Source organism: Saliphagus sp. GCM10025317, from assembly GCF_042663665.1.
In the GTDB taxonomy this organism is placed as follows: domain Archaea; phylum Halobacteriota; class Halobacteria; order Halobacteriales; family Natrialbaceae; genus Natronosalvus.
Map to the genome: position 1 here is coordinate 1,016,614 of NZ_JBHTAQ010000005.1, position 110,014 is coordinate 1,126,627.

110 protein-coding genes, 1 tRNA gene and 2 pseudogenes (2 of these 113 running past the window's edge) are annotated in these 110,014 nt (G+C 65.2%); 75 read left to right on the forward strand and 38 right to left on the reverse strand.

What is annotated here, in order from left to right:
• Positions 1 to 239, forward strand: partial view of a DUF7344 domain-containing protein gene (locus ACFQS4_RS07030; RefSeq protein ID WP_497902934.1) — the 3' end only. It extends 358 nt beyond the left edge of the window; only the last 239 of its 597 coding nucleotides appear in the window; the start codon falls outside the window, past its left edge; its stop codon occupies positions 237 to 239.
• A gap of 236 nt (positions 240 to 475) precedes the next feature.
• Here ACFQS4_RS07030 and ACFQS4_RS07035 read toward each other — a convergent pair whose 3' ends face one another.
• On the reverse strand, positions 476 to 814 hold the full coding sequence (locus ACFQS4_RS07035; protein ID WP_497902935.1) for an SHOCT domain-containing protein: 339 nt from the start codon (positions 812 to 814) through the stop codon (positions 476 to 478).
• Positions 815 to 1,001: 187 nt separating this feature from the next.
• Here ACFQS4_RS07035 and ACFQS4_RS07040 point away from each other — a divergent pair.
• From ACFQS4_RS07040 to ACFQS4_RS07100, 13 genes and pseudogenes are all read left to right on the forward strand, one after another.
• Positions 1,002 to 1,631 (forward strand): annotated as a pseudogene (locus ACFQS4_RS07040) (HAD family hydrolase); the annotation flags it as partial.
• A 161-nt stretch (positions 1,632 to 1,792) separates the two neighbouring features.
• On the forward strand, positions 1,793 to 2,779 hold the full coding sequence (cbiB, locus tag ACFQS4_RS07045) for an adenosylcobinamide-phosphate synthase CbiB (RefSeq protein WP_497902936.1): 987 nt from the start codon (positions 1,793 to 1,795) through the stop codon (positions 2,777 to 2,779).
• A complete protein-coding gene (locus tag ACFQS4_RS07050) occupies positions 2,776 to 3,588 on the forward strand; it encodes an adenosylcobinamide-GDP ribazoletransferase (RefSeq protein WP_497902937.1) in 813 nt (270 codons plus the stop codon). The genes cbiB and ACFQS4_RS07050 overlap by 4 nt, the downstream gene beginning before the upstream one ends.
• A complete protein-coding gene (locus ACFQS4_RS07055) occupies positions 3,588 to 4,292 on the forward strand; it encodes an NTP transferase domain-containing protein (RefSeq protein WP_497902938.1) in 705 nt (234 codons plus the stop codon). The genes ACFQS4_RS07050 and ACFQS4_RS07055 overlap by 1 nt, the downstream gene beginning before the upstream one ends.
• Positions 4,289 to 5,332 carry a nicotinate mononucleotide-dependent phosphoribosyltransferase CobT gene (gene cobT, locus ACFQS4_RS07060; RefSeq protein WP_497902939.1) on the forward strand — a complete coding sequence of 348 codons (1,044 nt, stop codon included), beginning with the start codon at positions 4,289 to 4,291 and terminating at the stop codon, positions 5,330 to 5,332. Before ACFQS4_RS07055 ends, cobT begins: the two co-directional genes overlap by 4 nt.
• On the forward strand, positions 5,322 to 6,434 hold the full coding sequence (locus ACFQS4_RS07065; RefSeq protein ID WP_497902940.1) for an aminotransferase class I/II-fold pyridoxal phosphate-dependent enzyme: 1,113 nt from the start codon (positions 5,322 to 5,324) through the stop codon (positions 6,432 to 6,434). Before cobT ends, ACFQS4_RS07065 begins: the two co-directional genes overlap by 11 nt.
• Positions 6,427 to 7,293 carry an adenosylcobinamide amidohydrolase gene (locus ACFQS4_RS07070; protein WP_497902941.1) on the forward strand — a complete coding sequence of 289 codons (867 nt, stop codon included), beginning with the start codon at positions 6,427 to 6,429 and terminating at the stop codon, positions 7,291 to 7,293. The genes ACFQS4_RS07065 and ACFQS4_RS07070 overlap by 8 nt, the downstream gene beginning before the upstream one ends.
• A 76-nt stretch (positions 7,294 to 7,369) precedes the next feature.
• On the forward strand, positions 7,370 to 7,798 hold the full coding sequence (locus tag ACFQS4_RS07075; protein WP_497902942.1) for a DUF8009 family protein: 429 nt from the start codon (positions 7,370 to 7,372) through the stop codon (positions 7,796 to 7,798).
• Between the two features lie 141 nt (positions 7,799 to 7,939).
• Entirely contained in the window at positions 7,940 to 8,110 is a 171-nt protein-coding gene (locus ACFQS4_RS07080; protein WP_253433598.1) for a hypothetical protein, read from the forward strand.
• A 280-nt stretch (positions 8,111 to 8,390) separates the two neighbouring features.
• Positions 8,391 to 8,897 carry a YkgJ family cysteine cluster protein gene (locus ACFQS4_RS07085; protein ID WP_497903162.1) on the forward strand — a complete coding sequence of 169 codons (507 nt, stop codon included), beginning with the start codon at positions 8,391 to 8,393 and terminating at the stop codon, positions 8,895 to 8,897.
• A gap of 180 nt (positions 8,898 to 9,077) precedes the next feature.
• Positions 9,078 to 10,064 carry a mevalonate kinase gene (mvk, locus tag ACFQS4_RS07090; RefSeq protein ID WP_497902943.1) on the forward strand — a complete coding sequence of 329 codons (987 nt, stop codon included), beginning with the start codon at positions 9,078 to 9,080 and terminating at the stop codon, positions 10,062 to 10,064.
• Positions 10,061 to 10,825 (forward strand): isopentenyl phosphate kinase, encoded by a 765-nt coding sequence (locus ACFQS4_RS07095; RefSeq protein ID WP_497902944.1) that lies wholly within the window; start codon positions 10,061 to 10,063, stop codon positions 10,823 to 10,825. The genes mvk and ACFQS4_RS07095 overlap by 4 nt, the downstream gene beginning before the upstream one ends.
• A 108-nt stretch (positions 10,826 to 10,933) precedes the next feature.
• A complete protein-coding gene (locus ACFQS4_RS07100) occupies positions 10,934 to 11,176 on the forward strand; it encodes a hypothetical protein (protein WP_497902945.1) in 243 nt (80 codons plus the stop codon).
• 30 nt (positions 11,177 to 11,206) lie between these two features.
• On the opposite strand, the gene ACFQS4_RS07105 is transcribed toward ACFQS4_RS07100, so the two are convergent.
• The 3 genes from ACFQS4_RS07105 to ACFQS4_RS07115 all read right to left on the reverse strand — a co-directional run bounded on the left by ACFQS4_RS07105 (position 11,207) and on the right by ACFQS4_RS07115 (position 14,502).
• Complete coding sequence (locus ACFQS4_RS07105) at positions 11,207 to 12,670, reverse strand: RtcB family protein (RefSeq protein WP_497902946.1); 1,464 nt, start codon at positions 12,668 to 12,670, stop codon at positions 11,207 to 11,209.
• Between the two features lie 69 nt (positions 12,671 to 12,739).
• Positions 12,740 to 13,831, reverse strand: a complete 1,092-nt coding sequence (locus tag ACFQS4_RS07110) for a DoxX family protein (RefSeq protein ID WP_497902947.1) — start codon at positions 13,829 to 13,831, stop codon at positions 12,740 to 12,742.
• 104 nt (positions 13,832 to 13,935) lie between these two features.
• Positions 13,936 to 14,502 (reverse strand): archease, encoded by a 567-nt coding sequence (locus ACFQS4_RS07115; protein WP_497902948.1) that lies wholly within the window; start codon positions 14,500 to 14,502, stop codon positions 13,936 to 13,938.
• A 160-nt stretch (positions 14,503 to 14,662) separates the two neighbouring features.
• On the opposite strand from ACFQS4_RS07115, the gene ACFQS4_RS07120 reads away from it, so the two are divergent.
• From ACFQS4_RS07120 to leuD, 11 genes are all read left to right on the forward strand, one after another.
• Complete coding sequence (locus tag ACFQS4_RS07120; RefSeq protein WP_312912230.1) at positions 14,663 to 15,142, forward strand: GNAT family N-acetyltransferase; 480 nt, start codon at positions 14,663 to 14,665, stop codon at positions 15,140 to 15,142.
• 87 nt (positions 15,143 to 15,229) lie between these two features.
• Entirely contained in the window at positions 15,230 to 16,405 is a 1,176-nt protein-coding gene (gene priS / locus ACFQS4_RS07125; RefSeq protein WP_497902949.1) for a DNA primase small subunit PriS, read from the forward strand.
• A complete protein-coding gene (locus ACFQS4_RS07130) occupies positions 16,402 to 17,304 on the forward strand; it encodes a DNA replication complex subunit Gins51 (RefSeq protein ID WP_497902950.1) in 903 nt (300 codons plus the stop codon). Before priS ends, ACFQS4_RS07130 begins: the two co-directional genes overlap by 4 nt.
• 70 nt (positions 17,305 to 17,374) lie before the next feature.
• The gene (gene bcp / locus ACFQS4_RS07135; RefSeq protein ID WP_497902951.1) at positions 17,375 to 17,830 is read left to right on the forward strand and encodes a thioredoxin-dependent thiol peroxidase; all 456 of its coding nucleotides are present in this window, start codon (positions 17,375 to 17,377) and stop codon (positions 17,828 to 17,830) included.
• A gap of 445 nt (positions 17,831 to 18,275) precedes the next feature.
• A complete protein-coding gene (locus ACFQS4_RS07140) occupies positions 18,276 to 19,520 on the forward strand; it encodes a LeuA family protein (protein WP_497903163.1) in 1,245 nt (414 codons plus the stop codon).
• Positions 19,521 to 19,947: 427 nt separating this feature from the next.
• Positions 19,948 to 21,774 (forward strand): biosynthetic-type acetolactate synthase large subunit, encoded by a 1,827-nt coding sequence (gene ilvB / locus ACFQS4_RS07145; RefSeq protein ID WP_497902952.1) that lies wholly within the window; start codon positions 19,948 to 19,950, stop codon positions 21,772 to 21,774.
• A gap of 67 nt (positions 21,775 to 21,841) precedes the next feature.
• Positions 21,842 to 22,498, forward strand: a complete 657-nt coding sequence (gene ilvN, locus ACFQS4_RS07150) for an acetolactate synthase small subunit (protein WP_497902953.1) — start codon at positions 21,842 to 21,844, stop codon at positions 22,496 to 22,498.
• Positions 22,491 to 23,564, forward strand: coding sequence for a ketol-acid reductoisomerase (ilvC, locus tag ACFQS4_RS07155; protein WP_497902954.1), 1,074 nt, complete (start codon positions 22,491 to 22,493; stop codon positions 23,562 to 23,564). Before ilvN ends, ilvC begins: the two co-directional genes overlap by 8 nt.
• Positions 23,565 to 23,580: 16 nt before the next feature.
• Complete coding sequence (locus tag ACFQS4_RS07160) at positions 23,581 to 23,904, forward strand: DUF7989 family protein (protein ID WP_497902955.1); 324 nt, start codon at positions 23,581 to 23,583, stop codon at positions 23,902 to 23,904.
• Positions 23,901 to 25,322: a 3-isopropylmalate dehydratase large subunit gene (leuC, locus tag ACFQS4_RS07165; RefSeq protein WP_497902956.1), complete on the forward strand. Its 1,422-nt coding sequence runs from the start codon at positions 23,901 to 23,903 to the stop codon at positions 25,320 to 25,322. The genes ACFQS4_RS07160 and leuC overlap by 4 nt, the downstream gene beginning before the upstream one ends.
• Positions 25,315 to 25,941, forward strand: coding sequence for a 3-isopropylmalate dehydratase small subunit (gene leuD, locus ACFQS4_RS07170; protein ID WP_497902957.1), 627 nt, complete (start codon positions 25,315 to 25,317; stop codon positions 25,939 to 25,941). Before leuC ends, leuD begins: the two co-directional genes overlap by 8 nt.
• A 31-nt stretch (positions 25,942 to 25,972) precedes the next feature.
• Here leuD and ACFQS4_RS07175 read toward each other — a convergent pair whose 3' ends face one another.
• From ACFQS4_RS07175 to ACFQS4_RS07185, 3 genes and pseudogenes are all read right to left on the reverse strand, one after another.
• Positions 25,973 to 26,797, reverse strand: a complete 825-nt coding sequence (locus tag ACFQS4_RS07175) for a class I SAM-dependent methyltransferase (RefSeq protein ID WP_497902958.1) — start codon at positions 26,795 to 26,797, stop codon at positions 25,973 to 25,975.
• Between the two features lie 184 nt (positions 26,798 to 26,981).
• Positions 26,982 to 27,783: pseudogene (locus ACFQS4_RS07180) on the reverse strand (helix-turn-helix transcriptional regulator).
• Positions 27,784 to 27,974: 191 nt separating this feature from the next.
• Positions 27,975 to 29,033: a class I SAM-dependent methyltransferase gene (locus tag ACFQS4_RS07185; RefSeq protein WP_497902959.1), complete on the reverse strand. Its 1,059-nt coding sequence runs from the start codon at positions 29,031 to 29,033 to the stop codon at positions 27,975 to 27,977.
• 351 nt (positions 29,034 to 29,384) lie between these two features.
• Between ACFQS4_RS07185 and ACFQS4_RS07190 the strand changes: the two genes are divergently transcribed.
• The 14 genes from ACFQS4_RS07190 (at position 29,385) to ACFQS4_RS07255 (ending at position 42,500) form a co-directional block, all read left to right on the forward strand.
• Positions 29,385 to 30,230: a helix-turn-helix transcriptional regulator gene (locus ACFQS4_RS07190; RefSeq protein ID WP_497902960.1), complete on the forward strand. Its 846-nt coding sequence runs from the start codon at positions 29,385 to 29,387 to the stop codon at positions 30,228 to 30,230.
• 658 nt (positions 30,231 to 30,888) lie between these two features.
• Positions 30,889 to 31,869, forward strand: a complete 981-nt coding sequence (locus ACFQS4_RS07195; protein ID WP_497902961.1) for an isocitrate/isopropylmalate dehydrogenase family protein — start codon at positions 30,889 to 30,891, stop codon at positions 31,867 to 31,869.
• Between the two features lie 294 nt (positions 31,870 to 32,163).
• Positions 32,164 to 33,438, forward strand: a complete 1,275-nt coding sequence (locus ACFQS4_RS07200; RefSeq protein ID WP_497902962.1) for a sugar ABC transporter substrate-binding protein — start codon at positions 32,164 to 32,166, stop codon at positions 33,436 to 33,438.
• Between the two features lie 38 nt (positions 33,439 to 33,476).
• Positions 33,477 to 34,406 carry a carbohydrate ABC transporter permease gene (locus ACFQS4_RS07205; protein WP_497902963.1) on the forward strand — a complete coding sequence of 310 codons (930 nt, stop codon included), beginning with the start codon at positions 33,477 to 33,479 and terminating at the stop codon, positions 34,404 to 34,406.
• Complete coding sequence (locus tag ACFQS4_RS07210) at positions 34,403 to 35,323, forward strand: carbohydrate ABC transporter permease (protein ID WP_497902964.1); 921 nt, start codon at positions 34,403 to 34,405, stop codon at positions 35,321 to 35,323. Before ACFQS4_RS07205 ends, ACFQS4_RS07210 begins: the two co-directional genes overlap by 4 nt.
• Before the next feature lie 48 nt (positions 35,324 to 35,371).
• Positions 35,372 to 36,499, forward strand: a complete 1,128-nt coding sequence (locus tag ACFQS4_RS07215) for an ABC transporter ATP-binding protein (RefSeq protein WP_497902965.1) — start codon at positions 35,372 to 35,374, stop codon at positions 36,497 to 36,499.
• A complete protein-coding gene (locus ACFQS4_RS07220) occupies positions 36,496 to 36,672 on the forward strand; it encodes a hypothetical protein (RefSeq protein ID WP_497902966.1) in 177 nt (58 codons plus the stop codon). The genes ACFQS4_RS07215 and ACFQS4_RS07220 overlap by 4 nt, the downstream gene beginning before the upstream one ends.
• 77 nt (positions 36,673 to 36,749) lie before the next feature.
• Positions 36,750 to 37,511 (forward strand): HTH-type transcriptional regulator GlpR, encoded by a 762-nt coding sequence (glpR, locus tag ACFQS4_RS07225; protein ID WP_497902967.1) that lies wholly within the window; start codon positions 36,750 to 36,752, stop codon positions 37,509 to 37,511.
• On the forward strand, positions 37,508 to 38,416 hold the full coding sequence (gene pfkB / locus ACFQS4_RS07230; RefSeq protein ID WP_497902968.1) for a 1-phosphofructokinase: 909 nt from the start codon (positions 37,508 to 37,510) through the stop codon (positions 38,414 to 38,416). The genes glpR and pfkB overlap by 4 nt, the downstream gene beginning before the upstream one ends.
• A gap of 24 nt (positions 38,417 to 38,440) precedes the next feature.
• Positions 38,441 to 39,562, forward strand: a complete 1,122-nt coding sequence (locus ACFQS4_RS07235) for a fructose-specific PTS transporter subunit EIIC (protein ID WP_497902969.1) — start codon at positions 38,441 to 38,443, stop codon at positions 39,560 to 39,562.
• A gap of 24 nt (positions 39,563 to 39,586) precedes the next feature.
• Complete coding sequence (locus tag ACFQS4_RS07240) at positions 39,587 to 40,051, forward strand: PTS sugar transporter subunit IIA (protein WP_497902970.1); 465 nt, start codon at positions 39,587 to 39,589, stop codon at positions 40,049 to 40,051.
• Positions 40,051 to 40,323: an HPr family phosphocarrier protein gene (locus ACFQS4_RS07245; RefSeq protein ID WP_497902971.1), complete on the forward strand. Its 273-nt coding sequence runs from the start codon at positions 40,051 to 40,053 to the stop codon at positions 40,321 to 40,323. The genes ACFQS4_RS07240 and ACFQS4_RS07245 overlap by 1 nt, the downstream gene beginning before the upstream one ends.
• Before the next feature lie 17 nt (positions 40,324 to 40,340).
• On the forward strand, positions 40,341 to 42,050 hold the full coding sequence (gene ptsP, locus ACFQS4_RS07250; protein ID WP_497902972.1) for a phosphoenolpyruvate--protein phosphotransferase: 1,710 nt from the start codon (positions 40,341 to 40,343) through the stop codon (positions 42,048 to 42,050).
• 3 nt (positions 42,051 to 42,053) lie between these two features.
• Positions 42,054 to 42,500 (forward strand): PTS fructose transporter subunit IIB, encoded by a 447-nt coding sequence (locus tag ACFQS4_RS07255; RefSeq protein WP_497902973.1) that lies wholly within the window; start codon positions 42,054 to 42,056, stop codon positions 42,498 to 42,500.
• A 15-nt stretch (positions 42,501 to 42,515) separates the two neighbouring features.
• Here the strand turns inward: ACFQS4_RS07255 and ACFQS4_RS07260 are convergent, their stop codons facing one another.
• Complete coding sequence (locus ACFQS4_RS07260; RefSeq protein WP_497902974.1) at positions 42,516 to 43,124, reverse strand: GrpB family protein; 609 nt, start codon at positions 43,122 to 43,124, stop codon at positions 42,516 to 42,518.
• A gap of 9 nt (positions 43,125 to 43,133) precedes the next feature.
• Positions 43,134 to 43,907 (reverse strand): diphthine synthase, encoded by a 774-nt coding sequence (dph5, locus tag ACFQS4_RS07265; RefSeq protein ID WP_497902975.1) that lies wholly within the window; start codon positions 43,905 to 43,907, stop codon positions 43,134 to 43,136.
• Between the two features lie 148 nt (positions 43,908 to 44,055).
• Here dph5 and ACFQS4_RS07270 point away from each other — a divergent pair, with 148 nt between their 5' ends.
• Positions 44,056 to 45,792, forward strand: a complete 1,737-nt coding sequence (locus tag ACFQS4_RS07270; protein ID WP_497902976.1) for a hypothetical protein — start codon at positions 44,056 to 44,058, stop codon at positions 45,790 to 45,792.
• Positions 45,793 to 45,845: 53 nt separating this feature from the next.
• Here the strand turns inward: ACFQS4_RS07270 and ACFQS4_RS07275 are convergent, their stop codons facing one another.
• Positions 45,846 to 46,814: a beta-ribofuranosylaminobenzene 5'-phosphate synthase family protein gene (locus ACFQS4_RS07275; RefSeq protein WP_497902977.1), complete on the reverse strand. Its 969-nt coding sequence runs from the start codon at positions 46,812 to 46,814 to the stop codon at positions 45,846 to 45,848.
• A 145-nt stretch (positions 46,815 to 46,959) separates the two neighbouring features.
• On the opposite strand from ACFQS4_RS07275, the gene ACFQS4_RS07280 reads away from it, so the two are divergent.
• Positions 46,960 to 47,712, forward strand: coding sequence for a glycosyltransferase family 2 protein (locus ACFQS4_RS07280; protein ID WP_497902978.1), 753 nt, complete (start codon positions 46,960 to 46,962; stop codon positions 47,710 to 47,712).
• Between the two features lie 144 nt (positions 47,713 to 47,856).
• Here the strand turns inward: ACFQS4_RS07280 and ACFQS4_RS07285 are convergent, their stop codons facing one another.
• Together ACFQS4_RS07285 and ACFQS4_RS07290 are read right to left on the reverse strand one after the other, a co-directional pair.
• Positions 47,857 to 48,336, reverse strand: coding sequence for a DUF8130 domain-containing protein (locus ACFQS4_RS07285; RefSeq protein WP_497902979.1), 480 nt, complete (start codon positions 48,334 to 48,336; stop codon positions 47,857 to 47,859).
• A gap of 124 nt (positions 48,337 to 48,460) precedes the next feature.
• Complete coding sequence (locus ACFQS4_RS07290) at positions 48,461 to 50,404, reverse strand: beta-CASP ribonuclease aCPSF1 (RefSeq protein WP_497902980.1); 1,944 nt, start codon at positions 50,402 to 50,404, stop codon at positions 48,461 to 48,463.
• A 404-nt stretch (positions 50,405 to 50,808) separates the two neighbouring features.
• Here ACFQS4_RS07290 and ACFQS4_RS07295 point away from each other — a divergent pair, with 404 nt between their 5' ends.
• Positions 50,809 to 51,288, forward strand: coding sequence for a DUF7984 family protein (locus tag ACFQS4_RS07295; protein WP_497903164.1), 480 nt, complete (start codon positions 50,809 to 50,811; stop codon positions 51,286 to 51,288).
• Between the two features lie 50 nt (positions 51,289 to 51,338).
• Here the strand turns inward: ACFQS4_RS07295 and ACFQS4_RS07300 are convergent, their stop codons facing one another.
• Positions 51,339 to 51,935 (reverse strand): hypothetical protein, encoded by a 597-nt coding sequence (locus ACFQS4_RS07300; protein WP_497902981.1) that lies wholly within the window; start codon positions 51,933 to 51,935, stop codon positions 51,339 to 51,341.
• A 148-nt stretch (positions 51,936 to 52,083) separates the two neighbouring features.
• Here ACFQS4_RS07300 and nucS point away from each other — a divergent pair, with 148 nt between their 5' ends.
• The gene (nucS, locus tag ACFQS4_RS07305) at positions 52,084 to 52,845 is read left to right on the forward strand and encodes an endonuclease NucS (protein WP_497902982.1); all 762 of its coding nucleotides are present in this window, start codon (positions 52,084 to 52,086) and stop codon (positions 52,843 to 52,845) included.
• Positions 52,846 to 53,190: 345 nt separating this feature from the next.
• Here the strand turns inward: nucS and ACFQS4_RS07310 are convergent, their stop codons facing one another.
• Positions 53,191 to 53,859 carry a helix-turn-helix domain-containing protein gene (locus ACFQS4_RS07310; RefSeq protein WP_497902983.1) on the reverse strand — a complete coding sequence of 223 codons (669 nt, stop codon included), beginning with the start codon at positions 53,857 to 53,859 and terminating at the stop codon, positions 53,191 to 53,193.
• 963 nt (positions 53,860 to 54,822) lie between these two features.
• On the opposite strand from ACFQS4_RS07310, the gene ACFQS4_RS07315 reads away from it, so the two are divergent.
• The 3 genes from ACFQS4_RS07315 to ACFQS4_RS07325 all read left to right on the forward strand — a co-directional run bounded on the left by ACFQS4_RS07315 (position 54,823) and on the right by ACFQS4_RS07325 (position 56,220).
• Positions 54,823 to 55,152, forward strand: a complete 330-nt coding sequence (locus ACFQS4_RS07315; protein WP_497903165.1) for a DUF7344 domain-containing protein — start codon at positions 54,823 to 54,825, stop codon at positions 55,150 to 55,152.
• On the forward strand, positions 55,149 to 55,442 hold the full coding sequence (locus ACFQS4_RS07320; RefSeq protein WP_497902984.1) for a HalOD1 output domain-containing protein: 294 nt from the start codon (positions 55,149 to 55,151) through the stop codon (positions 55,440 to 55,442). The genes ACFQS4_RS07315 and ACFQS4_RS07320 overlap by 4 nt, the downstream gene beginning before the upstream one ends.
• A gap of 196 nt (positions 55,443 to 55,638) precedes the next feature.
• Positions 55,639 to 56,220: an NUDIX domain-containing protein gene (locus ACFQS4_RS07325; protein WP_497902985.1), complete on the forward strand. Its 582-nt coding sequence runs from the start codon at positions 55,639 to 55,641 to the stop codon at positions 56,218 to 56,220.
• Positions 56,221 to 56,259: 39 nt separating this feature from the next.
• On the opposite strand, the gene ACFQS4_RS07330 is transcribed toward ACFQS4_RS07325, so the two are convergent.
• Positions 56,260 to 56,454, reverse strand: a complete 195-nt coding sequence (locus ACFQS4_RS07330) for a DUF5800 family protein (protein WP_497902986.1) — start codon at positions 56,452 to 56,454, stop codon at positions 56,260 to 56,262.
• Between the two features lie 133 nt (positions 56,455 to 56,587).
• Entirely contained in the window at positions 56,588 to 58,126 is a 1,539-nt protein-coding gene (locus tag ACFQS4_RS07335; protein ID WP_497902987.1) for an outer membrane protein assembly factor BamB family protein, read from the reverse strand.
• Between the two features lie 122 nt (positions 58,127 to 58,248).
• On the opposite strand from ACFQS4_RS07335, the gene ACFQS4_RS07340 reads away from it, so the two are divergent.
• The 5 genes from ACFQS4_RS07340 (at position 58,249) to ACFQS4_RS07360 (ending at position 63,840) form a co-directional block, all read left to right on the forward strand.
• Positions 58,249 to 59,103: a polymer-forming cytoskeletal protein gene (locus ACFQS4_RS07340; protein ID WP_497902988.1), complete on the forward strand. Its 855-nt coding sequence runs from the start codon at positions 58,249 to 58,251 to the stop codon at positions 59,101 to 59,103.
• Positions 59,104 to 59,344: 241 nt separating this feature from the next.
• Positions 59,345 to 60,208: an electron transfer flavoprotein subunit beta/FixA family protein gene (locus tag ACFQS4_RS07345; protein WP_497902989.1), complete on the forward strand. Its 864-nt coding sequence runs from the start codon at positions 59,345 to 59,347 to the stop codon at positions 60,206 to 60,208.
• Between the two features lie 2 nt (positions 60,209 to 60,210).
• On the forward strand, positions 60,211 to 61,806 hold the full coding sequence (locus ACFQS4_RS07350) for an electron transfer flavoprotein subunit alpha/FixB family protein (protein WP_497902990.1): 1,596 nt from the start codon (positions 60,211 to 60,213) through the stop codon (positions 61,804 to 61,806).
• A complete protein-coding gene (locus ACFQS4_RS07355; protein ID WP_497902991.1) occupies positions 61,803 to 63,479 on the forward strand; it encodes an NAD(P)-binding protein in 1,677 nt (558 codons plus the stop codon). The genes ACFQS4_RS07350 and ACFQS4_RS07355 overlap by 4 nt, the downstream gene beginning before the upstream one ends.
• A gap of 4 nt (positions 63,480 to 63,483) precedes the next feature.
• Positions 63,484 to 63,840 (forward strand): DUF8055 family protein, encoded by a 357-nt coding sequence (locus tag ACFQS4_RS07360; protein WP_497902992.1) that lies wholly within the window; start codon positions 63,484 to 63,486, stop codon positions 63,838 to 63,840.
• A 129-nt stretch (positions 63,841 to 63,969) separates the two neighbouring features.
• On the opposite strand, the gene ACFQS4_RS07365 is transcribed toward ACFQS4_RS07360, so the two are convergent.
• Entirely contained in the window at positions 63,970 to 64,410 is a 441-nt protein-coding gene (locus tag ACFQS4_RS07365; RefSeq protein WP_497902993.1) for a hypothetical protein, read from the reverse strand.
• A 194-nt stretch (positions 64,411 to 64,604) separates the two neighbouring features.
• Here ACFQS4_RS07365 and ACFQS4_RS07370 point away from each other — a divergent pair, with 194 nt between their 5' ends.
• From ACFQS4_RS07370 to ACFQS4_RS07380, 3 genes are all read left to right on the forward strand, one after another.
• Positions 64,605 to 65,336 (forward strand): GNAT family N-acetyltransferase, encoded by a 732-nt coding sequence (locus ACFQS4_RS07370; protein ID WP_497902994.1) that lies wholly within the window; start codon positions 64,605 to 64,607, stop codon positions 65,334 to 65,336.
• Positions 65,337 to 65,412: 76 nt separating this feature from the next.
• Complete coding sequence (locus ACFQS4_RS07375; protein ID WP_497902995.1) at positions 65,413 to 66,594, forward strand: redox-regulated ATPase YchF; 1,182 nt, start codon at positions 65,413 to 65,415, stop codon at positions 66,592 to 66,594.
• Positions 66,595 to 66,675: 81 nt separating this feature from the next.
• Complete coding sequence (locus ACFQS4_RS07380) at positions 66,676 to 67,140, forward strand: ester cyclase (RefSeq protein WP_497902996.1); 465 nt, start codon at positions 66,676 to 66,678, stop codon at positions 67,138 to 67,140.
• Between the two features lie 74 nt (positions 67,141 to 67,214).
• Here the strand turns inward: ACFQS4_RS07380 and ACFQS4_RS07385 are convergent, their stop codons facing one another.
• On the reverse strand, positions 67,215 to 67,430 hold the full coding sequence (locus tag ACFQS4_RS07385) for a hypothetical protein (protein WP_497902997.1): 216 nt from the start codon (positions 67,428 to 67,430) through the stop codon (positions 67,215 to 67,217).
• A 78-nt stretch (positions 67,431 to 67,508) separates the two neighbouring features.
• Between ACFQS4_RS07385 and ACFQS4_RS07390 the strand changes: the two genes are divergently transcribed.
• From ACFQS4_RS07390 to ACFQS4_RS07415, 6 genes are all read left to right on the forward strand, one after another.
• On the forward strand, positions 67,509 to 68,258 hold the full coding sequence (locus tag ACFQS4_RS07390; protein ID WP_497902998.1) for a hypothetical protein: 750 nt from the start codon (positions 67,509 to 67,511) through the stop codon (positions 68,256 to 68,258).
• A gap of 30 nt (positions 68,259 to 68,288) precedes the next feature.
• Positions 68,289 to 68,370: transfer RNA gene (locus tag ACFQS4_RS07395), tRNA-Ser, on the forward strand.
• Between the two features lie 244 nt (positions 68,371 to 68,614).
• Complete coding sequence (locus tag ACFQS4_RS07400; RefSeq protein ID WP_497902999.1) at positions 68,615 to 69,415, forward strand: enoyl-CoA hydratase/isomerase family protein; 801 nt, start codon at positions 68,615 to 68,617, stop codon at positions 69,413 to 69,415.
• A 56-nt stretch (positions 69,416 to 69,471) separates the two neighbouring features.
• Positions 69,472 to 70,476 carry a D-2-hydroxyacid dehydrogenase gene (locus tag ACFQS4_RS07405; RefSeq protein WP_497903000.1) on the forward strand — a complete coding sequence of 335 codons (1,005 nt, stop codon included), beginning with the start codon at positions 69,472 to 69,474 and terminating at the stop codon, positions 70,474 to 70,476.
• 75 nt (positions 70,477 to 70,551) lie between these two features.
• The gene (locus ACFQS4_RS07410) at positions 70,552 to 71,250 is read left to right on the forward strand and encodes an MBL fold metallo-hydrolase (protein WP_497903001.1); all 699 of its coding nucleotides are present in this window, start codon (positions 70,552 to 70,554) and stop codon (positions 71,248 to 71,250) included.
• A 77-nt stretch (positions 71,251 to 71,327) separates the two neighbouring features.
• A complete protein-coding gene (locus tag ACFQS4_RS07415; protein WP_497903002.1) occupies positions 71,328 to 72,326 on the forward strand; it encodes a zinc ribbon domain-containing protein in 999 nt (332 codons plus the stop codon).
• 3 nt (positions 72,327 to 72,329) lie between these two features.
• Here ACFQS4_RS07415 and ACFQS4_RS07420 read toward each other — a convergent pair whose 3' ends face one another.
• Together ACFQS4_RS07420 and ACFQS4_RS07425 are read right to left on the reverse strand one after the other, a co-directional pair.
• The gene (locus ACFQS4_RS07420; RefSeq protein WP_497903003.1) at positions 72,330 to 73,418 is read right to left on the reverse strand and encodes a DNA topoisomerase IV subunit A; all 1,089 of its coding nucleotides are present in this window, start codon (positions 73,416 to 73,418) and stop codon (positions 72,330 to 72,332) included.
• Entirely contained in the window at positions 73,415 to 75,913 is a 2,499-nt protein-coding gene (locus tag ACFQS4_RS07425) for a DNA topoisomerase VI subunit B (RefSeq protein ID WP_497903004.1), read from the reverse strand. Before ACFQS4_RS07425 ends, ACFQS4_RS07420 begins: the two co-directional genes overlap by 4 nt.
• Before the next feature lie 272 nt (positions 75,914 to 76,185).
• Between ACFQS4_RS07425 and gyrB the strand changes: the two genes are divergently transcribed.
• The 4 genes from gyrB to ACFQS4_RS07445 all read left to right on the forward strand — a co-directional run bounded on the left by gyrB (position 76,186) and on the right by ACFQS4_RS07445 (position 81,703).
• A complete protein-coding gene (gene gyrB, locus ACFQS4_RS07430) occupies positions 76,186 to 78,117 on the forward strand; it encodes a DNA topoisomerase (ATP-hydrolyzing) subunit B (protein WP_497903005.1) in 1,932 nt (643 codons plus the stop codon).
• A gap of 102 nt (positions 78,118 to 78,219) precedes the next feature.
• Positions 78,220 to 80,772, forward strand: coding sequence for a DNA gyrase subunit A (gene gyrA / locus ACFQS4_RS07435; protein ID WP_497903006.1), 2,553 nt, complete (start codon positions 78,220 to 78,222; stop codon positions 80,770 to 80,772).
• Positions 80,773 to 81,007: 235 nt separating this feature from the next.
• On the forward strand, positions 81,008 to 81,259 hold the full coding sequence (locus ACFQS4_RS07440) for an AbrB/MazE/SpoVT family DNA-binding domain-containing protein (RefSeq protein ID WP_312912348.1): 252 nt from the start codon (positions 81,008 to 81,010) through the stop codon (positions 81,257 to 81,259).
• A 9-nt stretch (positions 81,260 to 81,268) separates the two neighbouring features.
• Positions 81,269 to 81,703, forward strand: coding sequence for a type II toxin-antitoxin system VapC family toxin (locus ACFQS4_RS07445; protein ID WP_497903007.1), 435 nt, complete (start codon positions 81,269 to 81,271; stop codon positions 81,701 to 81,703).
• A 388-nt stretch (positions 81,704 to 82,091) separates the two neighbouring features.
• Here the strand turns inward: ACFQS4_RS07445 and ACFQS4_RS07450 are convergent, their stop codons facing one another.
• The gene (locus ACFQS4_RS07450) at positions 82,092 to 83,462 is read right to left on the reverse strand and encodes a hypothetical protein (RefSeq protein ID WP_497903166.1); all 1,371 of its coding nucleotides are present in this window, start codon (positions 83,460 to 83,462) and stop codon (positions 82,092 to 82,094) included.
• A gap of 513 nt (positions 83,463 to 83,975) precedes the next feature.
• Here ACFQS4_RS07450 and ACFQS4_RS07455 point away from each other — a divergent pair.
• The gene (locus ACFQS4_RS07455) at positions 83,976 to 85,775 is read left to right on the forward strand and encodes a hypothetical protein (RefSeq protein WP_497903008.1); all 1,800 of its coding nucleotides are present in this window, start codon (positions 83,976 to 83,978) and stop codon (positions 85,773 to 85,775) included.
• A gap of 26 nt (positions 85,776 to 85,801) precedes the next feature.
• On the opposite strand, the gene ACFQS4_RS07460 is transcribed toward ACFQS4_RS07455, so the two are convergent.
• Positions 85,802 to 86,419, reverse strand: a complete 618-nt coding sequence (locus tag ACFQS4_RS07460) for a VOC family protein (protein WP_497903009.1) — start codon at positions 86,417 to 86,419, stop codon at positions 85,802 to 85,804.
• A 368-nt stretch (positions 86,420 to 86,787) separates the two neighbouring features.
• Here ACFQS4_RS07460 and ACFQS4_RS07465 point away from each other — a divergent pair, with 368 nt between their 5' ends.
• Positions 86,788 to 87,306: a hypothetical protein gene (locus ACFQS4_RS07465; protein WP_497903010.1), complete on the forward strand. Its 519-nt coding sequence runs from the start codon at positions 86,788 to 86,790 to the stop codon at positions 87,304 to 87,306.
• Positions 87,307 to 87,357: 51 nt separating this feature from the next.
• Here ACFQS4_RS07465 and ACFQS4_RS07470 read toward each other — a convergent pair whose 3' ends face one another.
• Entirely contained in the window at positions 87,358 to 88,059 is a 702-nt protein-coding gene (locus tag ACFQS4_RS07470; RefSeq protein ID WP_497903011.1) for a hypothetical protein, read from the reverse strand.
• Between the two features lie 184 nt (positions 88,060 to 88,243).
• On the opposite strand from ACFQS4_RS07470, the gene pstB reads away from it, so the two are divergent.
• Positions 88,244 to 89,104: a phosphate ABC transporter ATP-binding protein PstB gene (gene pstB / locus ACFQS4_RS07475; protein ID WP_497903012.1), complete on the forward strand. Its 861-nt coding sequence runs from the start codon at positions 88,244 to 88,246 to the stop codon at positions 89,102 to 89,104.
• A gap of 157 nt (positions 89,105 to 89,261) precedes the next feature.
• Here pstB and ACFQS4_RS07480 read toward each other — a convergent pair whose 3' ends face one another.
• On the reverse strand, positions 89,262 to 89,471 hold the full coding sequence (locus ACFQS4_RS07480; RefSeq protein ID WP_253433767.1) for a ribbon-helix-helix domain-containing protein: 210 nt from the start codon (positions 89,469 to 89,471) through the stop codon (positions 89,262 to 89,264).
• Positions 89,472 to 89,591: 120 nt separating this feature from the next.
• On the opposite strand from ACFQS4_RS07480, the gene ACFQS4_RS07485 reads away from it, so the two are divergent.
• Positions 89,592 to 89,921: a DUF5789 family protein gene (locus ACFQS4_RS07485; RefSeq protein ID WP_497903013.1), complete on the forward strand. Its 330-nt coding sequence runs from the start codon at positions 89,592 to 89,594 to the stop codon at positions 89,919 to 89,921.
• A gap of 117 nt (positions 89,922 to 90,038) precedes the next feature.
• Here the strand turns inward: ACFQS4_RS07485 and aglJ are convergent, their stop codons facing one another.
• The gene (gene aglJ / locus ACFQS4_RS07490; RefSeq protein WP_497903014.1) at positions 90,039 to 91,121 is read right to left on the reverse strand and encodes an S-layer glycoprotein N-glycosyltransferase AglJ; all 1,083 of its coding nucleotides are present in this window, start codon (positions 91,119 to 91,121) and stop codon (positions 90,039 to 90,041) included.
• Positions 91,122 to 91,219: 98 nt separating this feature from the next.
• The gene (aglM, locus tag ACFQS4_RS07495; RefSeq protein WP_497903015.1) at positions 91,220 to 92,536 is read right to left on the reverse strand and encodes a UDP-glucose 6-dehydrogenase AglM; all 1,317 of its coding nucleotides are present in this window, start codon (positions 92,534 to 92,536) and stop codon (positions 91,220 to 91,222) included.
• A 106-nt stretch (positions 92,537 to 92,642) separates the two neighbouring features.
• Between aglM and ACFQS4_RS07500 the strand changes: the two genes are divergently transcribed.
• A complete protein-coding gene (locus ACFQS4_RS07500; RefSeq protein WP_497903016.1) occupies positions 92,643 to 93,281 on the forward strand; it encodes a class I SAM-dependent methyltransferase in 639 nt (212 codons plus the stop codon).
• 32 nt (positions 93,282 to 93,313) lie between these two features.
• Here ACFQS4_RS07500 and ACFQS4_RS07505 read toward each other — a convergent pair whose 3' ends face one another.
• Positions 93,314 to 93,874 (reverse strand): class I SAM-dependent methyltransferase, encoded by a 561-nt coding sequence (locus tag ACFQS4_RS07505; protein ID WP_497903017.1) that lies wholly within the window; start codon positions 93,872 to 93,874, stop codon positions 93,314 to 93,316.
• A gap of 4 nt (positions 93,875 to 93,878) precedes the next feature.
• Entirely contained in the window at positions 93,879 to 94,319 is a 441-nt protein-coding gene (locus ACFQS4_RS07510; protein WP_497903018.1) for a DUF302 domain-containing protein, read from the reverse strand.
• 347 nt (positions 94,320 to 94,666) lie between these two features.
• Here ACFQS4_RS07510 and ACFQS4_RS07515 point away from each other — a divergent pair, with 347 nt between their 5' ends.
• Entirely contained in the window at positions 94,667 to 95,068 is a 402-nt protein-coding gene (locus tag ACFQS4_RS07515; RefSeq protein WP_497903019.1) for a helix-turn-helix domain-containing protein, read from the forward strand.
• Positions 95,069 to 95,252: 184 nt separating this feature from the next.
• Here the strand turns inward: ACFQS4_RS07515 and ddfA are convergent, their stop codons facing one another.
• The 3 genes from ddfA to ACFQS4_RS07530 all read right to left on the reverse strand — a co-directional run bounded on the left by ddfA (position 95,253) and on the right by ACFQS4_RS07530 (position 97,780).
• Complete coding sequence (gene ddfA / locus ACFQS4_RS07520; RefSeq protein ID WP_497903020.1) at positions 95,253 to 95,573, reverse strand: DdfA family disk-determining factor; 321 nt, start codon at positions 95,571 to 95,573, stop codon at positions 95,253 to 95,255.
• Positions 95,574 to 95,802: 229 nt separating this feature from the next.
• A complete protein-coding gene (locus tag ACFQS4_RS07525) occupies positions 95,803 to 96,477 on the reverse strand; it encodes a helix-turn-helix domain-containing protein (protein WP_497903021.1) in 675 nt (224 codons plus the stop codon).
• Positions 96,478 to 96,631: 154 nt separating this feature from the next.
• Positions 96,632 to 97,780: an MBL fold metallo-hydrolase gene (locus tag ACFQS4_RS07530; RefSeq protein ID WP_497903022.1), complete on the reverse strand. Its 1,149-nt coding sequence runs from the start codon at positions 97,778 to 97,780 to the stop codon at positions 96,632 to 96,634.
• 443 nt (positions 97,781 to 98,223) lie between these two features.
• Here ACFQS4_RS07530 and ACFQS4_RS07535 point away from each other — a divergent pair, with 443 nt between their 5' ends.
• Together ACFQS4_RS07535 and ACFQS4_RS07540 are read left to right on the forward strand one after the other, a co-directional pair.
• Positions 98,224 to 98,787, forward strand: a complete 564-nt coding sequence (locus ACFQS4_RS07535; protein WP_497903023.1) for a thioredoxin family protein — start codon at positions 98,224 to 98,226, stop codon at positions 98,785 to 98,787.
• A 93-nt stretch (positions 98,788 to 98,880) separates the two neighbouring features.
• The gene (locus ACFQS4_RS07540; RefSeq protein ID WP_497903024.1) at positions 98,881 to 100,029 is read left to right on the forward strand and encodes a mechanosensitive ion channel family protein; all 1,149 of its coding nucleotides are present in this window, start codon (positions 98,881 to 98,883) and stop codon (positions 100,027 to 100,029) included.
• A 14-nt stretch (positions 100,030 to 100,043) separates the two neighbouring features.
• Here the strand turns inward: ACFQS4_RS07540 and ACFQS4_RS07545 are convergent, their stop codons facing one another.
• On the reverse strand, positions 100,044 to 101,135 hold the full coding sequence (locus tag ACFQS4_RS07545; protein ID WP_497903025.1) for an NADH:flavin oxidoreductase/NADH oxidase: 1,092 nt from the start codon (positions 101,133 to 101,135) through the stop codon (positions 100,044 to 100,046).
• Positions 101,136 to 101,368: 233 nt separating this feature from the next.
• On the opposite strand from ACFQS4_RS07545, the gene ACFQS4_RS07550 reads away from it, so the two are divergent.
• A complete protein-coding gene (locus ACFQS4_RS07550; RefSeq protein WP_497903026.1) occupies positions 101,369 to 102,205 on the forward strand; it encodes a BtpA/SgcQ family protein in 837 nt (278 codons plus the stop codon).
• A 10-nt stretch (positions 102,206 to 102,215) separates the two neighbouring features.
• On the opposite strand, the gene ACFQS4_RS07555 is transcribed toward ACFQS4_RS07550, so the two are convergent.
• Together ACFQS4_RS07555 and ACFQS4_RS07560 are read right to left on the reverse strand one after the other, a co-directional pair.
• Complete coding sequence (locus tag ACFQS4_RS07555) at positions 102,216 to 102,728, reverse strand: dCTP deaminase/dUTPase family protein (protein WP_497903027.1); 513 nt, start codon at positions 102,726 to 102,728, stop codon at positions 102,216 to 102,218.
• A 95-nt stretch (positions 102,729 to 102,823) separates the two neighbouring features.
• Positions 102,824 to 104,203, reverse strand: coding sequence for an NAD(P)/FAD-dependent oxidoreductase (locus tag ACFQS4_RS07560; RefSeq protein ID WP_497903028.1), 1,380 nt, complete (start codon positions 104,201 to 104,203; stop codon positions 102,824 to 102,826).
• A gap of 151 nt (positions 104,204 to 104,354) precedes the next feature.
• On the opposite strand from ACFQS4_RS07560, the gene ACFQS4_RS07565 reads away from it, so the two are divergent.
• The gene (locus ACFQS4_RS07565; RefSeq protein WP_497903029.1) at positions 104,355 to 104,732 is read left to right on the forward strand and encodes a thioredoxin family protein; all 378 of its coding nucleotides are present in this window, start codon (positions 104,355 to 104,357) and stop codon (positions 104,730 to 104,732) included.
• A 162-nt stretch (positions 104,733 to 104,894) separates the two neighbouring features.
• Here the strand turns inward: ACFQS4_RS07565 and ACFQS4_RS07570 are convergent, their stop codons facing one another.
• From ACFQS4_RS07570 to ACFQS4_RS07585, 4 genes are all read right to left on the reverse strand, one after another.
• Positions 104,895 to 105,305, reverse strand: a complete 411-nt coding sequence (locus ACFQS4_RS07570; protein ID WP_497903030.1) for a universal stress protein — start codon at positions 105,303 to 105,305, stop codon at positions 104,895 to 104,897.
• 111 nt (positions 105,306 to 105,416) lie between these two features.
• The gene (locus ACFQS4_RS07575) at positions 105,417 to 105,578 is read right to left on the reverse strand and encodes a hypothetical protein (protein WP_497903031.1); all 162 of its coding nucleotides are present in this window, start codon (positions 105,576 to 105,578) and stop codon (positions 105,417 to 105,419) included.
• A gap of 93 nt (positions 105,579 to 105,671) precedes the next feature.
• Positions 105,672 to 105,947, reverse strand: coding sequence for a 2'-5' RNA ligase family protein (locus ACFQS4_RS07580; protein WP_497903032.1), 276 nt, complete (start codon positions 105,945 to 105,947; stop codon positions 105,672 to 105,674).
• Between the two features lie 125 nt (positions 105,948 to 106,072).
• The gene (locus ACFQS4_RS07585; protein WP_497903033.1) at positions 106,073 to 107,734 is read right to left on the reverse strand and encodes a tRNA uridine(34) 5-carboxymethylaminomethyl modification radical SAM/GNAT enzyme Elp3; all 1,662 of its coding nucleotides are present in this window, start codon (positions 107,732 to 107,734) and stop codon (positions 106,073 to 106,075) included.
• Positions 107,735 to 107,869: 135 nt separating this feature from the next.
• Between ACFQS4_RS07585 and mbhE the strand changes: the two genes are divergently transcribed.
• A protein-coding gene (mbhE, locus tag ACFQS4_RS07590) for a hydrogen gas-evolving membrane-bound hydrogenase subunit E (protein WP_497903034.1) crosses the window boundary here: on the forward strand, positions 107,870 to 110,014 show its 5' portion. It continues 441 nt past the right edge of the window; the window shows 2,145 of its 2,586 coding nt (coding positions 1-2,145); it begins with the start codon at positions 107,870 to 107,872; the stop codon falls past the right edge of the window.

Here is a 110,014-nt window from a genome sequence, read left to right on the forward strand (position 1 = left end):
ACCTCGACACGGACACCCACCGTCGCGAGCGGTGGGATCGGTGGTACGCGGCCATGAGCGTCGTGGGCGCGGTGGTACTCGCCGCCGGCCTCCTCGGCGTCCCCGGAATCTCGGCCATCCCGCTCTCGGCCCTCGCTGGCGTGATCGTCGCGGCCTTCCTCGCGGTCTCGTTCGTGCACGTCTTCGTGAACCACCGATTCCAGCAGGTCATCGAGGAGAAACTGTCCCGGATCCAGTAATCTCGACGGCCGCGCTTCGGTCGCGCGGGTTGCGACGCGGCGATTGTTTCGACCCGATCAGCGATGCAAACCTCGAGTACTGACCCGTTCGTGCCCAAATTATCGAGAAGCACTTTTAGTTCTCGAGCACGTACACGAAACTGGCTCCCGAGGTCATCCAGTACCGGAGCAGTTCGCGTGCCAGCAACCTGTTCCCTTGCGGGAGCCCCTCTACGCGCCGAGCGACGGCGTTAGCGTTAGCTCGTTTCGCGCTCGATTTTTCGGTCGCCAGGTTCCGAACGATTCCGCCGGCGCTCGAGGATCGTTTCGGGATCGCTCCCCTCGCTCTCGAGCAGCGTCTCGAGGCCGCGTTCGAACGCCTCGTCGTCGATCTCGCCGCGAGCGTAGCGTTCCCGGAGGACCTCGACGGGGTCTGTCGCTGATTCGTCGAGGCTCGCAGGTCGGCGTTCGCCAACCATCGGGTCGTGCTGGTCGCCGTCGATTCCGAGGACCTCCTCGATGAGCACCCCCGACAGCGGCAGCAGGCCGACCCAGCAGAAGAGTACGACGAAGACGGCCGCTGACACGCCGACCATAAACTAGGCGAGAATCGCTACCGGAAGCGTCCCGACGGCGATTAGTGCGGGGATCGAGCCGAGCAATCGACTCGTTTTCGCTCGCTTAGGATTCGATCAGAGGGTGAGGGAAAAAGTCTTCCGAGTGACGAATCTGTGGCCGGCGCAGACCGCGAAACTCAAGTTGACTTGCACCAGTCACACGCACGTGGCAGTTTCGTTCGACCTGTTCGGCACGCTCGTCGCCGTCGACCGACCTGCGGACCCGGCGACGGCGGTCGCGTCCGAACTCGAGAAACGCGGCGTGGCAGTCCCCGGCGACTGGGCTGAGCGTTACGCTCGCCCGACCATCGACGCCCCCGTGGGTGCGGAGGTGCCGCTGCCGGCCCACGTCGGCCGGTCGCTCTCGAACGCTGGCGTCGAGTGGCGAGAGACCGGGGCGGGGAACGTCGTTCGTCGGGCCGTCGTCGCCGCGTTCGACCCAGACGTCGAGACCCGGGCCGGCGCCCGTCGGGCGGTCGAGGCCGCTCGCGAGCGCGGACCCGTCGCCGTCTGTTCGAACTGCGCCGTTCCGGAACTGGTCGGCCGGACACTCGCTCGCTCGACGCTCGAGCGCGACGACTTCGACGCCGTCGTGACGAGCGTCGGCTGTGGGTGGCGCAAACCCTCGCCGCACATCTTCGAGACGACGGCGCGACGGCTCGGGGTCGACGTCACCGACCTGGTCCACGTGGGCGACGATCGGCGAACCGACGGCGGCGTCGACGCGGCCGGGGGAACGTCGATCGTGCTCGGGGAGACGCCTCTCGAGTCGGTCCCCGATCGGCTCGAATTGGTGTTAGAAAACAGTTCGGCGACGGCGCCGACCGGCGGAGAGCCGGCCTGTGACGGCGATTTGAGTGACAGTGGTTCGAGTGACAGTGGTTCGAGTGACAGTGGTTCGAGTGACAGTGGTTCGAGTGACAGTGGTTCGAACGACGACTCGAGTGACCACGTGAAATGACGGTACAAACGCTCGCCGCGATCGGCCTGGCGCTCAGCCTCGACCTGCTGATCGGGGAACCGCCAACGCGTTGTCACCCCGTGGCGTGGCTGGGTCGACTGATCGATCGACTCGACCGCCCCTGGTCCACGAACGATCGAACACAGCGTCGAATCGGATTCCTCGTCGCCCTGTTCGTTCCCCTGATTCCGGCGGTGATTGCGGGGTATCTCGTCGTCGCGATGGGAGGGATCGACCCCTTCTTCGGCGCGGTCGCCGCGACGCTTGTCCTCTTTCTGACCACGAGTGTGCGGGCGCTCCTCGACCTCGCACAGGAAGTCGTCGCAGCGACCGGGGACGACCTCGAGACCGCCCGTGAGCGCGTTCGCGGCCTCGTTGGACGCGACGTGGACTCGCTCACGGACGCGGAGATCCGCTCGGCGGCGGTCGAGAGCGCGGCCGAGAACCTCGCCGACGGGTTCGCCGCGACGCTCCTTCCCTTCGCGCTCCTGGGCCCAGTCTCGCTCCCCGCCGCCGCGGCCGCCGCTGCCTGGGTCAAGGGCGTCAACACCCTGGACTCGATGCTCGGCTATCCGTCGAAACCGATCGGCACTGCCAGCGCTCGCCTGGACGACCTCGTGATGGCCGTCCCCGCTCGAGTCACCGCGTGCTGTCTCGCACTGGTCGCGAGACGGCCCCGGGCGCTCCTTCGAGCCCGTCGCTGGGCGCGAGTCCCGTCCTCGCCGAATTCCGGCTGGCCGATGGCGACGCTTGCCTGCGTGCTCGGTGTTCGCCTCGAAAAACGCGGCGCGTACGTGCTGAACCCCGAGGAATCGCTCCCGAGCCTGGAGGACGGCCGGCGTGCGGTGTCGGTCGTCGGCCTGGCTGCCGCCGCGCTCGTGGCGGTAGCGGCGGTCTGTGTGGCGTCCGCGCCGACGCTCGAGTCGCTGATCGCGCCGATCGTCGACGCCGTCACGACACGCGTTCAGGGGGTGATGCCGTGATCGGCGGACGGATTCGAACGGCCGTTCGTGCACTCCGTGGGGCTCTCGCCTTCCTGACGCGCCTTCCGTTCGGCTCGAGGTCGCGAAACACGGGCGGGGCGACTGCCGACGCGAGCACCGACCGGGACTGGAAGGCGTTTCGCTCGAGTCCGTGGACCTTCACGATAGTAGGATGGATCGTCGGAGCACTCGCGGCCCTCCTCTTCCTCGCTTTGAACCGGCTTCCGGCCGCGTCGATTGCCTTCGGATACCTGCTCGCCGTCTTCGCGCTGACCGGGATCCATCACCTCGACGGCGTCGCCGACCTCGGCGATGCGCTCGTCGTCCACGGCGACGCCCATCGCCGGCGGGCTGTCATGACGGACACGACGACCGGCGTCGGCGCGCTGCTCTCCGTCTCGCTGATCGTGGCGGGACTCGCGCTGGGCGCCCTCGCGCTCGCCGGTGCACCCGTCGCGGTCGCTGTGGGCGTCGCCGTCGCCGCTGAGGTCGGCGCCAAGACTGGAATGGCCGTGATGGCCTGCTTCGGGACGGCCGCTCACGAGGGATTCGGCTCGCAGTTGACGGACGCCGTGGGCCCGTCTGCGTTCTTCGGACCCGCGGCGCTGGCGATTCCGGCGGTCGCGCTGACATGGCCCCATCCGGCAGCGGCCGCGGCTCTCGCCGGCGCGCTCGCGGGAACCGCCCTTCCGTGGTGGTGGGCCCAACGACGGCTCGGCGGCGTCTCTGGCGACGTCTTCGGAGCGGCCAACGAGATCGGACGACTGCTCGGCGTCCACCTGGGGGTGATCGCGTGGACGCTCTGGTGATGGCCGGCGGACAGGGAACTCGACTCGAGAGCCGAACCGAAAAGCCGCTGTACGAGATCGGCGTCGTCGCGATGATCGATCGGGTGCTCGCGGCGCTCGAGGCGAGCGCGGTCGACCGGATTACCGTCGCGGTTTCGCCGAACGCGCCCGACACCCGCGATCACCTGGCGGAACGCGATTGTACGTGTTCGCTCGAGGCCGACGGAGTTGGCAAGTCCGTTGACCCCACCACGCCCGCCACGCCAGAACGGATCATCGAGACCGCTGGCGACGGGTACGTCGCCGACCTCGGGTCGATCCTCGAGTCGGACTCGATCCCGATTTCGACGCCGGTGCTGACAGTGGCCGCGGATCTCCCATTGCTCGAGGAGGCGACGGTGGACGGCGTTCTCGAGCGGTACCGGCGCCGCGTTCGGGCGAGAAGACGGGAAGCCGGTGACGGCGGGGAGACACCGGCGCCGTCGATGACCGTCTGCGTCCCGACCGCGCTGAAACGACGGCTCGGGTTCAGCGTCGACGCGACGCTCGAGTCCGACCGCCACCTCGCGCCGACTGGTGTCAACGTCGTCGGCACCTCCAATGAAACGATGATCGCACGCAGCTACGACCACAGACTGGCCTGTAACGTGAACAGACGAACCGATGTCCGCGCGGCGAAGACGTACTGCTGCGATGGAGACGGCGACGGGGAGGCGTTCCGATGAGGCTCCTCCTCGCCGCCGGGTTGACCGAAACGGGACTCATCGACGGGCTCAGCGCCGCCGGGGCGTCGGCCGAAGTGATGAGCTACACGCCGTCGGCCGACGCCGAGATCCTCGTCTACGGTCGGCCGACGGCCGCGCCCGTCACCCCGGTGAGCCCGACCGGGTGCCCGACCCCGGCGGCGATCACCCGCGCCGTTCGGGAGGTCGTCGGCTTCGACGCGACGGTGCTCGAGGCCGGCCTGTCCGAATCGACGGCCGCCCCGACGGTCGACCTCGCGGCCGATCCAGGCGCCGACGTTCGCGAGGCCGTCGCTGTACCGGACGCTGCGGGGATCTACGACCGGGCTCGCCAGTTCGGCGCGACGCTCCCCGACGACCGCGTGCTGATCGGCGAGACGATTCCGGGCGGGACGACGACCGCCCTGGGGGTCGCGACCGCCCTCGGAGCGCCCATCGGCGTCTCGTCGTCGCTCCCCCGGAATCCGCTTGAGCGCAAACGAGCGGTCGTCGAGACGGGACTGGCGGTGAGCGACCTCGCGCCCGGCGACTGCGCGGGCGATCCGCTGGCGGCGATCCGGGCGGTGGGCGACCCCGTCCAGGCCGCCGTCGCCGGCGTTGTGGCCGGGGCACTTGAGGCCGGCGTCGACGTGACCCTGGCCGGGGGGACGCAACTGGTCGCCGTCGCGGCCGTTCTCCGCCACGCCGGCGTCAACGGGCCGCTCCGACTCGCGACCACCTCGTTCGTGGCCGACGATCCGAGCGTCGACCTCGAGGCGGCCGGCGACCGGTTCGACCTCGAGGTAGTCGTCACCGACCCTGCGTTCGAGCGAAGCGAGCACGTCTCGATGGCCCGGTACTGCGCCGGGGAGGCGAAAGAGGGCGTCGCCATGGGCGGGGCGCTCTCGCTCGTTCCGCCCGGAGAGATGGCGGCTGTTCGCCGGCGGATCGAAGCCGTTTGCGAGCGATTGGGCGTCAACGGTGAAACGACGGCGGAGGACCCGCGGTCACCGAATGTGAGGGGTGACGGCGATGCATCCTGACGCCATCGACGGCGAGGGGCGCGTTCCACACGGCGGGGAACCCGACCGCTCGCTGCTCGACTTCTCGGCGAACACGAATCCACGGACGCCGGACGGCGTCGAGTCGGTCTACGCCGACGCGCTCGAGACGGCCCGGCGGTATCCGGACGACGAGTATCCGGCCTTCCGGGACGCGGCAGGAACCTACGTCGGCTGTGACCCGTCCGCCGTCGTACCGACGCCGGGCGGCCTCGCCGCGATTCGCCTCGCTCTCGAGGTGACCCTCGAGCCAGGCGATCTGGCCGTCGTTCCACACCCGAGTTTCGGCGAGTACGCCCGGGAGATTCGTCTCCAGGGGGCGAGGCCGCGGTTCGTGCCCCACGAGACGGTGTGTGACCTCGAGGCCGAGTCGCTGCGGGACGTCGACCTGGTCGTCGTCTGCACGCCGAACAACCCCACGGGCGACCTCCCCGATCGCTCGCGCCTCGAGGGGCTAGCCGATCGGTGCCGAGCGGCCGGGACGACCCTGCTCGTCGACGAGGCGTTTCTGGGGTTCACCGAACAGGCGTCGATGGCTCGACGGGGGGACGAGTGCGTCGTCGTCGCCCGCTCGCTCACCAAACTCTTCGGGCTGCCGGGGCTCCGAGCGGGGTTCGCCGTCGCGTTCGGCCCGCTCGGCGAGCGCCTCGAGGCGGCCCGTCGCACTTGGAACCTCGGCTCGCCCGCGGCCGCCGTCGGCGCGTACTGCATGGAGCAGACGGCGTTCGTGCGCGACACGCGAGAGCGAGTCGCCGAAGAGCGAGAACGGCTGCGCGAGGCGCTGCTGGCGGACAGCCGCTACGTGGTGGCCCCCTCGAGCGCGCCGTTCCTGTTGCTCGAGGTCGACGGTGACGGCGGCGGGGATGCGGTCGGTTCCGTCGATGGCGACGGTATGGGGGCCGGTTCTGCCGACCGCAACGGCGGGCCGACCGATCCCGTCGACGACCTCCTCGAGCGAACCCGCGAGGCCGGAATCATCCTCCGGGACGCCCGATCCTTCCGCGGACTCGAATCCCACGTCCGCGTGGCGGTCAAGGACCGCGACACGAACGATCAGCTTCTCGAGGTGTTGGTGGATGGTTGATACCGACGCTGAAGACGATACCGACGCCGATGCCGACGCCAACGTCGACACCGACACCGATGCTGACGCCGGGTACAGAACCGAGCGAACCGACGGCGTCCTCTGTGTCCACCGGCCCGGGGTCGAGTGGCTCTCCTCGGGCTGGAACGGCGGCCGATCGCGAACCGACCGGGCGTTCAACGTCTCGGTTCCCGAGGGCTGGCACTGTGACGACCTCAAGCGCTACGTCCAGGAGCGCCTCGAGCGGGCGGGCTTTGCGGACGCCCGACGCGACCACCCCGCCCTGCTCACCGGGGTCGACCTGGAGCACGCGCGCGGCGCCCACTGCAGGTCGGTCACGGCCTACGCTACGGCCGGAATCTCGAACCCGGCCGCGTTGCCGATGGATCCGGCCGGCGGATCGTTGCCCGACGGACGCCTCGAGCCCGATTCCCTCGAGCGGACTGAGGGGTCGAACACGGGGGACGATAGGGACGATGGGGACGAGCGAGGAAACGAGCGCTACGCCGGCACGGTCAACCTGATCGTCGGGACAACCCACGCGCTCGAGGCGGGGGCTCTCGAAAACCTCCTCGCGGTGGCGGCGGAGGCGAAGGCGGCGACGCTTCTCGCGCGAACGGGCTTTCCTGGGACGACGACGGACGCGATCGTCGTCGCGCACGACCCGTCGGGGTCCAGTCGGGCGTTCTCGGGCAGCGCGACGGCCGTCGGAGCGGCCGCGCGAGCGTGCGTTCGGGAGGCGATCACGGCGTCGCTGGCGTCCCGGTACGAGGGAACCGATCCGACGATTCCGGCGAGCGTGTCGGCGGCCGAGTACGGCGTCTCGACGGACGCGCGGGCGACGGTCTTTCGTCCCTGAGGCCTGAGGCCTGAACCCTGCGTTCGCCTCGAGCGTGTCGCTGGTCTATATGGCCATCCGCTTCCTCCTGTCGTCTATGCCGAGCGACGATCGAGATCGGGACCCGACGATCATCCGGTCGCTGGCCGTTGCCGCCGAGGACGTGGTGAACGCGTTCGTCTACACCCGCGAGAACTCCGGGCGGGCAATCCTCCGGGCGACGCCGCCGTTCCACGGCCGCATGCGCGCCCGCCTCCACGTCTACCGGATCGACGATTCGCCGGAAACCGGTGCCGTTCACCTCGAGGCTGCGGCCCTGCTCGACGCCGAAACCGTCGCGGCGTATCCCACGCTCGAGGACGTCGAACAGCGCGTCGACGGCGAGGAGAGTGCCGGAACGGTCCGAGAGCAACGCGCCGACGCGCTCGAGGCGTGGGCCGAGCGAGCACGGGAGTCGATCGTCGAGTCGGTGGCCTTCGAGACCGTCGACGGGTCACACCGGGTGTCGGTGAGGACGCTCGGTTGAATTGGCCGTCGATGAGTACGTTCGGCAGAGAAAGGCGTCGTTTTCGGGCCATTCGGCCGCTCTCGAGCCCGTACCCATCAACCACTTTCACTTTCACTGCGGACGGATCGACTTCACGTGGGTTGGGTCGAATGCCAACGTATGCACACCGCTTCGACCCACGACGACTCGAGACAGCAACGCACGCGGCGAATCGACGTCACCGATCTCGACGCCGCCGGTGTCGAGGAGTTCGTCCGCACGAGCGTCGACACCGACGCCGTCTCGCTCGAGCACCGCGGGGCGCGGACCTACCTCGTCGTCGGGCAGTGAGCCGAGACCGGTTCGCGGGGGCGGACTAGGTGCGGATTTTCGAGTGGGAAGGCACTTCCGTCAGCGCCTCCTCGAGTCGAGCGTGACCAGCGACGCCAGGAGTGATCGCGAGACGCGGGATGGCGACGGTAATGCCAGCCCTGGCGCCGGAGACAGCGCCGGCGACAGCGATCCCGTCCGCGAACACGAACGCGCTGAGACCGAACTCCACCTCGGCCTGGACCGACCGTCCGCACCCGAAACGCACACCGAACTCGACTCGAGCGACCTCGCACCCGACGTGGAACCGCCGTTTCCGGTCGAGGTGTACCCCGATCGGGAGGTGATCGTCGAGTTCGATCCCGACCTCACGTTCGAGTGCGTCGAGGACTGCACCTGGTGTTGCCACCACGGCGTCTTGCTCTACGACCGTGACCTCCTCGAGTTGGCCCAGCGGGCGAACCTCTCGGAGACGACGACCCAGTTTCGCGGCGAGCCGTTCGTCACCCGGGAGGCCAAAGACCGCGAGGACCACGTCGCCGAGGACGGCCAGGCCTGTGCCTTCCTCCGGGAGGACGGCCTGTGTTCGCTCCACCTCGAGCAAGACTGGAAGCCCACGCGGTGTTCGGTCTTCCCGCTGGGTGTCTGGCTCGAGGACGACGGCCTCCACGTCGATATTCGGGACTCGGCGCACGACCATTGTGAGGGCCTCGGCGTGAGCGAGCGCCGGGTCGTCGACAACCTCGAGGCGTTTCTGCCCGAACTGCTGTGGGACCTCGAGAACCCGGACAGCGATCGGGTGCTCTGAGGGGTCTCGAGGCGGTAGCAGCTGATCGTAGCATATCTCGATAATACTATAAATTGTATAGTTATGGCCTTCGGTGGCGAACCGCGACGGCGAGAAGGTGACATCCTCCCCGCCGTAAACGGCAGGATTCTCTCCTCGCAGAAAGATAGCTATTAACCGTCGTCGTCCGAACGCCCCCACATGACAGTCTCGAGCGCTCCCGGGAAGGTCTATCTGTTTGGGGAGCACGCGGTCGTCTACGGCGAGCCGGCGGTTCCCTGTGCCATCGAGCGACGGGCACGGGTAACCGTCGAACAGCGATCGGACGACCGACTCCGGGTACAGGCGGACGACCTTAGCATCGACGGCTTCACCGTCGAGTACGGCGGCCAGCACGACGGTCAGCACGACGTGAACGTCCCCGAACCGCTCATCAGCGCCGCGATGGGCTACGTCGACGGCGCCATCGAGCAGGTTCACGACGTCACCGGTGAAGACGACGTCGGCTTCGACGTCACCATCGAGAGCGACATTCCGCTCGGGGCGGGACTGGGTTCCTCCGCCGCAGTCGTCGTCGCCGCGATCGACGCCGCGACGCGGGAACTTGGGCTCACCCTCGAGACCGACGAACTGGCCGAGCGAGCCTACCGGACCGAGCACGCGGTCCAGGAGGGGCAGGCCTCCCGCGCCGACACCTTCTGCTCGGCGACGGGCGGCGCCGTCCGCGTCGAGGGCGACGACTGCCGATCGATCGAGGCGCCGGAGTTGCCCTTCGTCATCGGCTTCGACGGCGGCGCCGGCGAGACGGGCGAACTGGTCGCCGGCGTCCGCGCTCTCCGGGAGGAGTACGACTTCGCTGCCGACACGGTCGCGGCCATCGGCGACGTCGTTCGACGGGGCGAGACGGCTCTCCAGGCGGGCGACCTCGAGGAAGTAGGTCGACTGATGAACTTCAACCACGGCCTGCTCTCGGCGCTCGGCGTCTCCGCGCGGGACCTCGAGACGATGGTGTGGGCCGCTCGCGACGCGGGCGCCTACGGGGCGAAGCTCACCGGCGCAGGCGGGGGCGGCTGTATTGTCGCGCTCGACCCGACGCCGGAGACGGAGACGGCCCTGCGATTTACGCCCGGCTGTGAGGACGCGTTCCGGGCCGAACTGGCCGAAGAGGGGGTGAAGCGACTCGCATGACCAGCTCTGGTACCGAAACGACCGTCGTCAAACTCGGCGGCAGCGTCGTCACGGACAAGGACCGCGACGAGACGCTCGACGCCGATTCCCTCGAGACGGCCGCCGATGCCGTCGCGATGGCGCTCGGGTCGGGCGACGTCGACGACCTCGTGATCGTCCACGGCGGCGGGAGCTTCGGCCACGTCCACGCCAGCGAGCACGGCGTGAGCACCACTGACGGTACGCACGACGTGAGCGCCGTCCACGCGATCCACGGCGCGATGAAGACGCTCGACGGATTCGTCCTCAAGCGATTGCTCGAGCGTGACGTCCCCGCGGTTCCGGTTCACCCCTTTTCGGTCGCATCACGGGGCGCGGAGGGCCGACTCAACCTCCCCACGGCGCCGGTCGAGACGATGCTCGCGGAGGGGTTCGTCCCCGTCCTGCACGGCGACGTCGTGAGCCACCGGGGTGAGGGCGTCACCATCGTCAGCGGCGACGAGTTGGTCGTCGAACTCGCTACGGCCCTCGAGGCCGAGCGCGTGGGACTGTGCTCGACGGTTCCCGGCGTGCTCGACGACGCGGGGGACGTGATCGAGCGCATCGAGGACTACGCCGACGTCGAGGCCGTCCTCGGGGCCAGCGAGTCGACGGATGTCACCGGCGGCATGGCAGCGAAGGTGCAGGCACTGCTCGCCCTCGAGAGCCGTGCCTCGATCTTCGGCCTCGAGTCGCTGCCGGCGTTCTTCCGCGGGGACGGGGCGGGGACGACGATTGGGTAATCGACGACAATACCGCGGGCTGGACGCCATTCACGTTCAGCGATTCTCTAGAGCCGACCCCGGCACACGAAACCCAACGGCTACCGTCCTCGATGTGGTACGGCGCCTATGGACCGAGACATGCTCGACGACCAGCGCGAACTCGTCGACCTGATCGAAGACGCCGGCTGGGAGGTCACCGGGCTCGAACTCTCGAGTTACGACAGTCCGTGGGTGGACGAGGACGCTCCTGAAGCAGAGGTGACGATCACGGCAAGAAAGCCGTACGACGACGGTGACGTTGGTGGAGATGGTGACAATGACGGGAGCAACGAGGGCGGCGAGGACGACAGCCCGTTCCGAATCAACTAACGAACCCGAGATCGCCGGTTCGGATAACGATCACCCCTTGATGTTACACACCGGGAACGTCCGAACGACCTTGTCGCCGATCCCGAGTTCGTCCGAGACGCGCACGACCTCGTCGACGTCCTTGTAGACCCCCGGGGCCTCTTCGGCCACCGTCGCCCCTGACTGGGCCTTCACGTAGATCCCCTGTCCCGACTTGAGGTCCTCGCGGACGTCCTCGCCCCAGTACTCATTTTTGGCCTGAGTGCGGCTCATCAGTCGGCCGGCGCCGTGGGCCGTCGAGCCGAACGTGAGGTCGAGGGAGTTTTCGCCACCCCTGAGGACGTAGCTCCCGGCGCCCATACTCCCGGGGATGATCACCGGCTGACCCACGTCGCGGTAGGCCCCGGGCACGTCGGGGTGACCCGCCGGGAACGCCCGCGTCGCACCTTTGCGGTGGACGTACAGCTCCCGGTCTTCGCCGTCGACCTCGTGGACCTCCTTCTTCGCGATGTTGTGAGCCACGTCGTAGAGGAGGTCCATCTCCATCGACTCCCAGGGGCGGTCGAACACGTCCGCGAACACCTCGCGGGTCCGGTGCATGATCAACTGGCGGTTGACCCAGGCGTAGTTGATCGCGGCGTTCATCGCCGCGTAGTACTCCTCGGCCAGCTGGGAGCCGGCGGGGGCGGCGGCGAGTTCCTTGTCGGGGAGTTGATTGAGGAGGCCGCCGTGCTGGCGCTCGATCTTCCGCAGGTAGTCGTTGCAGGTCTGGTGGCCCAGCCCGCGGGAGCCACAGTGGATGAGCACGACGATCTGGTCGCGCTCGAGGCCGAACGCCTCCGCCACGCCATCGTCGTACACGTCGGTCACCCGCTGAACCTCGAGGAAGTGATTCCCAGACCCCAGGGAGCCGACCTGGTTCTTCCCCCGATCCTTCGCCTTCTGGCTCACCATCGACGCGTCGGCGCCCGCTCGGACGCCCTCGTCCTCGCAGTGAAGGAGATCGTCCTCGACCGCGTAGCCGGCCTCGAGCGCCCAGTCGACGCCGCGCTCGAGGATCTGCTCGACGGTGTCGACGCCGGTCTCGACGACGCCACCGCCGCCGAGGCCGGAGGGGACGGCCTCGAACAGGGCGTCGACGAGTTCGCGCTCGCGCCCGGCGACGTCATCGTAGGTCAGATTCGTTTTCATCATCCGGACACCGCAGTTGATGTCGTAGCCGACCGCTCCGGGCGAGATACAGCCGTTCTCGGCGTCCATCGCGCCCACCCCGCCGACCGGGAACCCGTACCCCTGGTGGCCATCGGGCATACAGATCGCGTAGTTCGTGATCCCCGGCAGGTGTGTCGCGTTGCGCAACTGCTCGAGCGTCTTGTCCTCGCTAATCTCCTCGAGGAGCGACTCGCTGGCGAGTACCCGGGCGGGGACGCGCATGCCGTCTTCCTGTGGGAGCTCCCAGACGTGCTCGCGAACCTGCTCGAGCACGATGCCGTCGGCGTCGAACGTGGTGGTCATACTCGAGAGTGGGGCGCCGTCGCTGAAAGACCTTTGTGACCGCGTCCGCCGAGTCCCGCCGACGCTCGGTCAATTGGCTGCAGTCGAGACCGTGTCCTCGAGTCTGCTTTCGACGGACTCGAGGCGGTTGTCGACGGCGTAGGGACCCGCGCCGGTGATGAGCAACACCGAGGCCATCCCGAACAGCGAGACGTGTGCCAGCACGGGATCGTCGGGCAGGGCGAATAGCGTCAGCGAAAACATGGCGATGGCGACGGCGGCGCTGGCGCGCGTGAACAGGCCGACGACGAGCGCGAGGCCGAGGGCTGCCTCGGTGAACCCGGCCCCGAACACCCACAGTTCGGCCGGAACGGGGACGACGCTCGTCAGATCGTACCGGTCGACGACGGCCAGGGCGATACCGGGGCGCAGGAGTTTCTGGCCGACGCCGAGGGTGATGAACGTCAACCCGAGGCCGACGCGGGCGATCGTCGGGGCGTACACTTCGTAGGGGTCGATTCGCGACTGAAACGTCTGGGCCACGTCGTGAATCCGGTCGATTCGGCCGTACTCGGTTCCCGGGCCGCCGGCGACGCGCTGGAGGACGTGATCGGCGCTCGGCCGTCCGCTTCCGACGAGAGCGATGGCCAGCAGGCCGCCGACGAACTCGAGTTGCAACAGGAGCGTCGGCCAGACGAGCAGTCCAACGAGGTAGGCCGCCAGGGTCACGAGGGCGACGAGGCGCGTCGCGAGACCGAACAGGAGCAGAAAGCCGAGGGCTACCTGGAGCAGACGGACATCGACCGTCACTGCGGGGCTGATGAAGTACCCCGAGAACCCCGCCCCGATCAGCGGGATGCCGAACGAGATCCGGAGCAACCAGGGGACGAACTCGGTGTACTCTCGCATGGCCGTTCGGAAGGCGGCGACGTCGTTCGGAACGGGACGAACCCGCAGGTAGAGCACCAGGACGAGACCGACGCCGATGAGACCAGCGAGCAGCGGACCGAGGACGGCGGGATCGCCGAGTCCGTCCGCGAGGAACTCGAGGGCCGACGCCTCTCGCTCTTCGTCGACGACGTACTCCTCGTGGGCGGTCACGGACGTCGAGAGCCAGACCAGACCCACTCCGGCGATCCACGAGGCGGCTATTCGGTTGCGAAGTCGTCGACCGTCGAGCATGGTCGTGTCTATCCGGTCGATCGACAAAAGGACTCGAGTTGCAGCGGGCGAGACGGGGCCGGGGGTCCGGCTACGAGTAACTCCCTGTAGTCGCCCTACCTCACTCAGACGTCGAAGACGACGTATGCCTCCCAGCCGCCGTCGACGGCCTCGAGGCGCATCTCCGAGTAGGTGACGGCTTTGACCTCCCTGGCGTCGATCGTCGACAGCGGAATCCCGCGAGCGTCGGCCGCGAGTCGCCAACGGTCGTCGGCGTACCTGTCTCCGTTGGCTGTTTCCTCGAGTGCACCCTCGTCGCCCGTGCCCTCACTCTCGTCCCCCACATCCCCCCCGATCCGCTCGAGCGTCCGAACGCGGTTGTCGACCGGTAACTCGAGGCGGACGTCTCGCAGGTAGATGAGTTCGTCCAGGTACTCGAAGAGGAGGGCCTCGCGGCTCTCGGCGTGCACCTCGAGTGTGAAGCGATCGTCGCTATCTGCGTCGCTCTCCACCTCGCCACTCGAGTCGCCCTCCACATCGCCACCCGACTCCCTGTCCGCGTCGGCGCCGGGAATCTCGTCGCACGAGGCTGCCGCCAGTCCGTCGGCCACGGTGGCGACGGTCGCCTCGAGGGTGTCGCCGCTCGCGGCGACGGCGACGTCCGCGGTGTGCGCGCGAAGCTCGTAGCTCATGGGGAGTCGTTCCGTCGCCAGTGTGCTATGTGCATCGGTTCCGCGAAGCTCGAGCGGTATCGTTTCGCGACCGCCAACGACGTCGTTCACTCCGTTTCCGCGAGGAACGCCGATCCGGCCGCCGGTGGAATTATATTGGCGACGGTGGTACGATGGGTTAGTGAGCGTCAACATCGACAGTCGCGTCGTCGAACCCGGTAGCGACGAGTTCGTCGACTCGGCCTGGGAACTCAAGGAGACGATCAGCCAGGCCGAGGGGGTGCTCAAGCAGCGACGCAACTTCTTCGTCGACGCCTACCGGCGCTCGACGGTCCACTGCTACGTCCGAAACGGGACGGAACTCGTCGGGTTCGCCGCAGTTCGACGCGACGGCTACATCCTCTTTCTGGCCGTCTCGCCCGACTGTCGGGGTGAGGGCATCGGCAAACGCCTCGTCGCCCAGGTCGCCGAGGACCACCGCTCGATCACCTGCCACGCCCGCACGACCAACGAGAACGCCCTCCAGTTCTACGAACACCTCGGCTTCGAGATCAAGCGCCGCATCGACAACTACTACGAAGACGGCGGCGACGCCTACTACCTCAAACTCGGCTCGAGCGCCGGGCTGTCGGATCGAATTTCGGAATTGATCCGTCGCTGATTCTCGTTCTGCATGCGGACCTGACCGTCTCGAGCGACGGCCATTCGGAAACGCCTATATGCCAGTGCCGCCGACTACCGGGGACGAATGGAGGAGCGCACGCGGGCCTATCTTCGGGGGCGATTTCGGGACCACTACCGACGGACGGAGATCACCCTTCCCCCGGAGGCGAACGAACGCGAGTGGGGCTACATTCCCTGGACGGAAGGCCCCAAGACCAGGATGGTTCGTCACCGCTCACTCCTCGAGCTCGGCTCGATCGAGGACTTCCTCGAGCGTGAGCGCCCCCAGCACGTCTACTTCTCGGTCGGCCGCTACCGCGACCCCGGCGCAAACTCGATGAGCGCCAAAGACTGGCGCTCCTCGGATCTGGTCTTCGACCTGGACGCCGACCACCTGCCAAGCGTGACCCTCGGGGAGGACTCCTACGCGGAGATGCTCGAGAAGTGCAAGGTCGCCCTGTTTCGTCTGCTCGACTTCCTCGAGGACGACTTCGCCTTCGAGGACCTCGAGGTCGTCTTCTCGGGCGGGCGGGGCTATCACGTCCACGTCCGCGACGAGTGCGTTCAACAATTAGAGAGCGACCACCGCCGGGAGATCGTCGACTACGTCCGCGGGATCGGCCTCGAGTACGACGCGCTGATCGAGACCGAGACCGTCGCCGGACTGGGCCGAAAGACGCCTACCCAGCGTCGCCACCTCTCGATCGACGGCGGCTGGGGCCGGCGCACCCACCGGCGGTTCATGGACTACGTCGACGACCTGCTCGACCTCGAGGAAGACGCCGCCCTCGAGAAGCTGCAGTCGTTCGACGGCATCGGCGAGGGGAAGGCGCAAGCGACGCTCAACGCCGCCCGGAACAACCGCGCGGAACTCGAGGCAGGTAACGTGACTGTCCACACGGCAGTCTCTCAGCTCGCCGAGCGCTTCGCCGGGCACGCCGTCGAGGCCGACAACGCGCCGATCGACGAACCGGTCACGACGGACACGAATCGCCTGATTCGACTGCCGGGGAGCCTCCATGGCGGCAGCGCGCTCGAGACGCGACGAATCGACAGGGACGACCTGGCCGAGTTCGACCCGCTGGTCGACGCCGTCCCCGAGACGTTCCGGGGCCACGAGATCGCCGTCGACGTGACCCGCGGCGGCGAGGTCGAACTGGGGGGCGATATCTTTACAGTCCAGGAGGGTGACCAGTCACTACCGGAGTACGTCGCCATGTTTCTCATGGCGCGTGGCCGCGCCGAAAAGGAGAAAGAATGAATCTCGACGAGTTACGCACGGTGCAGAGCAAGGAGCGTCAGAAGGACAGCCTCCAGCACCTGCGTCCGTCATTTTACAAAGAAGTCGGCGAGTACATCGCGAACCTCGAGACCGAACGCGAACGCGTCGCCGAGGCCGCCGACGATCCCTTCTCTTCGCCCGAGGTTGGACGTCTGACGGACGAAATCGAGACGGCGAAGGACGTCGTCGAGGCCATCTACGAGCGTCGGATGGGCAAACTCGTCAAGCAGGCGAGCCTCGCCGCGGCCGGGATGCCCGCCGACGACGAGGGACTGACTGCGGAGGAGTCGGACTTGTTCACCGACCTCGTCGACCGCATCCAGGGCAACAAACAGCGCGTGCTCGACGTGCTCGACGGGAACGAGGACGCGGTCGCGGAGGCGACCGCCTCGAGCGAGTCGGCCGTGCCCGATCCGTCAGCCGACCCCGGCGACGCGCTGGCCGATGTCGCCGGTTCCGCGGGCGACGAGTCGACTGCCAACCCGTCGTCGGAGGGGTCGGTCAGCGTCGCCGACGCCATGGGCGGAGACCTGCCCTCGAGCGACGACGCGGGCTCCGCCGATGCCGCCGAGGCAGGGACCGCGACTGGAGTGGGAGACGCTGGCGACGATGTCCCGCCACCGCCGCCGGACAAACCGCCCGCGGACCGCGAGGACGCTGGCGACGCCGAACCCGGCACCGAGACGACGGGCGGCGAGAACCCGAGCGATGTGGCACCCGACGTCGACCGCGTCACCGTCCGCATCACCCGCGACGTTGGCTCGATTCTCGGGATCGACGACCGCGAGTACACCCTCGCGACCGACGACGTCGTCACGCTGCCCGAGCAGAACGCGACGCCGCTGGTCGAGCGCGAGGCGGCCGAACCGCTGGAGTGACTCCCGAGTAACTCTCGAGTGATGCCCCGAGGACCGACAACACTACAACCCGCGAGACGAATCACCGGACATGCTCGAGGCTGGCGACGACGCACCCGACTTTGCACTGCCGAACCAGCACGGCGAGACGGTTCGCCTGGACGACTTCGAGGGCCAGCACCTGATCGTGTACTTCTACCCCCGGGCGAACACCGAGGGCTGTACGGTCGAGGCCTGTGAGTTCCGCGACGCGCGCCCGACCCTCGAGACCGAGAACGCGGCCGTCGTCGCGATCAGCGACGACCCCGTCTCTGACCTCGAGGACTTCGCAGACGACTACGACCTCGAGTTCGACCTCCTCTCCGACGAGGACGGCTCCGTGTCGGCCGCGTACGACTCCTACGGCGAGAAGCAGATGTTCGGGAACACGTTCGACGGCGTCTTCCGGAACACGTTCGTGGTCGGCCCGGACGGCACCATCGAGGCGGTTTTCGAGGGTGTCACCCCCGAGGGACACGCCGACGAAGTGCTGAACGTTCTCGAGTGAGTCAACGGGACTGTTCGGTTTCGGTTTTCGCGACGACAGCGACGGTCCAGGCGCGCGACCTTTTCGAAACGAGTTGTCTCGCGACTGAGTGATCGCCTCGAGACTGCTCGGGATAGCACTCGAGGCGCTGTGGCGATGCGGTCGGTGACGATGCGTATCCAGATGGGCGACGATGTTACCCAGGTGGACGAACGACCAACTCCCAGCGCGCGCGACCGGCCACATCGTTACGTCCTCCACAAATCGAGCGGAATTTACAATGCTACGTCGTACCGTGTTCGGAACTGGCATAGTATCATTGGGTGGCGTATAAGGTCTACCCGTTCGATATAGGTCGTTTACGTCGTGCGATTTTCCGAACCTGAACGATCGTACATCGGTGCGCAAAAACTGCCAGCATCTGTTTCAGCGCCAGGTTTATATACTGCCTCGAGCCTGGGGTTGGATACAATGTCGACACCAAACGACACCGGCTCTGAGACCCCTCAGGGCGGTCGAGTTCTTCCAGGGCACGTTAGATTCTACTGACGAAATCGCAACCGCACGCGTTTTCGACACGACCCTGCGCGATGGCGAACAGTCCCCAGGCACCTCGTTCTCGTACGACGACAAACGCGAGATTGCACGGGTGCTGGACGAAATGGAAACCCACGTCATCGAAGCAGGCTTCCCCGTCAACTCCGAGGCCGAGTTCGAAGCCGTCAGCGACATCGCTTCCTCGACGGATACGACGACCTGCGGCCTAGCCCGCGTCGTCGAGGGAGACATCGAAGCGGCGCTGGACTCCGGCGTCGAGATGGTCCACGTCTTCGTCTCCACGAGCGACGTCCAGATCGAGGACTCGATGCACTCGAGTCGCGAGGCCGTCGTCGAGCGCGCCATCGACGCCGTCGAGCGCGTCACCGAGGCTGGCGCGATCTGCATGTTCTCGCCGATGGACGCCACCCGGACCGACGAACCGTTCCTGCTCGAGGTCATCGAGGCCGTCACCGAGGCGGGAACCGACTGGATCAACGTCCCCGACACGTGCGGGGTCGCGACCCCACGGCGGTTCTACGACCTGATCGAGACGATCACCGATCACACCGACGCGCGGATCGACGTCCACACCCACGACGACTTCGGGCTGGCGACGGCGAACGCGCTGGCGGGGATCGAAGCCGGCGCCGACCAGGCACAGGTCTCGGTCAACTCGATCGGCGAGCGCGCCGGCAACGCCGCCTACGAGGAGTTCGTGATGGCCGTCGAGTCGGTCTACCAGGCCGACACAGGCATCGACACGACGCGGATCACCGAACTCTCCCAGGTCGTCGCCGAACGAAGCGGCGTCCCGGTCCCCTCGAACAAGCCGGTCGTGGGTGCGAACGCTTTCTCCCACGAGAGCGGCATCCACGCCGCCGGCGTCATCGAGAACGCCGACACCTTCGAACCCGGCGTCATGACCCCGGAGATGGTCGGCGCCCGGCGCCGACTCGTCCTGGGGAAACACACGGGAACCCACTCGGTCCGCGAACGACTGGTCGAGACGGGCTTCGACCCGACCGAGACCGAGGTACGGGCCGTGACCCGCCGTGTCAAGGACTACGGCGCCGAGAAGCGTCGCGTCACGGTCGCCGACCTCGAGCGATTCGCCGAAGCGGAAGGCGTCGCTCGGCTCCCCGAGCGGGAGCGAGAGGAGGTGCAGGCGTAAAGATGCACCCTTCGGTTGCTTCGGCCGGCCAGCGTCGGCTGTCGCGGATCGACGTTCGATCGGATGGATCAGTTAGCCGCTCGAGCGCCGCGCGTGCCGACGTCGCCTCGAGTGGTGGTCGCCCCCCGTCCACTGACTCGAACCCGAGCAACGTTTGCCACTCGGGCAACGGTTATATGCCTCGAGGCGTCTACCAGTGTAGTAATGACGACCCGCGCTTCCAGATCGGCTCGCGATGCCGACAGCGGCGCGGTCGCGACGCTCATTATTGTAGGGGCCGCCTAGCGCCTCACTTCACCCTCCCTGTCCCGACTTTGCACCGATTTCCCAGCGACCAGCGACGCAGCACTGACAGTCCCCAGCGACCCCGAACGATGACACGACAGCACACACGAAATCGCCGCCATCCGGCGGCAGGAGGGTATCGATGAGCGAACGCGCGACACCGGTGACACCGCGGACGGAAGCGGATGCAGCGGAAACCGAGCGCGAACGCGACCACGTCACCGACTCCGAGGCCGACACCTCGACCGAACCGAGTTCGAACACCAACGCCTCGACGAAACCGGTGACGACGGGCGCTGAATCCGTCATCCGAGCACTCGAGACCGCGGGCGCCGAGTACGTCTTCGGCGTCCAGGGCGGGGCGATCATGCCCGTCTACGACGCGCTCTACGACTCGGCCATCCGACACGTGACGATGGCCCACGAACAGGGCGCCTCCCACGCCGCCGACGCATACGGCATCGTCTCGGGCGACCCAGGCGTCTGCTTCGCGACCTCCGGACCCGGCGCGACGAACCTGGTGACGGGCATCGCCGACGCCGACATGGACTCGGACCCGATGATTGCGCTGACGGGCCAGGTGCCGACCGGGATGGTCGGCAACGACGCCTTCCAGGAGACCGACACCACGGGCGTCACGAAGCCCATCACGAAGGCCAACACGTTCTCGAGCAATCCAGACCGCGTCGGCGACGACGTCGGCGAGGCGTTCGCGCTCGCGGGCGCGGGCCGACCCGGGCCGACGCTGGTCGACCTGCCGAAGGACGTGACCCTGGGCGAGACCTCGAACGAACCGGGCGAGCCGCGGACGCCCGACACCTACGAAGTGCAGGAGCACGCTGACCCCGAGACGGTCCGGCTAGCCGCTCGCCGAATCGAGCAGTCCGCGAAGCCGGTCTTGCTGCTGGGCGGCGGCGTCATCAAGGGTAACGCCACCGAGGCCGTGCGGGTGTTCGCGGTCGAACACGAGATTCCGGTCGTGACGACGATGCCCGGCCTCGGCGCGTTCCCCGAGGATCACGACCTCGCGATGGAGATGGCCGGGATGCACGGCACGGGGTACGCCAACATGGCGATCACCCACTGCGACACCCTGATCGGCGTCGGCACCCGGTTCGACGACCGGCTGACCGGCGGCATCGAGCACTTCGCACCCGACGCGGAGGTCATCCACGTCGACATCGATCCGGCCGAGATCAGCAAGAACATCCACGCGGAGTACCCGCTCGTCGGCGACGCGGAAACAGTGATCGAGCAGTTGGCCGACGAGGTGACGGACTCCCCGCGAGCCACCAAGTGGCGTGCCCAGTGCCAGCAGTGGAAGTCCGACTACTCGATGGCCTACCGGACGCCCGAGGACGAACCGGTCCAGCCACCGTTCGTCGTCGAGGCGCTCGACGAGGCCACGAGCGACCGGGCGATCGTGACCACGGGCGTCGGCCAACACCAGATGTGGGCCTGCCAGTACTGGACGTTCACCGAACCCCGGACCTGGGTCTCGAGCCACGGGCTCGGGACGATGGGCTACGGCCTGCCTGCGGCCATCGGTGCGCGACTCGCCGCCGAGGACGACCAGGAGGTCGTCTGCTTCGAGGGCGACGGCTCGTTCCTGATGACGATCCAGGAACTCGCCGTGGCCGTCCGCGAGAACATGGACATCACCGTCGTCGTGCTCAACAACGAGTACATCGGTATGGTTCGCCAGTGGCAGGACGCCTTCTTCGAGGGCCGACACGCCGCCTCGGAGTACAACTGGTGTCCCGAGTTCGACACCCTGGCCGAGGCGTTCGGCGCGAAGGGATTCCGCATTGACGACTACGACGAGGTCGCCGATACGGTCGAGGCCGCGCTGGCCTACGACGGCCCTTCGGTGATCGACGCCCACGTCGACCCACGGGCGAACGTCTACCCGATGGTGCCGAGCGGCGGCGACAACGGACGGTTCGCGCTTTCGGAGGACCAGCTATGACCGGGGAACGAACGCGGTTCGACGGCGCGCGACGCTCGAGGCCGGGTCCTAACTCGAGGTGGTCCGCGTGACCGACCGACGTGGACTCGAGGGTCCCGCTCCCGACGAACGGCCGGCCCCGGCGGGCAAGCGCAACGAACTCGGCATCCGGGTCGATCCGGAAGTCGAGGCCGCGCGGCCGCCGCGGCGGACCGTCATCTCGGCGCTCGTCGAACACGAACCCGGCGTGCTCTCGGACGTCTCGGGGTTGTTCTCGAGGCGGCAGTTCAACATCGAGAGCCTCACCGTCGGCCCCACGGAGGACGAGGCCCACGCGCGCATGACGATCGTCGTTGAGGAGCCCGATCCCGGGATCGAGCAGGCGAAAAAACAGCTCCGGAAGCTGATCCCGGTGATCGCGGTTCGCGAACTCGAGCCGGACGCGATGCGTCGCGAACTGGCGCTCGTGAAGGTGAACGCGACGCGACCGGATCGGGTCGCCGCCGTCGCGGAGATGTACGGCGGAAAGACCGTCGACGCCAGTCCGGAGACGGCGACGATCGAGATCACCGGTTCGCGCCAGAAGATCGACGCAGCGATCGACTCGTTCGGCCAGTTCGGCATCCGCGAAATTTCCCGGACGGGGACGACCGCGATGGCCCGCGGGACCGACGACACGGCAGCCGGGCAGACGGAATCACAGCCAACCGACCAACGACACACCGTTCCAGCAGACGATGACTGACGACACCCACACCGACACCGACGCAGACGAGACGTTTACGACGAACATCTACTACGGCGAGGACGCCGATTCCAGCTACCTCGAGGATAAGACGGTAGCCGTCCTCGGCTACGGCAGCCAGGGCCACGCCCACGCGCTGAACCTCCACGACAGCGGCTTCGACGTCGTGGTCGGCCTGCGCGAGGACTCGAGTTCCTGGAGCCAGGCCGAGGACGACGGCCTGCGGGTGACGACGCCCGACGACGCGACTGCCGAGGCCGACGTGATCATGTTCCTCGTCCCCGACACGATCCAGCCGGCGGTCTTCGAAGCCGTCGAGGACGGCCTTGAGGAGGGGAACACGATCATGTTCGCCCACGGATTCAACATTCACTACAACCAGATCCAGCCCCCCGAGCACGTCGACGTGACGATGGCCGCCCCGAAGGGCCCGGGCCACATCGTGCGCCGCGACTACGAGAACGGCGGCGGCACCCCGGCCCTGATCGCGGTCTACCAGGACTACACGGGCGACGCCAAGGAGGAGGCGCTGGCCTACGCCCAGGGCATCGGCGGCACCCGCGCGGGCGTCGTCGAGACGAGCTTCCGCGAGGAGGTCGAGTCGGATCTCTTCGGCGAGCAGGCCGTCCTCTGTGGCGGCGTCACCTCGCTGGTCAAACACGGCTTCGAGACGCTGGTCGATGCAGGCTACGCTCCCGAGATGGCCTACTTCGAGTGCCTGAACGAACTCAAACTGATCGTCGACCTGATGTACGAAGACGGGATCGGCGGCATGTGGTACTCCGTGAGCGACACGGCCGAGTACGGCGGCTTGACCCGCGGCGACCGCATCGTCGACGACTCCGTGCGCGAGAACATGGAGGAAGTACTCGAGGAGGTCCAGAGCGGTGAGTTCGCCCGCGAGTGGATCAACGAGAACCAGGCCGGTCGGCCCTCCTACACCCAGCTGAAGCGCCACGACGAGGAACACGAGATCGAATCGATCGGCGCGCCCCTGCGCGACCTCTTCGAGTGGGAGGACGACTCGAGCGAGAACGAACCGGCGGAAGTGCCGGCGGACGACTGAGACGAGGACGCGAATCATGACACGAACCACCGACTCCACGAACCCAGCGAACACGAAAGCGAACCGAAATCGAAACCGACGAACGATGGGCGACGTCAGCCACACCAATCCCTACACGGGCGAATCCACCGGCCAGCTGTTCAGCCGCGGGCCGATCGTGGCCGCCGACGGTGGGGAGGCGAACGCGGTTCCCGAGGACCGGACGAACGAACGAGACTCGAGCGACCCCGCGGAGGGGGACGACCGCATGAAAGACGTGAGTCACACGCCACCGCGCGAGGCCGACGACGCGAACGCGGTATTCGAGCGCGGCGGGAGCGAGGTCGGAGCCGACGAATGAGCGAGGGAACGCTCTACGACAAGGTCTGGGACCGCCACGCGGTCACCCGCCTGCCCACCGGCCAGGACCAGCTGTTCGTCGGCCTCCACCTCATCCACGAGGTGACGAGCCCGCAGGCGTTCGGGATGCTCCGCGAGCGCGACCTCGAGGTCGCCTACCCGGACCTGACCCACGCGACGGTCGATCACATCGTGCCGACATCGAGCAAGGAACGGCCCTACGCCGACACGGCGGCTGAGGAGATGATGGCCGAACTCGAGGAGAACGTCCGCGAGTCGGGTATCGAGTTCTCTCACCCCGATACGGGCGAACAGGGCATCGTCCACGTCATCGGCCCGGAGCAGGGGCTGACCCAGCCCGGGACGACCATCGTCTGCGGCGACAGCCACACCTCGACTCACGGTGCGTTCGGCGCACTCGCGTTCGGGATCGGCACAAGCCAGATCCGGGACGTACTCGCCACGGGTACCGTCGCGATGGAGAAACAAAAGGTCCGCAAGATCGAGGTCACAGGTGAACTCTCCGAGGGCGTCGAAGCCAAAGACGTCATCCTCGAGATCATCCGCCGACTCGGCACCGAGGGTGGTGTCGGCTACGTCTACGAGTACGCCGGCGAGGCCATCGAGAGCCTCGACATGGAGGGCCGGATGAGTATCTGCAACATGTCCATCGAGGGCGGTGCCCGCGCGGGCTACGTCAACCCCGACGAGACCACCTATGAGTGGCTCGAGGGTCGCGAGCGCGTCCCCGAGGGAGAGGCCTTCGAGGAGCGAAAGGCGTACTGGGAGTCGATCCGATCGGACGACGACGCCGAGTACGACGACGTCGTGACGATCGACGGCAGTGAACTCGAGCCGGTCGTCACCTGGGGCACCACGCCTGCACAGGGCGTCGGCGTCACCGAGCCGATTCCCGAGCCCGAAGACCTCCCCGCTGACAAGGTCGAGACGGCACGCCGCGCCCAGGAGCACATGCGTGTCGAACCGGGCGAGACGATGGAGGGCTACCCCATCGACGTCGCCTTCCTGGGTTCGTGTACTAACGCGCGCCTGCCGGACCTCCGGCGGGCCGCTCGGCTCGTGAAGGGCCGGACCGTCGACCCCGACGTGCGCGCGATGGTCGTCCCCGGCAGCCAGCAGGTCAAGCTGGCCGCCGAGGAGGAGGGCCTGGACGAAATCTTCACCGAGGCCGGCTTCGACTGGCGCGGTGCCGGCTGTTCGATGTGTCTCGGCATGAACGAAGACCAGCTCGAGGGCGACGAGGCCTGTGCCTCCTCCTCGAACCGGAACTTCGTCGGCCGCCAGGGGAGCAAGGACGGCCGAACAGTACTGATGAACCCCCGGATGGTCGTCGCGGCGGCGATCAACGGAGAAGTGACTGACATGCGGGCGATGAAGGAGGTGACGGTGAATGAGTAACGAACTCGAGATCCCGAGCGTCGATTCGGTATCGGGAACGGGCGTCGCCATCCGTGGCAACGACATCGACACCGACCAGATCATCCCGGCCCGGTTCATGAAGGTCGTCACGTTCGACGGTCTGGGCGAGTTCGCCTTCTTCGACCAGCGATTCGACGACGACGACAACGAGAAAGAGCACCCGCTGAACGAGTCCGAAAACCGGGATGCTTCGGTGATGGTCGTCAACGCCAACTTCGGCTGTGGCTCCTCGCGCGAGCACGCCCCCCAGGCGCTCATGCGCTGGGGGATCGACGCCTTCATCGGCGAGAGCTTCGCCGAAATCTTCGCAGGGAACTGTCTCGCGCTTGGGATGCCCACCCTCGAGGCCGACACCGAGGTCGTCGAGGAAGTACAGGCGTGGGTCGAAGCGAATCCTGACGGCGAGATCGACATCGACGTGGCCGAGGAAACCGTCACCTACGGGGGGAAGACGGTCGACGTCCGCGTCGACGACGCCCAGCGAAAGGCCCTCGTCGAGGGCGTCTGGGACACCACGGCGCTGATGAAGGCGAACGCCGAGGCCGTCGACGAGACCGCCGAGGCACTCCCGTACGTCGAAGACGGGAAACGAGTGTAGGTCCGCTTCTCAATCCTTTCCTCAGATCGGCTCACTTCGTTCCGATACCGATGTTGACGGTGTTGTTCAACACGGCCGGACCGTTCCCGTCGGAACGTTCGCTCAGTTTGTCGTCCAGCACCGTCTGGGCCGTGTCTCTCTGCTCCGCCGTCAGATTAGCTACTAAACCCGCCCCGATCGGATTGCTGGCGGTCACCCAGTCCCACAGCTGCGCGCCGGAGTGAAACGCCAGCTGATGATTCGTCGTCTCCACGCGAATTTCCGTGAGACCGGCGTCGGCCAGTTCCCCGTGCAACTTCTCGGGATTCGCCACCTGGAACGGTAACGGCGGCGGGTCTGACGGAAGGCCGGCGAAATCGGGAACGGTGGCTTTCACGGCACCGAGGAAGAACTCCAGAAACTCGATTTCGGCGGGCGGTCCCATCGTGACCAGTAGCACGCGGCCACCGGGTCTGGTAACGCGCGTCATTTCGCCCAGCCCCTGCGGAAGGTCGGGGAACAGCATGACGCCGAACTGCGATCCGGCAACGTCGAAGGTGTCGTCCTCGAGCTCGAGGGCGTGTCCATCCATGACGCGAACCTCCAGGGTGGAGAGCCCCTCGTCACGTGCACGCGCCTCGAGGTGCTCGACCATGGCGGGGGAGATGTCCGTCGCCAGCACCTGTGCCCCCGCGCGAGCCGCGGGGATGCTCAACGCGCCACTGCCGGCCGCGACGTCCAGCACTTGCATTCCAGGCTGGAGCCCTGACCGTTCGAGGGCCTCTTCCGCTATGGCCATGTTCGACGGGGTGACGTACTCGTCGTATCCTGGCGCGATTTCGGTCCATTCGTCCTGGATCTCTGTTTGTTCGGGCATGATTCCTCGAATCGTAGTACGCTCGCTGGATACATCTACATATCCGGTGAAATATTTCACCCCGTGAAGAAACAGTTGGAGACACGACAGCTGGTCTCTGCACGGTGGACCGGCGTGGTCGTCAGGGGCGGTGGTTCCTGACGTATCGTTAGTCGTTGAAGTTTCTTCGACTCCCAGACGCGTTCTACGGGTGGAGGTCCGGCGAGTCGAGCGTCTCGAACGCCTGTGGGTCAACTTCCCTCGCCTCGTCGCGAACGCGTTCGAAGGTGGCAATGGCCCACTCTCGAGCTGCCGGTGCATCCGTATCGATTACGGCCGTCAGTGCTCCGGTTTCGGGGTCGTGACAGCAGATGCCAGCGCGGTCGTCGACGATGCCGAGTCCACACCGGGACCTGTCGGGGAGGTCGTCGTGGACGAGAACGGTGCAGTGGTCACACGATGCGGCTTCCATCACCCGCTCGGGATTCCAGGCGAGGGTCTGCTCGAGCGCTGTCGGTGAGTACACGTACTCGAGCTCCATCCCGTCGAGGACGGCCTGGCACACCGCCTCGTTGTTGATCGACTTGAACACGATACTGTCGAACCCCCGCATTCGAGTGGTCCCCTCGATGAGGTGGGTGAGCCGCTCGATCGGCTCGTACGGGTAGCCTGGCCGGGGTACGAGACCACCGCATCGGTGAAGAGGTCGGCGGAGAACCCCTCCATCTCCTGGGGGAGCCACTGCCAGATGTCCCGGAGTCTTCGTTCGATTTCCATCGCCTCGCGGAGCTCGAGGAACCGCTCTGCGACGAACTCGCCGAGCGACGTCAGGTAATAGATCGGCCCGTCCCGGGTAATCCATCGACGGTCTTCAAAGTCGGTGTAGAGGCACCCGTCGCGGCGCGGAGATCGCGCCGTTCGCGGGCACCATCGGTCAGCCCCTCCAGGACACCAACTCGGTGGGTGGATCTGGCGAGAAAGTCGATCTCGTCGAGGGCATTGTTCATGGTATGTCTACACATGTCACTGTATAATACGTATCGGTGTTCGTCTCCCTCGAGACGGAATGCGCGCTGTCTACTCAGCATCGTCTGAGCGTGCTACTCGATACTCGAGTTCGGTTATGCCCCAGTGCTCGAACGGTTCGGGACAAACAGCATTTCGCCTGCACCGGTCCTTATCGCTCGCTCGTCTCGCCTTACGGCTTGACTTCGAACACGAGATTCAGGGGCGTCTCGGCCGCCCGGCGGAACCGGTTGAAACCGCCGTCGGTCACGGCTTCCCGAATACCGGTCTCGCCAGCCTGTGCGCCCAGCACGTGCTCGGCCTCCTGATCGAGTGCACACGGCGTGCAGATCAGCGTCGAGATCGAGTAGGCTGCCCGCCCCATCGGATTGAGGTTGTCCGCCACGCGGTCGTTGGCGAACAGTTCGACGATCATCCACGTACCGTCGTCGGTGAGCGTGTCACGGACGTGTGCCGCCGCACCCACCGGATCCCCCATGTCGTGGAGGGCGTCGAACGTGGCCACGAAGTCGTACCTCGCGCCATTGTACGACTTGGCGGTCGCCACCTCGAAGCTGACGCGGTCGGCGACGCCGGCTTCCGCTGCTCGCTCCCGGGCTTCCGCGATCGAGGGTTCGTGGGGATCGATGCCGACGAACGTCGACTCTGGGTACGCCTCGGCCATCAGAATGGTCGAGGCGCCGTGGCCACAGCCTACGTCGGCGACGCGCCCACCGTCCTGAAGCGTCGTGTCCACCCCCTCGAGCGCGGGAATCCAGCTGTCGACCAGATTGGCCGAGTACTGTGGCCGCCAGGAGTGTTCGATTGCGTGGAAGAGGTCCGCGTCGTGTTCGTGCCACCCCACGCCCTCACCCGTGCGGAACGCCTCGACGAGCTGTGATTCGATTCTGGCCGCCGACAGGGCGACCCGGAAGTTGCCGACCATGAACGCCGGGCTGGTCTCGTCAGCGAGTATCGCGGCCTGTTCGGGGGTGAGGGTGTAGCGGTTCGTCTCCGCATCGTAGGTGACGTACCCTCCGGCAGCCTGTGAGGGGAGCCACTCGCGGACGTACCGTTCCGCGGTGTCTGTTTTCTCGGCCAGTTCGGCCGACGTGAGCGGCCCCTCGTCGGCGAGCGTCTCGTACAGGCCGAGTTCGTCGCCGATGACGACGAGCGGCGCGTGTGCCGTCGCTCCGAAGTCGGTAATCGCCGTCTGTACGTGCTGGTTCAATCGTTCTTCGTCGAGTGTCATGAGTGGTCGTCGTGGTGTCGTCGGCTGGATTGCCGATCGCGTTCGGCCGCCCGATTCTCACATCCCACACTCGAGGCGGCTCGACGGCCGCCTCGGTGTGGGTACAGTCTCACTCGTCGATTCGCATCCGCATGACGTTCCGGGGGTTACGTCGGTCACGGTGTCGTCGCTGATCACGGCGTGAACGACGAACGGATGGTGACACAACGACCTCGGCGACCGTGAACCAACCACCGTGACCAGGCCATACGATAGCGACGGACCTGACCAAACCGCCACCGGACACAGCCATCCCACCGCCGCCATCTATCCCATAGGTTAATGCCACGTTGCAGGTTACCAATAGACACGATGGGCGCACTCGAGGACGTCGCGTTTCTCGCGAACTCGGAGAACCGCGTGGCAGTCTTACGACTCCTCGTCGAGGCACCCAAAAGCCACGACGAGATCCGGGAACGGATCGGTGCATCGCGGGTAACGACCGCGCGCATTCTCCGGGAGTTCGAAGCGCGCAACTGGATCGCACGCTCGGGACAGGAGTGTACGGTGACACCGACCGGTGAATGGGTGTGTGACGAGTTCACTCGCTTGGTGGGAGAAATGGAGGCCGAACGTCGTCTCCGCGAACCGCTGCAGTGGCTACCGTCCGACCTCGTGACGTTCGACGTCCGACGCCTTCGCGATGCCGAACTCATCGTTCTCGAGGAGAGTGACGCGACCGCCATCGTTCGACGGATACTCGAATTTCGCCGCTCTAGCGACCGGATTCGAGGCGTTACACGCACGGTCGCCCCGGAGTTCATCGAAAACGACTGGAAATCGACCGTCCACGGGGACACCCGCCTCGAGATGGTGATCACACCGGACGTCCTCGATGCCATCCGGACCCATCCGACCTCCGCGAAGCAGTTGCGCGAGATGCTCGAGGAAACGGACGTCCACGCTTCCGTCTTCGACGACGTTCCGATCTCAGTCGGGATCGTCGACGGCGCGGTTGGAATCGACCTCACTGACGAGCAGGGCGTCGTCAAAGGAGGGTTCGTCACCGAAGACGAGGCCGTCTACGAGTGGGCAGTCGACCTCTTCGAAACGTGCCGTGACGAAGCGACCACAGTGGATCCTGACGAGGTCGGGCCAGACCACTCGGTCGGCGTCAACTCTGCTCAGTCTCGAGAACGAGACGGGCCCGCATTGTAGCCGTCTTGCCAGGGTCGTCCTCGAATCTTGCCGTCTCGCCGTGAGGACCTCGACCCATTCGCGCGTGTCGGAACCACTCGGGTCCTCTTCGAAAACGTTCTATCCAGCGCTGGCGCTGGGTGGCTCACCTGCTACCTGTAGACTCGACGAATTCCGTGGTGGCATCGCTCCACCGGCGTCGCGGAATTCATCGAGGGCGAACGCTCGATGCGTCTCAGTCGTTAGCCTCCGCGTTCTGGTCAATGGGTGTCTCGAGGCGACCGCGGTACCTGGTTACTGGGGGGTGACGATTCGACGGTACCGCGAGGCCCCGTTCGGTTCCGTCACAGGGTTCGTGCGTGGAGCAAGAACCCGAGGGTAAACACCACCGGAACGACGACGAGCCACCCGAAGAGGTACAGGAAGAGTACGTTCAGAAGCACTAACCCACTGTACGAAATTTCTCGCTTCCCGAGTGTATTCAGTGTACTGTACGCGAGCTGGGTCCGTCCGAGCACCACCATGAAGCAGATACTCGAATGCGAGTATGATAACCTTTCTGGCTATTCGGGTTCCCGAGACTGTACGATATCTTGATATACGACCGCTCGTTTCCGGCCAGGACTGGCAAATATACCGCTTTCGATACCCTCTTTGGGCTTCCAGAACGACCGCAAGCATGACCCACGACATCGCCGTCGTCCCTGGCGACGGCATCGGCCAGGAAGTGACACCGGCGGCGCTCGAGGTACTCGAGGCGCTGGACATCGACTTCTCGTTTCGAGAGGCGGCGGCGGGCGACGCCGTGAAGGCCGAAACCGGCGAGGCGCTTCCCCAGGAGACCTACGATCTCGTCGCCTCGAGCGACGCGACGCTCTTCGGTGCCGCGGGCGAAACTGCTGCGGACGTGATTCTTCCACTTCGCGAGGCCGTCGACTCGTTCGTCAACGTGCGTCCCGCCAGGGCCTACCCCGGCGTCGACGCGGTTCGGCCGGAGACGAACCTCGTCTTTCTCCGGGAGAACACCGAGGGGGTCTACTCGGGCCACGAAACCCGGCTGAGCGACGACCTCTCGACGCTGACGCGCGTGGTGACCGACTCGGCCTCGCGACGACTGGCTGAGTTCGCCTGCGAGTTCGTCGAAGACCGCGGCCTCGACGAATTCGCGGTCGTTCACAAGGCCAACGTCATGCGCGAAACTGACGGTCGGTTTCGCGATGCGGTCGTTGACGTGGCCGACGCGGAGGGCATGGAGACACAGGAGGTGCTGATGGACGCCTTCGCCACCCACGTCTGTCTCGACCCGACGCAGTTCGACGTGGTCGTCTGCCCGAACCTCGCGGGCGACGTGCTCTCGGACCTCGCGGCGGGGCTCGTCGGCGGTCTCGGCTTGCTCCCGAGCGCGAACGTCGGACCCGACCGGGCGCTCTTCGAACCGGTCCACGGCACCGCTCCCGACATCGCTGGCCAGGGCGTCGCCAACCCTTCCGCCGCCATTCTCTCGGCGGCGATGCTACTCGAGTACCTCGGCCACGAGGACGAGGGTACGGCCGTCCAGGAGGCGGTCGAAGGCGTGCTCGAGGACGGCCCGCGGACGGGCGACCTGGGTGGCGACGCCTCGACGGACGAAGTGACGGCGGCGATCGTCGATCGTCTGTAAGTGGCTGACTTCTTTTGATCGATCGTGATCGATTTCGGACGAATTTCACGTCGGCACACGATCTTCGACTGACGTAGAAGTGGTTCACGGGTTGAAACGGTTACGAGCGCCCGTACTGACCGTATTATTCGACCGAAAATTGGCACTACGTTCGGCGATTATCGCAGACTTTGCTCGATAGTGCTCCCGCTGCAGCTATTATGCGACCTTATCTACGTTGAATTCGCACCGAAGTGATCGAACGTGATCGATATTGCGTAAGATTTATCACCACGTTCAGGAATGTGTGATGGTATGCCAGGGAAACGGCACACACGGAGGAAGGTCATGAAGACGACGGGGGCGCTCGGTGCCACTAGCATCGTGGGCCTCACGGGTTGTCTCGGCGACGATTCGGACGGGAACGGGGGCGACGGTGAAACGGCGGACGAGATCACGTTCTACAACGCGGGGAGCCTCGAGTTCGACGAGGGGACCAGAGACAACATCGAACGCTTCCAGGAGGAAACCGGTATTACCGTCGACGTCAACGAGGTTCCCTGGGCGAACCTGAAGACCAGTCTGACGACCATCTTCAACAGCGAGAGCCCGAAGGTCGACGCGTTCAACGGACCGACGTGGTGGCTCGCGGACTTCGTCAACGCCGGGTGGCTCGAGCCGATCGACGTCGACGACGACCACATGGGTAACTTCCCCGACAGCCTCGCCGACCTCGTCACGTTCGATGGCGATCCGTACATGGCGCCCGAGTTCGGGAAGTGGGGATCGTTCCTCTACGACAAGGACGTCGTGGAGACGCCGCCGGACACCTGGGACGACGTACTGGAGATGGGGCCGGAACTCTCGGACGGGGACCGCGCCGGATTCGGCTTCACGTGGGCGGATAAATCCGTATTCACGTTCAAACAGCTGATCTATCAGGCTGGTGGGTCCCTGTTCAACGACGACAACGAACCGGTCTTTGCCGGCGAGGAGGGCCAGCAGGCCATGGAGTTCATCACACAACTCCGTGGCGAGGGCATTATTCCCGACGGCATCTCGAGCATGGGCGAAGGGCCGGTCGGTGACGCCTTCATCGCTGGCGAGTTCGCGACAGTCGAATCGTGGACGCCGCTCGGCTCCCGCGCAATCGAGGAGTGGGGCGAAGACCGCATCGGAAGCGCGAAACCGCCCGAAGGACCCGGTGGACGTGCCACGTTCCAGGACACGAACGGAATCAGTATCTCGGCGTTCTCGGAGAACAAAGCGGCTGCCCAGCGGTTCGCGGAATTCATGACGAACCGCGAGTCGTGCAAGAACAACATGCTCGTCGAAGGTAACCCGTGCGTCGTCCCCGACGTCTACGAAGACGACGAGATCCAGGACGCCTACCCCTCCTGGTTGCTCGAGGACATGAAGTACAACCTCGAGCACGCCAAGAGCGAGACGTACCTTCAGCAACCGCAGGTTGACGACTACATCGACGAGCAAATCACGCCAGCGCTGCTCGGCGAGAAGGATCCGCAGACCGCACTGGAGGACGCACAGGAAAACATCACCCGACTCTATCAGGACATCGGCATTCTGTGAAGAGCACCTGAGCACTATCTCCGCTAGAAGTTACTATCATGGAAACGCCAGAGAAGTCGTTACGACGAACGCTCGACCGGCTGTTCATCCCGCTAACGGTCGGGCCGACGCTGATCTGGATCGCCGCAATCATCGTCTACCCGACCGCGAGGCTCTTCTGGTCGAGTCTGTTCTGGGAAAACCCGCTCACGCAAGAGTCGGAGTTCGTGGGATTGCGAAACTTCAAACGGCTGTTGCTCGAATCGGGCGGCACGCTCGGCGTCCTGAACCCGGACTTCGTCGCGTTTACCAGGAACACCGTCATCTACGTGGGCTTCAGCGTCACGTTCTCGTTCCTTCTCGGACTCGGGATCGCGCTCCTGCTCAACAAGGACCTCAAGGGCCGGGGATGGATCCGGACCGCCGTGATCGTCCCCTGGATCCTCCCGTACGTGATGAGCGGGCTCATGTGGCGCTGGATGTTCGAATCAAAAAACGGCGCGATTAACGGTCTGCTCGTCCAGTCGGGCGTGCTCTCGGAGAAGATCGCGTTCCTCTCGGACGGAACGCTCGCGATGATGGCGCTGATCATCGCGGACATCTGGGTCTTCACGCCCTTCATCGTGATCATCCTGCTCGCGGGGCTCCAGAACGTCCCCGAGCAGCTGTACGACGCGGCCGAAGTGGACGGCGCGAGCCGCTGGTCGCGATTCCGGAACGTCACGTATCCGTTCTTGAAACCGTCGATCATGGTCGCGTTGACGATTCGGATCATCTTCGACATCAGGGCACTCGATCTGGTCTGGGTGATGACGAAGGGTGGTCCCGGGAAGTCCACCGAGGTGTGGGCGTCCTGGCTCTACCGCACGTCCATGGAGTTCCAGCGGACTGGCGAGGGAGCCGCCCTGGGTGTCGTCATGCTCGCGGTCACGTTCGCCATCGTGGCGATCCTCTACTCGGTCTTCGGAGGGACTCCTTACAACTCATGAGTACGAAAGATTCACGTCTCAACAGAGTCGCCGAACGCGCCGGCCTCGTCACGGACGACGTGTGGCCGAGCGTCGTCAGAGAACGGTTGCTCGCCTACGGGCTACTGCTCCTGTACGTGATCGTGATCTGGTTCCCGATCTACTACATCTTCATCACGAGCCTGAAGACCCAGAGCGAGGTGCTGACGATTCCGATCACGTTCTTTCCGCAGGAGCCGACGGTACAGAACTACGTCGACATCTTCCGGAACCGGCCGTTCGAAGCGTATACGATCAACAGTCTGATCGTCGCGACGACGACGACCGTCATCTGCGTCACGCTCGGAACGTTGACCGGCTACACGTTCTCCCGGTACGACTTCCTGGGGAACAAGGCGCTGTTGCTCTCGATCGTCGGCGCGCGGATGATTCCGCCGATTGCGCTGATCGTCCCGTTCTTCCAGATCATGTCGAACCCGCCGCTCATCGGCGGATTGACCGGGAACCTCACCGACACGCGCGTCGCGCTCATCCTGACGTACACGTTCTTCAACCTCCCGTTCGCAGTCTGGATCATGAAGAACTACTTCGACGGGGTGCCGGAGTCGCTCGACGAACAGGCGATGGTCGACGGTTGTTCGACCTGGGAGGCGTTCGTGAAAGTGATCCTTCCCGTTGCCAAGCCCGGCATCGCGGCGACGGCGATTCTCGCGTTCATCTTCTCGTGGAACGAGTTCATCTTCGCGCTGGTACTCACGCGGAGCCAGACCTCGCAGACGCTCCCGATCGCCGTCTCCCTGTTCGTCGCCGACGACTTCATCGACTGGGCGCACCTCGCCGCTGGCGGCATGATCGCCGCGTTGCCCGGCATCCTGTTCGGGCTGTTCTTCCAGCGGTACATCGTCAGCGGGCTCACGCAGGGGGCGGTAAAAGAATGAATTCGAAACCGATGCACCTACGACACACGATCACCGGCGGTGGTATAGATGGCTGAAGTACGACTCGAGGACCTCGTCAAGCGGTTCGACGACATCGTCGCCGTCGACGGCGTCTCCCTCGAAATCCCCGACGAGAGCTTTACCGTCCTGGTGGGGCCCTCCGGCTGTGGCAAGACGACGACGCTACGGCTGATCGCCGGTCTCGAGCGAGCGAGCGAGGGAACGATCGAGATCGGTGACGAGGTCGTCAACGACCGTCGCGCGTACGAGCGCGACATCGCCATGGTGTTCCAGAACTACGCGCTCTATCCCCACAAGACAGTGCGCGGGAACATGCGATTCGGGCTGGAACAGCACGGCGTCGAGGAGGAGACGATCGACGAGCGCGTCCAGGAGACGGCGAATCTGCTTCAGATCGACGACCTGCTGGACCGCAAACCGGCGGAGCTCTCTGGCGGCCAGCAACAGCGCGTCGCCCTCGGCCGAGCGATCGTTCGCAAACCGGACGTCTTCCTGATGGACGAACCGCTCTCGAACCTCGATGCGAAGCTTCGCGTCCAGATGCGCGCGGAGTTGAACAAACTCCACGACACGCTCTCGACGACGACGGTGTACGTCACCCACGACCAGGTCGAAGCGATGACCCTCGGCGACCAGATCGCCGTCATGGACGGTGGCCAGATCCAGCAGGTCGGCCCGCCGACGTTCGTCTACTCCAACCCGCGGAACCTGTTCGTTGCGGACTTCCTTGGATCGCCGAGCATGAACTTCCTCGAGGGAACGGTCCACCGGAGCGAGGACGGCCTCGCGCTCGACCTCGGCCCCTTCCAGCACAGCGTGCCCGACGAGTATCAGTGGGCGCTCGAGGAGTCGATCGGTGACGAGGTCGTTCTCGGCGTCCGTCCCGAGGACGTGACGTTACGTCCCGACGGATTGCCAGCGACTGTCAACGTCGTCGAACCGCAGGGTGAGAAGACCGTCCTCGAACTCGGACTGGGCGACGGCAAAACGATGAAAGCGTCGGTCGAACCGGGCGGCCCGATAGAGGTCGACGATCGCGTCAGCGTCGAATTCGACCGCCGTTCGCTCCACTACTTCGACTCCGAATCCGGCGAGTCGCTCACGTTCGATTCCGAGACCAGACCCACGACGGAAGGTGGAGAGCAACTCGCGTGACGTCGATCGACACGGCTTCGGTAGCGGAGTTCGCCCCGCTGGCACTCGGCGTCGCGCTCGTCTTGGTCGCGACGTACAACTACCTGCAAGGGATCTACGGCGGCGCGATCGTATCGAGCGTCGGTGCCATCGTCACGTTCGTCCTCGCGATCCTCTCGAGCCGTCAAAGATGAGCAGAAACGAGCGAAAACACATAAGGTCCGGGCCGGAGAACACTCAACCAACGAGTACCGTTACCCCCGCCCGAATCATGCTGCCCAAACAACGGAAACGCGAAATCGTCAACGTCGTCTCCCAGGAGAACGGACAGACCGTTACCGAACTCGCCGAGGAACTCGGCGTCTCCGAGGCGACGATCCGTCGCGACCTGCAGGACCTCGAGTCCGACGGGCTGATCGAACGCTCTCACGGAGGCGCGCTTCCGATCACCAGCGTCGCCGAGGAACGTTCTTACAGCCAAAAACAGGTGCAGAACCTGGAGGCGAAACGCGCCATCGGGCGGCGTGCGGCCGAGGAGGTCCTCGAGGGGCAGGTCGTCTTCTTCGATTCCGGCACGACGACCATGGAAGTCGCGAAAGCCACGCCCGACGTCGCGTTTATCGCCGCGACGAACTCGCCGCTCATCGCGATGGAACTGGGCGAACACGGCGACGTGAAGCTGACCGGCGGCACGCTTCGCGAGCAGACCTGGGCGCTCGTCGGGCCCACCGGCGAGGAATTCCTCGAGCGGACGAACTTCGACGTCGTCTTCCTCGGAACGAACGCTATCCACCCCGAGTCGGGGCTGACGACGCCGAACGAGGACGAAGCGCGAATGAAGTCGTTGATGGTCGAGAAGGCCCAGCGGGTCGTCCTCGTCTCCGACGGGTCGAAACTCGGTCGGCGGAGTTTCGTCCACTTCGCTGACTACGCCTCGATCGACGCGTTCGTGACCGATGCGGTCCTCACCGACGCCCAGCGCGAGCCGTTCGAGGCCGCGGGCGTCGACGTCGTCGACGGGGTGGTCGAGTGATCCTCACCGTGACTCTCAATCCGGCCGTGGATCACACCATCACTGTCGAGGGAAAACTCGATTCCGACGCCGTCAAGCGTGCGAGTATGTCTCAGTACGATCCCGGCGGGAAGGGGATCAACGTCTCGAAGTACCTCTACGGACTCGGCATCGAGACGCTGGCGACCGGACTCACGGGCGGCTTTCTGGGGACGTACATCGAGGAGCAACTCGTCCGACAGAAAGTGCCGAACGATTTCGTCGAGATGGGCGGCTGTACCCGTCTCAACACGACGATTCTCACGGACGAGGAGGAGTACAAGATCAACCAATCGGGACACAACGTCAAGAAAGAAACCGTCCGCGAGGTCGTCGCGAAGGTCCGCGAGCACGACCCCGAGATGGTCGTCGTCGCGGGGAGCCTTCCACCGAACCTGGGCCCGGCGACGATCGATCGAATCGCTCGAGCGGGACCGTGGCAGACCGTCGTGGACGTCCAGGGCGACCTGCTGAAGGGACTTCGAAGCGAGTACTTCGTCTGTAAACCCAACCGCCGCGAACTCGGCACGGCGACGGGAATGCCCGTCCACACCGTCGAGGAGTGCGTGGAAGCGGCACAGGCGCTCCGCGACGAGGGATTCGAACACGTCGTTGCATCGCTGGGCGACGACGGCGCGCTGCTGGCCTCACCGGACGGGATCTATCGGGCAGAATCCCAGGACACCGACGTCGTCGACACCGTGGGCGCGGGCGACGCGCTGCTGGCGGGCGTCCTCTCGACGTTCGTCCGCGGGCAGTCCGGCACCGCCGCCCTCCGCATGGGCGTGACCGTCGCCGCGGAGGTCGTTTCGGTCCCGGGGACGACCGTCCCCGAGATGTCTGGTCTGCGCTCGGACTCGACCGACGTCCCGCTCTTTACAAGGTGATCCGCGCCGGAGGCGCACACGAACATGACCGTCACGACCGCCCTCTCAGACCATCTCGAGTCGGTTCGACGGAACGTCATGACCGGCGTGAGCTTCATGATCCCGTTCGTCACCATCGGCGGCGTCTTCTTCGCAGCGGCTCACATCGCCGGAGGAGCGGGGGCGCTCGAGCGACCGGGCACGCTCGCGTGGTTTCTCGCCGAGATCGGTCGTGCGGGGCTCGCGTTCGCGGTGCCGGTACTCGGCGCGTACGTGGCTTACGGAATCGCCGATCGACCAGCGCTCGCGCCGGGTTTCGTCCTGGCCGCACTCGTCCAGCAGGGTGCGGTCGTCGAGCAGGCGGGCCGTATCGTCGGAATCGAGACCGGCCAGGCGGGGGCGGGCTATCTGGGGGCGCTCGGGGTCGGACTGCTCGTCGGCGTCGTCGTCGCCGCCCTCGCTCGCCTCGACGTCCCGAAGGCCGTCGAACCGCTCGTCCCGGTTCTCCTGCTTCCCGTCCTGGTAACCTGTGTACTCGCGCCGGTCGTGCTCTTTTTGCTCGCGCCACCGCTCGCGCTCGCGATGGAGCGACTTACGGCCCTCGCCCGCGACGCGGCCGGTCTCGAAGCGCTCGCGCTGGGGGCCGTTCTGGGCGCGATGATGGCGATCGACAGCGGTGGCCCCGTCAACAAGATCGCGTACGTATTCGGCGTGACGCTGATTCCCGAGCAGATTTACGCGCCGATGGCGGCGGTGATGATCGCTGGCATGGTGCCGCCGCTCGGACTCGCGCTGTCCAACGTCGTCGCCCCGCAGAAGTATCCGTGGGGGCGCTACGAACGCGCTAGACCCGCGCTGGCGATGGGGCTGTCGTTCGTCACCGAGGGGGTGATCCCCTACGCGACCGACGACCCCGCCCGGGTCGTCCCTAGCACCGTGCTCGGAAGCGCGACCGCGGCCGCGACGGCGGTGTGGCTCGGCGTGGCGATGCCCGCGCCCCACGGCGGGGTTCTCGTCGTGCTTTTGGCCAATAGATGGCTCCAGTTCCTGGCGTGTCTCGCCGTCGGAACGGTCGTGACGGCCGTGGTCGTCACGGCCCTCAAACCCGACTACGAGGCCGTTTCGAGTGCGGCGAGATCGAGAGACAGGGGAAGAGTGACTGATTAAACCCCTCCCGGGTATACTACACGCATGGACGACATCGACGCCGTACTCACACCGGAGCTCATCGCGCTCCAGGAGCCACCCCCGGACGCGTACGGCTGCATCGAGTACCTGCTCGACCGCGCCGTCGAGGCCGGCCGCGTGACGGACCGCGACGTCGCACTCGAGGCCGTCCTCGCCCGCGAGGCCGAGACGAGCCCTGCAGTGGGAAAGGGCGTCGGCCTGTTCCACGCCAGGACCGAGGTCGTCAGGCGGGCGACGGTCGCGTTCACCCGCTCGAGCGAGGGGGTCCCTCTCGGCGATGCGGACGCCGAACCGGCGACGCTCCTGTTCATGCTGCTCGCTCCCACCGACGAGAGCGGGGCCGATGACCACCTCGCGACGCTCAGTTCGCTCTCGCGTGCGCTCGTACACGACGAGGTGCGCGAGCGCCTTCACGACGCCGAGTCGCCCGCGGAGGTCCGAAACGCGCTCACGGAGGTGATCACCTGATGGAACGGATCGTCACCGTGGCGCCCGAGGACGGACTCCACGCCCGCCCGGCCACGGCGTTCGTCCGGACCGCGAACGGGTTCGACGCCGACGTACGGGTCGGGCCGGCGAACGGCGACCTCGTCGAGGCGGAGAGCGTCCTCGCGGTGACGAGCCTCGGCGTTCCGAGCGGCCAGGCGGTTCGAATCGTCGCGGAGGGGGCCGACGCCGAGGCTGCCCTTGACGCCCTCCAGTCGGTGCTCTCGACGCCCGAAGCGAAGCGTTCGACCTGAACCCTGAGACTCCAACCATGCCCGAAGACGACCACCGCCGAACGATCGACGGGACGGGCGTTGCTCCCCTCGTCGGCGTCGGGACCGCGGTGTGGGCCCGTTCCGGTTCCGCCGCCGACCTCGAGGCACCGCCGGAGCCGGCGACGGTCGACCCGGCGGTGGAACGAGATCGGTTCGACGACGCCAGAGCGCGCGCTCGCGAGGAACTCGAGCGCGAACGCGAGCGAACGGCCGAACGGATTGGCGAGGCGGAAGCGGCGGTCTTCGACGCCCACCGGCAGTTCCTCGACGATCCGCAGATCACGGACGCCGTCGCGGACGCCATCGCGGATCGACTGCCCGCCGAACACGCGGTCCGTCGAGCGTTCGAGGGTCCGATCGACCAGTTCCAGGAGACGGACGGCGCAGTGGCCGAGCGGGCCGACGACCTCCGGGACGTTCGCGATCGATTGCTTCGGGTACTCGCTGACGACGATCGCGTCGACCTCGGTGCGTTGCTAGACGGGGCAGTGGTGCTCGCTCGACGACTCACGCCCAGCGACGCCGCACGGCTGGACCCCGACCGAGTGGCTGGATTCGCGACCGTCGAAGGCGGACGAACCGCTCATTCGGCGATATTCGCCCGATCGATCGGCATACCCGCCGTCGTCGACGTGGGCGAGGAACTGCGGTCGATCGAGGCCGGTGCGAACGTCCTCGTCGACGGCGACGCCGGATCGGTGACCGTCGATCCGACGGCCGAACAGCGAGCGCGCGCCGAGGGGGGAGGGGGCGTCGAGATTCGCGCGGCGCCGGTATCTACGGCCGACGGGGAACCGATCGCGGTCGACGCCAACGTCTGCACGCTCTCGGGCCTCGAGGCGGCGATCAACCGTGGCGCGGATGGAATCGGGCTCTTTCGAACCGAGTTCCTCTTTCTGGACCGACCGACGCCGCCGAACGAGGACGAACAGGTCGAGACCTACGCGGAGGTACTCGACGCGTTTCCCGAGGGCCGCGTCGTCGTCCGAACCCTCGACGCCGGGGGCGACAAACCGATTTTGTCCCCCGACCGCCCCGGTGCGGAGCACTCGTTCCTCGGCGAGCGCGGGATTCGTCGGTCACTCGGCCCGGACGCCGAACGATTCGAAACGCAACTGCGGGCCCTGCTCCGGGCGGAGGCCATCGGCGAGGGCTCGCTGTCGGTGTTGTTCCCGATGGTGTCGACGATCGGGGAACTCGAGGCGGCGATCGCGGCGGTCGAATCGGCGGCCGGGGCGCTCGCCGAGGAGGGCGTCGACTACGCGATGCCCGAACTGGGCGCGATGGTCGAGACGCCGAGTGCGGCGTTGCTCGCCGAGGCGTTCGCCGAACGCGTCGAGTTTCTCAGCATCGGGACTAACGACCTCACCCAGTACGTTATGGCCGCTGCTCGGGAGAACGATCGAGTCGCCCACCTCCACGATCCCTGCGAACCGGCGGTACTTCGGATCGTCGAGCGTGCGGTCCGGGCGGGTCACTCGGGTGGCGCTCGAATCGGGATGTGCGGCGAGATGGCCGCCGATCCGGAACTGACCGAACTCCTGATCGGACTCGGCCTCGACGAACTCAGCGTCACTCCCCTCTCGATTCCCGAGGTGAAGGCGAGCGTCACCGACGTCGACACGGACGAGGCCAGGTCGTTCGTCGAACGCGCGCTCGAGGCGACCACGAAACCTACGGTTCGTGACTACGTAGCGGACCGCTAGCCCATGAAGTTCGTCGCAGTCACCGCGTGCCCGACGGGGATCGCACACAGTCACATGGCCGCCGAGAACCTCGAGCGGGTCGCCGAGGCGAGCGGCCACGAGATCGACGTCGAGGTCCAGGGGGCCATGGGCACGGAGAACGAACTCTCGGGCGAGTTGATCGGGGCGGCCGACGCCGTCATCATCGCCGCCGCCACGTCGGTCGAACGCGACCGGTTCGACGGGAAACCGCTCGTGGCCGCGCCGGTGAGAGACGCGGTCGACGACGCTGAAGGGCTTCTCGGACGGGCGGTCGAGGTAGCGAAGAACGACGGAACCACGGGGGCCGACGACAGGCGCTCGGAACCCCCTCGTCCCGACCAGGGAGCCATCGAGAGGGGCGTTTCCGCGGGTCGAGACGACGAACGAGCGAACGGGTTGCTCGCCCGACTGAAGCGGTTCTTCTCGTAGTGCCGATCCGTCCGGCTAGGGCCGTTCCTCGAGTCCGTACCCCGCCGAGACGGCCTGCTCAAGGATCTCTTCGACGAACGGTTCCTTTCGGTCGGTGTACGCTGCCCGTTCATCTGAATAACGCCCCGCGAGCCGTCGCTTGAGCGTCTCGTACGCCTCGGCCGTGGATGGGTTCTCGCACAAAAAGTCCCGGAAGACCACCTGCTCGCGGTGACAGTCGCTCCCCCACGGCGCAACCGCCAGGTAGTGCGTCCGGTCGGTCTCCGTCCCCTTCGCGAAGAAGACGCGGTCGGGAACGCCGTCGTTCGGTCGCCGTTCGTATCCGAGGCGCTCGAGCGCCGGTTGCAGACCGGAAACGGTCTCCAAGTCCGCGACCAGGACGAGCAGATCCAGAATCGGCTTCGCGGCGAGTCCGCGGACGGCCGTCGAACCGACGTGCTCGTACCCGAGGACGCGGTCGTCGACCCCGTCACGTTCGAACGCCTGCTCGAGTCGCTCGAGTTCGGCCGCGGCCGCGTCGAGCCACCCCGGGTGGTGTGACACGAGGGCGACGGTCCCGCGTGCGAGGCCGAGTGGTGGACTGTCGTTCGGGGGGCAGTCGTTCGGGGGACTGGACTCCGGCATTCGTGCGAATCAGGCAATCTCGAGGTCGTCCCGATCCGCCCCCGCCAGTTCACAGAGGGCGGCGGCCTCGAGCAGGTGCAGTTCGCCGGGGATCACGAGCAGGTGGAGCGGGTCGCCGAACTCCCGCTCGGCGAGGTCGGTCATCGTCCCGGCCTCGATCAGGGGGTCGGGGCTGCCGGCTCGAGCGACGACGACGCCCACCAGGTCGGGGTACTTCTCGGCGAGCAACTCGGCGGCGACCTCGGCGGTCATGTACTCGCCGCGCTCGGCTTTGATGTCGAGGTAGACGACCGTGTGCAGGTTCGCCTCGCGGTTCGCCTCGATGGTCTCGGTGACGCTCGCTGGCAACCCGTCGGCGCCGTGGGCGTAGGGGAACGGGAGGGTCGTCGCCTTCCCGAACCGGTAGTTCTGGAGCCCGGTGAGCGAACTGGTTGCGGTCTGGGCGGTGATGCCGTGGATCACGCGGGTCTCGATTCCGCGTTCGTGAGCACGCAATCGGAGGTCGACGTGCGTGGTCGAGATCATGGTGTCCCCGGCCGTGAGGAAGACGACGTCTTCGGTCTCGGCGGCCTCGAGGATGTCGTCCGGATGTTGTTCGACCCCTGCCCGGTCACGGACCTCGACGTCGATGCCGTGGTGGTTCTCGAGCGACTCGACGGTAGTCCCGACGAGCTGGCTGGTGTAGAACTCGGCGTAGGAACGGTCGGCGTTCCGGAGGGCGTCCCGGCCCTCGACGGTGATCGACCGCTCGTCGTAGAGGCCGAGTCCGACGAACGTGAGCATACCGGGTCTTTTGGCGGCGGGTGGAATACGCTTTCGAGTCACGCCCGTTCTCGAGCGCTACAGCCATGCGTATCGAGCGGTGAGTCGACCGCTGAAACGGTCCGAACTACTAAGGTACGACCAGGAGATTTCGAATGTAGTTACTAGTATGGTCGAGATGGACGTGCAATTTCTGGGCGGTGTCGCTGTAACGGTCTTTCTGGCGCTATTGTTTTTCGCGGTCGTCGTCCTCTGGGACCTCTCGCTCGCCCTCCGTAGCGTCGGTGACAAAGTCGACAAACTCGAGGACACGCTGGACGATGGGTTGACCGACGTCGGGCACAACCTCGAGGGATTTTCCCACGGTTCCGGCGGTGGGACCCAGCTGCATCTGAGTAGCGGGACGATCAGTTCGGGGCGGACGCAGGGTCCGGCCCAGCAGGGACAGCAGCCTCACCAGCCCCAGCAGCCTCAGCAGGCGCCACACCAGACACCGGCGGGCCAGGCGCACGCACAACCCCAGCCCGCACACGAGGACCAGGCCGAACAGGCAGGACCGACGTCCGAGGTCGAACAGGCTCGAGCGGACGACTCTGCGGTGGACGACTCCGCGGCGATTGACGAGACGACGGACGACGAAACGGCTACCCAGTCGCCCGGACCCGAGGATGACGATGTAGGCGAGTCGAACGACGACGGTGCCAAGTCGTTCGAGTCGGAAGGCGAGGATAACGAGCAGAAGGATGCCGCGAGCGATGCCGACGGCGACGACGAACTCGACGACACCGAGGACGCGCAATCCGAATCCGACGACGCACTGCTCGCACGCAACCGCGGGAGGTTCATCACGTCCCCGGATCGAACGGCGTGGTACGCTACCCCGCTCGACCGGGATACGATCGCCGACGCCAGGTACCCCCAGATCGCCGGCGAACTCGAGAGCGCCCCGGAACCGGACGTCGAGGGCTCGAGTTCAGACAGCGAGGATGACGACTCGGGTTCGGACGACGGCGACGAGCAGAGGGCAACGGACGAAGGAGATGACGACGCGGAGACAGCGAACGATGACGAATCCACCGTCTACGCCGCCCCGCCAGCGAATAGTCCCGACTTTCCCGAAGCCGTCCGACAGTCGACGATGGACGGCTCCGACGGGGCCGGACTCGAGGCGTCCTCTGATGCCAACGGCGACGTCGAACCCGACCACCTCGACACGGCGACCGCCAGCGATTCTGACCCGACTCCAGAAACCGACGCCGATAGAGGCGAATTCACCTTCTCGGAAGGGGTCGCTGCAGATGCCGACGCCGTGGCCGAGACTGAACGAGACCCGTCCCTCGAGACGCCCGCTCCTCGAGAATCGGGCGATCTGGACGAAGCGAGCGACGACGGGAGTGTCGAGGTTGTGGATGATGGACCAGAGGACCTGGACGAATTGAACGGCGCGGACGAACCGGACGAAACAGACGATTCGGACGCACCGGACGACGCGGCCGCTGCATTCGATCCGTTCGATCCCGCCGACCACGTCGACACCGCCGAGGACGACATCGAGGAGATTCCGGTCGACCGCGCACTCGAGACGCTCAACGAGGAGAAACCGGACCTCTCGCTGAGCAGTCACGGCTTCGAGGTGTCCGCCGAGGAGACCGACGACGGGGCCGTGTTGACCTACACGTTCGACCCCAAAACGGTGTCCATCACGGGGTCGACGAAGCGCTTGCTCACCTATCAGCTCCAGAGCTTCGCGGACCAGGAGTCGACGCCGGACGGCGACGTGACGATCGACGGCCAGCAGATCGTCATCGACGTGCCGGACGCCGACGGCGCGGCAGTCCAGCGCTGGGGACAGGGGGCCGTCAGCATCATCGACCGAACGCTCTACCTGTCGGACAACGGCAACTGAGCGTTTTTTCTTTATTGCTCTCGAGTCGTTCCCTCGCTATCGCTCCCGCTCTATCACTCTCGAGTCGCGCCTTCGGTCGTCGCCCGCGAGACGAGAACTCGTCCCTCGACGCCCGTCCCCTCGAGTGCGTCCCTCGCCGCGGCGACGGCCTCGTCGGCGTGTCGGTCGTCGGTGACGCCGTAGACGGTCGGTCCCCAGGACGATTGTCCGACGCCGGTGACGACCGGACTCGAGGCCAGTGCGTCGACGAGTTCGCCCGCGGGCGGGCGAAAGACGCCGCCCTGGACGTCGGCGTACCAGGCACCGTTCTTGTGGCCGATGGTCGAGATCGCCTCGCCAAAGGCCTCGAGTCGGCCTTCCGCGGCCGCTGGGAGCAGTTTTCGCGTGAGGACGCCGGCGATGTCGTCGGCGATTCCCGGATCGGCGTGTTCGATGACCGAGCGGAGGCTGGCGTCCTCGTCCTCGCCGCAACGGCCGGGTTCGACGTCCGGGACGACGACCAGAAACCGCCAGGAGTCGGGGAGGTCGTGTCTGGCGACGACGGGCGGAACCGTCCAGTCGCCCTCGGCCGGCGGCTCGGTGGTGAACCGGCCCGTCGGGTGGCCCGCGTCGACGACGAACCCGCCGTCCTCGAACGTCGCGACGCCAATCCCGCTCCGCCCGGCCCGTCCGAGCGCCGGTGCCAGGTCGCGAATCGACGGCTCGAGGTCGTACGCTCCCGCCGTCGCTGCCAGGACGGCGAGGGCGAGTTGCGTCCCGCTCCCAAACCCGACGTGTCGCGGGAGCCGTTCCTCGAGGGCGAGGCGAACACCGGGAACGGCTAATCGCTCGACCGCCCGCCGGGCGTACTGCTCCGCGAGCGGGTCCTCGACGTGGACGGAATCCGCTGGTTCAGCCGCTACCGTCACGCGGGGCTCCTCGAGGCCGACTCCGATCCCGCCGTAGAGGCGTTCTCGGGCCAGCGAGAGGTTCTGGAATCCGAAGTGCAGGCGGGCACCCGCGCTGACGGTCACGCTCGACATTGCTGGCCCTATGAAACGCGCGGAAAAGGGGGTTGCGACGGTGGCAACGGTCGCCGATGATCCGCCTCCGTCGTTCCGAATCCATGACTGCGGTCTCGAGGGACGAATCACCTCGATTTTTGTCCTCGAAACGACAGTCCGGTGCATGGTCAGCGCCTCGGTCGTCGTGCCCGCGAAAGCCGAAGGAGTCCGACTCGAGGCGACGCTCGACTCGCTGTCAGCCCAGCGTTTCGACGGCGACCTCGAGGTGGTCGTCGTCGCGAACGGGGCGGAGACGATTGCCGTCGCTCGCGGGCACGCCGTCGTCGACCGCGTACTTCGCGACGAGTTCGGGAGCCGATCCGAGGAGTCCAGGAATGGGGCCGAAAAGACGGCCCCAGGGCCGGCCCACGCACGAAACCGCGGTGCGAGACGAGCGACCGGCGACGTGCTCTGTTTCACCGACGCAGACACCGTCGTTCCGCCGACGTGGGTACGCGACCACTGCCGTCACTACTCGGTAGCGACGAAATCCACCGTAGTGGGCGTCGGCGGACCGCTCGAGCCGCTCGAGCCCGGCCTTCGCCACCGTGTCTGCTTTCGGCTCCTCTCGGACTGGTGGTATCGACTCAGTTGGCCGCTTGGATTCGTCCAGCAGCCTGGGCCCAACTGTAGCGTGCGTCGGACGGCCTTCGAACGGGTAGGCGGCTTCGACGAGTCGCTCCCGTTTCTCGAGGACACAGATCTCTCCCTGCGCCTCCGTCGAGAGGGCGAGGTAGTCTACGACCGGGAGTGTGCGGTCAGGACGTCCGTCCGCCGACAGGAGCGGGAGGGGTACGGGCGTCTCTTCCTGACCTACGCTCGCGGTTATCTGGCGTATCTGCTACCCGGTCGGTCACCGTCAGCGACGTACTTCTAGCGCATGGCTCGTACTCTCGAGAGCGCGGAACGCTGACGTCGACCGTCTTGACCATCGGGTTGAGAAACGAAGGCCGGAACCCGTACCAACGGCAACGGGAATTCGAAGTGGTTCGAGTCCGGACACTCTCGACCATTACTCCCGTCACTCCCCGTTATGCTCGTCACTCTCGTCGAAGGTACAAAACAGGTCTGACGAGCGATCGATCGAGTCGCACGGATCGACTCTGAAGCGGAGGTCCGGTTCGAACGGGTGGCCGAATTCGAGACCGACGACGGCGCAGTTTCCGTCGACTTCGTCCGCGACGTCGACGGACTGCCACTTGCCCGCCGCTCGTGCTTCGACGGTGAACGACTTCGCCTCGGCCGACCATCGACACTCGACGCTCTCGTGACTGGCGAGCACGTACCCGTCTCCTCGTTCGGCCGCGTCGAGTTCTATCTCTGTTGTCAGAATCTCTGAATCCCCATCCAGGACGCGGGCCTCGAGCTGTTTCGGTTCCTCGGCGTGATTTATGCCGACGACCCCGGCCAGTTCGACGGTGTAATCGAAAACGGAAAGACAGCCGCTGAAGCCTGCTACCGCACCCGCTGCGGTTGCCGAGAGATATCGCCGACGCTTCATACGCCACAATATGGTCAGAATTATAAAACAATATCGAAACATCGCAGACGACGCGGTCGACAGTACCGGGATCGATTCGTTCTATCCGCAGCGAGTGGCGCGAGTGCCGTTCGAGGGCGCCGACTCAGAGGAACCGGAACGTCTCGAGGTTCTTCGGCGCGAACGTCCGCATGTTGAACTCGTGGTAGAGCGCCGAGGAGAGGTCCTGGACGGAGCGTTCGTCGCCGTGGACGCAGAGGACCTTCTCGGGCCGGGGGTTCATCGTCCGAACGAAGTTCTCGAGGCCGGCGCGGTCGGCGTGGCCGGAGAAGCCGTCGACCGTTTCGACGTCCATGTTGAGTTTGAGGGTGCCGCGACCGTTCCCGTTGCCGTTTCGGCCCCTGCTTCCCACTTCGCTCGTCGGAATCTCGTCCCAGCCGTTCTGGATGCGTCGGCCAAGCGTTCCCTGGGCCTGGTAGCCGACGAAGACGAGCGTCGAGTCGGGATCGGGACCGACGTGGGAGAGCCAGGACATGATCGGGCCGCCGGTGACCATCCCGGACGTCGAGAGGATGATGCAGGGACCGCCGTCGGCGACGTCCTGGCGTTCGTCTTCGCCGCCGTCGATGTGGTTGAACTCGTCGGCGAGGAACGGGTTCTCGTCCTCGTGGAAGATCCGATCCCGGAGGTCGTCGCGTAGGTACTCCGGATAGGTGGTGTGGATCGCCGTCGCCTCCCAGATCATCCCGTCCAGGTGGACCGGCATCGAAGGAATGTCGCCCTCGCGCATGGCCTCCTCGATGACGAGCATGATCTCCTGGGAGCGACCGACCGCGAACGCCGGGATGAGCACCTTGCCGCCGCGTTCGGCCGTCTCCCTGATCACCTTCTTGAGTTTCTCCTCGGAGTCGGCCTGGTCGGTCTGGTAGTCGTTTCGCCCGCCGTAGGTCGACTCGAGGACGAGCGTCTCCACGCGCGGGAAGTCGTTGGTCGCGCCGTTGAACAGGCGCGTGTCCTTGTAGTGGATGTCGCCGGAGAACGCGACGTTGTAGAGGCCGTCGCCGATGTGGAAGTGCGAGACGGCGGAGCCGAGAATGTGGCCCGCATTGTGGAAGGTGAGTTTGACGTCCGGCGCGATGTCCGTGACGTCGCCGTACTCGAGCGGAATCGTGTGCTTGATCGCCTCGCGGACCTGTTCGGACTCGTACGGTGGGGTTCGCCCCTCCTTGGCCGCAACGTCGAGGTAATCGAGTTGCAGGAGGCCCATGAGGTCGCGGCTCGGCTCAGTGCAGTAGATCGGACCGTCGTAGCCGTACTTGAACAGGAGCGGGAGCAGGGCGGAGTGGTCGAGGTGAGCGTGGGTGAGCACCACGGCGTCGATCGTCTGAGCGCCCGCACCGAGCGCTTCGGGGACGTGGAGATACGGCACCTCGCCTTCGGCGCCGGGTTTGTCGCCACAGTCGATCAGGATCCGGGTTTCGGGCGTCGAGAGAATGAACGAGGCGCGTCCAACCTCTCGACAGCACCCGAGAGTCGTGATGCGGACCCACTCGTCGTCGGACATCTCCTCGCGGTGGATTTGTCGACCGACGCGCTCTAAGATGTCCCGACGGTCGCTTCGCTCCTGTTTGAGGAAGTTGCGAACGTTCGAGACGGTCGAGGATTCGATCGGCGGTGTGCGGACGACTTCGGGCGTCCAGCCGACCTGTTTCGTGATCTCTCGAAGCGTCGAGCCGTGGCGACCGATCACCATACCGGGCTTGCCGGCCTCGATGACCACCTCGCCCGTGTCGGCGTGGAAGTCCAGATCCGTCACGCCCGCCTCCTCCGGGATCACGTCCATGATCTTCGCTCGAGCGGTGTCGGGCGGGGAGAGGACGTCCGGGTCGGGTCGGATCGTGATGCGCTTGCGAAGCTTGCTCGCGAGCTTTCGCACGAGGTCGCCCTGACGGGCGAATTTCTTCGGATCGCGCGTGTAGACCACCAGTTCGGGGCCTTCGTATTTCACCGAGGAGACCGAGATGTCGTTCGGTAACTCGCTCGTGATCTCTGCTTTCAAATCGTCGAGTTGCTGCTCTACAGTACTCATAGTCGCCAGAGGTGGCTTGCGTGAACTCGTCGCCGGGCAGGTGCCGTCACGGCGAGGACACGGGACCAGATGCGGGTGACCGGTCGATCGCTGTCTACCCACACGAATCGACGAGGCCGGTTCGAAGCCGTCGGGTGAACTGACCTCGTCGATTCCGGTTCAGGTTCGGGTACGAATGGTCCACCGTATCGGATCATCGTCTCGAGTGTCCGGTGTCGTGCTGTGACGAGCACGCTCCCAGGTCGGTTAGCCTGGTTCGTGCGGGAAGATTCCAGGAAGAACCCGCTTATCGGAGCCTATCCGGTGCGTAGTATAAAAGTCTTCGCAACCCGGGCGGTTCGACCCGTCGCCCCGACCGCCCGAACACCCACGACACTCGAGTCCGTAGGGTCGGTATGGACACGCTGACGTTGACACCGGAGCGCGTCGTCGCCGAGCGCGACTGGGTACGGGATCGCGCGGAGACCGTCGTCTCGCTCATCAACGCCGTTCGAGACGATTTTAGCGACCTCTTCGACACCGATGTCGAGCCCGTCACCGAGGCGCAGTACCTCGAGGCAGTCGACGACGTCTTCGCCGACGGCGACCTCGCGGTCAACGTTGCCGGCATGATCGCCGTCCTCAGGGAACTCGACGTCGAGGGCGACTACCCGGGATTCGTTCTCGACGAAATCGTCGGCCGAGAACTCGCGGGCGCGATCGCCGGAACACAACCGCTCCGGACACTCGGGGAGGCCACGTTCCACTACGCGGACGTCCACCACCACGGTGGCGACGAAAATGCGGGCGTCGACGACCTCGAGGCGGCGCTCGCGGCCGGCTTTCAGGAGCGACTACCGGGTTGGCCGTGGGTGGAGCGCGAGAGTCCGTTCAGCGTGCGATAGACGCGTATCGCTACGCTCGGTCTACGACGATAAACGCGTTCAGAACGCTATCAGGACGAGTTTTCGGACGAGTTCTCTTGTTGGTCCTGCTGATCTTGCTGACCCTGTTGACCTTGCTGTACCTGCTGGCTCTGCACCTCTGCGAACCGACCGCCAGGCAAGAGCGCGCTGACGGCATCGTCCTCGAGCGTGGCGACGAGCGGGCCGTCGTCGCCCTCGAGCAGGATCAGCCCGTACTCGCCGATGCTGCCGGCGACGGAGAGCCCCTCGGCGTCTGCGACGTACGATTCGAACTCGGTGACGGCTTCGATCGTGAGTTCCAGCTGTCGTTGTTGCAACTGGGCCTGGGCTTCCTGCTGGCTGATCTCGTCGTCCTGTATCTTCGTCCCGAGTTCCTGCCGGAGGGCGGCGAGTTCGGCCTGCCCCTCCTCGCTCGGTTCGACGACCGCGGCGATGCCGTCTTCTGGGTCGATCGTCGGCTCCTTGTTCGAGTACTCGGTGTCGTTCGAGTCGCCGGTGTCGTTCGTCTCGTTGCCGTCCGCCGGTGAGTCGTCCTGGGAGCGAAGCTGACTGCAACCGGCCAGCGAGGCGAGACCGGCTACGCCGGTCGCCTGGAGGACCCGTCGTCGATTGGGGGCAGCATCCATCGTGCCTTAGTTTCGAGGCCTGGCCGCCAATAAGCCTTGGCTATCGCGAGACGGAGCCCCGTTCCGGGCGGTTTTTACTCGTTCGAGTCCTGGATCGACACGTGCGCTCTCCCCCTCGAAAGCACCTGTCCGAGCCACCGACCTCGCCATGACGACCGACAGCGACCCCCACTCCGTGACGCGACGATCCCCCGTCACCAGCCTCGAGTCTCCCTCCCTCGCGACCGCTCGAGACGCCGTCCAGCGGGGCCTCGAGGACGACGCCCTCGTGACCGTCTTCGGGCGCTGTACGGTCGACTACGAGGGCCGGGCGGCCAGCCGACTCGAGGCCGGCGATCGTCACGTCATGCTCAAGCCCGATGGCGCCGCACTCGTTCATACCGCGGAGGGCCAGCAGCCGATCAACTGGCAGCCGCCGGGTTGTGAGCACGCCGTCCAGGTCGTAGACGACGCGCTCGTCCTCCACAGTACGCGCTCGACGCCCGCGGAGGAACTCGTCGTCACCGTCGAGGACGTCCTCCAGGTGTCGACGTTCGCGATGTCCGACCCCGACTCCGTCGCCGTGATCGGCACCGAGGCCGACCTCCGTGATCGCATCCTCGAGGATCCCGCCCTGCTCGAGCCCGGATTCACGCCGCTGGCGACCGAGCGCGAGACGCCCGCCGGGGCCGTGGACATCTACGGGGAAGACGACGCGGGACGCACGGTGGTCGTCGAACTCAAGCGGCGGCGCGTCGGCCCGGACGCCGTCGGACAGCTCCGCCGGTACGTCGACGCCCTCTCTCGCGACCTCCACACCGAGGCCGAGTTGCGGGGGATACTCGTCGCGCCCTCGGTAACCGGTCGGGCAGGGCGGCTCCTCGAGCAACACGGCCTCGAGTTCGTCGCGCTCGAGCCGACGGCGGACTGATTCGGTTACACCGATAGCGAATACCAGGTCACTGTTGCAACCCAGTCCCCAGAGACGGTTTTGTGTGAAAGACTTGCTCAGTAGCCCACTCGTCCGTCAATTCAGTTCTCACGGAATCCCGTAGTACTCGTCTTTTCGACGGCCTGAAATTCGGTTGACCCGCATTGACAACCGTTTCTCGCCCCGATCGGTTGTGCCGTGCCGTCAGGCCATTGCTTCGCAGCATAGGCAGATCCGCAATTGAGACACGTGACGGCTGTCCGTTTGCTCTTTCCATTGGGCATGAGTTATTCCTTCTTCGACAGGTAATGCCGTCAGTACTGCTTTTGGGTATACAATGTATTTTTAAACGGGTCGTCGGTTGGACTCCATCGTTTCGGGGAGGGTGCTCTCGAGGATGTGTTTCATCCCCCGGCGGAGCCGAGATGCGATGGCCTGCTGAGAGATGCCGAGTTCGTTACCGAGTTCTTCCATCGTCACTTCGCGCGGGGATTCGAAGTACCCACGCTCGTAGGCGAGTACCAGTGTGTCTTGTTGTTTGTCAGTGAGTGCTGACTCGGTTTCGGTTTCGACCGGCGTCAGGGCGTGCAGTTTCGTCAGCGTGACCGGGATGTCTAACTCTCGACAGCGAGATTGAAAGGTTGCAAGATCGCTTCGCGTGTCCCCGCGAATGTCGAACGTCCACTGCTGGTTCGTGCCGGTCGCTTTGATGAGCGGAACGCCGGTCTCGGTCAGCACGCTCAGCACGTCGTCGTACTCGAGCGACCACTCGACACGCAGGAGATACTCGCCATCGACGGAATCAACGAGCTGGATGTCCCTCACGCCCGAATGGGCATCAAACGCGGCCTCGATGTCCTCAACTTCCGTTCCTCGCACCCAGAAGTAGGGGATCACCACGTCCTGTGACGGAATCAGTCGCTCCAGTTCGACCGTCACGTCCGGGAGTTGTGCGAAGACGGTGCCGAGGGGAAACTGATCGGATGGAACGATATAGGTCGCCTCAGTCGCCATGACTCGGACGATGTCACACTGATTGTAAAACTCTTCCATGGAACAATGTGGAGGGGACGAAGGACTCCGTCAATCCGCTTCGATCGCTCTCGCCGTGCTAACTACGCGCCCTGAGTTCTGCACATACCAAATGAATTGCCTGGCTCCTTTCAAAAACGACATGAGCGACTCAAAGGGTGTATGCAGTACGGCCAGCCCATTTATTTCGCCGTTTCAGGAAGAGACCAATCACTACATACGAACGCTTACAGACCAAATCTCACGATAGCCGTACACGGTCGATTTCAGCAATATTCGAACTCATAACGTACTCTCTGATGCAGTCCTCGCAAACGAATGCCCAATAGATCTTCCCAGTCTCATATGTTACTTTAGTCACTTTCCCATCCTCACTTTGACAGTCGGTACATTCGATAGTTGCTTGAGGGGATAGAAACGGATACTCATGTTCTACAGAATAGTTCATGGTTTCACCACAGGCTACAGTAACTTATCCTTGGTGTGATTATCTGGGTTACAGGGCAGACTCTCTATTCTTCTGAACTGGCGTTACGTCTATTATCTGTACTGAGCGATCACCGTCTTCGCAGATTGAGCCAAATGTCGTGCATCATTCGTGCTCTGTATCTTGTAGAGACTCGACTAATTACCGAATCGTTGTCAGAAGCGTCGTGCAGTATACAGAGGGTCCATTCAGCACGACGACTTCGTTTGTTTCACGCCGAACCCGGTGAACCATCCACTCACAACACGTACGCACAAGCAGCAACCGGGACCTCACAGCAGGCAAACTGCCTTTCGACTTCAGCGGGGGACACGGAGAATCCTCGGTAATCCCCTCACTGTGTTGAAGACCTGGACTCGATGCTATATAAAGAAGTTGTATAACCAAAATGAAGTCTCACCTGGAGCGGTCACTTCAGAGTTAAGTACACCATGTTCACGGAAACCGACTCCTCGCCAATGATTCCCAGAAGAGATACGCTCCTCCTCGCGCTCGCCAATCGGCACTCTCGTTTTGTCATCGAGTACTTCAAAAATGCGTCCGAAGACCACGCCACCGTCGATGACCTTGCAATTGCGCTCGCCCGACGTGACCACGCAGACGAGACGCAGGTTGCAATCCGGCTCCACCACGCTGCACTCCCCAAACTGGACGACGCTGGACTCGTTGACTACAACAGGCGGACCAAAACGGTCCGATATCACGGTCACTCGCAACTCGAACAGATAGCGGGGCGCTTCTCCGAGTCCGGTTCCACCAACTGCCATGGAGGAGTGAGTAGCACATGACGCAAGACAAGCCCAGGCAAACGAGCCAGACACGGGAATGGTTCACCCCTGATCAGGATCGCTCGTTGACCGAAGCGGTGCTCGACGCCATCGAGGACTATAAGGGGGAAGACCTCTTGCGAGCGGATTTCGTCCTCTACGAAGACATAGACGCTGACGCGCTCAATTCCCTCTTTCGCCACGACGCACCGTCGAGAACGACCGTGACGTTCGGCACCGACGGGGTTAAGGTCGAACTCTGGGGGAATGGCGGGGTCGAGATTCGCGTCACGGGCCGATCAGTCGAATAAGTGGCCGAGGCTGGTCCAGAACGGGCTCTGGGGGCAGTGTCGGATAGACGGCCACTGCCGTGATTTTTGATCCGAGGGTGCAGAACATCTCAGTAGTTGTAATCGCAAAAATCAACACAGAATAACCCAGGTCGAGTAATTCATCACAAACGATCCGACGGAAGCATTACAATGCTACAGAATGACACGTATTGCCATGAATCAACCTCCGTCGTACTGCCCCTACTGCGGGTCGCCGGTCGAGGGCGTCGATTCGCCGATGCATTCGAGGGTCGAGACGCCGATGGTCTACCGCTGCGAGTCGTGCGACGACTACGTCTTCTACAACCCCACGCCGGGCGGGAGCGCCGTCGTCATCGACGGCGACGCCCTGCTCCTGGTCGAGGACTTTCGCGCCACCGGAGAGTGGAAACTGCCGTCCGGTCGAATCGAACTCGGCGAGTCGATGCGGGAGGGCGTTGCCCGCGAACTCGAGGAGGAAACCGGGCTCGTCGTCGACCCCGACGATCTAGTCTACGTCCACGACGAAGCGGGAGAGCCGGTTCCGGACCAGCACATGGTCAACGTCGAGTACGCCGTCCCCCGGTCGAAGACGAGCGGGACGCTCGAGGCCGGGTCGGACGCGACGGACGCCCGCTTTTTCACCCCTGACGAGTTCGAATCCTCGGCGTCCGTCCTCCGGGAGTCACACGTGGATCGGTTCGGTGACGAGAGTCTGCCCTGGCTTCTGCGGGAGGCCAGGTCGGCGCTCGAGCTGCAGTCGCATGCCTCCCGCTGACGGATCGAGATGTGGTTGAACGCTTCGCGCTAATTGGGTTCAGATGATGTCGGCGATTCGCCGCGGTTCGCCCTGCAGGTTCGGCTGTTCGGCCACCATCTGCAACACCTCGTGGTCGGTCACGTCGGGGTAGGGTTTCCCGACGGCTTCCTCGATGAGGGCGCGCTCGAGGCGAAACTTGGTTCCTTCGTAGACGACGTCGACGCCAGCATCGTCGAACGCGAGCGTGGTCATGCCGCCATCGAAGCGACGCGCGAGCAAAAAAGATGCGAACCGCGAATCACGGCCGAGGGCCGAGTACGCTGGTCCGCTTCTCGATATCGTTTCTTGAAACCGCGGATCGAGGCCCAACGTGGCCGGTTTCGACTCACTCGAGGGCTACCAGTCCCTCTATCGTTGGCACGAACAGCGTGCCGCCACCTATGGCGGGCGATTGGCCGACGACGGGCAATCCGATCGAGGCCGAGTCGAGACGTTCCCCACTCGTGGAAACGGCGACCACGCCTTCGTCGGTGGACACGTAAACGACGTTGCCGGCCGCGACGGGGGAGAACGACGGCGCATCGATCGCGAGCGTCCACGCGAGCGATCCGTCGTCGGTATCGACGGCGAACACGTAACTCCCGGTCTCGCTTCCGTTTTCGTTCGATCCATCGGCCGGGTCTCCGTAGCCCGTTACCACCGCGAGGCCGTCGACGATCACCGGGTATCCGTATATCGCGGCGAACGGCGGTAGCTGGTCGATTACTTTCTGGGGAGTGTTTGGCCCCACTGTCGGATCGTCATCGCTCTCGAGGCCTGACGGTTCGTACTGCCAGCGCTCTTCCCCGGTCTCCGGGTCGAACGAGACGAGCGGTGCGGTATCTCGCTGGAGCATCGCGTCGAGCGTCCCGCTCGCGTAGGCTGAGCCGCCGACGACCGTCGGCGACGAGAGAACGGTCGGCGAACCCGGCCTCAGGACGCGAGAGGCCGGGAGGTCGATTGGCGCTCGCCACCGTTCGGCGCCGTCCGACCGCGCTCGAGCGACGTACTCGCACTCGTCGGGATTGGCCCGCGAAAAGTACTGGATCGTGCCTTCGGTCGCGGTGAGCCCGGGTCGGGCCGCGTCGGGGTGGGCACATTCGACGGACCACAGTGACCGCCCGGTCTCGGCGTCGAATGCCCGGAGTTTTCCCCGACGATCTCCGCCGTCGCGGACGTAAATCGTGCCGTCGACTACGAGCGGGTGACCGGCGGTGGGGGACAGGCCGAACTCGAACCGATCCCATTGCTCGCCAGTCATCGGGTCGAACACGGCGATTCCGATGTCGCCCTCACTCGAGAAGGGTACGTACAGCGCGCTGCCGTCGATTGCCGGGGCGTGGCGGAAGTAACTGACCTCGTCTTCCTTTCCCGCTTCCTGCGACCAGGCGATCTCCCCGCCGCCTCGAGTTGCCGCGAGCAGGCGAATAGTGCCCTCACGATCGCCCGTTTCGGGATCGAAGTCGTACGCGACCGTCCAGACGACGTGTTCTACGGTCAGGATCGGTGAGGACGTGGCGATTGACCTCGGAGCGCTCGTCTCGCTCGGTGCGTCGATCCCCTCCAGATCGGCGACGAGGGCCGCTGTCGTCAGTTCCCAGGAGACCGAAACCGAATCGCCTGGGCCCGCCTCGCCGGGCCTGACGCCGGTCCTCGCCGCGTCGCCTCGAAACGTCGACCAACCGTCGGCGAACGTCGATGCGGCGTCGTCCAACGCGTTCGAGTTGGTCTCGGAGTTCCCGTCTTCTACTTCGCCTTCGCCGTCAGAACCAGCGTCCCGGCCGCTTTCGGGTCGAGCGTTGGTTTCTGCGCACCCGCCGAAAGCCGACAGGCCGGTCGCACCCGCTAGTGCCACGTACGAACGACGAGAAAGTGGCGTCTCCATGGCACGTACATTTCAGATTACGGGCAAAAATCTACTGGCCCGGTGACGAATCGAGGACTCGTCTGCCGCACGTCAGACGCTCGCGCGGGGTTTATTACCCGGGGGTCACATTTGCTCAGAGTGTGGCGTTCAGTAGCGATCCGCTCGACGAACTCGTCGTGCCGACTGGGACGGAAGCCGAGGAGCACGACCTCGTAACCGGCGGCGACGTACTCGTCGGCGGTCGGTCGACGGTCGAGTTCGGCGTTCGCGGACGAAACGTCCTCGCCGGCGAGGGTGCCGAGTTCGGCGGATCGATCGAAGCCGAGGGTGACTGTCGGCTCGACATGTGGTGTGAAGTGGCCGACAACGTCCTCGTCGGCGAGGACGCCTACCTCGGTGAACGCGTCCACGTCGGCGGCGAACTCAAGGTCGCGGGCGACCTCGACATCGGCGACGACGTCGACATCGAGGAGGGCTTCGAGGCCAACGGCTGGATCGTTATCCGCAACCCGATGCCGACGATCATCTTCCTGTTCATGTACCTCAAACACCTCCTCCTGATCGGCGAGGAGGACGCCGCCCAGCAACTCATCTCCGAGGTCGTCGACGACGACGCCGAACCCGAAACCGAGCCGCTCGTCATCCCGCGGAACGCGACCGTCAGCGACGACGCCTGGCGGGTCTCGACGCCAGCCCGGATCGGCGACGACTGTCGACTTCACGGGAACGTCCGCGCGGAGACGATTTCCGTTGGTACTGACGGCAACGTCTTCGGCAGCCTCCGGGCTCGAGGCGACATCGCGGTCGGCGAGGGAACCCGTATTCACGGCGACGTGACGACGCGAGACGGCGCCGTCGCGCTCGGTCCCAACGTTCGCGTGCTGGGTGACGTCTCCTGTTCGGACCTCGAACTCGGTCCCGGCGCGGAGGTCGACGGTTCGATTCGGGCCAGCGGCGAGATCACGATGCGGACGACGGAGCGCGACCTCGAGTAGCGCGCTCAAGTGGCATCGATGGCTCGCGAATCCCGGTCTGGCGACCGTCGTGTGATCGTTCTGACGACCATAGTGTGACGCCTCGAGCGCGTGCTACCGCCGCGTCCGTCGGAAAAAACGGCTCGTGGGTCGAAAAAAACCGCCACGTCAGCGGATTTCACCACCATTCTTAATAACACCTGTTGTGATGGAACGTACTAGGCATGATACGAACAAACATACCACGTGAGTGGAGGCGAGTATGCGATCGGTAGTGCTGACGAAAGGCGTCCCGGACTTCTCGGAGGGGGCCGTCTCCTTCGACGAGGACGGCCACCTCGAGCGGGGGAAGACGCCGACAGTGATGAACCCGAACGACTACTTCGCGCTCCAGGCCGCCCTGCAGACGAAAGTTCGACACGGCGGCCACGTCACCGGGATGAGTATGGGGCCGCCGAGTTACGCGAGCGTCCTGGAGGAAGCGATGGGGTCGGTGTACGCCGACGACAGCATCCTGCTCTCGGATCGCGAACTCGCGGCGTCGGACACGTGGGCGACCGCGATCACGCTCTCGGCGGGGATCGAGAAGTACCAGGAGGCGATCGCGGACGTCGACCTGGTGTTCGCGGGCTTCAAGACGGCCGACGGGGAGACGGGTCACACCGGTCCACAGACGACCTGGTGTCTCGACTGGCCGATCGTCACGCACGTCCTGGCGCTGGACATCGACCCCGACGAGGGAATGCTGCGAGCGAAGCGTCTCGTCGAGGGCGACGTCGACGAGATCGAGACGGTCGAGGCGCCCCTGCCGTGTGTCGTCATCGCCGATCCGGAGTTCGAGCCGACCTACCGGAAGGCAGCCCACCGCCTCGAGCACAAGCGACTCCGCGCCGAGACCCAGGAGCGGGTGGCCGATCACGAGGAGGAACTGACGACCTGGAACCACCAGGATCTCAACCTCGATCCGGACTACATCGGGCTGGACGGCTCGCCCACCATCGTCTCCTCGGTCGACCCGATTCCGAAAGCACCCTCCGAGCGGGAGGCCACGATGGTCGATCCGGGCGACGACGACGGGATGGGACAGGTTCTCGAAGAACTGCAGCCGTTTGCGACGGGTGACTGATCATGACACTGGATCCGGACGAGCACACGGTAGACGAACTACGCGACGAACTGGACGCGGTCGACGACCTCGAGACGGTCCAGTCGGTCCTCGAGGCCGAACAGACCGGGCAGAACCGGAAGACGGCCCGCGAAGTGATCGAGCGACGGCTCGAGGTACTCGGCGAGGACGCCGGGACCGAAACCGACGACGAGACCGAGGGCGAGTACGAGGAGACGCGGGAGGATGTTGGCGAGGACGCCGAAGGCGAGGAAGTAGAGACCGAGTCGGATTCTGAGGAGACGACTGAGGCCGTGGACGAAGCGGATGCCGAGGAGGAAGCCGACGAAGCAGAAGAATCGGAAGACGAAGAGGAAGAAGACGACGGACTCTCCCACCCAACCCGAGACAAAAAGCACGTCCGCGCGCTCCAGGGCGGCACCTACCGCGACATGTGGGTGTTCTGTGAGACCCAGCAGGGCGAACTGCTCGACGTCTCGAAGGAGATGCTCGGGAAAGCCCGCGAACTGATGGACGACTACGCCGAGGAGTACGAGGAAGAGAACGTCGTCGCCTTCCTCATGGGCGACGACTGTCGGGACCTGGCCGAGGAGACCATCGCCTACGGGGCCGACGTCGCCGTCTACTACGAGGACGACCGCCTCGAGCGGTTCCTGCACACGCCCTTCACCCGGATCACAGCGCACATGGCCCGTGGGCAGGGGAGCGAGGAGAGCACCGACTGGCGCGACTACGACGAACCGCGCTACGCTCTCTACCCGGCGACGAACAACGGGCGGGACCTCTCGGCGCTCGTCCAGGGCGAACTCGACTCGGGGCTGGCCTCGGACTGTTCGGACCTCTTCATCGAACCCGAGAAGATTTCGAACCCGGTCAAGACCGGCGAGCCCGGCGTCAAGAAGACGTTCGAGCGCGTGCTCCACATGAAGCGCCCGGACTTCTCGGGCTTCGAGTACTCGACCATCCTCTGTCTGGACAACCCCGACCGGGACTTCCACCCGCAAGGTGCGTCCGTGATTCCGGGGACGTTCGACGTCCCCGAGCCCGACTACGACCGCGATGGGCTCGTCGTCGAACACGAGATGGACCTCGAGGACGAGTGGTTCAGCGTCGAGATTACCGAACACGACACGCTCGAGGGTGGCGTCGACCTCACGGGTCACGAGGTCGTCGTCTGTCTCGGACGCGGTATCAGCGACGACCCAACTCTCGGGATGGAACTCGGCCTCGAGTTGGCCGACGCCTTCGAGGACGCCGCCCTTGGAATCACCCGGGGCATCGTCACTTCGTCCTACCAGTTCGAGGGCCACGTCGAGCAGTACTCGAAGGAAGAGCGTCAGATCGGCGAGACGGGGCAGGTCGTCGCACCGCCGCTGTACATCGCCGCTGGCGTCTCCGGAGCGGTCCAGCACAAGGTCGGCATGGACGAGTCGGACACCATTGTCGCCATCAACACCGATCCGGAGGCGACGATCAGGGACTTCAGCGACTACTTCATCGAGGGCGACCTCTTCGACGTGCTGCCGCGGCTCACCGAGGCGGTGAAGTCCGGGGAGTTACCCATGGAGGCCGCTGCCGACGGAGGTGAAAGCAAATGACAGAGAGCGACTACGAACACTACGAAGCCGTCGTCGTCGGCTGTGGCCCCGGCGGGGCGGCCGCGGCGGCGCGACTGGCTCAGCACGGCATCGAAACGCTCGTCCTGGAGCGGGGAGTCGAGGCTGGCTCGAAGAACGTCTCGGGCGGTCTCATCTACGCCGAGGAGTCCGCGCCGTACACGATCGACGACTTCTTCCCGAACTTCCGGGAGGAAGCGTCCGAACGGCCGATCACCGACTACGAGATCCACAACATCGCCGGCCGGAAGGTCAAGTCCTACGACCTGACCGACCTCCACGAGCACGACACCGAGTGGTGTGACGCCGTCCTCCGACGTCGAATGGACGGCTGGCTCGAGGACCGGGTCCACGAACTGACGAGCGAAACCGGGGGCGGGTTGTTGACCGACGTACGCGTCAACGGCCTCCTGCGGGAAAACGGCGAGATCGTGGGCGTCACCTGCGACGAACTCGATCCCATCACGGCTGACTTCATCGTCGCCGCCGACGGGGTCAACTCCGAACTGGCACGCGACGCTGGCCTGATGGACTGGGAGGAGTCCGACGAGTGGTTCCAGGGCGTCAAGGCGGTCGTCGAGATGGACCCCGAAGTCATCAACGACCGCTTCGACATCGAGGAGGGCGAGGGCGTCGCCCACCTCTTCTCGGGCGACCTCTTCGACGACGTCCGCGGCGGCGGCTTCCTCTACACTAACGAGGACACCCTCTCGATCGGGACCGTCTTCCACCTGGACAGCCTCGTGGCCGAGCAGGCGGAGCCGCACGAATTGCTCGACGCCCTGCTCACGCACCCACTGCTCGCCCAGTGGCTCGACGAGGAGTACGTCGAACTCGAGTACGGCGCGAAACTCGTCCCCGACTCGAAGAAGGTTGCCAACCGCGAGCCCTACAGCGACCGCCTCGTGCTCGTCGGCGACGCGGGCGGCCAGATGCAGGCCCAGGGGCCGATCATCAAGGGGATGAACCACGCGGTGACCGCGGGTGCGCTCGCGGCGGACGCCCACGCGGTCACCCGCGGAAACGCCGACGCCGAGTCGGCCGGGCGACGGTACACCACGATGCTCGAGCAGTCGGGCACGATGGGCAAACTCCGTCCGCGACGCTACGAGATGACGAGCCCCGTCGGCGAGCACGGCCTCGTGACGCGGGCGATCGAAGGCGTCCTCGACTCGCCGGTCGGCTCTGCCGCCGTCGGGAATCGACTCTCGAATCGGCTACTCGAGAGGGCGTACAACTCCCCGACCCTCGTCGGGATGCTCCCCGACACGGAGACGGGCTACACCACCCTGCCGTCGATCATCGGGGAAAAGCAGGGGCGGACGATCCACTGGGACAATGAGGTCGAACCGCCGACGCTGGAAGAGCGCATCGGCGATCTGACCTACGACACTGACGTCGGCAATCCACACATCCGCTTGCGCGACAACTCTGTCGAGGCGAGCGGCGCCGCCGTCTACGCCTGCCCGGTCAGCGCCGAGGACTTCGGCGGGGGCTGTTACCGCTCGGAAACCGTCAAAACCAACGGCGGCGAGGAGACGGTCGTCAGTCTCGACACCCAACCCTGTGTCGAGTGTGGCACCTGTGCCATCGTCGCCGACACCGAGTGGGAACACCCCCGCGGCGGGAAGGGCGTCGAGTTCCGGCAGGGGTAGCTAAATGAGCCGGTACGGTCCCCGGATCGCCGCCCTCGAGCGCCGGGCCGAGCGCGACCGCGAGGCGTTCGATCCGGCGGCTGCCACGGTCTCAGACGGACGGCAGTACCTTCGGGACGGGGCCGGACAGGCGATCTGGCTCTACGTCGAGGCGCGAACGGGTGGCCGAATGGTCCCGTTTTCGGAACCGGAGTTGGCTGCCCTGCGGACGTCGATGAACGGCTGGCTCGAGCTATACGCCCGCTGTCACGGCGTCGAACTCGAGGCCGAGTTCACCGTTCGCGAAGCCGCAGAAGTGTTGCTCGAGACGCGAAATGTTTTCGATACGGCACAGTTGTTGACGCGGGTTCCAGAGCGGTAAGGGCGCCACCGCTCGAATCGAGCGTGAAGCCACCTGTAGCGGAGTCAGGAGGCCGACCCACGCTCCACTATCGGGTCTGGGATCGTTGGAAACGGACAACTGCCAGAGATGCGGTTCGCTCCCCGTCCGTTACGGCGATTGGGTGACGACCGTCGCCGATTCAGCCGTCTCCTCGAGCACGCGGTGGGCGTAAAACGCCACGGAGAAGTCCTGCGGGGAAGGAATCGAACACGCTAGCCAGCCGACGAGGACGGCGGCGACGGCCGGATGCGAACTTGGAAACGCGGTTGCGAGGACCAGCGCGGGCACCGCGAGCACGAATGGGATCATTGCCGCGGTCCGAAGCTGCCAGGGGGGTTCGTCCCCGGTCGGCCGCGGGTGCACGGCCGCCCAGGGACAGCTCGCCAGGGCGGCGAGGACGCCGTCGCGTCGGTCGGGAAAGTACACGACGTCGTAGTCGATGCCGGCGAGTCGAAGCACCAGGGCGTGGGCCCACTCGTGGGCGACCAGGCCGAGCAGTACCGTTATCGGGAGGGCGATTACAGCAACCAGTAGATCGATTCCGTTCATTCGTCGTTTGCGCTCGTATCGGTCTCTCACGAACGGGTTATCAATCCGTCGGTTCGACCAACTGGCGCACTCGAGGATTCGAGTCGGGGGAGAAACCGTTCGGGGTGTATAGTTTGTGCTTTGAAGTAGGCGCCCACCCGACGGCGCGGTCACTGTGAACAACGGTTAAGTATACTGGTGCGTTATAGCATGCCATGACGTTCGCCGAAGAGATCGAATTCGGGCACGAGGACCGCAAACGAATCTACGAGTACGTCGAACGCCACGGGGCGGTCGACCCCGACGACGCTCAGGAGCGCCTCCGGATCGATCCCGGCGGTTTCCGCCACCACGTCGCCATCCTCAAACGCGACGGCCGGCTCGAGGACCGCAACGGTCGCCTGCAGGTAGCGATCGATGCGGGTGCCGAAGAGGAGTACCAGAGCGACGACCTCGAGTTCCACATTCGCCCGGCCCGCCAGGACGACCTCGCGGGAATCGTCGGCGCGATTCGGCAGGTCGCCGAGGAGCGAACCTACATCGTCGCCGAGAGCGTCGCCGACGAGGTCGACCACCAGAACGCCTTGCTCCGGCACAACGAACTCGAGTCCAGGATGTTCTTCGTCGCGACCGTCGGCGACGAGGTCGTTGGCTGGGTCCACCTCCACGCGCCCGAACTCGAGAAACTGAGCCACACGGCCGAACTCACGGTCGGCGTCATCGAGGAGTATCGCGGGAACGGGATCGGCTCACACCTCCTCTCGCGCGGGCTCGAGTGGGCCGGCAGCAATGCCTACGAGAAAGTGTACAACAGCGTCCCCTCGAGCAACGAGGACGCCATCGCCTTCCTCGAGAGACACGGCTGGGAGGTCGAAGCGATTCGCGAGGATCACTACAAGCTCGAGGGCGAGTACGTCGACGAAGTGATGATGGCCCTCGAACTGTAACGCCGCTTTCGTTTGGACGGCTCGAGCGAACTCCGAGAACCGAAAGACAGTTTTCCCGATCCCGGCAACGGACGGTATGCTCTCGATAGCGCTTGCCGGGAAGCCCAACGCCGGCAAGTCCACGTTCTACACTGCGGCGACGATGGCCGGCGTCGACGTCGCGAACTACCCGTTCACCACGATCGACGCCAACCGCGGGGTCAGCTACGTCCGCACCGAGTGCCCCTGTCTCGAGCGCGAGGAACGTTGCGGGAACGAGAACTGCCACGACGGCAAGCGCTATGTCCCGATCGAACTGCTGGACGTCGCAGGACTCGTACCCGGCGCCCATGAGGGGAAGGGACTTGGCAACCAGTTCCTCGACGAACTCACCAACGCGGACGTGATCGTCAACGTGATCGACGCCTCCGGCGGGACCAACGAGAAGGGCGAACCCGTCGACATCGGGAGCCACGACCCGCTCGAGGACATCGACTTCGTCGAGACGGAGATGGACATGTGGCTCGCCGGCATCGTCGAGCGCAACTGGGAGGGCGTCGAGCGCAAGTCTCGCTCGCCCGACTTCGACCTCGACGAGGTGCTGGGGGACATGATGTCGGGCTTCGGCGCCTCACCCACCGACATCGCCCGGATTCTGCGCGAACTCGAGTACCCCGCTGACCCGATCCAGTGGACCGACGACGACCACGAGGCGCTGGCGACCGAGATCCGCCAGCGGACCAAGCCGATCGTCGTCGCGGCGAACAAGATCGACGTCGCGCCCGAGGAGAACGTCGACCGGCTACTCGACCTCGACAAACCCGTGATTCCGACGTCGGCCGAGGGCGAGCGAGCCCTCCGGAACGCCGCCGAGGGCGGACTGATCGACTACGACCCGGGCGACGCCGACTTCGAGATCACCGGCGACGTCAGCGACGCCCAGCGCGAGGCCCTCGAGGGGCTCCAGGAGACGATGGCCCGCTGGGACGGCACCGGCGTCCAGGGCGCGCTGGACTACGCGGTCTACGAGTTGCTCGCACACCTCACCGCCTACCCCGTCCAGGACGCGGCGAAGTGGTCCGACGGGAGCGGGAACGTGCTCCCCGACGCCTTCCTCCTGGCGCAGGGGTCGACGCCGGTCGATCTGGCGTACGCCGTCCACTCGGACATCGGCGACGGCTACCTCCACGCGGTCGACGCTCGCAGCTCGAGGGAGATCAGCGACAGCTACGAACTCGAGGAGGGCGACGTGATCAAGATCGTCTCGACGGCGTCCTGACCGGTCGACGACGTGACCCGTAGAAAACCCTGAGACGCACGTTATACGCGCTCGAGTCCTATATCGTGTGGTGAGCTAGCTATGAACACTGCAGCAGAGAACAAGGAGATCGTTCGCCGGTACTACGAAATAGCTTTCAACGAGGGTCGAACCGACCTGCTCGAGGAGCTAATTGCCGAGAACGTCGTCAACCACGACCCGGTCTCGGACGAGACGCTCACGCCCGAGCAGGCAAGGGGGTTCGAGGGATTCGTCCGCCACGTCGAGGCCGCTCACGAGGCGTTCGATGGCGCGACGGTGACGATCGAGGACATGGTCGCCGAGGGCGACACGGTCGCCGTTCGATTCACGTTTGCGGGCACGCACGAGGGGCGGTTCGCCGGATTCGACCCCACGGGCGAGCGGCTCGAGGGATCGAACATGGTCTTCATGCGACTCGAGGACGGGATGATCGTCGAGCGCTGGGAGGAGTCGGACAGCCTGGATGCCCTTCGACAACTCGGCATCGTCTCCTCGCCAGAGGATCTCGAGCCGACGCCGGTGTGAGTGTCCCAACGTTCGATTTTTGCGCGTCTCGGGTCAGGTAGTGCTCGAGTGTGTACCCGTCCCTCAGTTCTGTTTCACCAGTACGGGCTGCTGAGCCACCGATCCGACCGCGCGCCCAGGACGAACAACGCGAAGACGAACGCGAAAGCGACGACGAGGGCGCCAGCCGTCGGCAGCAGGTACTCGGTGTACGATTGGACGACGTAGGTGTCAACGACGGTCCAGAGGGCGGCCGCAACCAGGCCGGCGGTCACGAGCGGAACTCCGAGACCGGAGACGACGCGATGCATGCCCGACACGACGCTCGAGAGCCGTATATAGGTTGAGGCTTCGACGGCTTCAAGGCCGCGGCGGCCCCCGTTTCGGGTATGATCGTCGTCGTTCCCGTCGACCCGCCCCACGAGGCGCTGGCTCCCGACTCGCTGCTCGAGCACGACTCGTTCGCGTCCGCAGACTGGCCAGAGTACTACCGGGCGATGGTCGCCGACGTCGTGGACGCCGTCGCCTCGAGCGGTGGCGACCTGCTGATCAACTACCGCGACGAGGAGACTCTGCCCGACGACATGGCCGTCGACGACCCCGAGGCGGCCGTTCGGGCGATGGTACTCGAGGCTCTCGGGGATCTCGAGAGCCTCGACGGTGACGCCGGAGACGCTGACGGCGCCGAAGCCGTCCGATTCGAGCGCCAGGTTGGTTCGAATCGGGCCGCTCGCGTCGGCAACACGGTAACGCACCTCCTCGAGCGCGAGGAAGTCCAGAGCGTCGGGGTGCTCGAGCCGACGGCACCCCTCGTCGGGCGGACGGAGATCGACGGCGTGGCGATGTCGCTGCGTCGCAACGAGGTCGTCCTCGGCCCCTCCCAGGGCGGGGACGTGTACCTGGCGGCGTTCACGGAACCGATCAACTTCACGGACGCCTTCGCGGAGCCGGCGGTGTCGACGCTGACGACTCGAGCGAACGACGCCGACCTGGGGGTCGGATTCGCGCCGCGGGTGCCGACGGTGACGGATCCTCGGGGACTCGTCGGGACGGCTGCCGAGGCTCGAGCCCGCCGGCTGGCGGGGCGAGTCGCGCCGGAGCGGATCCTTTCGGTCCTCGAGACCGACAACGCTTTTTGATTCGGTCGGAAAGGACGACGTGCGGCTCGAGGTGAGGTGGCAGAGCGGCCCAACGCGCCTGCCTTGAAAGCAGGTGGCGCAAGCCTCATGGGTTCAAATCCCATCCTCACCGTTTTCCTTTGAACAACCGACGAGCGTAGCGAGGAGGGCCGCAAATAGGAAAACACGAACGTTGGGATTTGAATCAGGGAGGTCGCGCACAGCGAGCATCGTGAGCGAGCGCTCGCTCGATATTACTACAAATGGTATAGTGTGACCAACTCGAGGATTGCTGTCGACTGCCGAAACCAGCGAATCGTCCACGTGCGCCACGGCGATCACCCACCTTTTTCTCGGTCTCGAGCCTCGAGACGCGTATGACCGGGACAGACACTGACACGGACGCCATTCGACTCGAGCACGACGACGGAATCGCGACGATCACCGTCGACAGACCGGAGCGTCACAACGCGATGGACGCGACGGTCGCCCGAACGCTCGCCGAGACGGTGACACAGGCAGCGGAAGACGACGCGGTCCGGTGTCTCGTGCTCACCGGTACCGGTGCCGTATTCAACACGGGAGCGGACCTCTCGACGTTCGAGGGCGACGAGACGGACGCCGAGCGCCTCGAGGCCATCGCGACGCCCCTTCACGAAACCGTCTCGACGCTCGTCTCGGCGCCGAAACCGGTCGTGACGGGCGTCAACGGCGTCGTCGCCGGCGGCGGACTCGGACTCGCCCTCGCGGGTGACGTCGTCCTCGCCGCCGGGGACGCCCGGTTCGAGTACGCCTACCCGAAGATCGGCCTCTCGGGCGACGGCGGGGCGACGTGGTTCTTGCCGCGACTCGTCGGTCGGCGGACGGCCCAGCGGATCGCGTTCCTGGATGAGCCAATCGACGCCGAGGAGGCCGTCGAACTGGGACTGGCGACCGAAGCCGTCGCCTCCGAGCAGTTCGACGACCGCCTCGAGGCCGTCGCCTCGGAACTCGCGAGCGGTCCGACGAAGGCCTACGCGGAGATCAAGCGCCTGTTTTCGGCCTCCTCGACGAACGGGCTGGAGGCCCACCTCGAGGAGGAACAGGAACGAATTACCGACCTGGCGTCGACGGCCGACTACGCGGCGGGCTTGCGCGGGTTTCTCGAGAAGGAGTCGCCGACGTTCAGGGGAGAGTGATCGAGGTAGCCCAGACCGACCACAGGTTCAAGAGGAATCGACGTGAGGGTAGCGATATGACCGAGACGGACAGCGGTTGGAGCGGCGAGGACCTCTCGATACTTGTCCTCTGCAAGGGAACGCACGGAACCCCCATCAGAGAGTACGCGAACGCGCTACGAGAACGCGTGTCGAACCCGGACGTCGAGATTACCGTCGCCAGCACGCCAGCCGAAGAACGGGAGGCGATCCGGAATGCCGAGATCGTCACCGGGATGACGATCGACGAGTCGCTGCTCGAGCACGCCGAGAACCTAGAGTTGTTCGCCTGTGCCTACGCGGGCACCGGCCACCTGCCCCTCGAGACCCTCGAGGAGATGGGCGTTACGGTGACGAACGCGTCGGGTGTCCACGGCCCCAACATCGGCGAACACGTTCTAGGGGCGATCCTCTGGTTCACCCGCCGGTTCCACGTTGCGTCCCGCCGTCAGCGCCGCCGGGAGTGGCGCCACTACCAGGCCCACGAGTTGCAGGGCTCGACGGTGACGGTCGTCGGCCTCGGTGCGATCGGTCGATCCGTCTGTGAGCGACTCGAGCCGTTCGGCGTCGACATCCAGGGCGTCCGCTACACGCCGAAGAAGGACGGCCCGGCGGACGAAATTTACGGCTTCGACGCGGACGATTTCCACGACGCGCTCTCTCGAACCGACTACCTCGTGTTGGCGTGTCCGCTCACCGACGAGACCCGGGGGCTGGTCGACGCGGCGGCGTTCGACACCCTCCCGCCGAACGCGGTCGTGATCAACGTCGCCCGCGGCCCGGTCATCGACACCGACGCGCTCGTCTCGGCGCTCCGGCGCAACGGCATCCGCGGGGCCTCGCTGGACGTCACGGATCCCGAACCCCTGCCGGAAGATCACCCGCTGTGGACGCTCGAGAACGTCCAGATCACCCCACACAACTCGGGGCACACGCCGAAGTACTACGACCGCCTGGCGGACATCGTCGCCGGGAACGTCGAACGCGTGCTCGAGTCAGGGTCGTACGAGGGGCTCGAGAACCAGGTGCTGCCCCGGTCGTAGCCGAACGGTCGGAACCGGGACGTCGGTGTCGACCGCAGCGACAACCCTTTTCGGCTCGCTGGCCGAAAGGCCGCTATGACCGTCACCTTCGACTCGCTTTGCATCGACTGGCTCGGCTACGCGACCGTCCGCCTCGAGGGCGAGACCGGCACCGTCGTCTACCTCGACCCCGGCCGGTACGGCGTGCTGGACGACCTCGAGCCGCAGGACGGCGACCTGGTTCTCGTGAGCCACGACCATCACTACGACCCCGACGGCATCCGGCGCGTCGCGCACGAGGACGCCATCGTCGTGGTTCACGAGGCCGTCGACGCCGACGAGATCGACCGGGTCGACGAACAACCCGAGGCCCTCCCCTACGAGGCCGAACGAGTCCGGGAGGACGAGTCGTTCGTCCTCGGCCCGCTCGACCTCTTCACGACGCCCGCGTACAACGAGCCGAACGGTCCGTACACCCGCGACGATGGCTCGCCCTACCACCCCGAGGGCGAGGGCTGTGGCTTCGGCGTGACGATCGACGGCATCTGTGCGTTCTGGCCGGGCGACACCGACGTCCTCTCGGTCCACGAGCGACTGGACGTCGACCTCTTGCTCCCGCCGATCGGCGGCAGTTACACGATGGATCGCCACGACGTCGCCGACCTCGCCGAGACGATCCGTCCCGACCTCGTCCTCCCGATCCACTACGACACGTTCGAGGCGCTCGAGACCGACGCCGACGCGTTCGTGCTCGACGTGGCGAGGCGAGGCGTCCCGGTCGTCCTGGACGAGTGATCGTCCCGTCCGCGTGACCGTCAGCATAACATGTGGTCCCCACAACAATTACGTCCCGCGACCCGTACTCACCGGTGATGGACGGACCTCGAGCCTCGAGTCGGTTCTGTGAATCCTGCGGGAGTCGCCTCTCCAGGCAAGCGAACTTCTGTGGCCAGTGCGGGACGGCTGTCGACGGCGACGTCGGCGATTCCAGCCGGGATCAAGCCACCTCGAGCGGAGCCGTGACCGAACTGCTGCAGTGGGCCGTACGCTCCCGGGGGTCGTCAGGCCTGCAGTCAACTGCGAGCCCGGCGCAGCGAGCGCGACTCCGCCGCCGGGTCCGACGACACGTCGAAGACGGCTGGCGAGTCGAGGACCGAACGGACGACAGCGCGACCCTCGTGCGACGGAGCCTCGGCTCCACGCGAACCCACCTGCTGATCGCAGCGATCACGGTCTGGTGGACGATGGGACTCGCGAACGCAATCTACGCGGCGATCTGTTACTTCGACCGAACAGAGCGGACAGTCCTCCACGCCGACGATTCGCCGTCGGTGGATTCGCCCGCTCGTGAGCGAGCGAGTCCGTCCGCTCGAGCGGGAAACGAACCGACACGACGCTCGAGGTGGCTCTCGACGTTCGTGTCACTCGCCCTCCTGGCACTCGGGCTCTGGATCGTCGCCTCGAGCGCGAGTCTCGGCGGGTTCCTGGTCGGCGCGCTCGCTCTCGGTACTGGAATCGTCGTTTCGCCGCCAGCCAGGAGCCGTCTCGAGCGTCGAAAACCGATCACGACGAACGGTCGAACGAGGTCGATCGAGGAGCGGAGCGTCCACGCCCCCGAAAAACGCTGCACGGGCTGTCTCGAGCCGGTCGTCAACGGCGTCGAACGAACCTACCGGCAAGAACTGGTCGTCGCCGGCGTTCCGATCGTCACGACGAACGCGGGCTCGAACTGCTACTGCGACCGCTGTGCCTACGCCGATCCCTCCGCCGGTTCGATCCGTGACGCGCTCGAGATGGACGACGGATTCGAAGCGAACGACGAACTGGCGACCGAAGCGACGGAACCGGACGCAGAAATGAAAACGTCCTGATAATCAGATGACGCCCATTTCCTCGAGTCGCTCCGGCAGGTACGTGTCCGTCACGAAGTCTAGGCCGCGCGAGGCGAGCGCCTGCTGCTCGGCCTTCTTCCCGATCTCGAGTTGCAGTTCGATCTGTTCTTTCCAGTAGTCGGTCTGGAACCGGGGATCGGTGAGTTCGTTCTCGAGGGCGTTGACGTCCGAGTCCGAGAGCGGGTCGGTCGGGAGGTCGTACTCGACGATATCGGCGGGCTGGATGCCGATGAACTGCGCTTCGGGCGTCGCCAGGTACTCAGAGAGGTGGGCGGACTTGATCGAGCCGTAGGCGACCGAGCCGAAGATGCGGTACGACCACGGGTCGCCGTCGGTAAAGACCGTCACCGGAAGCTCGAGTTCGTCGTGGAGCCGTTTGGTGATTCGACGGGTCGCTCGAGCGGGCTGACCCTTGAGGTGGACGATGAGCGCGCCGTACTCGTCGTCGAAGCCGTTCTCGACGAGTCGGTCGCGCATTCCGCCGGTCTCCACGCAGAGTATGAACTCGGCATCGCTGTCGAGGAACTCGATCGTGTCGGGGTTGTTTGGAATCTGGTAACCGCCCTCGCCGACGTCCTCCTGGCAGTGGATGTCGCGCTCGCCCCGGCGGGTCTGCTCGCGCAGGTACAGCGGCCCCATGATCGTCGCTCCCGACTCCTCGGGGCGCATGTGGAAGTCCTCGCGGGTGACCGCGCTCACGATTTCGAGGTCCTCGACGAGCTGGTTGGACTCGTCCTGGTCGTTGAACTGGGCCTCCTCGTTGTCCCAGCTTTCCGAGAGGTAGTAGAGTTCACGCAGGGTCGAGGAGCGATCCTCCTCGAGCTGATTTGCCAGGAACTCGATGGTGTAGATAGCCTTGAGGAGCTTCCGGGCACCGCGAACGGAGTTGGCGCTCCGGGTCGACGTTCGGTCGCCGTAGACCCAGACGTTGGCCTCCTCGTCGAGTTCGATGTTGCTCTTCGATCGGGTCGGGACCTCCATGTGGGGAATTTCGCCCAGTTCGAACTGGTCGTAGAACTGGGCGGCGAGGTCGATCAACTGTGCTCTGGCCTGTGATTCGTCCGTGCTCATGATGTGATCGTCAGTTTTTCCGCGTCGACGCCCTTGACGTCGATGTCGAACGTCGCCTCGCTCGACACGTCGTATTCGAGAGTCGCCTCCTCGCCACCGGGGACGTCCGCTTCCCAGGAGACGAACCACTCACCGTCCATCTCGACAGCCGAGGCGCCGTCGGAGAGGTTCCGCGGTTCGGCGGAGACGATGTCGGTTATCTCGAGGGTCTCGCTCGTGCTCGAGTGGTTCTCGACGACGAGTTTGACCGTCGATGTGTCGCCATCATCGCCACCGTCGCCGTCACCGTCCTCGAGGTGACGCTCGACCAGGACGTTGTTCATGATCCGTGCCACGGCGTCGTCGATGTCGGGCTGGTCGCGCCCCGTCACTTCGGCGACCTTCTCGGCCATCTCCGGGAGGATCTTGCCGAGGACGTTCTGTTTCTGTTGACGCTTTTGCATCGAGCGCCGTTTGTTGAGGTAGCGCTTGAGTTCGCGAGCGGCCTCGCGGATGGCGAGTTCGATCTCGTCTTCGATCTCGGGGACGTTCGCGATGGCGTCCTTGGACTCGCTCGTGAACGGCACGTTCGTCGAGGCAACGTGGACCATGATCACGGCGGGTCCGGTCGGTATCCCGGAGCCTCCGGGCTGGTCGAGGCCGTAGTTGCGCCAACCGATGCTCTTGACGACGTCGGTGGTCGCACAGGCGCCGCGCTGGTAGACCAGTGGCACCCGGTTCGCGAACCGCAGGACGTCGGCGGTGCCCTCGGCCGGGAGGTCGCCGCCGTAAGCGATGCCGGCCTCGACGATGAACGGGTCACCGCCGGAGACGCCCGCGTCGCGAGTCGCCGCCGCGTAGAAGTCCGCGTCGAACTCCTTTTTCAGCCCGGCTTCGACCAGATCTGCCGTGATCGGCGAGAGACACCGCGTCGGTGGGGCCATGATGTTCGTCGCGCGCATCCCCTCGACGAGGTCGCTGGCGGCGTCCCGGTCGCTCGCGAGTTCGCGAACGAGCGGCGTGTCGTCCGGGACGGTCACCATCACGTCCCAGATTCCTTCGACGACGTTCTCGCGGGCAGTCTCGCCGAACGCCACGTCGTCGTACTCCTCGGTCAGGTCCGCGGCCCGGTCGACGGCGGACTCGAGGGCCTTCCGGGTGAGCCGATGGCGGTCGTCCTCGAGGTCCTCGAACGTGCCGGCCAGGCGGACGGCGAAGGCGTGGACGACTTCGTCGTCCTTCCGGGTGCTCGTGGCGTCGTCGCTGAGTTCGTAGAGGTCGGCGACGATGCGGGAGACGTCTTCCGGGGTCGTGGCGTCTGCGCCTTCTTGCTCGTCCTGATCGTCCTCCTCGTCCGCCTCGTCGTGCCCGACGAGGGCGGCCCACGCCGATTCGAGTGCCTTCTCGCGAACCGTCGATCCGAACGTCGTGCCGTACTCGTCACCGACTTCGTCGGCGATCTCCTCGACGACCGTCGACAGTTCGTGGTGGGCGATGCGGTCCCGACTCGAGACGGCGTCGGCGATTCCCTCGGCGAAGTCGGTCGTTGCCTTCGCCCCCTTGTTCGCCGTGGAGTTCTCGACGGCCGCGGCGACGTCGGCGGCTTCGTGGCTCGCAGGCGGCTTCCAGGCCATCTCGCGGCCGAAGTGGCGGTCGCGAAACTCGTCGATGATCGAATCGGCCGTCTTTTTGCCGACGCGGGTGAACTCCTCCTGGAGGAACCCCGAGACGGAGTGGGAGCCGGTCGCAGCGAGCATCTTGATTACCGTTCCCAGTTCGACTCCGTGGGGGTGGGGACGAATCTCCTCGGTCTCCTTGGGAAGCTGGTCTGTCGCCCGCTCGAACTTGAAGTGGGCCGTGGGCTCGCGCAACTCGAGGCGGGCGTGAGGATTGACGACCGCGGTGTGCTTGATGTAGTCGTGGAGCTGGGCGCGAGCGCGCATGTTGGCCTCCATTTCGAGTTCGATCCGGGTGCCGTGGGGGCGATCCCAGGTGGTCGTCTCTGCGACGCTGATCTCGGGTTCGTTCTCGTCGGTGTCGACGATCAACTCGAAGTACTCGGCCTCGCTCGAGCCCTGGGTTCGGCTGGTGATCTTCGCGGGTTTACCACTCGTGAGCTGGGAGTAGAGCACTGCCGCGGAGATACCGATTCCCTGCTGACCGCGCGATTGTTCGCGGGCGTGGAAACGAGAGCCGTAGAGGAGTTTCCCGAAGACCTTCGGGAGCGATTCTTTCGTGATTCCCGGTCCGTTGTCCTCGACGATCAGGCGATAGTAGTCGTCGGCTTCCTGGATCTCGACGTAAATATCGGGGAGAATGCTGGACTCTTCGGCGGCGTCGAGAGCGTTGTCGACGGCCTCCTTCACGGCCGTGACGAGCCCGCGAGCACCGCTGTCGAAGCCCAGCATGTGCTTGTTCTTTTCGAAGAACTCGGCGATGGAGATCGCTCGCTGGTTGTCAGCGAGTTCCTCGGCGATCCCCGGCTCGTCGCCGAGTGTCGACTGTAGCGACGTCATCGTCGTCCTGTTGTAGCGGCGGGGGTAAAAGGTGTGCGTTACCGTAGTGAAAGTGATCGACGCTCCAGGCGGCCGCTACTCGTTCGTTCCACGCGTTCCGTTCGCTCCGTCTCTGCGCGCTCGAGGCGAGGAAAGCCTACGTGCCACGACCAGTTTGAGACGCTGAGTAACCGATCGCTCGAGGGACATGTGACAGCCGACCGAAAATCGCGCGCTCGCGCGCGTACGTGACTTTTATTACCCCCCGACCACTACCCGCAATCAGGTTTTGTATGTCTCAAGATAGCGAGTACGGCGCCGGACAAATCCAGGTCTTAGAGGGCCTGGAAGCGGTCCAAAAGCGACCGGCGATGTACATCGGTTCGACGGATACGCGGGGACTCCACCACCTCGTCTACGAGGTCGTGGACAACTCCATCGACGAGGCGCTGGCCGGCCACTGCGACGACATCACCGTGACCATCCACGAGGACGGCGCGGTGAGCGTCGCCGACGACGGCCGCGGCATCCCCGTCGACACCCACGAGGAGTACGACCGCCCGGCCCTCGAGGTCATTCTCACCGTCCTCCACGCCGGTGGAAAGTTCGACAACAAGTCCTACCAGGTCTCCGGGGGGCTCCACGGCGTCGGCGTTTCCGTCGTCAACGCCCTCTCAGGACGCTTCGAGGTGACCGTCAAGCGCGACGGCGGCGTCTTCACCCACGCGTTCGAGAACGGCGAGCCACAGGGAGACATGGAGCGAGTACGCGACCTCGAGCCCGACGAGGAGACAGGTACCCAGATCACCTTCTGGCCCGACCGCGACATCTTCGAGACGACCGAGTTCTCCTTCTCGACACTCTCGAACCGGCTTCGCGAACTCGCGTTCCTCAACTCCGGCGTTCGGATCACGCTCCGTGACGAGCGCGAGACGGACGACGAGGGTCAGCCGGTCGAGGACACCTACGTCTACGACGGCGGGATTCGCGAGTTCGTCGAGTACCTCAACGAGACGCGCTCTTCCCTCCACGACGACGTCATCTACTTCGAGGACGACGCCCAGAACATCCAGGTTGAGGTGGCGATGCAGGCCACCGAAGAGCTCCAGGGCTCGATTCACGCCTTCGCCAACAACATCAACACGCGCGAGGGCGGGACCCACCTGACGGGCTTCAAGACCGCCCTCACCCGCGTGGTCAACGACTACGGGGGCGAGAACGACCTGCTCTCGGACCTCGAGGAGAACCTCCGTGGCGACGACATCCGCGAGGGGCTCACCGCGGTCATCTCGATCAAACACCCCGATCCGCAGTTCGAGGGGCAGACGAAGACGAAACTCGGCAACTCGGAGGTGCGCGGCATCGTCGAGAGCGCGATGCACGACGGTCTCTCTACCTACTTCGAGGAACACCCCGACACCGCCCAGGCCATCGTGATGAAGGCCGTCGAGGCCGCGAAGGCCCGCAAGGCCGCGAAGAAGGCAGAAGAGCTCACGCGGCGAAAATCGGCACTCGCGTCGACTTCCCTCCCCGGCAAACTCGCGGACTGTCAGACCAAAGATCCCGACGAGGCCGAACTGTTCATCGCGGAGGGTGACTCCGCGGGCGGCAGCGCGAAACAGGCCCGCAATCCGGAGTTCCAGGCCGTCCTCCCCATCAAGGGGAAGATCCTCAACGTCGAGAAGCACCGATTGGATCGTATCCTCGAGAACGACGAGATCCGGAACATGATCACCGCCATCGGCGCGGGGATCGGCGAGGAGTTCGACATCGACAACATCCGGTACAAGAAGATCATCATGGCGACCGACGCCGACGTCGACGGGGCCCACATCCGGACCCTGCTGTTGACGTTCTTCTACCGGCACATGCGTCCGCTGCTCGAGGGCGGCTACGTCTACGCGACCCAGCCGCCGCTGTACCGCATCCGGTATCGCGGGAAGACTTACGACGCGATGACCGACGCCGAGCGCGACGAGATCGTCGAGGACAAGTGCAACGGCAACCCAACGCAGGTCCAGCGCTTCAAGGGACTTGGCGAGATGAACCCCGAACAGCTCTGGAGTACGACGATGAATCCGGACAACCGCATCCTCAAGCAGATCGCAGTCGAGGACGCAGCAGCGGCCGACCGCATGTTCTCGGTGCTGATGGGTGATGCCGTCGAGCCGCGAAAGCAGTTCATCAAGGACCACGCCCCCGAGGCAGAGTGGATCGACATCTGATAGCGCCATGTACGCAGCCACACACCGACTGACGACGATGCAGTCACGACACGAATCGACACGGCGACGAGACCACCGACGAACGGAGGTGTCCCTCGAGCGATGAGTTCCGAAGTACCAGACCCGACGGACATCGACGCGGCCTCGGTCGAACCGGTCCGCATCGAAGACGAGATGGAGCAGAGTTACATCGACTACGCGATGAGCGTCATCGCCGGGCGCGCCCTCCCCCGGGTCGAGGACGGCCTCAAACCCGTCCACCGGCGCATCCTCTACGCGATGCACGAGATGGGCGTCACGAGTCGCTCGAGTCACCGCAAGTCCTCCTCGATCGTCGGGGAGACGATGGGTGACTTCCATCCTCACGGCGACCAGGCAATCTACGACACCCTGGTCCGGATGGCCCAGGACTTCTCGATGCGCTATCCGCTCGTGGACGGCCAGGGGAACTTCGGCTCGATGGACGGCGACCCGCCCGCGGCCCAGCGGTACACGGAGGCCCGCATGGCCGCCATCGCCGAGGAGTTGCTCGAGGACATCGACAAGGATACGGTCGACTTCTCCTCGAACTACGACGACCGCCTCCAGGAGCCGGACGTCCTGCCAGCGGCGTTCCCGAACCTCCTCGTGAACGGCTCCTCGGGCATCGCCGTCGGGATGTCGACGAACATTCCGCCGCACAATTTAGGGGAGGTGATCGACGCGACGGTCGAACTCATCGACAATCCCGACGCGACCGTCGAGGACCTGATGGAACACGTCAAGGGGCCCGACTTCCCGACGGGAGCCAACATCGTCGGCCGCGACGCCATCTACTCGGCGTACAAGACCGGCCGCGGGCGCATCCGTGTTCGCGCCGAGTTCGAGGTCGAAGAGTGGAAGCGTGATCGCGAGCGCATCGTCGTCACCGAAGTGCCCTACCAGGCGAACAAGGCCCGCCTGGTCGAGCGCATCGCCGAGGACGTCACCGAGGGCGCCCTCGAGGGCATCTCGGACCTGCGCGACGAGTCCGACCGCGACGGCGTCCGCATCGTGGTCGAACTCAAGCGCGGCGCGAACACGGACGTCGTCAAGAACCGACTGCTCGAGAACCACTTAGAGCGAACCTTCGGCGTCATCAACCTCGCGCTGGTCGACGGCCAGCCGAAGGTGCTCACGCTCAGGGAAACGCTCCAGGAGTACATCTCCCACCGCAAGGAGGTCGTCCGCCGGCGCAGCGAGTACGACCTCGAGGAGGCGGAAGACCGCGCCCATATCCTCGAGGGTCGGCTGAAGGCGCTCGAGAACATCGACGACGTGGTCGACCTTATCCAGGACTCCGAGGACCGCGACGAGGCGCGAGCGGGTCTCGAGGCCACCTTCGACTTCTCCGAATCGCAGGCCGAGCACATCGTTCGGATGCAACTCGGGAGCCTCACCTCGATGGAGTCGGCCGAAATCGAGGACGAGTACGAGGAGGTTACGGCGGAAATCGAACGCCTCGAGGCCATCCTCGGGAGCGAGTCGGCGCTGTACGAAGTCATCAAAGAGGAGTTGCTCGAGATCAAAGACGAGTACGCCGACGACCGGCGGACCTCGATCATCGAGGACATGGGGACGGTTACTCACGAGGACCTGATCCCCCAGGAGGACGTCTTCGTCGTCATGACCGAGGACGACTACGTCAAGCGGATGCCGATCGAGAACTTCGAGGCCCAGGGTCGGGGCGGCAAGGGGATCATCGGCGCGGACATCAAGGACGAGGACCGCGTGACGACGGTCTTCCGGGCGAACACCCACGACTACCTGCTGTGCTTCACGAACCACGGCCAGGTCTACCGGCTCAAGACTTACGAGATCCCGGAGATGAGCCGGACGGCACGAGGGAAATCCGCCGTCAACATCCTCGACCTCGATCCGGGCGAGGACATCACGGCCATCGTCGACACCGACGCCTTCGGTGACGGCGAATGCGTGACGATGGTAACGAAACACGGGTACGTCAAACGGACGTCGGGCGAGGAATTCGACAACATCCTCTCGACGGGTATCATCGCCGCCAGCCTCGAGGAGGGCGACGAACTCGTCGACGTGGACGTCACCGACGGGTCGAAGGACCTGGTCATCGCGACCGAACAGGGGATGACGATTCGCTTCGACGAGGACGAGGTCCGAGCCATGGGCCGGAACGCCCGCGGGGTCAACGGAATCAAACTCGAGGACGGCGACGCTGTCGCGGGACTGGTCTCGACCGACGAGGGCGACGAGCGGGCGCTGTTGACGGTGACCGAGAACGGCTACGGCAAGCGGACGGTACTCTCGGCCTACCGGACCCAGTCGCGGTACGGGAAGGGATTGATCGACATCAAGACCAACGAGCGCAACGGCCCGGTGACGGCGGTGAAGGCGGTCACGGAAGACAACGAACTCGTGTTGATGAGCGAGCGCGGCCAGATCATGCGCACGCGGGCGAGCGAGATTTCGACGGTCGGTCGGAACACGATGGGCGTGACGGTGATGGACGTCGAGGCGGGCGACGCGGTCGCCAGCGTGGACGTGATTCCGGCGGAACTCGGTGTGGACGCCGAGGAGATGGAGGCCGACGACGTAGACGTTGCTGACGAGACGGATATCGACGAGGCGGCCGTCGACACAGATTCGACGACCGACGAATAACCGGCCTCTCGTTTTCCTTCGCCGACCTCGAGAGACCGCTTTCGGAGAGAACCTGGCTCGGCCAGTTTCGAGAATCTGTCCTGAAACCCACAAGCCCAAACATCGAACGTGCTATCGACGGCTCGAGCCGAGGAATTCAGGGTCCAATCGAGGTTCAGCGGACGTATTCGTCACTCTGTCGAGGTAGTGTGGGCGCACACTATACTTTATGAGTGGCGGCATCGTACTTTCGGACATGAGCAGTGAGCGTGTCGACTCCGAGAGCAAGGTGTCGGGGAATCAGGCGAACATTCCCGCTCGCATCCGTCGGGAACTCGACATCGACGACGGCGACAGACTCCGCTGGCACGTCGAGGACGACGGGACGCTCCGAGTGCAGGTCGTCCAGCAGCGCACCGGGACGTTCAGCGACTTCGACGGTTACGACGGCGATCAGGCGACGGAGGCCGAGAGCCAACACGACGCGTGGGGCGTCGACCTCGAGTAGCTGAGATAGATGCCACGCGCACTCGTCGATACGACCGTGCTCTTTGCGGCGGCGTATCGCCGTGACAGTGCACACGACGACGCCCTCCCTATCCTCAGGCGAATCGACGCCGCTGCTCTCCCGGAGGCGGTAATTCTCGACTACGTCCTCGTGGAGACGCTAAACGGGTTGACGACGCACGCGGGTCACGACGCCGCTGTCGATTTTTTGGATCGGGTGGAAGAGAATACGCAATTTCACATCGATTCCCTGACGGCGGACGAATTTGCCGCGGCAAAAGCCCTCTTCCGGCAGCACGAGTGCTTCTCGTTCGTCGATGCCGCGATCGTCGCGTACATGCAAGCGGAGGGGCTCGGGTATCTTTACGCGTTCGACGACGATTTCGACGCTGCAGATGACGTCTATCGACTCGACGTCGCAACGAGCCCGTATCACCCAGAGTGACCGAGGCGCGCCCCGAATTCAGCACAACTCGACGATCACCAGCTGAAGTTGCTGCTCGATCGATGCTCACGTCGACGCGCAATTCGCACACGTAGTGAGCCGCACACACAGCGAGATGCACACACAGTAAGCGTGTATTCCCCGCACACCGCTTCTAAACCAGGGGTTTCAATGAACGCCAGGGTAGATCCCTTGAGTAACCTCGCCCTCCCCAGCCGATTGCGGTGCTCGCTTCGCTGCGCTCCTCACCCCTCGCGCGAATTGGACAGCGACCCTCGCGGTGCTCGGGCCGCTCGACAGCGCGCGCCGCGGTGGTTCGTCGGCTCTACCCGGTCGCTCGCTCGGCTACCCGGCCACCCGGCCCGTCGGTCTCGGTTCCCGGATCCGCTCACCGCCTGGTGAGGAGGCGCTGGTAGCTCGCTTTCGCCACACTCCAGGCGGGGTACAGCGTCGTGTACACCGGATCGGGCGCGTTGCGGGCCCCCGCCCGGAGCACGCGATGGCGCAGCGGCGACCCCGAGTTGTCGACGATCTCGGAGAGGTCGGCGGACTCGAGCCAGGCGAAGAACGCGCGTTCGGCCGCCGTTCTCGGCTCGGTCTCGCGAACTCGGTCACGGATGTCTTCCCACATGTAGCGCTCGTCCTGGCCCAGAATCCAGCGGCCGCCCTCGAGCCCTCGTCGAAGGTCGTGGTACCGGTCGTCGGTGAACGGGTAGCCGTGTTCGGTCGGTTCGAGGCCGGCCAGTCGGAGGCCGACGGCCGTCCGGTAGCACTTCTCACAGACCCCGCAGTTGCCGTCCATGCGGTCGTTACAGGTCTGAAGCTCGAGGTCTGGTGCGTCGCTCTCGACGTACGCGGCGAGCACGTCGAGGCGCTCCTGGCGGGTCAGGTCGTAGGCGTCGTGGTGACATCGGGTGCCGTCCCAGCGGACGTTGTCGTCGATGTCGGGGTGAGATCCCCACTCGAGGTCGATCCCGTCCCAGTGGGTGGCGGCCATGTAGAGGTCCTCGATGCCGCGGGCGGCGGCCAGTGGGGCACAGAGCCCCAGCAGACCGAGGCCGTGGCCGACGGAGCTGTACCAGCCACCGTCGACGTAGCGTTTGTAGTGAGCGAGCAACATCGGGTGATCGAGGAAGGAGAGCATGTTGGCCTCGACGAAGGCGGTCTCGAGGCCGCGGTCGGCGGCGAAGTCGGTCACCCGGTCGACCAGGTGGTTCCACTGCTCGTCGGCCGAACGGTTGGGCGTAATCGTCCACCCGCGGATACTGATCAGCGTGGGTTCCTCCTCGCGGTGGCGAACGTACGAGCACGTGGAGTCGACGCCGCCGGTGAAGAGAAGGCCGCTCTCGCTGCTGTTGTTGCCGTCGCCGGTACCGCCGCTGTCACCATTGCCGACAGCGCCACCGCCCGCGACCGAACCGGAAGAGCCAACGTCGACGACCTTGCGGGCGTAGAGGTCGCCACCCTCGAGGAAGTCGTACATCTCGAGCATGGCCGCCTGGACGTCCTCGAGCGCCGAGACGAACTTCGTGTCGACGGTATCGACGTAGACGTCTGCGCCAGCGGCCCAGGCGACCGGACACACCTGGGCCAGCGCCGGGACGACGAGCAGCGAGTCGGGGACCGACTCGAGGTCGACGTCGTAGGTGACCTCGAGCGGGTCGCCGGTGAAGAACCGGGCGAGGTCGCTCGAGGGGCGAACGGTCGTTCGAAGGGTGCGTCCATCCGTCGTCGGGGTGTCGATGTGTATCGATGCCATGGTCGAGAGCGGGGTCGCCACCAGTTGCAGCTCGAGGGTGACGACCGGTCGTCCCGTGACCACCACCGAGGACGGTAAAAACAGGCACAATCGTTGATGCGTCGTGCGTTGTAGAAATCACCGCCTAGAGATCGGTAGGCGGCCGTATCCGCGGTCTATAGGCGGCCATATCACCGTCCATAGACGGCCGTATCTACCGTCCGCCCGAGCACTCGTCTGTCTCCCTCCGACTCTGCTTGATTCGCTCTACTCCGGTTTCCGCGGCGCGATCCGTCGCTTCGAGCGTCGTCCATCGCCTCGAACGGGATCCATTCGTGTGAAAGCGGGACCGATATCGGCGGTCGGCGTGCGCGAATCGGTCGCTCTCCGGGGCGACGCCCTGGCGTTTCAAAACCGCGAACGTGTCGCGAGGGGGTAGGCGGAGGATAACAAACCCCTCTCTTCTCGAGGCATTTCACCAATGCGAACTGTCACGCCAGCCACCGTCGACGGTCGCCTCGCACGGGTGAGTCGATGACGCAGAGACGAACCCTGCTGGATCTCGTCCTCGCGGTCGGGTTTCTCGCCGTGGCGACCGCTATCGCCGTCGCGCATCGGTCCCCACCTTCGGGGTACGAATCGTCGATTTACACGGGCACGCCGACGCTCACCTGGGTCGCGTTCGGCCTCGCGCTGGCCGTCGCGGTCGGGGTGACTATCGGCACTCGAGGGTGGTACCAGGCCGGCGCCATCGCCCTCGGCGGGCTCGCGGTGACGAGCATCGTCAGCCTGCCGGTGATCCGCAACTACCACTTCCAGGGGATGGGCGACTCGCTCACCCACCTGGGGTGGGTCCGGGACTTCGTCCAGGGGACGATGCAGCCCCACGAACTGTTCTACCCCGGGCTCCACGCCGTTGCGACGACCCTCCACCTCGGCGGCGGTGTCTCGATGGAGCGGGCGCTCCTGATCGCCGTCGTCCTCCTGTTCGTCCCGTTCGTCGTCTTCGTCCCGCTCATCGCACGCGACATCTCGGGAACGGGCGCCGCTGCCGGATTCGCCGCCATCGCCTCCTGGATGGTGCTCCCCATCAACAACGTAGCGACGCACATGGGACCGCACACGAACTCCAACGCGCTGTTCGTCGTCCCCGTCGCCCTCTTCGCGACCGTCGCGCTCGTGAGCCGCCGGTCGGACCTCGAGCGCCTCCCGTTCGGCATCTCGCCGTTCACCGTCTGCCTGTTCCTGGCCGGGATCGGCCTCCTGCTGGTTCACCCCCAGCAGATGATCAACGTGGTCGTCTTCCTCGGGGCGCTCGCCGGGGTGCAGTACCTTGCGAAGCGCCGGTACGACGACCACCCGATGGTGCACCACCCGTCGCTGTTCGCGCCGGCGGTCATGCTCGGCGTCCTGTTCGTGGTCTGGGCGGCCGCGAACGCGCGGTTCCGACGCGCCTTCTCGGGGCTCGTCTACGGCCTGTTCAGCCGCGACATCGGGACTGGCTCGACCGTCGGCCAACGAAGCGGCTCGCTGACGGAACTGGGCGGCAGCTTACTCGAACTGTTTGCGATCATGTTCCTCGTCGCCGCGGTGCTCGGGGCGATCGCGGCGCTGTTCGTCCTCGCGACGTGGCTCGGGCGGACGAGCCTCGACCCCGACGGCCGCTCGTACGTCACCTACTTCGCGCTCGCGCTGGTGCCCCTCGGCGGCATGTTCGTCGTCTACTTCCTCGGGACGCCGACGATGGCGTTTCGACAGGTCGGGTTCATCTACGTCGTCCTGACGATTCTCTCGGGAATCGCCCTCGCGCACCTCTTCGGTTGGCTGACCGGACCGTTGACGACTCCGGGGGCGAACGCGCTCGCCGCCGTCTTCGTCGCGGCCTGTCTCGTCCTGACGCTCGTGACGCTGTTCACGTCGCCGCTGATCTACCAGCCGACCCAGCACGTCACCGAACAGCAACAGTTCGGCTACGACACCGCCCTCGAGCACCGGGCCGACGAGCGGTTGTACGCCGGATTCGGCTACGGAATCAACCGCTACGGCGACGCCCACTACGGCACCGAGGCCGGGAGCGAGATCAACTACGACGGCGGCGCCAGCGGGGCGGTCCTCGTCGAGGAGTTCGAGGACGGCAACTACCGGGAGGCCTACCACGGCGCGGACTACTACTTCACCGTAAGTGCCTACGATAAAGCGAGGGAACTCGAGGTGTACGACGAACTCCACCACTCCGAGGAAGCCCTGGAAGGAATCGAGCGCGAGCCCTACGCGGATCGATTGGTCTCGAGCGAGGAGTTCACGATGTATTCGGTGGAGGGGACGCCCTCCTAGTAAGACGGCGGAACTCGAACTCGGCGTCAGTTATCGACGCCCGCTCCCGTCGGCGCGTCCGGCAGTTCCTGCTTCTCGACGTCGATCCCCAGTTCCTCGAGGGCGGCCTCCATGTGTCGCTCCTCGGCGAAGTCCGAGCCGTCCTCCTCGCGGAGCCGCTGGGTCGTCGCGAGCACCTCGGCACGGCGGTCGTCGGGAATCGAGAACTTGTCCGTGGCAAGTTCGATGGTCAGGCCGTTGTTGTCCCTGGTATAGAGGGAGTGGAAGATGCCCCGATCGAACTCGTTGTAGCCGTAGCCGGCCTCCTCGAGGGCTTCCCGGGTGTCGACGAAGCGCTCGGGATCGATGCTGAACGCGAGGTGGTGGACCGAACCGATCTGGTGGCGAAGCGGGGACGGGTTCGACTGGCGGTCGTCGCTCACGAAGAACGTGATGATCCGGCCGTCCCCGGTGTCGAAGAAGAGGTGCGTCGATGTCGGGTCGTCGAGGTTCGGTTGTTTCAGGACGAGGGGCATCCCCAGCACGTCTCGGTAGTAGGCGATGGTGTCCTCGGCGTTCGAACCGATCAGCGTGATGTGGTCGGTGCCGGTGGTCTGAATGGGGCTGTCGGGTCGGTCGGCGGTAATCTCGAAGTCGTCGCTCATACCTTCTCGTAGACGCCGGACGTACATACATTTCCGCTAACGTCGGTGTCACCTGGATCCAAATCGCGACTCGAGTACGCCGTCGCTCATCGTCGTTACCGCTCGAGAGGACGCCACCGCCAGGCCACAGCACCGCCACGACCACGACACACACGGCCGGGAACGGCGCTCGAGCGCGGCGTACGCAGCGAGAGCGCCGTGACCCGGGGGAGGGCAGGTCCTCGTCGGGACGACGCGGTCACGCGGCGCTTCGGTTGTGAACCACTCAATCGTCCTCGAAACCGGGACCCAACTCGACGTCGACCCACTTAACGCGTGCATCTGGCCACCCTCGAACCTACCCAAACACGCTCACAAGCGACCCTCAGATGTCACTTGAGTCCGCCGCCGCGCGCACCGACTGGGACGGCACCGTCCCCAACGCCTTCGACCTGCGGGTCGTCGCCCTCGTCCTCGTGGCCTCCGGCCTCGCGGCCTCCGCGAACCTCACCGCGGGCGGCCTCGAGTTCGCCCTCGTCGCCTTCGGAACGCTGGTCGCCGCCGGTATCGCCGCTCACTGGCTCGGCCAGCGTCGCGTCCGTCGCGTGACCGAATCGCTCGTCGAGGAGTGGGTCGCCGCCGGCGGGAGCGTCGAGTCGGTCACCCGCTCGGCCTCCTGGCTGCGAACCGAGTGGATCGTGCGGACGAGCGAGGGGCCGGTCACCGTCGGCGGCCTGGCGCTGGTCCCGATCTCGCGGGTGTCGGTCACCTGGCGCGGAATGGGAGAGTCACACTCCGCGACGGCGGCGAGCGCCGACCTCGAGTCGCTGGCCGCGGAGTGGTACGCGGAGATTTTCGATTCGCGGCAAGAACGGGACTCGAGCACCGGCCGATCGACATCGATGTAGCAGCCAATTTTGGCCGAATAACCCCGTCACGGCCGAGAACGACTTCCTCCATCAGTCGAAGACCACGACCAGTTCCCCCGTCTCGAGGGGATCCGGGGCGTTCGCCTCGTACTCGTAGGGTTCGAGTCTCTGTGCATCGTCGAACTCGGCTCTGGCCGCACCGGTCTCGTCCACGGCGTAGACGACGCCCGTGTACGCAATACCTGCGGCCGAAACGCTGCCATCCTCGTGGAGAATCGACGAGGCGCCGCGCGCTCTGAGGAGAAAGACGGTCGTGACGTCGTCGTCCCGGTCGAACGTTTTCCGCCGACGCACGTCGTACTGGACGCCGAGGACGTGATTTGACCGCGAACTCGAGCGACAGAGAACGGAGCGGTTCACGTACGTGTGCTCGAAATCGTCGACGAACTGGACGACGTCGTCCTCGGTGAATTCCGTCGGTGCGTCAGGGTATGGGATCGTCGCCGCGGTTTCGAACGCTCGCGTCTCGCCACTGTTGTACTCGACAGGGATCGTTTCGGCATCTCGTTCGCATTCAGGCCGCGTTGGCCCGTCGTCGAAATGGGCGAGAACCGTGCCATCGACCGCCTTATCGCTGTCCTCGCCGGTTGTCTCGCTCGTGGTATCGGTCTCGTTCGGAGAACCTGTTTCGTCCGGCGTCCGGTTTTCGTCCGCTCCTCGAGAACTGTCTGCGAGACAGCCGGCGAACGCCGTCGTCGTACCGAGAGCAGCTAGGAGCGTCCTGCGTTTCATCGATCGACGATTCACGCTGACCGCGTATAATTGTCAGGTAACGTGAAACGGCTCTTTGAGCCATGGAACTGAGATCGCGATTCGTCTCGAGCACGTTCGTGGTCTCGGCACGTTTGCGGCCTCGAGGTGGTGTATACTTCCACAACAGGTAACTGCTCGAGGGGTGACTAGTGACCTACCGCGCATGACCGCCAACCGACCCGAATCCGGGGAACTCTCAAAGAGCATTACCGGCGACTCCGGCGTGACCTCGATGACCGAGATCGCCAGCCCGCGAGGATCGCCCGGGGTCGAGTCGCCCGTGATCCAGTCGCGCGACCTCGACGTCTTCTACGGCGACACCCAGGCGCTCGACGGCATCACGATGGACATTCCCGAACGACGGGTGACGGCGCTCATCGGCCCCTCGGGCTGTGGGAAGTCGACGTTCTTGCGATCGATCAACCGCATGAACGACCTCATTGACGTTGCTCGCGTCGAGGGCGACCTGTTCTTCCACGGCAAGAACGTCTACGACGACGACGTCGACCCCGTCGCCCTCCGCCGGAAGATCGGCATGATCTTCCAGCAACCGAACCCCTTCCCGAAGAGCATCTTCGACAACGTCGCCTACGGACTCCGGGTCCAGGGCAAGGACGACGACCTCGAGGAGCAGGTTCGCACCGCCCTCGAGCGCGCTGCGTTGCTCGAGGAGGTCGAGGATCAACTGGACTCGAGCGGCCTGGACCTTTCGGGTGGCCAGCAACAGCGCCTGTGCATCGCTCGTGCCATTGCTACCGATCCGGAGGTCATCCTGATGGACGAGCCAGCGTCGGCGCTCGACCCTGTCGCCACCTCGAAAATCGAGGATCTGGTCGAGACCCTGGCCGAGGAGTACACAGTCGTGATCGTCACCCACAACATGCAGCAGGCGGCCCGAATTTCGGACAAGACCGCCGTGTTTCTCACCGGTGGGGAACTCGTGGAGTTCGACGATACGACGAAGATTTTCGAAAACCCCGAGAGCCAGCGCGTCGAGGACTACATCACCGGAAAATTCGGGTGACTCGAGGTCGAGACCGAGACCGAGGACGCTCGATTGATTCTCGCGTTCTGTGGCCCTCGAGCGACGACCCGGAGCGAACGGTTCGGTGTGCTCGGTTACTCGAGTCGAGCAGATTGGTGCAATCGGGTATTCGAGGCGGGCGGTTCGGTGTGCCCGATCACTCCAGATAGCCCAACCCCCGGAGCTGTTCGGCGATCTCCTCGAACTCGGCCTCCGTGAGCTGACCGGACTTCTGGTGCTGGATCACGATACTCCGCAGGAGAAACCGGGTGAGGTCGCTCGTACTCTGAAAGCTCGTGCCCTCGATAGTCTCCTCGACGCGCGCCGCGAGATCCTTCGGGATCGAGACCGTCGTGTATTCGGTCATCTCATGTCGAAACTGGGCGACGGACCGGCGTAAAGATTCCCACTGCAGGCGAAAATCCGTGAGCGCTCGAGCCGTCTCGAGAGCGTAGCCATTTTCGGTCCCGAGGTGGTATGGTACCCCATGGGAGTCCGGCCACCATCGAACGGACCCGACGACGAGCCGACGAGCATCGAATTTGGCATCGCCGCCGTCGACGCCCGCCTCAAACGAGGTGACCTCTCGTTTCCCGCCTCGAGAGCGGACGTCTCGGCCGCACTCGGCGACGCCAACATCCCCTACGACGCGCACGGGAATACGGTCGGACTCGAAACGGCGCTCGAGCACGTCGACCGGGAGCGATTCGAGAGCCGGCAGGAGTTGCTCAACGCCTTACATCCCGTCTTCGAGGAGTATCGCAAGAACCACTCGGGCGGCTTTCTCCGGCAGGTCCGGACGCTGCTTCCGTTCTGATCGGTTTGGTTCGACGCCCCCCTTTGACCGTATCAGTTCAACGTCCCTTCTGACCGTGTCAATTCGACGTCCATCCTGGTCAGTCCTCGACTCACCTCGAGAACCCCGGAACCAGTTCTATTGATCGTCTCGATCCCGGCGGCTCTCGAGGCGAACCTGCTCGAGGCGTCGGCGCTGTTCGCGGTGGAGAGTGACGATCATATCCGAGAGGACGCCGAACATGAGCAACTGAACGCCGAGCAAGATGGCAGCCGCGGAGACGACGGCGAGGATTTCGTGGCCGGAACTGTACTGGATCCAGCGCCAGAGGACGTAGCCCGCGAGGGCGATTCCCGAGATGACCGACGCGGCGCCGACGCTCCCGAAGTAAAACAGCGGATTGTTCGTCTTCGCCAGCGAGTACAGCGTCAGGATGATCGTCCCGCCGTCCCAGACGGGGTGGAGGTTCGTCTCTGACTCGTCGGGGCGGGCCCGGTAACTCACCGGGACGACGGCCGTCTCGACGCCGTGGCGGACGCACTCGACGGCGAGTTCCGTCTCGATGGTGAACCCGTCGGAATCGAGGAGGAGTCGCTCGAACGAGTCGCGAGTAAACGCGCGATAGCCCGAGAGGATGTCCTCATAGTGGGCCCCGTGGATGAACCCGAACGCGCCGTTGATCATCCGGTTGCCGACTCCGTTGAGGCGCTTCATCGCGTCGTCATCCATGTTCGCGAAGCGGTTGCCGATGACGTGTTCGTAGCCCCGTGTCAGCGGCTCGAGCATCGTCTCGGCGTCGGCCGGGTCGTAGGTGCCGTCGCCGTCGAGCATGAGGACGTAGCGCGCGTCGATGTACTCGACGGCTTCGCGGACGGCCTGCCCCTTTCCGGAGCCGGACTGGGTCAGCACGCGAGCGCCGTGCTCGCGGGCGATGTCGCGCGTGCCGTCGCTCGAGTCGCCGTCGACGACGAGGACGTTCTCGTAGCCGCGTTCGCGAAACTGATCGACGATTCCTCCGATCGTTGCGGCCTCCTCGAGCGTGGGGAGTAGAATACAGACCTGTTCGGGCGAGAGGGGGTGATCGATGGTTGACGAGCGAGATTCCTCGTCGGCGTCGCTAGTCGCGTTCGCATCGCCGTCCGCGTCAGCGTTTTCATCCGCGAGTGATGATGATGCGTCGCCGTCGGATGCGGCGGACTCGATCCCTGCGTGCTCGTCCATTGGAATGCACTCGACGCCCGGATTGGAAAAACGTACTGGTGTATTCGGTGACTATTCGCATTTCCGATGGAAGTAATGCCCCCCTGACGACTCGCCACTCACCAGGTGAGCCCCTCGTAGACCTCGAGATCCGCTTCCGCGTCGGAGACGTCGATGCGACGCCCGTCGACGAGTACTCGCCTGGCCATCCCCTCGAGCGCCCCCGCGAGGTCGTCGAACTCGGGCCAGTCGGTCGCGACGACGGCCCCGTCGGCGCCCTCGAGTGCGTCCGCGGCGCTCGCGGCGTACTCGAGGCCGTCGCGGTCGGCGTACGCGGGGTACGCCGTTCGAAGATTGTCCGTGGCGACCGGATCGTACCCGACGACGGTCGCGCCTCGCTCGAGGAGGGCGTCGATGACCTCGAGCGCGCGGGACTTCCGGACGTCGTCGGTCCCGGGTTTGAACGCCAGGCCGAGGACAGCGATCCGGGCGCCCTCGAGGTCGACGTGGTTCGATAACAGGTCCACGAGCCGACGGGGCTGCCCGTCGTTGACGCGGACGACGGCGTCCAGGAGCTCGGGATCGTAGCCTTGCTCTCGCGCGCCCGCCCGGAGGGCGTTGACGTCTTTGGGGAAACACGAGCCGCCCCAGCCGAGTCCCGAGCGCATGAACCGCTCGGAGATGCGGTCGTCGAGTCCAACGGCATCGAGCACCTCGTAGGCGTCGACGCCGTAGGCCTTGGCGACGTTCCCGAGTTCGTTCACCAGCGAGACCTTCGAGGCGAGGAAGGCGTTGTTGGCGTACTTGATCAACTCGGCCTCGCGGACGCCGGTCTCGACGAAGTCCGCCCCGCGTTCGCGCATGGGAGCGTAGAGTTCCCGCAGGGTGTCGGCTGCCGCCGGGTCGGTCGCCCCCACGACGACCTTCTCGGGCTCGAGGAAGTCCTGGACGGCGGTGCCCATCCGGAGGAACTCGGGGTTCATCGCCAGCTCGAGGCCCTCGCCCACAGGTCGTCCGCTCGCCTCGCTGACGATCGGGCCGACGACGTCCTCGGTCGTCCCCGGCAAAACGGTGCTCTTGACGACGACGAGGTGGTCGCCGTCCTTCTCGGCGAGGGCGGCCCCGAGCGACTTCGAGGCCGCGCGCATCGCCGTCAGGTCGAGGCTTCCGTCGTCGTGCTGGGGCGTCGGCAGACAGAGAAAAGTGAGGTCGGTCTCCCGGACGGCACCGTAGTCGGTGGTCGCCCGCAACCGCTCGCCCGCGGTCTCGGCGATTCGTTCCGCGAGGCCCGCTTCGTGGATGGGTGCCTCGCCGGCGTTGATCGCGTCGACCGTGTCCTGGTCGATCTCGACGTTCGTGACGTCGTGACCGAGGTCCGCGAGACAGGCCGCGATCGTCGTGCCGACGTAGCCGCTGCCGACGATGGAGACGTTCATGCAGTGCTCAAGGCACCCGATGGGGTAGTGATTTTTGGGTTCGTCGCCCGAGCCCTCCTCGAGGGAACCACCAACACGGATGGCCCTTCGGCACGTATCGGACCCTATGGCGACGGACGATTCCTCCCACCCGCTGCTCGCAGCGATTTACGATCCGGCGACCGCACTCGCCGAACGAACCCTGCTTCGTCCCCACCGCGAGTACCTGGTCGACGGCCTCGAGGGCCGGGTGCTCGACGTCGGCGCGGGAACGGGCGCCCTCTTTCCGTACTTCGCCCAGGTGCCCGACGGAGACGTGACGTTCCACGCCATCGAACCCGACCCACACATGCGCCGCCAGGCCGCGTCGACGGCCACCGACCTGGGCCTCGCGGTCGACCTGCGAGACGCCCGGGCCGAGTCGCTTCCCTACCCGGACGAGTCCTTCGACGTCGTCGTCGCCTCGCTGGTCTTCTGTACGATTCCGGGCACCGAGACCGCCCTCGAGGAAGTCGAGCGCGTCCTCCGTTCCGGCGGCGAGTTTCGCTTTCTCGAGCACGTTCGAGACGACGGCTGGCGCGAGCGGGTCCAGTCGCTGGTCGAACCGCTCTGGAAACGGGCTGCCGGCGGCTGTCATCTGACTCGACAAACTGCGTCGCTGTTCGCAGCAGACCGAGCCTTCGACGTACTCGAACTCGAGCGGGTGAACCTCGGGGTGACGCCGGTGCGGCCGTTCGTTCGGGGGCGGATGCGAAAACGGGTGTGATCGTCGTTCGATCGTCGCGATTCGGACGAACGCTACTCGAGCGTTGCGACCAGCAAGAACGTCTCCGGACGGACCGCCACGTGCTCGAGGGCGAAGCCTGCGGCCTCGAGGGCTTCGGTCGCCTCGTCGGCGCTGTATCGCTCGTCGGTCGGCGGGCCGTCCTCGCCGGTGCCGCTCGCAGCCCAGTCGACGATGGCGAGTCGTCCACCCGGCGCCAGGACGCGTCGGACCTCCTCGAGGGCCGCCTCGCTCGCGAACTCGTGGTAGGTCATCGTCGAGAACGCGGCGTCGACGTCCCCGTCCTCGAACGGGAGGTCGCTCACGTCCGTCGTGACGAGGTCGACGTTCTCGGGGACGCCCTTCTCGCGGTAGTAGTCGTGCATCGCCTCCTGGAGGTCGACGGCGTACACCGTCTCGACGTGGGGGGCCACGTCGTCGGTGAAAAACCCCGTCCCGCTCCCGAGGTCGGCCACGGTGTCGGTTTCTGCGGGGTCGAGCGCCCAGCACAACTCCTCCCTCGAGCAGAATCGGTACCGGCGCTCGGCGCGCTCGAGTTTATCCGCCCGAGAGGCGTCGAAAGTGTGGTGTCCCATGGGATTAGAGGTTCGCGAAGGCGTCGTCGACCAGTTCGCTAGTCGTGGCCACGATGTCGGCCATCGCGTCGTCGTCCGGAGCCATTCCGACGAGTCGAGCGATGCGCATGATGCTCACGTGGTAGACGCGCTGAGTGCCGGGCGACTCCTCCCAGATGACGACGTTACACGGGAAAATCGCGCCGATTTTGTTGTCCGAAACTTCGAGCGCCTCGTCCGCGATGGCCGGGTTGCAGGCCCCGAGGACGTAGTAGGGTTCCCGGTCGGCGTCGACTTTCTCGTTGAGTAACTCCGAGGGGGAAAACTCGACGGGGACGCCGAAGCCGGCGTCGGTGAACACCCCGCGCACGTGCTCGATCGCGTCCTCGTGGTCCATCTCGAGGGTGGTCTGTTTCGCGCCGATGTCGTCGGGGTCGATCTCGGCCGGGTCGATAGGGAGCGTCATTCGTGTGAAGTAGTGGGTCCGGCGAGAAAAGTTCTTTCGACGGCGGTTCGGAACGTGTCTCGCTCGACTTCGGCGTTCGGGTGAATACGGGGACGTACGAACCTGACTCGCCGGGATCAAGCCGATAGTCGAACGAATGCCCGGATCGAACGAACGCTCCCCAATCGAGGCCCTCTTCGATCGCCGGTCGCTCTTGCAGTATTCGAGAACGACTCCGTCGCCGTCGGCCCGATTCCCTCGCTGAGGCGTCGTCCTCGATTTCCGGCCTCCAGCGTCGGTCGAGCCGGAATTGTGCAATCTATACACAAATCTTTTAACGGCTCGGCCGCTACCTACGAGCGATACTGATGCCTAACTCGATGGCCGAGCAACTCCAGCAAGACATGGTCTGTGAGGGCCTCCTCGAGTGTTTTCACGGCCTCAAACAACTCGACAGAGCGTGTTTCGAGGTGCTGGTGGAAGCCGAGGAACCGCTCACAGTAGACGAAATCGCGGCGGCGGTCGACCGCGAGCGGTCGACGGCTTACCGATCCGTCCAGCGCCTGCTCCAGACGGGCTTCATCCAGAAAGAACAGGTCAATTACGACCAGGGCGGCTACTATCACGTCTACTCGCCGACCGATCCGTCGAAGATCGCCGGCGACATGCAGCGCCTGCTCAACGACTGGTACGCGAAGATGGGTCAGCTGATCCAGGAGTTCGAGGACAAGTACGAGCAGGCCGAGGCGACGGCCCCCGCCGAAGGATAGTCGACCGTTCGTAGTCAGCTAGCTCGAGCAGTTCTCCCACTTTTGTCGGTTCGAGACGTCACTCTCGAGCGAGTCGGGACCGATACCAAACCGCAACCGACGCGATGCTCGGTCCACCGAGAAACTAGATTGCCTCATGACATCTTGTCGATTTCGCCACACCGGCAGTCGTGTCGGTGCTCGCTCAATCGGGGGTGTTCGGTTCGCCTGACGGTGTGGCTGACCGGTCGATCGAACTCGGTTGCCCGCCGTCTCCGCTGATCGTGGCCACGTCGACCGATCCGTCGGCGGAGACGGTGACTCGATAGCCGGTGAACGTAAACGTGAGTTCGTCGGCCGCCCGGTCCTCGGCTGCCGCCTCGCTCGAGAACAGCCTGTCGAGGCTATCCGGATCGATCGCGTGATACAGCGGTTCCAGATCGATCGGATCGATCCCCTCCTTCCTGGCGACCGCGTTCACGACACGATGGCTGACAGACGGTGAATTCTGGTGGTCAATTGTCATTCTAACAGATACGCACTCCTGGTTTTACCGATACTTGCAAGACTGTTCCCCACACTGTCTCCTGTACGCCTCGCAGCGGGTGCTGTAGACCGTTCGATAGTGTACATAATACCACTCCCTTCGCCGATTTATCCTTGGTGAGGCGAGCGGATAGGTCTGTTGTGGTAGCACGCACGGCGTTTATAACGGGTCCCGTCTCACCACCACGAAGGGAGCCGTGAACAATCGTTCACTTTTCGCGCACGAGTGTGTTGGCGAGGAGGTTTCGCTGGCCGCGCCGGAGCCGAGCGGACAGCGCGTTTCGCGAGATGTCGAGTTCGGTCGCGAGGTCCGTCAGCGTTCGATCGCGGGGGACGTCGAAGTATCCGGCGTGATAGGCTGCCTCGAGTGCTTCCTGTTGCTCGGCTGTGACGCCGTACTCCGCCTGTTCTTCCGGGTTTTCGGGCCGGTACACGCGCTGGGGTTCGAACGAAAAGCCGTGTTCGACGCAGTACTCGTGAAAGTCAGAGAGGGATTGCTCGCCGGGAAAGAGAATCTTCACCTCCCATCGGTGTGCTTCGTTGCTCACCGCCTCGAGCACGGTCGCCCTCGCGTCCGAGACGGCCGTGATGAGATTTGGCACGTCCATCTCCCAGGTCACCCGGTAAAATCGTTCCTCCGTGCCGTCATCGTTCGACCGCTCGTCTTGCTCCTCGAGCATGAGGACCTCCCGAACCATGTCGTCGTCCCGGAGTTGTTTCTCGAAGGCGTCGAACCCCTCGCCGGAGGCCCAGAGGTAGGGCGTGACGGTGGACTTCCCGCCCACGACGCGCTTGATCTCGATGTGCATGTCCGGCGACGCCGTCAACGTATCCGCGAGGACGAACTCGTCGGCCGGGATCGTGAGTTCCGTCAAGACGCTCATCGTAGTCGTCGTTCGACGAGCACGACCGTAAAACGGAGACCACTGATTTGGTAGTAGCGACATCGAGAATCGGCGTTTTCTCGGCACATTCTGGGTAAATGAACGTCTCGCGTCGTCGTACTCGAGGAGGATAGCGTCGCTGAGAACGCAGCGATCAGGCCGCGCAGTTGTTCGGCCCCATCTCGAGTTCAGTCGCCTCCTGCTCGTCCTCGAGCGTCTCCTGCCCGGTGTTAATTTCGATGACGCGCTCGTAGTTCGCTGGCTTCTCGGGCGTGTTGTCGACGAGGCGGCTCACGAACGCCTCCTTCTCGAGGCCCAGGAGCTCGAGTTCGTCTCGAAGCGTCCCGAGTCGGGCCTCGATCGCGTCGCCCGGCGAGCCCACCTCGTAGACGCCGTCCGCCGAGACCGAGATGTGGCCGGGCAGGACGCGCGTGTCCTCGGGAAACTCGAGGAGCGTCTTGTGGAGGGAATCGTAGAGCAACTCGGCGCCGTCAGCGGCGTCCTCGTCGCCGAACTGGAGTTCCGTCCGTCCGACGGATTCGACGAACAGCGTGTCCCCCGTCAGGACGGCCTCGCCGTCGACGCGGTAGTTCATCATCTCCGTCGTATGCCCTGGCGTGTGAAGCGCTTCGAATTCCACGCCGCCGACGTCGATCGTCTCCCCGTCGGCTAGCGGTTCGTAGTCGTACTCGACGCCGCGTTCGCTCGCACGTTCCCCGAGGTGGTAGGGGACGCCGAGTTCGTCGGCGAGCGTCCGGCCGCCCGAGACGTGGTCGGCGTGAACGTGCGTGTCCAGGACGCGCTCGATCGTGAGGCCGGCCTCTTCGGTAACCACCTTGAACCGGTCCGTCTGGCGGGTGGGATCGACGACGGCGGCTCGTCCCGACGCGCTCGAGCCGACGACGTACCCGAGACAGCCCTTCGCTCGCCGCTGTACCTGGACGATCACGAGATCCTCGCGTTCGGTGTCGATGGGGACGACCTCGTACACTTTGCTCCAGTCTTCCATCCCACCTTTCACGACGCTGACGTCATCGTACCCGATGGTCTCGAGTTCGAAACTGAACGACGTCGAGGTGAGCCCTTTCCCGCAGATTGCGACGATGGATCCGGCGTCGTCGCTGTTACCGATGTGGTTTCGTTGTTGCTCTGTGAGGTCGTCGTTCGGCCCGAAGGGAACGTTCTTCGTGCCTCGAATGTGCCACCCCTCGTAACTGTCCTCCGGGCGCGTATCGATGAGCGTGAACGACTCGCCCTCGTCAATCATATCGGCGAGTCGTTCGGCGGTGATCTGGCGTACCATGGGTGCCTCCGTACACTGTTACTGCGAGCAGGACGCGCAAATGCATCTCCCTTGCAAGATCATCGGGCTCGAGCCTACCGTTACGGCCGCGAGGCCGCGGAATTGGCACTCGAGCCCGGTTTCGATCCTCCCGCGGTACAGCGAGCAGAAAGAATATGTCGCCGAACTGTAACTACCAGGTATGGTCAATCCGATACCGGGAACGGTCGTCATCGCGGTCGGACTCGCCGGGGCGCTCTGGCCCGACAAACTCGCCCGGTTCGAAGAACAGTTGGACTCCATCGGCAGCAAACGATCCTGATTCAGTGTGGAGCCGGTTGACTGGAAAGTCGCGGTCACTCGCGCGATGGGCGTCGCCGTGGCGCTCTTTAGCCTGCTGATCTTCTTCGACATCTGATTTCGGGAACGGGGCGCTTAAGGAGGATACGGTTGCACACTCCCCTATGGTCATGAAAGAATCCGAGAGCGAACTCGAGGCCGGCGACCCCGCGCCGACGTTCGAACTCGAGGGCGTCGACGGCGAGACCTACACGCTGGAGTCCTTCGCCGATGCCAAAGCCCTGCTGGTCGTCTTCACCTGCAACCACTGTCCGTACGCGAAGGCGAAGATCGACCTGCTCAACGACATCGCCGCCGAGTACGACGACGTGGCGGTCGTCGGAATCAACTCGAACGATTCCGAGGAGTATCCCGAGGACTCCTTCGACCGGATGCAGGAACTCGTCGAGGACGGAACGATCGCCTACGACGCCTACCTCCGGGATCGGACCCAGGCCGTCGCGAAGGCCTACGGTGCCGTCTGTACGCCCGATCCGTTCCTCTTCGAACGCGACGGCGACGAGTTCAGGCTGGTCTACCAGGGTCGACTCGACGACGCACCGAACCCCGACGACGAGCCCAGTCGCTACCACATTCGGAAGGCGATCAACGACGTCCTCGCCGGCGAATCGGTCGACCTCGAGTGGCAGCCCTCCCGGGGTTGCTCGATCAAGTGGACCGACGACTGATCGGGTCTCGAGCCATTTCCCGTCACCATCGCTACCGACGTTGAAACTGCCGGCCGCGCTCCTTATATCGTTGCACCCATAGGCGCCGTTCGTATGGTCGCCGCTGTCCGCCCGCTCCAGGCGCTTCGCCCGGAGCCGCTTCCCTCCATTCAGGAGACGTACCTCTCGACGCTCGAGGCGCAACTACTGGCGACCGTCGTCATCGTACTCGGGGTCGTTCTCGGGTTCTGGCTCGCCCGATTGGGCCACCCCTCCCTTCGACGCCGCTACGGCGTCCAGGTCGCCGAAGCGACGACCGTCGCGGCGATGGGCGTGCTCGTCGCCGGTTCCGTCTACGCGCTCAGCGTCGTCTGGCACGTCACCTACGTGCTGGCGTACACGCTCGAGACGGCCCAGGTCAATCGATTCACGGCTGCCCAGCAACTCGTTACCGCGGCGCTGGTGGCCGTCGCGTACCTGGCGATCCGGTTCGTCAACCGCTCGATCGACAAACTCAGTGAGACCGACGCGATCACGACCCACCAGCGCGAAGTCGCCTACCACGTCACCGACGTCGCGATCGTTCTCGGGACCGCCTCGCTCATCCTCACTATCTGGGGCGTAGACCTCACCAACATCTTCATCGGGGCCGGCGCGGTCACCGCGATCGTCGCGCTCACCGCCCGGCAAACGCTCGCCGCGATGCTCGCCGGGTTCATCCTGCTCTTCTCGCGGCCGTTTCGCGTCGGCGACTGGATCGAGGTCAACGACACGACCGGGATCGTCACCGACGTGACCATCTTCAACACGAAAATACAGACGTTCACCGAGAAACACGTCCTCGTACCGAACGACGAGATCACCGACAGCCAGCTTGTCAACTACTCCGAAAACGACCAGCTCCGCGTCGACGTCGAGATCGGCGTCGACTACGACACCGACCTCGAGCGGGCGCGGGCGGTCGTCGTCAACGCCGTCGAGGACCTCGAGGAAATCCGAACGAGTCCGGATCCGCAGGTCGTCGCCAGGCGGTTCGGCGATTCGGCGATCGTCCTCGAACTCCAGGTCTGGATCGGCGACCCGACGAAGCGTCGCCAGCTCGATGCCCAGACTGCGGCGATCGAGGCGGTGACGGAGCGATTCGAGCGGGAAGGGATCGAGATTCCCTTCCCCCAGCGAGTCCACGCCCCGCGAGGCGACGACGGGTTCCCGATTACCGAGGGCTCACGGGAAGGACTCGAGGTCGGTCAGCCGACCGATTGAATTCTCGACCGTGATCACTTGCCGACGGCTCGCCGGTACTGCACCGGCCACTCGGGCCCCTCGAGCCCCAGGTCGTCGGCCCACCGGAGCGGGAAGTACGGATCCCGCAGGAACTCGCGAGCGACGAGCACCAGGTCAGCGCGTTCGTTTCGCACGAGGGCGTCGGCCTGCTCGGCTCGCGTGATGCCGCCGACCGTGCCCACGGCGACCTCGTCGCCGACGGCCTCGTCGATCCCCTCCGCCAGGGGCACCTGGTAGTTCGGTCCCGACGGTCCCTGCTGGTCGGGGTGAACGCCGCCGGAGCTGACGTCGATCAGGTCGACGCCGAGGTCCACCAGGTCGGCAGCGAGGCGCTTCGACTGCCCGAGGTCCCAGGACTCCCGGTCGGGGAGCCAGTCGGTGCCAGAGATGCGGACGAATACGGGAAGGTCGTCGGGCCACACCTCCCGCACCGCCGCTGTCGCTTCCCGGACGATCCGGGTCCGGTTCTCGAAGCTGCCGCCGTAGTCGTCCTCGCGGCGGTTTGTCACCGGCGAGAGGAACTGGTGGAGCAGGTAGCCGTGGGCGGCGTGGACCTCCGCGACCTTGAAGCCGGCCGCGAGCGACCGTTTCGCGCTCTCGCGGAAGGCGTCGATCACGCCCTCGATGTCCCCCGTGGTGGCCCGGCGCATTTCTTCGGGTTCGTGCTCGAATGGGTACGCTTCGGGCGAGGGCGACAGGACCTCCCAGCCGCCGTTTGCGAGCGAAACGGGGACGTTCCCCTCCCAGGGCTGGTTCTTGCTGGCCTTGTGGCCGGCGTGGGCGAGCTGGACCGCCGGCACCGACCCCTGCGATTTCAGGAACGCGGTGACTGGCTCGAGCGCTTCGGCGTGGGCGTCGCTCCAGATGCCCAGGTCGTGCGTCGAGATGCGTCCGCGTTCCTCGACGGCCGTCGCCTCGGCCATCACCAGCCCCGCCCCGCCGACGGCCCGGCTGCCGAGGTGGACGCGGTGCCACTCCCGCGCCAGGCCGTCGTTCGGCGAGGAGTACTGGCACATCGGCGAGACGGCGATGCGGTTGGGGATCTCGAGATCGCGAAGCCGCAGTGGCGAGAACAGGTTCGTCATCGAGCGAAGAGACGAGTTCGATGCGGAAAACCGGCCCGACAAGCGACGTCCTTGCCGCAATCGAGGATTCGCGTTCGATTCGACTCGAGTTTGCCGTCGGTTCACTCGAGGGGAGCGTCGTTCGAAACGAAATGCACCATATTACTATATTTTTTGTACTATTGGTACGCGTGGAACGCGAGACGCGAACTGTTCCTCCCAACAGTAATACGGTTCGCCCGAGCACGACGCGTATGGACTGGAATCACCGCGACGCCTTCGGAACCGAACGCCCAATCTGCGGAATGATCCACCTCCCAGCGCTCCCTGGATCGCCGGGCTACGGAGGAAGCCGCGAGGCGATCCGAACTCGCGCGCTCGAGGACGCGGCCGCGCTCGAGGCCGGCGGCGTCGACGGCATCGTCGTCGAGAACTTCGGCGACTCGCCGTTCTATCCCGACGAGGTGCCGACCCACACCGTCGCCGAAATGGCGGCACTCGTGACGACGATTACGAGCGCGGTCGACGTTCCGGTCGGCGTCAACGTCCTGCGAAACGACGCCGAGGCCGCCCTCTCGGTCGCCGCGGCAGCGGGGGCCTCGTTCGTCCGGGTCAACGTCCACGTCGGCGCCGCGACGACGGACCAGGGCATCGTCGAGGGGAGAGCGCACGAGACGGTCCGGCTCCGCGATCGCCTTGAGGCCGACGTGGCCATCCTTGCAGACGTGGACGTCAAGCACGCAACGCCCCTCGGGGAGGCGGGGCTGGCACAGACCGCCCTCGAGACGGCGGTCCGTGGACGGGCCGACGGGCTAATCGTCTCTGGGGCTGGCACCGGACAGACGACGTCGCTCGAGGATCTCGAGCGAGTGGTCGAAGCGGTATCGACGGTCGACCGCGAGGTGGCGGTCCCAGTGCCGGTGTTCGTCGGCAGCGGCGTCACGCCCGAATCGATCGACGACGCCTTTGCGGTCGGCGCGGACGGGGCGATCGTCGGGACGACGCTGAAAGAAGGCGGGGAGACGACGAATCCCGTTTCACGGGAACGAGTCGAGGCGTTGATGGAGGCGGCTCGAACGGCGGAGACGTAGCGTTCGCTCTTTAGCGATCCACGTCCCCTCGAGCGTCGACCGGTTCGGAACCGTCGGTCCTACCGGATTGCGAGCCCTCGCCCGAATCGAGCGCCAGCAACGTCGAGACCCGTGCGTTCTCCTTGATCCGAATACCCCCCGCCGGGATCGAGAGCGGGAGCAACGGGAGGTGCGTGAAGACGTAGACGGTCGGGTGAGATCCCCCTCGAGCCAGCAACTCGTGACGCGGCTGGAGGACCAGCGGTCCGTCGTCTTCGGCACCCGTCAGGAACTCGTTGTACTGGATGACGTACTGGCCGCCCTCGAGGGTCCACCACTCGTACTCGTCGTCCGGGTTTCGCGGCTCCGTACCGACCGGCTCGAGGTCGGCGTCCTCGAGTTCGTCGCCCCCGAAGTCCAGGCGACCGGGTCCGGCGACCTCGTAGACGGCGGCCACCGTGAGGTCGACGCCGTGGTCGTGGACCTGTTCGGGCTCGTACACCAGGTTGTCGACGAACGGTAAGACGTCGTGCTCGACGGACATGCTGGTCGAGGCAACGGTCCCGGAGGTGAAAAAGCGTGGTGTCTCGAGGCGCCCGCTGGTACTCGAGCCGCGGTACCGACCTCGTCGCTCAGCGATCAGTAGACGTACTCGTCCTCGCTCAACTGGACGTACTTCCCGTTCCGGTACTTGAATTTCCGTCTCCTGTAGGCCATCAGGATCTTTGCGCCGCCGACGCCCGACGTGAGCCGTTTCTCCAGGATGGGGCCGTCGCCGCTGCTCGAGCCCTGCATCCCGCTGATGACGTCGAACGCCCAGTCCCAGTCGTCCGGCTCGTAGTCCTTGACGATGTCCGCGAAGGCGACGTTCCGGAGGATCTCGTCGCCGATCGCTCGCTTCCAGACCTCGTTGTAGTGCTCGAGACCGTCCGTCGCCGCCAGTCGTCCAGCGATCTTGCCCGTGCGAACGGCGACGTGGTAGCCGCCCTCGTGGAACGCCGAGGTCGTCCCCATCGCGCCGCCCGCGACGGCGATGTTCGCGCCCACCGGCGACTCGATCGGTCGCGTCGACGAGATGGGGTAGGTCTCGGTCCCCTTCGACTTCCCGCGATCTTCGACGATCGGGATGTCTTCCTCGACGTCGTACTCGTCGCCGTACTCGAGTTCGAGCAGGCGACGGATGTACTCTGCGCCGTTCGGAATGCCGTCGTCGCTCGGTTTCAGGAGCTTGTACGACTCGGGGTGGGCGACATCCTCGAGGTCCATCCCGATGGGCATCGTCAGGCCGACGCGGGCGACGGTGCCGTCGTTGGCGAAGATCCACGGGTACGCGGTCTCGCCGGGCATGTAGCCCCACCAGAACTTGAGGGTGTCCTCGAACTCGGCGAACAGCTCCTCGGGGAACTCGCGGTACTGCTGGTAGGCGATGTGGTTCGCCGTCGGGGGCGAGAGGTGGTCGGAGACGCTCTTGCCCACCAGAAATTGATCCAGCGCGTTCAGCGTGATCCGGCGCTGTGGCCCGTCGGCGAGGACGACGTGGCTCGCCTCGAGTTCGCCGCCGTTCGACAGCGTCAGGGTGTGGACCGGCTCGCCCGAGAGGTCGCTCTCGAGGTTCTTGACGCCCGTCCCGACGCGCATGTCGGCCCCCGCGTCCGCGGCGCGTTCGTGAAGCCAGTCGTCCATTCGCGCGCGGTGGAAGGTGTAGCCGAACTTCGGATACCGGGCCTCCATGCCCGTCGTCTCGAGGCGGATCTTCGTCGTGGGTCCGACGAACTCCGTGCCTTCGAGTTCCCGGAGGATCACCTCGTCGGGGATCTCCTCGTAGTCGAAGTCCATGATGTCGATCCAGTAGTCGAGCATCCCCGCGGCGTCGGTCGAGTCCGGACCGAGGCCCTCTCGATCCTCTCGAGGGACGCCCTGTTCGAACAGGACCGTCTCGGCGCCGTGGGCGGCGGCCCGTTCGGCCGCCGACGCACCCGCGGGCCCACCGCCGACGATCGCAACGTCAACGCGTTCCATACAGCGTGGGGACTCAGCGACCCCTATTAAAGTGCCTGAAAGTCGCTGCGACGAGAACGGACTCGCGACGCTGGGTCTCCGTCACACGGATGCATTATGCTCGGGGATCGGGCGGCACAAGACAAACGTAGCCTCGAGCCGTACGCCGCTTATGAGCGACACACCGACAGAGACGGCGGACGCCGACGCGACCGACCGATCCTCCGAGCGCCCCGTTTCCCTCGAGAGCGAGGTCGACCTCGAGGCGTTCGTCGCCGACCACGACCGCGCGCTCGTCGAGTTCTACACCGCCGGGTGTTCGATGTGCGACGCGATGGTCCCCGTCCTGGGGGGCGTCGCTCGAGCGACCGACGTCGCCATCGGCACGATCAATCCGCGGGACGACCCGCCACTGATCGAGCGATTCGACGTCCGGAGCGTGCCGTTGCTGGTCGCGTTCGTCGACGGCGAACCCGTCGCCTGCCGCGCGGATGGCTTTATCCCCACCGAGGAGGTCATCGCGTGGCTCGAGCCGGAGACCGATCAGTAGCGTTTCGTTGGCCGTACAGGGAGGGTGGGTGGTCGTGCGCCGATTCCGATCGACCGATCGATTCAGCTCTGTGGCAGACTATCGGCCGATAGGACAATACTATAGAATTAATAGCTAAAGGACAAATGCTCGATTCCCCCCAGGGATTCGTCGATCAACCACTTACCGAACGACGGTTACCGGCATCGGGGCTCGGCGAACCACCTTCTCGGCCACGCTCCCAAGCAGCACGCGCGAGACCCCCTGTCGACCGTGACTGCCGACGATGATGTGGTCGACAGCGTTGTCCTCGGCGAACTCGACGATCTCTCGAGCGGGGTCGCCGACGGCGGTCTCGATCCGGAATTCGACGTCTTCCTCGTCGAGTAACAGTCGGAGTTCCTCGGAGACCTCCGGCGCCTCCTCGTCCGCTTCGAACTGTTCTTTGAGGAGGTTGTAGCCGGCGCTCGTGAAGCCGTCGGCGAGTTCGACGATGCGCAAGAGGATAATCTCCTCGTCGGCATGTTTGCGAACCGCGTGTTCGACCGCCTCCTGTGCGGGGTCCGAGCCGTCGTAGGCGACGAGAATTGCCATACGTGCACTCGACGGCGAGCGCTAATAAATGTCAGTACGGCACGCGCTCGAGGACCGATACTTTCCCCGGCGGAGGACTGAGTCAGCCGGCTCTGTTGACGTCTCAGCGGATTACAGGTCGATAGATGCCACTATTTCGTGTTCTTTTCCATCGGCCGGTGGCCGGGTGATTGTGATATTATCGACCGTAAAATCCCACTCGAAATCGCGCTCCAGCAGGAACGCAACGATGTCGCAGGTCCGCTCGTCATCGATGCCGAGTGCCAGGCCCACGTGTGGAAACCATCTATGCGGTTCGTAAAATGGCACTGGTGCCGTTCCCGAATCCTCAACCGCCCGTACGACGTCAGCGTGGAGTGCCGTGAGCTAGGGGGATTTAGCGACCGGAAGCCAGACGTGATTTCCGGGGAAGATGCCAATACCATCTGTATGAACAGAAAACGGAGCGTGTTCTCCAGCAGTCTCCTCAATGGCGGATTCAACGGTTGCAATATCGACCTCATCGTTCAGGGCGTACAGGGTGAAGTGCGGAAATGGGTTGATATACCGGTCGATACCGAACTCATCCACTAACTCGTCCCATATCGATTCGACGGTGCTGAAATACGGGTCAGGAAGCGTGGGTCCGATAATGGTAGTCACAATTCAAAACTTTCAGCCATCTATAAGAATATTCTCCTGATAATCCGAGAAGCAATTCACACGCCTACTTCACGGCCGTTTCAGTGCCGAGAACGTCGAACTAACGGGATTTCGACAGGGCCGCTCTAGAACCGCTTGCTCACGTACGGCCCGTCCTGGTGGTACCCCAGTTTGTTCCGGTAGTACTCCCGCGCGCCGATGCCCGAGATGACGCTGATCTTGTCATAACCCGCGTCGGCCGCCAGTTCCTCGGCGCGGGTCATCAGCCTGCGGCCGTAGCCCTGATGTTGATGCTGGTCACCCTCGCTCGTATCGCCTACCGACACTTCACTGCCGTAGACGTGCAGTTCGCGCACGAGGGCCGCGTTCTCGAGTTCCGGTCTCACGGGATCGTTGGGGAACCGGAGCCGGCAAAAGCCGATCAGGAGGTTCTGCTGGAAGTCCTCGATCGAAATGAAGTGCTCGGTGCCGCCACAGACCTCGTAGGTCATGACGTCGAGATCGATCTCCTCGGGTTCCTCGTCGTTCATACCCACTTCCCGGCAGCGGATACAGTCGCAGGTCCAGCCGTGCTCGGCCATCCGCTGGCGAGCCAGCTGACGGAGGTTCGACTTCCAGACCCCGGCGTCGATGAAGTCCGCCGGGATGTCCCGCTGGACGCGCTGGAGGCGGGTGTACCGGGGGATCATATCCTTAATCTCCGCGACCAGGTCGGCAGCCTCCTCGTTAGTCAGCGGCTCGTACTCGTCGTTGTACCACCAGTCGTACGTCGCCGTCCCGCGCACCACGAGCGTCGGGTAGATCTTGAGGTAGTCCGGGCGCCACTGGGTGGATTCGAACAGTTCCCGAAAGTCCTCGAGGCACATCTCTTTGCTCATCCCTGGCTGGCCCGGCATCATGTGAAAGCCGACCTTGAACGCCGAGTCCCGGAGCCGTCGGTTGGCATCGATGGAATCCTGGGTGCCGTGGCCGCGGTGCATCTCGCGGTTGATCCGCTCGAAGGTGGTCTGGACGCCGACCTCGACCTTCGTCCCCCCGAGATCGAGCATCCGATCGATCTGCTCGGGGTCACACCAGTCGGGCTTGGTCTCGAAGGTCGTCCCGATGTTGCGGACGTCGTTGGTCTCGTTCTCGGCGATCACGTCCTCGAGGTAGCGGAACTCGTAGTCCTCGCTGTTCTGTGCAAAACTCTCGCCCTCGGCCGGTTCCGGATCCTTCTCGACGTCGTAGTCGTTCATCGCCTCGAGGGCGCGCTTGACGAACCACTCCTGATAGTCGTGGCTCCGGGCGGTCATCGTTCCGCCCATCAGGATGAGTTCGACCTTGTCGACGGGGTGACCGATCTCGCGCAACTGCTCGAGGCGCAGGGTCACCTGGCCGTAGGGGTCGTAGTCGTTCTGGACGCCGCGGGCGGCGGCGGGTTCCTGGCCGGTGTAGCTCTGGGAACTCGAGAACTCCGAGTCCGGGCCGCCCGGACAGTAGAGGCACTTCCCGTGGGGGCAGCGCTCGGGACTGGTCATGATCGCGACGGGGGAGACGCCCGAGGCGGTGCGGACGGGCTTGCGACGGAGGAGGCCCTCGAGGTCCTCGCGGCGCTCGCTTGGGGCGAAGTCGAGGAGTTCGGAGTTCTTCGGCACCTTCGGCGAGGAGTGGTCCGAACAGACCTCGAGTTTGGCCTTCTCGACCTCCTCGCGTTCGATGTCGCCCTCAAGCAGGCGCTCGACGAGTGCCTCGCAGGCGCGCTCGAACGCGTCGGTGTCGGTCGGATCGGGCGTCTCGGTACTCACTGGTAGGTACTGGTGCCCGTTCGTGAATAAGCGTGTCGGACTCTCGAGGGCCGGGACTCGAGGCCGAAAACCCACGGGCCGAAACCCGAAAGGTAATCGTTTAAGGACGGCCTCGTCCTATCGTCGGCGTATCAGATGTCACCCGACCTGCCGGTCGTTCTCGCGGCCGTTTTTCTCCCCTTTCTGGCTGCCGGGTTCGCCCCGCTATTGGTTCGTTTCCTCGGCGACGAAACGGGTTACGTCGGCGCCCTCGTCGCCCTCTGTTCGTTCGGACTGCTCGCCACCCAGTACGAGACGGCGACGACCGATCCGGGGACGGTCGAGCTATCCTGGATACCTTCCCTCGAGATCGCGCTTCGATTCACCGTCGACGGCTGGGGGTTGCTGTTCGCCCTCCTCGCGAGCGGCATCGGCGTGCTCGTCTTCTCTTATTCGCCGGCGTACGTTCGCGGGTCGGACGGGCTGAGCCGATACTACGGGGCGTTGCTCGCGTTCATGGGCTCGATCATCGGCGTCGCGCTGGCGGCCGACCTGATCGCGATCTTCGTCTTCTGGGAACTCACGAGCGTCTGGTCGTTCCTCCTCATCGGCTACTACACGTCGGACCCGGGTTCGACGCGGGCCGCCCGCATGGCCATGATCGTCACCGCTGGCGGCGGCCTGTTCTTGCTAGTCGGCCTCCTCCTCCTCTCGCTGGTCGCCGGTGACGTCATCGGCTCGACCGCCGCGTTCGACCTCGCGGCGATGCTCGAGAACCCCGACGCGATGGAGGCGGGCCTCCGCGAACGAGGGCTGTTCCTCCCGGCCCTCGGCCTGATCGCCGTCGGCGCGGCCACGAAGTCCGCGCAGGTCCCGCTGCACTTCTGGCTGCCGAACGCGATGGCCGCGCCGACGCCAGTCTCCGCGTTCTTGCACTCCGCGACGATGGTCAAAGTCGGCGTCTACTTCGTCGGCCGGGTTCGACCGATCTTCGTCGGCTCCGAGTGGCTCCTCCTGTTCGTGACCCTCGGTCTGACGACGATGGTCGTCTGTGCGATTCTGGCGTTGGCGTCGACGGACATCAAGGAACTGCTCGCGTACTCGACGGCCAGCCACCTCGGGCTGATGATCGCCGGCTTCGGTGTCCCGTCGTATCTGGGGGCCGAAACCGGGGTCTTTCACCTGCTCAACCACGCGCTGTTCAAGGCCGCCCTCTTCCTGATCGCCGGCATCGTCGCCCACCAGATGGGGACCAGGCACCTCTCGGAACTCGGAGGGCTCCGTCACCACCTGCCGATCACGGCCGGAATGACGACCATCGTCGCCCTCTCGATGGCCGGCATCCCGCCGTTCAACGGCTTCTACTCGAAGGAACTGCTCTTCGAGGCGGTCCTCGAGGTCGGCACCTATCACGACGTCGGCGTCCTCGAGTGGGTCTACCCGGTGGTCGCCGTCTTCGGGAGCGTGATCACCGTCCTCTACTCGCTGCGGTTCCTGTCGATCTTCTTCGGTGATCGCATCTCCACGCCCGAGCACGCGGGTCGACCGGCGATCCCGCTGCTCGCTTCGCCGGCCGTCCTGACGCTACTCGCCGTCGTCGTCAGCGTCGATCCCGACCTCGCCGTCCAGGCGATTGTCCAGGCGGGCTTCGACGCGACGGCGACCGATCCCCACGAGATGCACGTCGGACTTCCCACGTCCCTCAACCTTCCCGTCGGCATGAGTGCGGTGACGATCGCCCTCGGCATCGGCCTGTTCCCCTTCGTCGACCGCCTCCATCGCGGAGCGGCCGGACTCGTCGGCCGAACGCGCGCTATCAACCCGTCGCGCTGGTACGACGGCACCGTCGACGGCCTCGAGGTCCTGGCCGACCGGCTCGACGCGACGGTTCACGACGGCCTCCTCCGGACGTACGCGACCTGGACGCTGCTCGGCATCTGCGCGCTCGTCCTCGGCGGCTTCGGCGCGACCGGCGCGATCACGCCGTTCGAACTCGGGACGGACGTCCGCCTCGAGGTCGCCCTGATCCTGCTCGTCGCAGTGCTGGCCAGCGTCGCGGTCGCCGTCGCCCGCAGCCACGTCTCAGGGGTACTGACGCTCTCGATCCTCGGGTTCATGCTGGCGATTTTCTACATCCTGGCGAGCGCGCCCGACCTTGCGTTGACCCAGCTAGTCGTCGAGACGCTGGTGCTCGTGCTCTTCTTGCTCGTCATCGAGGAGGTTCCCGAGTTCGTCGAGACGGGCCGTTCGTTGGTTGGGGAGATCCGGGACATCGTCCTCTCGGCGGTCGTCGGCGTCACC

What these genes read in the sequence shown, in the direction of transcription:
- ACFQS4_RS07035 (WP_497902935.1), bottom strand. Translation starts at nt 814, where the DNA reads ATGGTCGGCGTGTCAGCGGCCGTCTTCGTCGTACTCTTCTGCTGGGTC.
- cbiB (WP_497902936.1), top strand. Translation starts at nt 1,793, where the DNA reads ATGACGGTACAAACGCTCGCCGCGATCGGCCTGGCGCTCAGCCTCGAC.
- ACFQS4_RS07055 (WP_497902938.1), top strand. Translation starts at nt 3,588, where the DNA reads ATGGCCGGCGGACAGGGAACTCGACTCGAGAGCCGAACCGAAAAGCCG.
- cobT (WP_497902939.1), top strand. Translation starts at nt 4,289, where the DNA reads ATGAGGCTCCTCCTCGCCGCCGGGTTGACCGAAACGGGACTCATCGAC.
- ACFQS4_RS07065 (WP_497902940.1), top strand. Translation starts at nt 5,322, where the DNA reads ATGCATCCTGACGCCATCGACGGCGAGGGGCGCGTTCCACACGGCGGG.
- ACFQS4_RS07070 (WP_497902941.1), top strand. Translation starts at nt 6,427, where the DNA reads ATGGTTGATACCGACGCTGAAGACGATACCGACGCCGATGCCGACGCC.
- ACFQS4_RS07075 (WP_497902942.1), top strand. Translation starts at nt 7,370, where the DNA reads ATGCCGAGCGACGATCGAGATCGGGACCCGACGATCATCCGGTCGCTG.
- ACFQS4_RS07080 (WP_253433598.1), top strand. Translation starts at nt 7,940, where the DNA reads ATGCACACCGCTTCGACCCACGACGACTCGAGACAGCAACGCACGCGG.
- mvk (WP_497902943.1), top strand. Translation starts at nt 9,078, where the DNA reads ATGACAGTCTCGAGCGCTCCCGGGAAGGTCTATCTGTTTGGGGAGCAC.
- ACFQS4_RS07095 (WP_497902944.1), top strand. Translation starts at nt 10,061, where the DNA reads ATGACCAGCTCTGGTACCGAAACGACCGTCGTCAAACTCGGCGGCAGC.
- ACFQS4_RS07100 (WP_497902945.1), top strand. Translation starts at nt 10,934, where the DNA reads ATGGACCGAGACATGCTCGACGACCAGCGCGAACTCGTCGACCTGATC.
- ACFQS4_RS07105 (WP_497902946.1), bottom strand. Translation starts at nt 12,670, where the DNA reads ATGACCACCACGTTCGACGCCGACGGCATCGTGCTCGAGCAGGTTCGC.
- ACFQS4_RS07110 (WP_497902947.1), bottom strand. Translation starts at nt 13,831, where the DNA reads ATGCTCGACGGTCGACGACTTCGCAACCGAATAGCCGCCTCGTGGATC.
- ACFQS4_RS07115 (WP_497902948.1), bottom strand. Translation starts at nt 14,502, where the DNA reads ATGAGCTACGAGCTTCGCGCGCACACCGCGGACGTCGCCGTCGCCGCG.
- priS (WP_497902949.1), top strand. Translation starts at nt 15,230, where the DNA reads ATGGAGGAGCGCACGCGGGCCTATCTTCGGGGGCGATTTCGGGACCAC.
- ACFQS4_RS07130 (WP_497902950.1), top strand. Translation starts at nt 16,402, where the DNA reads ATGAATCTCGACGAGTTACGCACGGTGCAGAGCAAGGAGCGTCAGAAG.
- bcp (WP_497902951.1), top strand. Translation starts at nt 17,375, where the DNA reads ATGCTCGAGGCTGGCGACGACGCACCCGACTTTGCACTGCCGAACCAG.
- ilvB (WP_497902952.1), top strand. Translation starts at nt 19,948, where the DNA reads ATGAGCGAACGCGCGACACCGGTGACACCGCGGACGGAAGCGGATGCA.
- ilvC (WP_497902954.1), top strand. Translation starts at nt 22,491, where the DNA reads ATGACTGACGACACCCACACCGACACCGACGCAGACGAGACGTTTACG.
- ACFQS4_RS07160 (WP_497902955.1), top strand. Translation starts at nt 23,581, where the DNA reads ATGACACGAACCACCGACTCCACGAACCCAGCGAACACGAAAGCGAAC.
- leuC (WP_497902956.1), top strand. Translation starts at nt 23,901, where the DNA reads ATGAGCGAGGGAACGCTCTACGACAAGGTCTGGGACCGCCACGCGGTC.
- leuD (WP_497902957.1), top strand. Translation starts at nt 25,315, where the DNA reads ATGAGTAACGAACTCGAGATCCCGAGCGTCGATTCGGTATCGGGAACG.
- ACFQS4_RS07175 (WP_497902958.1), bottom strand. Translation starts at nt 26,797, where the DNA reads ATGCCCGAACAAACAGAGATCCAGGACGAATGGACCGAAATCGCGCCA.
- ACFQS4_RS07185 (WP_497902959.1), bottom strand. Translation starts at nt 29,033, where the DNA reads ATGACACTCGACGAAGAACGATTGAACCAGCACGTACAGACGGCGATT.
- ACFQS4_RS07190 (WP_497902960.1), top strand. Translation starts at nt 29,385, where the DNA reads ATGGGCGCACTCGAGGACGTCGCGTTTCTCGCGAACTCGGAGAACCGC.
- ACFQS4_RS07195 (WP_497902961.1), top strand. Translation starts at nt 30,889, where the DNA reads ATGACCCACGACATCGCCGTCGTCCCTGGCGACGGCATCGGCCAGGAA.
- ACFQS4_RS07200 (WP_497902962.1), top strand. Translation starts at nt 32,164, where the DNA reads ATGCCAGGGAAACGGCACACACGGAGGAAGGTCATGAAGACGACGGGG.
- ACFQS4_RS07205 (WP_497902963.1), top strand. Translation starts at nt 33,477, where the DNA reads ATGGAAACGCCAGAGAAGTCGTTACGACGAACGCTCGACCGGCTGTTC.
- ACFQS4_RS07210 (WP_497902964.1), top strand. Translation starts at nt 34,403, where the DNA reads ATGAGTACGAAAGATTCACGTCTCAACAGAGTCGCCGAACGCGCCGGC.
- ACFQS4_RS07215 (WP_497902965.1), top strand. Translation starts at nt 35,372, where the DNA reads ATGGCTGAAGTACGACTCGAGGACCTCGTCAAGCGGTTCGACGACATC.
- glpR (WP_497902967.1), top strand. Translation starts at nt 36,750, where the DNA reads ATGCTGCCCAAACAACGGAAACGCGAAATCGTCAACGTCGTCTCCCAG.
- ACFQS4_RS07235 (WP_497902969.1), top strand. Translation starts at nt 38,441, where the DNA reads ATGACCGTCACGACCGCCCTCTCAGACCATCTCGAGTCGGTTCGACGG.
- ACFQS4_RS07240 (WP_497902970.1), top strand. Translation starts at nt 39,587, where the DNA reads ATGGACGACATCGACGCCGTACTCACACCGGAGCTCATCGCGCTCCAG.
- ACFQS4_RS07245 (WP_497902971.1), top strand. Translation starts at nt 40,051, where the DNA reads ATGGAACGGATCGTCACCGTGGCGCCCGAGGACGGACTCCACGCCCGC.
- ptsP (WP_497902972.1), top strand. Translation starts at nt 40,341, where the DNA reads ATGCCCGAAGACGACCACCGCCGAACGATCGACGGGACGGGCGTTGCT.
- ACFQS4_RS07255 (WP_497902973.1), top strand. Translation starts at nt 42,054, where the DNA reads ATGAAGTTCGTCGCAGTCACCGCGTGCCCGACGGGGATCGCACACAGT.
- ACFQS4_RS07260 (WP_497902974.1), bottom strand. Translation starts at nt 43,124, where the DNA reads ATGCCGGAGTCCAGTCCCCCGAACGACTGCCCCCCGAACGACAGTCCA.
- dph5 (WP_497902975.1), bottom strand. Translation starts at nt 43,907, where the DNA reads ATGCTCACGTTCGTCGGACTCGGCCTCTACGACGAGCGGTCGATCACC.
- ACFQS4_RS07270 (WP_497902976.1), top strand. Translation starts at nt 44,056, where the DNA reads ATGGTCGAGATGGACGTGCAATTTCTGGGCGGTGTCGCTGTAACGGTC.
- ACFQS4_RS07275 (WP_497902977.1), bottom strand. Translation starts at nt 46,814, where the DNA reads ATGTCGAGCGTGACCGTCAGCGCGGGTGCCCGCCTGCACTTCGGATTC.
- ACFQS4_RS07280 (WP_497902978.1), top strand. Translation starts at nt 46,960, where the DNA reads ATGGTCAGCGCCTCGGTCGTCGTGCCCGCGAAAGCCGAAGGAGTCCGA.
- ACFQS4_RS07285 (WP_497902979.1), bottom strand. Translation starts at nt 48,336, where the DNA reads ATGAAGCGTCGGCGATATCTCTCGGCAACCGCAGCGGGTGCGGTAGCA.
- ACFQS4_RS07290 (WP_497902980.1), bottom strand. Translation starts at nt 50,404, where the DNA reads ATGAGTACTGTAGAGCAGCAACTCGACGATTTGAAAGCAGAGATCACG.
- ACFQS4_RS07300 (WP_497902981.1), bottom strand. Translation starts at nt 51,935, where the DNA reads ATGGATGCTGCCCCCAATCGACGACGGGTCCTCCAGGCGACCGGCGTA.
- nucS (WP_497902982.1), top strand. Translation starts at nt 52,084, where the DNA reads ATGACGACCGACAGCGACCCCCACTCCGTGACGCGACGATCCCCCGTC.
- ACFQS4_RS07310 (WP_497902983.1), bottom strand. Translation starts at nt 53,859, where the DNA reads ATGGCGACTGAGGCGACCTATATCGTTCCATCCGATCAGTTTCCCCTC.
- ACFQS4_RS07315 (WP_497903165.1), top strand. Translation starts at nt 54,823, where the DNA reads ATGATTCCCAGAAGAGATACGCTCCTCCTCGCGCTCGCCAATCGGCAC.
- ACFQS4_RS07320 (WP_497902984.1), top strand. Translation starts at nt 55,149, where the DNA reads ATGACGCAAGACAAGCCCAGGCAAACGAGCCAGACACGGGAATGGTTC.
- ACFQS4_RS07325 (WP_497902985.1), top strand. Translation starts at nt 55,639, where the DNA reads ATGAATCAACCTCCGTCGTACTGCCCCTACTGCGGGTCGCCGGTCGAG.
- ACFQS4_RS07330 (WP_497902986.1), bottom strand. Translation starts at nt 56,454, where the DNA reads ATGACCACGCTCGCGTTCGACGATGCTGGCGTCGACGTCGTCTACGAA.
- ACFQS4_RS07335 (WP_497902987.1), bottom strand. Translation starts at nt 58,126, where the DNA reads ATGGAGACGCCACTTTCTCGTCGTTCGTACGTGGCACTAGCGGGTGCG.
- ACFQS4_RS07345 (WP_497902989.1), top strand. Translation starts at nt 59,345, where the DNA reads ATGCGATCGGTAGTGCTGACGAAAGGCGTCCCGGACTTCTCGGAGGGG.
- ACFQS4_RS07350 (WP_497902990.1), top strand. Translation starts at nt 60,211, where the DNA reads ATGACACTGGATCCGGACGAGCACACGGTAGACGAACTACGCGACGAA.
- ACFQS4_RS07355 (WP_497902991.1), top strand. Translation starts at nt 61,803, where the DNA reads ATGACAGAGAGCGACTACGAACACTACGAAGCCGTCGTCGTCGGCTGT.
- ACFQS4_RS07360 (WP_497902992.1), top strand. Translation starts at nt 63,484, where the DNA reads ATGAGCCGGTACGGTCCCCGGATCGCCGCCCTCGAGCGCCGGGCCGAG.
- ACFQS4_RS07365 (WP_497902993.1), bottom strand. Translation starts at nt 64,410, where the DNA reads ATGAACGGAATCGATCTACTGGTTGCTGTAATCGCCCTCCCGATAACG.
- ACFQS4_RS07370 (WP_497902994.1), top strand. Translation starts at nt 64,605, where the DNA reads ATGACGTTCGCCGAAGAGATCGAATTCGGGCACGAGGACCGCAAACGA.
- ACFQS4_RS07375 (WP_497902995.1), top strand. Translation starts at nt 65,413, where the DNA reads ATGCTCTCGATAGCGCTTGCCGGGAAGCCCAACGCCGGCAAGTCCACG.
- ACFQS4_RS07380 (WP_497902996.1), top strand. Translation starts at nt 66,676, where the DNA reads ATGAACACTGCAGCAGAGAACAAGGAGATCGTTCGCCGGTACTACGAA.
- ACFQS4_RS07385 (WP_497902997.1), bottom strand. Translation starts at nt 67,430, where the DNA reads ATGCATCGCGTCGTCTCCGGTCTCGGAGTTCCGCTCGTGACCGCCGGC.
- ACFQS4_RS07390 (WP_497902998.1), top strand. Translation starts at nt 67,509, where the DNA reads ATGATCGTCGTCGTTCCCGTCGACCCGCCCCACGAGGCGCTGGCTCCC.
- ACFQS4_RS07400 (WP_497902999.1), top strand. Translation starts at nt 68,615, where the DNA reads ATGACCGGGACAGACACTGACACGGACGCCATTCGACTCGAGCACGAC.
- ACFQS4_RS07405 (WP_497903000.1), top strand. Translation starts at nt 69,472, where the DNA reads ATGACCGAGACGGACAGCGGTTGGAGCGGCGAGGACCTCTCGATACTT.
- ACFQS4_RS07410 (WP_497903001.1), top strand. Translation starts at nt 70,552, where the DNA reads ATGACCGTCACCTTCGACTCGCTTTGCATCGACTGGCTCGGCTACGCG.
- ACFQS4_RS07415 (WP_497903002.1), top strand. Translation starts at nt 71,328, where the DNA reads ATGGACGGACCTCGAGCCTCGAGTCGGTTCTGTGAATCCTGCGGGAGT.
- ACFQS4_RS07420 (WP_497903003.1), bottom strand. Translation starts at nt 73,418, where the DNA reads ATGAGCACGGACGAATCACAGGCCAGAGCACAGTTGATCGACCTCGCC.
- ACFQS4_RS07425 (WP_497903004.1), bottom strand. Translation starts at nt 75,913, where the DNA reads ATGACGTCGCTACAGTCGACACTCGGCGACGAGCCGGGGATCGCCGAG.
- gyrB (WP_497903005.1), top strand. Translation starts at nt 76,186, where the DNA reads ATGTCTCAAGATAGCGAGTACGGCGCCGGACAAATCCAGGTCTTAGAG.
- gyrA (WP_497903006.1), top strand. Translation starts at nt 78,220, where the DNA reads ATGAGTTCCGAAGTACCAGACCCGACGGACATCGACGCGGCCTCGGTC.
- ACFQS4_RS07440 (WP_312912348.1), top strand. Translation starts at nt 81,008, where the DNA reads ATGAGCAGTGAGCGTGTCGACTCCGAGAGCAAGGTGTCGGGGAATCAG.
- ACFQS4_RS07445 (WP_497903007.1), top strand. Translation starts at nt 81,269, where the DNA reads ATGCCACGCGCACTCGTCGATACGACCGTGCTCTTTGCGGCGGCGTAT.
- ACFQS4_RS07450 (WP_497903166.1), bottom strand. Translation starts at nt 83,462, where the DNA reads ATGGCATCGATACACATCGACACCCCGACGACGGATGGACGCACCCTT.
- ACFQS4_RS07455 (WP_497903008.1), top strand. Translation starts at nt 83,976, where the DNA reads ATGACGCAGAGACGAACCCTGCTGGATCTCGTCCTCGCGGTCGGGTTT.
- ACFQS4_RS07460 (WP_497903009.1), bottom strand. Translation starts at nt 86,419, where the DNA reads ATGAGCGACGACTTCGAGATTACCGCCGACCGACCCGACAGCCCCATT.
- ACFQS4_RS07465 (WP_497903010.1), top strand. Translation starts at nt 86,788, where the DNA reads ATGTCACTTGAGTCCGCCGCCGCGCGCACCGACTGGGACGGCACCGTC.
- ACFQS4_RS07470 (WP_497903011.1), bottom strand. Translation starts at nt 88,059, where the DNA reads ATGAAACGCAGGACGCTCCTAGCTGCTCTCGGTACGACGACGGCGTTC.
- pstB (WP_497903012.1), top strand. Translation starts at nt 88,244, where the DNA reads ATGACCGCCAACCGACCCGAATCCGGGGAACTCTCAAAGAGCATTACC.
- ACFQS4_RS07480 (WP_253433767.1), bottom strand. Translation starts at nt 89,471, where the DNA reads ATGACCGAATACACGACGGTCTCGATCCCGAAGGATCTCGCGGCGCGC.
- ACFQS4_RS07485 (WP_497903013.1), top strand. Translation starts at nt 89,592, where the DNA reads ATGGGAGTCCGGCCACCATCGAACGGACCCGACGACGAGCCGACGAGC.
- aglJ (WP_497903014.1), bottom strand. Translation starts at nt 91,121, where the DNA reads ATGGACGAGCACGCAGGGATCGAGTCCGCCGCATCCGACGGCGACGCA.
- aglM (WP_497903015.1), bottom strand. Translation starts at nt 92,536, where the DNA reads ATGAACGTCTCCATCGTCGGCAGCGGCTACGTCGGCACGACGATCGCG.
- ACFQS4_RS07500 (WP_497903016.1), top strand. Translation starts at nt 92,643, where the DNA reads ATGGCGACGGACGATTCCTCCCACCCGCTGCTCGCAGCGATTTACGAT.
- ACFQS4_RS07505 (WP_497903017.1), bottom strand. Translation starts at nt 93,874, where the DNA reads ATGGGACACCACACTTTCGACGCCTCTCGGGCGGATAAACTCGAGCGC.
- ACFQS4_RS07510 (WP_497903018.1), bottom strand. Translation starts at nt 94,319, where the DNA reads ATGACGCTCCCTATCGACCCGGCCGAGATCGACCCCGACGACATCGGC.
- ACFQS4_RS07515 (WP_497903019.1), top strand. Translation starts at nt 94,667, where the DNA reads ATGCCTAACTCGATGGCCGAGCAACTCCAGCAAGACATGGTCTGTGAG.
- ddfA (WP_497903020.1), bottom strand. Translation starts at nt 95,573, where the DNA reads ATGACAATTGACCACCAGAATTCACCGTCTGTCAGCCATCGTGTCGTG.
- ACFQS4_RS07525 (WP_497903021.1), bottom strand. Translation starts at nt 96,477, where the DNA reads ATGAGCGTCTTGACGGAACTCACGATCCCGGCCGACGAGTTCGTCCTC.
- ACFQS4_RS07530 (WP_497903022.1), bottom strand. Translation starts at nt 97,780, where the DNA reads ATGGTACGCCAGATCACCGCCGAACGACTCGCCGATATGATTGACGAG.
- ACFQS4_RS07535 (WP_497903023.1), top strand. Translation starts at nt 98,224, where the DNA reads ATGGTCATGAAAGAATCCGAGAGCGAACTCGAGGCCGGCGACCCCGCG.
- ACFQS4_RS07540 (WP_497903024.1), top strand. Translation starts at nt 98,881, where the DNA reads ATGGTCGCCGCTGTCCGCCCGCTCCAGGCGCTTCGCCCGGAGCCGCTT.
- ACFQS4_RS07545 (WP_497903025.1), bottom strand. Translation starts at nt 101,135, where the DNA reads ATGACGAACCTGTTCTCGCCACTGCGGCTTCGCGATCTCGAGATCCCC.
- ACFQS4_RS07550 (WP_497903026.1), top strand. Translation starts at nt 101,369, where the DNA reads ATGGACTGGAATCACCGCGACGCCTTCGGAACCGAACGCCCAATCTGC.
- ACFQS4_RS07555 (WP_497903027.1), bottom strand. Translation starts at nt 102,728, where the DNA reads ATGTCCGTCGAGCACGACGTCTTACCGTTCGTCGACAACCTGGTGTAC.
- ACFQS4_RS07560 (WP_497903028.1), bottom strand. Translation starts at nt 104,203, where the DNA reads ATGGAACGCGTTGACGTTGCGATCGTCGGCGGTGGGCCCGCGGGTGCG.
- ACFQS4_RS07565 (WP_497903029.1), top strand. Translation starts at nt 104,355, where the DNA reads ATGAGCGACACACCGACAGAGACGGCGGACGCCGACGCGACCGACCGA.
- ACFQS4_RS07570 (WP_497903030.1), bottom strand. Translation starts at nt 105,305, where the DNA reads ATGGCAATTCTCGTCGCCTACGACGGCTCGGACCCCGCACAGGAGGCG.